Source organism: Pseudomonas jilinensis (genome assembly GCF_003586265.1).
Classification (GTDB): domain Bacteria; phylum Pseudomonadota; class Gammaproteobacteria; order Pseudomonadales; family Pseudomonadaceae; genus Halopseudomonas; species Halopseudomonas phragmitis.
The window spans coordinates 1-114784 of record NZ_QJSA01000009.1 but is presented as its reverse complement, the minus strand read 5'-3'; the positions used below and the strand labels follow the sequence as shown (position 1 = coordinate 114784).

Annotated in this window: 98 protein-coding genes, 1 tRNA gene, 3 pseudogenes and 1 riboswitch (1 of these 103 cut by a window edge); of the genes and pseudogenes, 49 read left to right on the top strand and 53 right to left on the bottom strand. The window is 60.6% G+C overall.

Annotation, left to right across the window (positions count from 1 at the left end):
- The 10 genes from nirB to pyrC all read right to left on the bottom strand — a co-directional run.
- Positions 1 to 2326 carry the 5' portion of a nitrite reductase large subunit NirB gene (gene nirB / locus C2846_RS11250; RefSeq protein ID WP_080051011.1) on the bottom strand. The gene continues 131 nt to the left of window position 1, outside the view, so 2326 of the gene's 2457 nt are visible here — the first part of the coding sequence; the start codon lies at positions 2324 to 2326; the stop codon falls past the left edge of the window.
- Between the two features lie 370 nt (positions 2327 to 2696).
- Positions 2697 to 4355 carry a bifunctional protein-serine/threonine kinase/phosphatase gene (locus C2846_RS11245; protein WP_080051010.1) on the bottom strand — a complete coding sequence of 553 codons (1659 nt, stop codon included), beginning with the start codon at positions 4353 to 4355 and terminating at the stop codon, positions 2697 to 2699.
- Positions 4356 to 4357: 2 nt separating this feature from the next.
- Complete coding sequence (locus C2846_RS11240) at positions 4358 to 5569, bottom strand: nitrate/nitrite transporter (RefSeq protein WP_080051009.1); 1212 nt, start codon at positions 5567 to 5569, stop codon at positions 4358 to 4360.
- 238 nt (positions 5570 to 5807) lie between these two features.
- A complete protein-coding gene (locus tag C2846_RS11235) occupies positions 5808 to 6383 on the bottom strand; it encodes an ANTAR domain-containing response regulator (RefSeq protein WP_080051008.1) in 576 nt (191 codons plus the stop codon).
- Complete coding sequence (locus C2846_RS11230; RefSeq protein WP_119701488.1) at positions 6368 to 7585, bottom strand: CmpA/NrtA family ABC transporter substrate-binding protein; 1218 nt, start codon at positions 7583 to 7585, stop codon at positions 6368 to 6370. Before C2846_RS11230 ends, C2846_RS11235 begins: the two co-directional genes overlap by 16 nt.
- 189 nt (positions 7586 to 7774) lie before the next feature.
- The gene (locus C2846_RS11225; protein WP_080051006.1) at positions 7775 to 8203 is read right to left on the bottom strand and encodes a universal stress protein; all 429 of its coding nucleotides are present in this window, start codon (positions 8201 to 8203) and stop codon (positions 7775 to 7777) included.
- A gap of 9 nt (positions 8204 to 8212) precedes the next feature.
- Positions 8213 to 10804 carry a TRAP transporter permease gene (locus C2846_RS11220; RefSeq protein WP_080051005.1) on the bottom strand — a complete coding sequence of 864 codons (2592 nt, stop codon included), beginning with the start codon at positions 10802 to 10804 and terminating at the stop codon, positions 8213 to 8215.
- 76 nt (positions 10805 to 10880) lie between these two features.
- Positions 10881 to 11855 (bottom strand): TAXI family TRAP transporter solute-binding subunit, encoded by a 975-nt coding sequence (locus C2846_RS11215; RefSeq protein WP_080051004.1) that lies wholly within the window; start codon positions 11853 to 11855, stop codon positions 10881 to 10883.
- Positions 11856 to 12209: 354 nt separating this feature from the next.
- Complete coding sequence (rnt, locus tag C2846_RS11210) at positions 12210 to 12881, bottom strand: ribonuclease T (protein ID WP_080051003.1); 672 nt, start codon at positions 12879 to 12881, stop codon at positions 12210 to 12212.
- A 28-nt stretch (positions 12882 to 12909) separates the two neighbouring features.
- Positions 12910 to 13944, bottom strand: coding sequence for a dihydroorotase (pyrC, locus tag C2846_RS11205; protein ID WP_080051002.1), 1035 nt, complete (start codon positions 13942 to 13944; stop codon positions 12910 to 12912).
- 200 nt (positions 13945 to 14144) lie between these two features.
- Here pyrC and C2846_RS11200 point away from each other — a divergent pair, with 200 nt between their 5' ends.
- Positions 14145 to 14990, top strand: coding sequence for a hypothetical protein (locus C2846_RS11200; RefSeq protein WP_080051001.1), 846 nt, complete (start codon positions 14145 to 14147; stop codon positions 14988 to 14990).
- A gap of 49 nt (positions 14991 to 15039) precedes the next feature.
- Here the strand turns inward: C2846_RS11200 and C2846_RS11195 are convergent, their stop codons facing one another.
- Positions 15040 to 15984, bottom strand: a complete 945-nt coding sequence (locus C2846_RS11195) for a DUF1853 family protein (RefSeq protein WP_119701487.1) — start codon at positions 15982 to 15984, stop codon at positions 15040 to 15042.
- A 156-nt stretch (positions 15985 to 16140) separates the two neighbouring features.
- Here C2846_RS11195 and C2846_RS11190 point away from each other — a divergent pair, with 156 nt between their 5' ends.
- From C2846_RS11190 to C2846_RS11175, 4 genes are all read left to right on the top strand, one after another.
- Positions 16141 to 17022 carry an NAD(+) kinase gene (locus C2846_RS11190; protein WP_119701486.1) on the top strand — a complete coding sequence of 294 codons (882 nt, stop codon included), beginning with the start codon at positions 16141 to 16143 and terminating at the stop codon, positions 17020 to 17022.
- Positions 17023 to 17027: 5 nt separating this feature from the next.
- The gene (locus C2846_RS11185; RefSeq protein WP_080050998.1) at positions 17028 to 17996 is read left to right on the top strand and encodes a metallophosphoesterase; all 969 of its coding nucleotides are present in this window, start codon (positions 17028 to 17030) and stop codon (positions 17994 to 17996) included.
- A gap of 17 nt (positions 17997 to 18013) precedes the next feature.
- Positions 18014 to 18850 (top strand): rhomboid family intramembrane serine protease, encoded by an 837-nt coding sequence (locus C2846_RS11180; protein WP_080050997.1) that lies wholly within the window; start codon positions 18014 to 18016, stop codon positions 18848 to 18850.
- 212 nt (positions 18851 to 19062) lie between these two features.
- A complete protein-coding gene (locus C2846_RS11175) occupies positions 19063 to 19455 on the top strand; it encodes a globin (RefSeq protein WP_080050996.1) in 393 nt (130 codons plus the stop codon).
- A 68-nt stretch (positions 19456 to 19523) separates the two neighbouring features.
- On the opposite strand, the gene C2846_RS11170 is transcribed toward C2846_RS11175, so the two are convergent.
- Together C2846_RS11170 and C2846_RS11165 are read right to left on the bottom strand one after the other, a co-directional pair.
- The gene (locus C2846_RS11170; protein ID WP_080050995.1) at positions 19524 to 21383 is read right to left on the bottom strand and encodes an Lnb N-terminal periplasmic domain-containing protein; all 1860 of its coding nucleotides are present in this window, start codon (positions 21381 to 21383) and stop codon (positions 19524 to 19526) included.
- An 82-nt stretch (positions 21384 to 21465) separates the two neighbouring features.
- Positions 21466 to 21954: a DUF3015 domain-containing protein gene (locus tag C2846_RS11165; RefSeq protein WP_080050994.1), complete on the bottom strand. Its 489-nt coding sequence runs from the start codon at positions 21952 to 21954 to the stop codon at positions 21466 to 21468.
- A gap of 191 nt (positions 21955 to 22145) precedes the next feature.
- On the opposite strand from C2846_RS11165, the gene C2846_RS11160 reads away from it, so the two are divergent.
- The 5 genes from C2846_RS11160 (at position 22146) to C2846_RS11140 (ending at position 29711) form a co-directional block, all read left to right on the top strand.
- The gene (locus tag C2846_RS11160) at positions 22146 to 22412 is read left to right on the top strand and encodes a YeaC family protein (protein ID WP_080050993.1); all 267 of its coding nucleotides are present in this window, start codon (positions 22146 to 22148) and stop codon (positions 22410 to 22412) included.
- Positions 22412 to 23245: a DUF2797 domain-containing protein gene (locus tag C2846_RS11155; protein ID WP_119701485.1), complete on the top strand. Its 834-nt coding sequence runs from the start codon at positions 22412 to 22414 to the stop codon at positions 23243 to 23245. The genes C2846_RS11160 and C2846_RS11155 overlap by 1 nt, the downstream gene beginning before the upstream one ends.
- A 9-nt stretch (positions 23246 to 23254) precedes the next feature.
- Positions 23255 to 25903 (top strand): aminopeptidase N, encoded by a 2649-nt coding sequence (pepN, locus tag C2846_RS11150; protein WP_119701484.1) that lies wholly within the window; start codon positions 23255 to 23257, stop codon positions 25901 to 25903.
- Positions 25904 to 26201: 298 nt separating this feature from the next.
- On the top strand, positions 26202 to 27326 hold the full coding sequence (locus C2846_RS11145; RefSeq protein WP_119701483.1) for a YCF48-related protein: 1125 nt from the start codon (positions 26202 to 26204) through the stop codon (positions 27324 to 27326).
- A gap of 27 nt (positions 27327 to 27353) precedes the next feature.
- Positions 27354 to 29711 (top strand): efflux RND transporter permease subunit, encoded by a 2358-nt coding sequence (locus C2846_RS11140; protein WP_119701482.1) that lies wholly within the window; start codon positions 27354 to 27356, stop codon positions 29709 to 29711.
- Between the two features lie 109 nt (positions 29712 to 29820).
- Here the strand turns inward: C2846_RS11140 and C2846_RS11135 are convergent, their stop codons facing one another.
- From C2846_RS11135 to C2846_RS11110, 6 genes are read right to left on the bottom strand one after another with little or no spacing between them, the layout of a single operon-like run.
- Positions 29821 to 31575, bottom strand: a complete 1755-nt coding sequence (locus tag C2846_RS11135) for a BatD family protein (protein ID WP_119701481.1) — start codon at positions 31573 to 31575, stop codon at positions 29821 to 29823.
- The gene (locus C2846_RS11130) at positions 31562 to 33352 is read right to left on the bottom strand and encodes a VWA domain-containing protein (RefSeq protein ID WP_080050987.1); all 1791 of its coding nucleotides are present in this window, start codon (positions 33350 to 33352) and stop codon (positions 31562 to 31564) included. Before C2846_RS11130 ends, C2846_RS11135 begins: the two co-directional genes overlap by 14 nt.
- The gene (locus C2846_RS11125; protein WP_080050986.1) at positions 33342 to 34337 is read right to left on the bottom strand and encodes a vWA domain-containing protein; all 996 of its coding nucleotides are present in this window, start codon (positions 34335 to 34337) and stop codon (positions 33342 to 33344) included. Before C2846_RS11125 ends, C2846_RS11130 begins: the two co-directional genes overlap by 11 nt.
- Positions 34330 to 34788: a DUF4381 family protein gene (locus C2846_RS11120; protein ID WP_165443809.1), complete on the bottom strand. Its 459-nt coding sequence runs from the start codon at positions 34786 to 34788 to the stop codon at positions 34330 to 34332. Before C2846_RS11120 ends, C2846_RS11125 begins: the two co-directional genes overlap by 8 nt.
- Positions 34785 to 35753, bottom strand: a complete 969-nt coding sequence (locus tag C2846_RS11115) for a DUF58 domain-containing protein (RefSeq protein ID WP_080050984.1) — start codon at positions 35751 to 35753, stop codon at positions 34785 to 34787. The genes C2846_RS11120 and C2846_RS11115 overlap by 4 nt, the downstream gene beginning before the upstream one ends.
- A complete protein-coding gene (locus C2846_RS11110; RefSeq protein ID WP_119701480.1) occupies positions 35750 to 36709 on the bottom strand; it encodes an AAA family ATPase in 960 nt (319 codons plus the stop codon). Before C2846_RS11110 ends, C2846_RS11115 begins: the two co-directional genes overlap by 4 nt.
- Before the next feature lie 175 nt (positions 36710 to 36884).
- On the opposite strand from C2846_RS11110, the gene C2846_RS11105 reads away from it, so the two are divergent.
- Positions 36885 to 41756 (top strand): NAD-glutamate dehydrogenase, encoded by a 4872-nt coding sequence (locus tag C2846_RS11105; protein WP_119701479.1) that lies wholly within the window; start codon positions 36885 to 36887, stop codon positions 41754 to 41756.
- A complete protein-coding gene (locus C2846_RS11100; RefSeq protein ID WP_080050978.1) occupies positions 41744 to 41968 on the top strand; it encodes a DUF2835 domain-containing protein in 225 nt (74 codons plus the stop codon). Before C2846_RS11105 ends, C2846_RS11100 begins: the two co-directional genes overlap by 13 nt.
- A gap of 79 nt (positions 41969 to 42047) precedes the next feature.
- Here C2846_RS11100 and C2846_RS11095 read toward each other — a convergent pair whose 3' ends face one another.
- The 3 genes from C2846_RS11095 to C2846_RS11085 all read right to left on the bottom strand — a co-directional run bounded on the left by C2846_RS11095 (position 42048) and on the right by C2846_RS11085 (position 45706).
- Entirely contained in the window at positions 42048 to 43211 is a 1164-nt protein-coding gene (locus C2846_RS11095) for an EAL domain-containing protein (protein ID WP_119701478.1), read from the bottom strand.
- A 373-nt stretch (positions 43212 to 43584) separates the two neighbouring features.
- The gene (locus C2846_RS11090) at positions 43585 to 44820 is read right to left on the bottom strand and encodes an OprD family porin (protein WP_119701477.1); all 1236 of its coding nucleotides are present in this window, start codon (positions 44818 to 44820) and stop codon (positions 43585 to 43587) included.
- 289 nt (positions 44821 to 45109) lie between these two features.
- The gene (locus tag C2846_RS11085; RefSeq protein WP_119701476.1) at positions 45110 to 45706 is read right to left on the bottom strand and encodes an NADPH-dependent FMN reductase; all 597 of its coding nucleotides are present in this window, start codon (positions 45704 to 45706) and stop codon (positions 45110 to 45112) included.
- Positions 45707 to 45931: 225 nt separating this feature from the next.
- Here C2846_RS11085 and C2846_RS11080 point away from each other — a divergent pair, with 225 nt between their 5' ends.
- Positions 45932 to 47251, top strand: coding sequence for a Na+/H+ antiporter family protein (locus tag C2846_RS11080; RefSeq protein ID WP_119701475.1), 1320 nt, complete (start codon positions 45932 to 45934; stop codon positions 47249 to 47251).
- A gap of 49 nt (positions 47252 to 47300) precedes the next feature.
- Here C2846_RS11080 and C2846_RS19160 read toward each other — a convergent pair.
- Together C2846_RS19160 and C2846_RS19155 are read right to left on the bottom strand one after the other, a co-directional pair.
- Positions 47301 to 47894 (bottom strand): annotated as a pseudogene (locus tag C2846_RS19160) (methyl-accepting chemotaxis protein); the annotation flags it as partial.
- Between the two features lie 264 nt (positions 47895 to 48158).
- Positions 48159 to 48881: pseudogene (locus tag C2846_RS19155) on the bottom strand (cache domain-containing protein); the annotation flags it as partial.
- A gap of 472 nt (positions 48882 to 49353) precedes the next feature.
- Between C2846_RS19155 and rloA3 the strand changes: the two are divergent.
- Complete coding sequence (gene rloA3, locus C2846_RS11070; RefSeq protein WP_080050969.1) at positions 49354 to 50028, top strand: retropepsin-like aspartic peptidase RloA3; 675 nt, start codon at positions 49354 to 49356, stop codon at positions 50026 to 50028.
- A gap of 39 nt (positions 50029 to 50067) precedes the next feature.
- Here rloA3 and C2846_RS11065 read toward each other — a convergent pair whose 3' ends face one another.
- Together C2846_RS11065 and C2846_RS11060 are read right to left on the bottom strand one after the other, a co-directional pair.
- Positions 50068 to 50592 (bottom strand): DUF2058 domain-containing protein, encoded by a 525-nt coding sequence (locus tag C2846_RS11065; RefSeq protein WP_080050967.1) that lies wholly within the window; start codon positions 50590 to 50592, stop codon positions 50068 to 50070.
- A gap of 47 nt (positions 50593 to 50639) precedes the next feature.
- Entirely contained in the window at positions 50640 to 50825 is a 186-nt protein-coding gene (locus C2846_RS11060; protein WP_420849044.1) for a DUF2897 family protein, read from the bottom strand.
- 62 nt (positions 50826 to 50887) lie between these two features.
- Here C2846_RS11060 and C2846_RS11055 point away from each other — a divergent pair, with 62 nt between their 5' ends.
- From C2846_RS11055 to C2846_RS11040, 4 genes are all read left to right on the top strand, one after another.
- Positions 50888 to 52162, top strand: a complete 1275-nt coding sequence (locus C2846_RS11055; protein ID WP_119701474.1) for a D-serine ammonia-lyase — start codon at positions 50888 to 50890, stop codon at positions 52160 to 52162.
- Positions 52163 to 52254: 92 nt separating this feature from the next.
- The gene (locus C2846_RS11050) at positions 52255 to 52698 is read left to right on the top strand and encodes a DoxX family protein (protein WP_080050963.1); all 444 of its coding nucleotides are present in this window, start codon (positions 52255 to 52257) and stop codon (positions 52696 to 52698) included.
- Positions 52699 to 52864: 166 nt separating this feature from the next.
- Positions 52865 to 53212 carry a helix-turn-helix domain-containing protein gene (locus C2846_RS11045; RefSeq protein ID WP_080050962.1) on the top strand — a complete coding sequence of 116 codons (348 nt, stop codon included), beginning with the start codon at positions 52865 to 52867 and terminating at the stop codon, positions 53210 to 53212.
- Positions 53209 to 54516 (top strand): type II toxin-antitoxin system HipA family toxin, encoded by a 1308-nt coding sequence (locus C2846_RS11040; RefSeq protein WP_119701473.1) that lies wholly within the window; start codon positions 53209 to 53211, stop codon positions 54514 to 54516. The genes C2846_RS11045 and C2846_RS11040 overlap by 4 nt, the downstream gene beginning before the upstream one ends.
- 7 nt (positions 54517 to 54523) lie before the next feature.
- On the opposite strand, the gene C2846_RS11035 is transcribed toward C2846_RS11040, so the two are convergent.
- Entirely contained in the window at positions 54524 to 55159 is a 636-nt protein-coding gene (locus C2846_RS11035; RefSeq protein WP_080050958.1) for a TetR/AcrR family transcriptional regulator, read from the bottom strand.
- Positions 55160 to 55268: 109 nt separating this feature from the next.
- Between C2846_RS11035 and C2846_RS11030 the strand changes: the two genes are divergently transcribed.
- From C2846_RS11030 to C2846_RS11020, 3 genes are all read left to right on the top strand, one after another.
- Positions 55269 to 56372: an efflux RND transporter periplasmic adaptor subunit gene (locus tag C2846_RS11030; RefSeq protein ID WP_119701472.1), complete on the top strand. Its 1104-nt coding sequence runs from the start codon at positions 55269 to 55271 to the stop codon at positions 56370 to 56372.
- Positions 56369 to 59404: an efflux RND transporter permease subunit gene (locus C2846_RS11025; protein WP_080050955.1), complete on the top strand. Its 3036-nt coding sequence runs from the start codon at positions 56369 to 56371 to the stop codon at positions 59402 to 59404. The genes C2846_RS11030 and C2846_RS11025 overlap by 4 nt, the downstream gene beginning before the upstream one ends.
- Before the next feature lie 90 nt (positions 59405 to 59494).
- Positions 59495 to 59571 (top strand) — tRNA-Asp (locus C2846_RS11020).
- A 73-nt stretch (positions 59572 to 59644) separates the two neighbouring features.
- On the opposite strand, the gene C2846_RS11015 is transcribed toward C2846_RS11020, so the two are convergent.
- Both C2846_RS11015 and cadR read right to left on the bottom strand, forming a co-directional pair.
- Complete coding sequence (locus C2846_RS11015) at positions 59645 to 59992, bottom strand: DUF5064 family protein (protein ID WP_080050953.1); 348 nt, start codon at positions 59990 to 59992, stop codon at positions 59645 to 59647.
- Between the two features lie 50 nt (positions 59993 to 60042).
- Positions 60043 to 60477 carry a Cd(II)/Pb(II)-responsive transcriptional regulator gene (gene cadR / locus C2846_RS11010; protein ID WP_119701509.1) on the bottom strand — a complete coding sequence of 145 codons (435 nt, stop codon included), beginning with the start codon at positions 60475 to 60477 and terminating at the stop codon, positions 60043 to 60045.
- Between the two features lie 145 nt (positions 60478 to 60622).
- Here cadR and C2846_RS11005 point away from each other — a divergent pair.
- A pseudogene (locus tag C2846_RS11005) lies at positions 60623 to 62566 on the top strand (heavy metal translocating P-type ATPase); the annotation flags it as partial.
- Here the strand turns inward: C2846_RS11005 and fhuB are convergent.
- The 3 genes from fhuB to C2846_RS10990 are packed head-to-tail and all read right to left on the bottom strand — an operon-like array spanning position 62519 to position 66110.
- The gene (gene fhuB, locus C2846_RS11000; protein WP_119701470.1) at positions 62519 to 64486 is read right to left on the bottom strand and encodes a Fe(3+)-hydroxamate ABC transporter permease FhuB; all 1968 of its coding nucleotides are present in this window, start codon (positions 64484 to 64486) and stop codon (positions 62519 to 62521) included. The pseudogene C2846_RS11005 and the gene fhuB overlap by 48 nt on opposite strands.
- Positions 64479 to 65333 (bottom strand): ABC transporter substrate-binding protein, encoded by an 855-nt coding sequence (locus C2846_RS10995; protein WP_119701469.1) that lies wholly within the window; start codon positions 65331 to 65333, stop codon positions 64479 to 64481. Before C2846_RS10995 ends, fhuB begins: the two co-directional genes overlap by 8 nt.
- 9 nt (positions 65334 to 65342) lie before the next feature.
- Complete coding sequence (locus C2846_RS10990; protein ID WP_119701468.1) at positions 65343 to 66110, bottom strand: ATP-binding cassette domain-containing protein; 768 nt, start codon at positions 66108 to 66110, stop codon at positions 65343 to 65345.
- 135 nt (positions 66111 to 66245) lie between these two features.
- Between C2846_RS10990 and C2846_RS10985 the strand changes: the two genes are divergently transcribed.
- From C2846_RS10985 to C2846_RS10900, 18 genes are all read left to right on the top strand, one after another.
- Entirely contained in the window at positions 66246 to 68045 is a 1800-nt protein-coding gene (locus C2846_RS10985) for an ABC transporter ATP-binding protein (protein WP_119701467.1), read from the top strand.
- A gap of 54 nt (positions 68046 to 68099) precedes the next feature.
- Positions 68100 to 69389 carry a nitrate regulatory protein gene (locus C2846_RS10980; protein ID WP_119701466.1) on the top strand — a complete coding sequence of 430 codons (1290 nt, stop codon included), beginning with the start codon at positions 68100 to 68102 and terminating at the stop codon, positions 69387 to 69389.
- Between the two features lie 297 nt (positions 69390 to 69686).
- Positions 69687 to 71021: an ABC transporter substrate-binding protein gene (locus tag C2846_RS10975; RefSeq protein ID WP_119701465.1), complete on the top strand. Its 1335-nt coding sequence runs from the start codon at positions 69687 to 69689 to the stop codon at positions 71019 to 71021.
- 95 nt (positions 71022 to 71116) lie between these two features.
- Entirely contained in the window at positions 71117 to 71908 is a 792-nt protein-coding gene (gene ntrB / locus C2846_RS10970; protein WP_420849046.1) for a nitrate ABC transporter permease, read from the top strand.
- A gap of 11 nt (positions 71909 to 71919) precedes the next feature.
- On the top strand, positions 71920 to 72717 hold the full coding sequence (locus C2846_RS10965) for an ABC transporter ATP-binding protein (protein WP_119701463.1): 798 nt from the start codon (positions 71920 to 71922) through the stop codon (positions 72715 to 72717).
- Positions 72718 to 72784: 67 nt separating this feature from the next.
- A riboswitch (cobalamin riboswitch) is annotated at positions 72785 to 73027 on the top strand.
- A 115-nt stretch (positions 73028 to 73142) separates the two neighbouring features.
- On the top strand, positions 73143 to 74960 hold the full coding sequence (gene btuB, locus C2846_RS10960; protein ID WP_119701462.1) for a TonB-dependent vitamin B12 receptor: 1818 nt from the start codon (positions 73143 to 73145) through the stop codon (positions 74958 to 74960).
- 745 nt (positions 74961 to 75705) lie between these two features.
- Complete coding sequence (locus C2846_RS10955; RefSeq protein ID WP_080050941.1) at positions 75706 to 76284, top strand: hypothetical protein; 579 nt, start codon at positions 75706 to 75708, stop codon at positions 76282 to 76284.
- On the top strand, positions 76281 to 76892 hold the full coding sequence (gene cobO, locus C2846_RS10950) for a cob(I)yrinic acid a,c-diamide adenosyltransferase (RefSeq protein WP_080050940.1): 612 nt from the start codon (positions 76281 to 76283) through the stop codon (positions 76890 to 76892). The genes C2846_RS10955 and cobO overlap by 4 nt, the downstream gene beginning before the upstream one ends.
- Positions 76889 to 78181 (top strand): cobyrinic acid a,c-diamide synthase CobB, encoded by a 1293-nt coding sequence (locus C2846_RS10945; RefSeq protein ID WP_119701461.1) that lies wholly within the window; start codon positions 76889 to 76891, stop codon positions 78179 to 78181. The genes cobO and C2846_RS10945 overlap by 4 nt, the downstream gene beginning before the upstream one ends.
- Complete coding sequence (bluB, locus tag C2846_RS10940; RefSeq protein ID WP_119701460.1) at positions 78178 to 78828, top strand: 5,6-dimethylbenzimidazole synthase; 651 nt, start codon at positions 78178 to 78180, stop codon at positions 78826 to 78828. The genes C2846_RS10945 and bluB overlap by 4 nt, the downstream gene beginning before the upstream one ends.
- Positions 78825 to 79616, top strand: a complete 792-nt coding sequence (locus tag C2846_RS10935; protein ID WP_119701459.1) for a cobalamin-binding protein — start codon at positions 78825 to 78827, stop codon at positions 79614 to 79616. Before bluB ends, C2846_RS10935 begins: the two co-directional genes overlap by 4 nt.
- Positions 79616 to 80524 (top strand): adenosylcobinamide-phosphate synthase CbiB, encoded by a 909-nt coding sequence (gene cbiB / locus C2846_RS10930; RefSeq protein ID WP_119701458.1) that lies wholly within the window; start codon positions 79616 to 79618, stop codon positions 80522 to 80524. Before C2846_RS10935 ends, cbiB begins: the two co-directional genes overlap by 1 nt.
- Positions 80517 to 81539, top strand: a complete 1023-nt coding sequence (gene cobD / locus C2846_RS10925; RefSeq protein WP_119701457.1) for a threonine-phosphate decarboxylase CobD — start codon at positions 80517 to 80519, stop codon at positions 81537 to 81539. The genes cbiB and cobD overlap by 8 nt, the downstream gene beginning before the upstream one ends.
- On the top strand, positions 81536 to 82993 hold the full coding sequence (locus C2846_RS10920) for a cobyric acid synthase (protein WP_119701456.1): 1458 nt from the start codon (positions 81536 to 81538) through the stop codon (positions 82991 to 82993). The genes cobD and C2846_RS10920 overlap by 4 nt, the downstream gene beginning before the upstream one ends.
- Positions 82990 to 83511: a bifunctional adenosylcobinamide kinase/adenosylcobinamide-phosphate guanylyltransferase gene (cobU, locus tag C2846_RS10915; protein ID WP_119701455.1), complete on the top strand. Its 522-nt coding sequence runs from the start codon at positions 82990 to 82992 to the stop codon at positions 83509 to 83511. Before C2846_RS10920 ends, cobU begins: the two co-directional genes overlap by 4 nt.
- A complete protein-coding gene (gene cobT / locus C2846_RS10910; RefSeq protein WP_119701454.1) occupies positions 83508 to 84563 on the top strand; it encodes a nicotinate-nucleotide--dimethylbenzimidazole phosphoribosyltransferase in 1056 nt (351 codons plus the stop codon). Before cobU ends, cobT begins: the two co-directional genes overlap by 4 nt.
- Positions 84560 to 85138, top strand: coding sequence for a histidine phosphatase family protein (locus C2846_RS10905; RefSeq protein ID WP_119701453.1), 579 nt, complete (start codon positions 84560 to 84562; stop codon positions 85136 to 85138). The genes cobT and C2846_RS10905 overlap by 4 nt, the downstream gene beginning before the upstream one ends.
- Complete coding sequence (locus C2846_RS10900; protein WP_119701452.1) at positions 85126 to 85860, top strand: adenosylcobinamide-GDP ribazoletransferase; 735 nt, start codon at positions 85126 to 85128, stop codon at positions 85858 to 85860. Before C2846_RS10905 ends, C2846_RS10900 begins: the two co-directional genes overlap by 13 nt.
- Positions 85861 to 86258: 398 nt before the next feature.
- Here the strand turns inward: C2846_RS10900 and C2846_RS10895 are convergent, their stop codons facing one another.
- Positions 86259 to 87275, bottom strand: a complete 1017-nt coding sequence (locus C2846_RS10895; RefSeq protein WP_080050929.1) for an AraC family transcriptional regulator — start codon at positions 87273 to 87275, stop codon at positions 86259 to 86261.
- A 219-nt stretch (positions 87276 to 87494) separates the two neighbouring features.
- Between C2846_RS10895 and C2846_RS10890 the strand changes: the two genes are divergently transcribed.
- The 5 genes from C2846_RS10890 (at position 87495) to C2846_RS10870 (ending at position 93630) form a co-directional block, all read left to right on the top strand.
- Positions 87495 to 89531 carry an NADPH-dependent 2,4-dienoyl-CoA reductase gene (locus C2846_RS10890; RefSeq protein ID WP_119701451.1) on the top strand — a complete coding sequence of 679 codons (2037 nt, stop codon included), beginning with the start codon at positions 87495 to 87497 and terminating at the stop codon, positions 89529 to 89531.
- A 255-nt stretch (positions 89532 to 89786) separates the two neighbouring features.
- Complete coding sequence (locus tag C2846_RS10885) at positions 89787 to 90635, top strand: flagellar protein MotY (protein WP_119701450.1); 849 nt, start codon at positions 89787 to 89789, stop codon at positions 90633 to 90635.
- Between the two features lie 380 nt (positions 90636 to 91015).
- Entirely contained in the window at positions 91016 to 92233 is a 1218-nt protein-coding gene (locus C2846_RS10880; protein ID WP_080050926.1) for an argininosuccinate synthase, read from the top strand.
- 83 nt (positions 92234 to 92316) lie between these two features.
- On the top strand, positions 92317 to 92718 hold the full coding sequence (gloA, locus tag C2846_RS10875) for a lactoylglutathione lyase (protein ID WP_080050925.1): 402 nt from the start codon (positions 92317 to 92319) through the stop codon (positions 92716 to 92718).
- Positions 92719 to 92775: 57 nt separating this feature from the next.
- Positions 92776 to 93630, top strand: a complete 855-nt coding sequence (locus tag C2846_RS10870) for a nitrate- and nitrite sensing domain-containing protein (RefSeq protein ID WP_080050924.1) — start codon at positions 92776 to 92778, stop codon at positions 93628 to 93630.
- Here C2846_RS10870 and C2846_RS10865 read toward each other — a convergent pair.
- Positions 93617 to 94945, bottom strand: a complete 1329-nt coding sequence (locus C2846_RS10865; RefSeq protein ID WP_080050923.1) for a deoxyguanosinetriphosphate triphosphohydrolase — start codon at positions 94943 to 94945, stop codon at positions 93617 to 93619. The genes C2846_RS10870 and C2846_RS10865 overlap by 14 nt on opposite strands.
- 147 nt (positions 94946 to 95092) lie before the next feature.
- On the opposite strand from C2846_RS10865, the gene C2846_RS10860 reads away from it, so the two are divergent.
- The 3 genes from C2846_RS10860 (at position 95093) to C2846_RS10850 (ending at position 97769) form a co-directional block, all read left to right on the top strand.
- Entirely contained in the window at positions 95093 to 96919 is a 1827-nt protein-coding gene (locus C2846_RS10860) for a 5'-nucleotidase C-terminal domain-containing protein (RefSeq protein WP_119701449.1), read from the top strand.
- 132 nt (positions 96920 to 97051) lie between these two features.
- The gene (locus C2846_RS10855; RefSeq protein WP_080050921.1) at positions 97052 to 97315 is read left to right on the top strand and encodes a glutaredoxin family protein; all 264 of its coding nucleotides are present in this window, start codon (positions 97052 to 97054) and stop codon (positions 97313 to 97315) included.
- Between the two features lies 1 nt (position 97316).
- Positions 97317 to 97769 carry a YcgN family cysteine cluster protein gene (locus tag C2846_RS10850; RefSeq protein WP_119701448.1) on the top strand — a complete coding sequence of 151 codons (453 nt, stop codon included), beginning with the start codon at positions 97317 to 97319 and terminating at the stop codon, positions 97767 to 97769.
- Positions 97770 to 98298: 529 nt separating this feature from the next.
- Here the strand turns inward: C2846_RS10850 and C2846_RS10845 are convergent.
- The 12 genes from C2846_RS10845 to metG form a co-directional block, all read right to left on the bottom strand.
- The gene (locus C2846_RS10845) at positions 98299 to 99060 is read right to left on the bottom strand and encodes an MlaA family lipoprotein (protein ID WP_119701447.1); all 762 of its coding nucleotides are present in this window, start codon (positions 99058 to 99060) and stop codon (positions 98299 to 98301) included.
- 2 nt (positions 99061 to 99062) lie between these two features.
- Positions 99063 to 100349: an alpha/beta fold hydrolase family protein gene (locus C2846_RS10840; RefSeq protein ID WP_080050918.1), complete on the bottom strand. Its 1287-nt coding sequence runs from the start codon at positions 100347 to 100349 to the stop codon at positions 99063 to 99065.
- Positions 100350 to 100414: 65 nt separating this feature from the next.
- A complete protein-coding gene (locus tag C2846_RS10835; protein WP_080050917.1) occupies positions 100415 to 100642 on the bottom strand; it encodes a DUF2061 domain-containing protein in 228 nt (75 codons plus the stop codon).
- Positions 100643 to 100851: 209 nt separating this feature from the next.
- Positions 100852 to 101034, bottom strand: coding sequence for a PA3496 family putative envelope integrity protein (locus C2846_RS10830; RefSeq protein WP_080050916.1), 183 nt, complete (start codon positions 101032 to 101034; stop codon positions 100852 to 100854).
- A 199-nt stretch (positions 101035 to 101233) separates the two neighbouring features.
- Positions 101234 to 101869 carry an endonuclease III gene (gene nth / locus C2846_RS10825; RefSeq protein ID WP_119701446.1) on the bottom strand — a complete coding sequence of 212 codons (636 nt, stop codon included), beginning with the start codon at positions 101867 to 101869 and terminating at the stop codon, positions 101234 to 101236.
- A gap of 3 nt (positions 101870 to 101872) precedes the next feature.
- On the bottom strand, positions 101873 to 102589 hold the full coding sequence (locus C2846_RS10820) for an electron transport complex subunit E (protein WP_119701445.1): 717 nt from the start codon (positions 102587 to 102589) through the stop codon (positions 101873 to 101875).
- Positions 102582 to 103268: an electron transport complex subunit RsxG gene (gene rsxG, locus C2846_RS10815; RefSeq protein ID WP_119701444.1), complete on the bottom strand. Its 687-nt coding sequence runs from the start codon at positions 103266 to 103268 to the stop codon at positions 102582 to 102584. Before rsxG ends, C2846_RS10820 begins: the two co-directional genes overlap by 8 nt.
- The gene (gene rsxD / locus C2846_RS10810; protein ID WP_119701443.1) at positions 103268 to 104335 is read right to left on the bottom strand and encodes an electron transport complex subunit RsxD; all 1068 of its coding nucleotides are present in this window, start codon (positions 104333 to 104335) and stop codon (positions 103268 to 103270) included. The genes rsxG and rsxD overlap by 1 nt, the downstream gene beginning before the upstream one ends.
- A complete protein-coding gene (gene rsxC / locus C2846_RS10805) occupies positions 104335 to 106533 on the bottom strand; it encodes an electron transport complex subunit RsxC (RefSeq protein WP_119701442.1) in 2199 nt (732 codons plus the stop codon). The genes rsxD and rsxC overlap by 1 nt, the downstream gene beginning before the upstream one ends.
- Positions 106530 to 107114: an electron transport complex subunit RsxB gene (rsxB, locus tag C2846_RS10800; RefSeq protein ID WP_080050910.1), complete on the bottom strand. Its 585-nt coding sequence runs from the start codon at positions 107112 to 107114 to the stop codon at positions 106530 to 106532. The genes rsxC and rsxB overlap by 4 nt, the downstream gene beginning before the upstream one ends.
- 2 nt (positions 107115 to 107116) lie before the next feature.
- The gene (gene rsxA, locus C2846_RS10795) at positions 107117 to 107701 is read right to left on the bottom strand and encodes an electron transport complex subunit RsxA (protein ID WP_080050909.1); all 585 of its coding nucleotides are present in this window, start codon (positions 107699 to 107701) and stop codon (positions 107117 to 107119) included.
- Positions 107702 to 107714: 13 nt separating this feature from the next.
- Positions 107715 to 109763, bottom strand: coding sequence for a methionine--tRNA ligase (gene metG / locus C2846_RS10790; protein ID WP_119701441.1), 2049 nt, complete (start codon positions 109761 to 109763; stop codon positions 107715 to 107717).
- A gap of 173 nt (positions 109764 to 109936) precedes the next feature.
- Between metG and C2846_RS10785 the strand changes: the two genes are divergently transcribed.
- On the top strand, positions 109937 to 110176 hold the full coding sequence (locus tag C2846_RS10785; RefSeq protein ID WP_119701508.1) for a hypothetical protein: 240 nt from the start codon (positions 109937 to 109939) through the stop codon (positions 110174 to 110176).
- Between the two features lie 85 nt (positions 110177 to 110261).
- On the opposite strand, the gene C2846_RS10780 is transcribed toward C2846_RS10785, so the two are convergent.
- From C2846_RS10780 to C2846_RS10745, 7 genes are all read right to left on the bottom strand, one after another.
- Positions 110262 to 110978, bottom strand: coding sequence for an SDR family NAD(P)-dependent oxidoreductase (locus tag C2846_RS10780; RefSeq protein WP_119701440.1), 717 nt, complete (start codon positions 110976 to 110978; stop codon positions 110262 to 110264).
- A gap of 20 nt (positions 110979 to 110998) precedes the next feature.
- Entirely contained in the window at positions 110999 to 111514 is a 516-nt protein-coding gene (locus tag C2846_RS10775) for a hypothetical protein (RefSeq protein WP_119701439.1), read from the bottom strand.
- A gap of 69 nt (positions 111515 to 111583) precedes the next feature.
- Positions 111584 to 112297 (bottom strand): class I SAM-dependent methyltransferase, encoded by a 714-nt coding sequence (locus tag C2846_RS10770; RefSeq protein ID WP_119701438.1) that lies wholly within the window; start codon positions 112295 to 112297, stop codon positions 111584 to 111586.
- A gap of 35 nt (positions 112298 to 112332) precedes the next feature.
- Positions 112333 to 112746 carry a GFA family protein gene (locus tag C2846_RS10765; protein WP_119701437.1) on the bottom strand — a complete coding sequence of 138 codons (414 nt, stop codon included), beginning with the start codon at positions 112744 to 112746 and terminating at the stop codon, positions 112333 to 112335.
- Positions 112747 to 112767: 21 nt separating this feature from the next.
- Complete coding sequence (locus C2846_RS10760; protein ID WP_205890193.1) at positions 112768 to 113187, bottom strand: PaaI family thioesterase; 420 nt, start codon at positions 113185 to 113187, stop codon at positions 112768 to 112770.
- Positions 113188 to 113211: 24 nt separating this feature from the next.
- The gene (locus C2846_RS10755) at positions 113212 to 113589 is read right to left on the bottom strand and encodes a VOC family protein (RefSeq protein ID WP_119701436.1); all 378 of its coding nucleotides are present in this window, start codon (positions 113587 to 113589) and stop codon (positions 113212 to 113214) included.
- 536 nt (positions 113590 to 114125) lie between these two features.
- A complete protein-coding gene (locus C2846_RS10745; protein ID WP_119701434.1) occupies positions 114126 to 114713 on the bottom strand; it encodes a hypothetical protein in 588 nt (195 codons plus the stop codon).
- Between the last annotated feature and the right edge of the window lie 71 nt (positions 114714 to 114784).

Here is a 114784-nt window from a genome sequence, read left to right as displayed (position 1 = left end):
CCTTGCGCCGTTCAGCATCCTCCAGTACCGCCTGCTTGATGTGCTCCATACCGACCCGCTGCATATAGTGCACCGTACGCTCCAGATAGAAGGCCTCCTCACGGTAGAGCTGCAGGAACGCCAGCGAGTATTCCATCACCTCATCCTCGGTCTTCACCTTCACAAAGAACTCACCGGCCTCGGTCTTGATCCCGCCGTTGCCGCCGATATACAGCTCCCAGCCGGAATCCACCCCGATGATCCCCACATCCTTGATGCCCGACTCGGCACAATTGCGCGGGCAACCCGAAACTGCCAGCTTCACCTTGTGCGGCGACCACATGTTGAACAGGGCGTGCTCCAGATCAATCCCCATCTGCGTCGAGTTCTGCGTACCGAAACGGCAGAACTCGCTGCCCACACAGGTCTTCACGGTACGAATCGACTTGCCGTAGGCATGCCCCGAGGGCATGTCCAGATCCTTCCAGACATTGGGCAGGTCCTCTTTCTTGATGCCCAGCAGATCAATCCGCTGACCACCGGTCACCTTGACCATCGGCACGTTGTACTTGTCCGCCACATCGGCAATCCGCCGCAGTTCCGAGGCATTGGTCACACCGCCCCACATCCGCGGCACCACCGAATAGGTGCCATCCTTCTGGATGTTGGCGTGGGCCCGCTCGTTGATGAAGCGCGACTGCGGATCATCCTTGGCCTCACCCGGCCAGGTCGAAATCAGGTAATAGTTCAGTGCCGGACGGCAGGTCGCACAGCCGTTCGGCGTGCGCCACTCCATGAAAGCCATCGCCTCCGGAATGCTGGTCAGGTGATGCTCGCGAATCGCCTTGCGCACCTGGCCGTGATTCAGGTCGGTACAGCCGCAGACCGGCTTCTCGCTCTTGGGCTTCACATCGGCGGCACCGCCCACGGTATTGATCACGATCTGTTCCACCAGGCCCACGCAGGAACCACAGGAACTGCCAGCCTTGGTGTGTTTCTTCACATCATCGACACTGAACAGCCCGTGTTCCTGAATCGCCTTGACGATGGTGCCCTTGCACACCCCGTTGCAGCCACATACCTCCATATCGTCAGGCATGTTGGCGGCTTTGTTCTGGCCCTGGTGGCCGGTGTCGCCGATAGCGTTCTCGCCGAACATCAGGTGGTCACGAATCTCGCGGATGTTGTGGCGCTCCTTGACCATCCGGAAATACCAGCCACCGTCGGCAGTGTCGCCGTACATGCAGGCGCCGACCAGAATGTCATCCTTGATCACCAGCTTCTTGTAGACCCCGCCAATCGGATCGGACAGGGTGATCTGCTCAGTGCTGTCATCGCCCATGAACTCGCCAGCGGAGAACAGGTCGATACCGGTGACCTTGAGTTTGGTCGAGGTGATCGAACCCTCGTAGCGGCCATAGCCGAGCATCGCCAGATGGTTGGCGCAGACCTTAGCCTGCTCGAACAGCGGGGCTACCAGGCCGTAGGCAATGCCGCGATGGTTGGCGCACTCGCCGATAGCGTAGACGCGCGGGTCGTAGGTTTGCAGGGTGTCGCTGACCAAAATCCCGCGGTTGCAGGCCAGACCCGCGCTTTCCGCCAGTTCGGTGTTGGGCCGGATCCCGGCCGCCATCACCACCAGATCGGCTGGAATCACGCTGCCATCCTTGAACTTGACGCCGCAGACACGGCCGTCGCCATCGTCCAGCAGCTCGCTGGTGAACTGCGGCAGCAGGAATTTGAGGCCGCGATCTTCCAGCGACTTCTGCAGCAGTTCGCCAGCGGTGCGGTCGAGCTGGCGCTCCAGCAGCCAGTCACCGATATGCACCACGGTCACATCCATGCCGCGCAGTTTCAGACCATTGGCCGCTTCCAGACCAAGCAGGCCGCCACCAATTACCACCGCATGCTTGTGGGTCTTGGCGGTTTCCATCATGGTTTCGGTATCGGCGATATCGCGGTAGCCGATCACACCGTCCAGATCGTTGCCTGGAATCGGCAGAATGAACGGGTTGGAGCCGGTGGCCAGCAGCAGACGGTCGTATTCAGCTTCGGTGCCGTCGTCGGCGATCACCTTGCGGTTGCGCCGATCAATCTTCACCACCTTGCGGCCGGTGTGCAGGGTAATGCCGTTTTCCTCGTACCAGGACAGCGGGTTGAGGATGATTTCCTCGAAGGTCTGTTCCCCGGCCAGGACCGGTGACAGCAGGATCCGGTTGTAGTTGGGGTGCGGCTCGGCGCCGAACACGGTGATCTCGTAGAGGTCGGGCGTCAGTTTCAGCAGTTCTTCCAGGGTTCGTACCCCGGCCATGCCGTTACCAACCATCACCAGCTTGAGCTTTTGCATCCTGTTGTGCTCCGTTGTAATGAGCGTAAAACAAAAAAGGCGCCCCACCGCTCGCGCGGTAGGACGCCTTTGTCCAGGTCCTGATCGGTCAGGAAACGACCTGTCGCCGTTGACAGGACCGTTGTATGTGAATTGCTGGTAATAGCAATGCACACAGTGTGCCAATTTATATTTTTATTGTTTTTCAATGGCTTGAGCCACTTGCCGGGCTCTTCTTGTGCACCTTATTGTGGCGTTTTGCACTGCAATGGTGCGTTTGTTGGGCTTGTGGCCCGGTTGGGTGAAAAAGGTTCCTGGGGATGTCGTACCTCGACCCAACATGGGGGGTACCAGGCATGCCGTCGAGTGAGGGACGACACCCCCAGGGAACTCAGCGAAGCAATAGCATCAACAGCACCAGATTGAGTGCGAGTGAGGTCAGGGCCACGGCGCGCCAAACCACCAGCGGCTCGCGTTCGATCAAAGGGCGGCTGGGCTGGGGCAGGCGCTCGGCCTGTTCCAGAGCCAATAACCACTCTTCGGCGGTTTCGTAGCGTTTATCAGGATCGGGTTCCAGAGCCTTGAGCAGGCATTCGTCGACCCAGCCCGGCAAATCATGGCGATAGCGACTGGGTGGGGCGGGGCGGCCAAAGCGGGGGCGCTGGAAGGCCTCGATCTCGCCGTAGGGGTAATGCCCGGTCAGCAAGTAATAGAGACTGACGCCGGTCGCATACAGGTCCTGTTGCGGGCTGGGTTCGGCCCCGGCAAAGGCTTCCGGAGCAATGAAACTGGGAGTGCCAGGCGGGTTGCCGGTCTGCCACTGGGACAAGCCGGGGCAGAAAGCAAGGCCGAAATCGAGCAGGCGCAGCACACCGTCATCGCCCAGATGCAAATTGTCCGGCTTGATGTCGCGGTGCAGCAGGTTGCGTCGGTGCAGCAGGCCGACGGCCTTGATCAGTTGCGGTGCCAGTTGCTGGAACAGTGCCAGACTCCAGAGTCCGTGCTCGCGCTTGTGCTGCTCCAGGGTCTGTCCGGCGTACTCGCGCATCACGTAGTAATGGTGCTGACGTTCGGGCAGCGGATGCAGCTCAGGGACCGATTGCCCGGCCACCCGACGCAGGAACCATTCCTCCTGCAGCAGTTCGCGGCAGGCCTGTGGTTCATCCTGACGCTGAGGGGGCAGGGTCTTAAGCAGCCAGGGCTGACCGAGGCCATCCTTGACCCGGTACAGCAGCGACTGGCGGGTTTCGCCCAGTTCCCGCTGGACATGCCAGCCCTCGAACTGCTGGTCGGGTTTCAGGCGCGGCGGCAGGGCGCGCTCGTCAGCCGGTTGCAGGGCGTCGTCGAGGCTGCTGTCAGGCAGTGTGTCGATACCGACCAGCAGTGCGCTGGCATTGTCCTGCCCGCCATTGGCCAGGGCCAGATCGATCAGCCGCTGACAGCGGCCGGGGGCGTCGTTGGCAGCCAGGGTGTCATGGATTGCCTGGTCGTTGAGATAGGCCCATACCCCATCGCTGACCAGCAACAGCTGATCGCCTTCGTCGAGTTCGCCATCCAGGTAATCGATCAGCGGGTGTTCATCCAATCCCATCGCCCGTTTGAGCACGTGTTCCATGCCCGGTTGTTCCCAGACATGCTCATTGGTCAGCTTGCGCAGTCGACCGTTGCGCAGCAGATAGGCCCGGCAGTCACCGATATGGGCCAAGGTATAACGACGCCCGCGCAGCACCAGGGCGGTCAGGGTAGTCAGCAGCGGCAGGCCACCGCCATTGGCTCGCAACCAGCGATTGTGGGCGGTCAGCAGACGCTCCAGCGCCTGAGTGACCGACCAGGTTTCCGGTGTGGAGTAGTAGTCCAGCGCCAGAGCCTGTAGGGTGGCACGGGCGGCCAGGCCGCCATCGCTGCATTGGCTCACGCCATCGGCCAGGGCCAGCAGGTGGCCCTTGCTGGCCGCCAGCTGCGGTGCGGGGGTAACCACCCGCACAGCATCCTGATTTTCCTTGCGTGGACCAGCGGCGCTGGCCTCGTCAATGCGCAGTTGCAGGCTCATGCTCAGACCCTGGCCGTGGTGACGGCCGAAGAGCCCCAGGTGGTCCGCCAGCGGCGCTTGACGCCGCTCAGACCGATCAGGGCCAGTACGCCGAGTGCCGCGAACAGCCACAGGCCAAGCTGGTAGTCGCCGGTATGCTGTTTGATGGTGCCCAGGCCGGCCGCCAATACGAAGCCGCCGACCCCGCCAGCCATGCCGATCAGGCCTGTCATGACCCCGATTTCACGATGGAAGCGCTGGGGTACCAACTGGAAAACCGCGCCGTTGCCAGCCCCCAGGCCGAGCATGGCAGCAACGAACAGGGCCAGTGCGGCGAACGAGCTGGACAGGTTGAAGCCCACCAGCGCTATGCAGATGGCGGCCACCGAGTACATGAACAACAGGGAACGAATACCGCCGATGCGGTCGGCCAGGGCACCGCCGAGCGGGCGCATCAGGCTGCCGGCCATGACGCAGGCAGCGGTGTAGTAGCCGGCGATCACTGGATCGAGCCCGTATTGGTCATTGAAGTAGCCAGGCAGGGCGCTGGCTAGGCCGATGAAGCCACCGAAGGTAACGCTGTAGAAGAACATGAACCACCAGCTGTCACGATCATTCAGCGCCATCAGATAGTCACGGGCAGCCTTGGGCTTGGGACGTTGTGGAGCGTTACGGGCCACCAGAGTGAAGATAAGCAGGGTTGCCACCAGAGGGATCAGGGCTAAGCCGAACACGTTCTGCCAACCGAACAGATAGGCCAGGCCTGGGGCGAACAATGCAGCCAGCACGGTACCGGAGTTGCCGGCGCCGGCGATGCCCATGGCTTTGCCCTGGTGCTCCGGCGGGTACCATTGCGAGGCCAGCGGCAGGGCGACAGCGAAGGCCGCCCCGGCAAAGCCCAGGCCCAGGCCAAGCAACAGCGCCTGCTCATAGCTGTTGATACCCAGCGTCCAGGCGGCGAGCAGGGCCAGAATTACGACTACCTGGCCGAAGATGCCGGCAGTCTTGGGTGAGGTGCGATCAGCCAGAAAGCCAAGTAGCAGTCGGAGAATTGCACCAGCCAGGATCGGCGTGGCTACCATCATGCCCCGTTCCTGTGCAGTCAGGCCCAGGTCGGTGGCGATCTGCACCGCAAGGGGGCCGAGCACGTACCAGACCATGAAGCTCAGATCGAAGTAGAGAAAAGCGGCGAACAGCGTGGGTGCGTGGCCGGCTTTCCAGAAGCTTGTATTCATGTGCAATCCCTCAACGTACGCAAAATCAGGCTTTGGGGGCTTTTGCCTGCAGCATTGCGGCAAAAAAAAACGCCACCCCCGACCCCGGACTTGGTCCGGGTCGGGGATGACGTCGTTGTCTGTTCAGGCAACCGCCGTTGGTTACCTGCAGGAGATATATGCAGTAAGTGTGCCAGGGTTGGTTTGTCTCGCGATGACGGTATAGGGAGGTGTTGAGGTGGTGTGCAGTGCCGTTGCACTAATCGTTGAGCATCTCGTGCATGGCGATGATCTGCTCGGCGACCTGGATCAGCTTCTGCTGGCGGGCCATGGCCTGGCGGCGCATCAGGGTGTAGGCCTCGGGTTCGCTGCACTGTTTCATGGTCATCAACAGCCCCTTGGCCTTTTCGATCCGCTTGCGCTCGTTGAGTTGCTGCTCGCGGGCCTGCAGTTCGGCGCGCAACTGCTGGTCAGTTTCGAAACGGGCCTGGGCCACGTCGAGAATGGCCTTGAGTCGGGTACTGTTGATACCTTCGACGATATAGGCGCTGACCCCGGCCTGAATGGCCTGGCGCATGATGGCCGGGTCCTGTTCGTCGGTGAACATGACGATCGGCTTGGGCTGGTCGCGACTGACCAGGCATAGTTGTTCCAGTACGTCGCGTCCGGGAGAGTCACTGTCGATCAGAATGACATCCGGCTTGCAGCTCTGCACCCGGGCCGGCAGGTCGATTGACAGGCCGGATTCGTCGAACACCTCGAACCCGGCGTCTCGCAGTGCCTCGCTCAGGCGACCGACCTTGCGGGCGGTATCGTTGATCAGCAGGATTCGCATAACGTCTTGTCATCACTCAGGGCATGAAGCTTGAAACCATGGGCATAGTCATGGGGGTTACTACCGTCCCAGTCTATGCCGTCCATCAAGCAGGCGCTGCGCATGTCGCCAGGGGCTGTTGCAATGCCCAGCGCCGAGGCTGCCTCATGATACAGGCCGGTCTGCTGAACCTGACGAGCCACGGCCAGATAGTCAGGATCGTGGCGCAACAGGCCCCAGCGCCGGAACTGGGTCATGAACCAGATGCCGTCGGACAGGTAGGGCTGGTTGACCGCACCGCCAGCATGGAAACGCAGCGGGTGGCTATCCTGCCAGACTCGCCCGTTACCGTCATCATACTCTCCTTGAAAACGTGGGAGCAGGGCACCCAGGGGAGCGTCGACATACTCGCTGGCGCTGATCAGTTGCGCGGTACCGGCGCGATTGGCAGCGTTTTCATCAATGAACCGACTGGCATCGAGCAGAGCCATGACCAGGGCGCGGGCGGTGTTAGGGTACTGTTCGGCGAATGCAGCGGTGGTGCATAGCACTTTCTCCGGATGATCCGGCCAGATTGACTGACTGGTCGCCAGGGTGAAGCCCATCCCTTCGGCAATCGCGCAGGCGCCCCAGGGCTCGCCGGCACAGAAACCGTCGATACGTCCAGCTCGCAGGTGCTCGACCATCTGCGAAGGAGGCACCACCAGGGTCTCGACATCGCGCAGCGGGTGAACGCCGTGGGCGGCCAGCCAGTAATACAGCCACATGGCATGGGTGCCGGTGGGGAAGGTCTGTGCCAGACGCAATTTTGCCCCGTCGTGGTGCGCTTTGCGCGCCAGTGCCTCACCGCTGGTCACGCCGGTCTCAAGCATTGCGCGTGACAGATTGATGCTCTGGCCGTTCTGGTTCAGCCCCATGAGCACCGCCATGGGGGTGGCAGGGCAACCCAGCCCCAAGTGAATGCCATAGGCCAGGCCGTACAGGCCCTGAGCGGCATCCAGTTCACCGCTGAGCAGCCGGTCACGCAAGCCTGCCCAGGAATTCTGTCGTTTGAGGTTGATGCTCAGGCCGTATTGCTGGGCAAATCCCTGGGTGGCGGCAACAATCAGCGAAGCTGAGTCGGTCAAGGGCATAAAACCGATGTTGAGTACCGGTTTTTCCGGGGCGTCGTTGCCCGCAACCCAGGCCAGAGGGTCGGACTGCTTTGGGGTATCCGTTTGCATGTCATGTTCCACAGGCAATAAAAAACGCCGTGCCGCAGCCTCGGTATTACCGATCTGTCAGCACGACGCCGTTGTCGTTGATGGGCATCACCATTGATGCCCTGTCGAGAAGCAAGCAAGGGGCGTGCCGGGTCCAGAACAGGTCGGCGCCAACCGGACGTGCAATTAATGCACTTAATCAGCACCTCCCTAGCGCACGATCATTACCGACTTCTTCGACTGCTGGACCACCCGCATGGCGTTGGTGCCGAGCAGGTACTCCTCCAGACGCTTGCGTTTGTGTGAGGCCATGACGATCAGGTCGACGTTGAGCTTCTTCGAGACCCGCAGAATGGCCTCATAGGGCTTGCCGTCAACCACAATGCGCTGGACCTTGATGTCCTTGGGCACATGCTCCTTGATGAACTCTTTGAACTGGTCGGTCAGGGCTTTCTTTGCCTGATCGGTGAACTCCTTGGGAAAGAAGCCGCCTACCAGTGGCAGGCCGAAATCAGGCATCACCGTGACCACATGCAGCGAAGCGTCATAGGTTTTGCACAGCACTAGTGCGGTCGGCAGGGCGCGGTCCCAGGAGGCCTTGTGGTTAAGATCGATGGGTAACAGGATCTTGTTGTACATGCATCCTCCTCAGGGCAGTGCCGGGGCATGGGCACGCTGGCGCAGCCATTGCAGGCCGACAATCAGCCCAAATAGCAGGAAGCCCGGTATCCACATCCATTCCTTGGCCCAGCGATCAACCGGGGCCATGACCTCGATGATTTCCTGATCGAACTGGAAACCCAGTTCCGCGGCCAGGCTACCGAAGTTGACCATATCGACCAGAGTGCGTTCATCTTCCTGAATCAGACCCAAGCCCAGGTTATCCAGCCGCTCCTGGCCGTCAGTGCCGTCGGGTACCGGGACCAGCAGGAAGAAAGTACGGGGGTTGCCGATATCGTCTTCACCAGCCACTTGCATGCGCAGGTAACTGTTGTCATCGACCCGGTTCAGCACTTCGGCCAATTGCGCCGGTGGCACCGACTCGTAGGGATCATGAATGATGTCCATCCAGAACCCCGGGCGGAACAGGGTGAAGGCCACCAGCAGCAATAGCAGATTTTCGTACCAGCGGCTGCGTACCAATAGCCAGCCCTGGGTCGCAGCGGCGAAGATCAGCATGGCGATGGTCGCGACGATGAAGATCAGTATCCCGTGCCAGAAGTCGACGTTGATCAGCAGCAGGTCGGTGTTGAAGATGAACAGGAATGGTAACGCCGCAGTACGCAGGCTGTAGTAGAAGGCCTGAAAGCCGGTGCGGATGGGGTCGCCGCCGGACACTGCCGCTGCTGCGAATGAGGCCAATCCTACGGGAGGGGTAACGTCAGCCATAATGCCGAAATAGAACACGAACAGATGTACGGCGATCAGCGGTACGATCAGACCGTTCTGCTGGCCGAGGGTGACGATCACCGGTGCCAGCAGGGCCGAGACCACGATGTAGTTGGCGGTGGTTGGCAGGCCCATACCGAGAATCAGACTGAGCACAGCCGTCAGTACCAGCATCAGCATCAGGTTGCCCATCGACAGGATTTCCACCAGGTCGGCCAGTACCAGACCGACCCCGGTCTGCGATACCGCACCGACGATGATCCCGGCGGTAGCGGTGGCAATACCGATGCCGATCATGTTGCGCGCGCCTGATACCAGACCCTGCCAAAGATCATCCAGGCCGTGCAGCAGGTCGTTGACCACCTTGCTGCGTCCTCGGAACAGAGCCATCAGCGGGCGCTGGGTGAGGATGATGGCAATCATGAACACCGTGGCCCAGAAGGCCGACAGGCCGGGTGACAGGCGCTCGACCATCAAGCACCAGATCAGCACGATGACCGGCAGGATGTAGTGCAGCCCGGACATTACCGTAGGCTTGGTCTGCGGCAGTTTGACCACTGGCGAGTTGGGGTCGTCCAGCTCCAGTTCCGGATAGCGTGCGCCGAGTTTCAACAGACTGACATAAACCACTGCCAGGCCACCGGCAATTACCCAGCTGGCGGCGTCGCCGAGCAGCGGCTTGAGCCAGCCCAGTCCGTAATAGACCGCAAACGACAGCCCCATGAGCAACAGCAGGCCGGTGAGAAAACCGATCAGCTTGCGCAGCAGCGGGCGCTGCGGATTGCTGCTCTGCAGCCCCTGCATGCCGGCCTTCATCGCTTCCAGGTGGACGATGTAGACCAGGGCGATATAGGAAATAAGCGCCGGCAGGAAGGCATGCTTGATCACTTCGACATAGGAAATGCCGACATACTCGACCATCAGAAAGGCGGCGGCGCCCATGACCGGCGGCATGATCTGGCCATTGACCGATGACGCCACCTCGACTGCGCCGGCCTTTTCCGCCGGGAAGCCAACCCGCTTCATCATTGGGATGGTGAAGGTGCCGGTGGTCACGGTATTGGCGATCGAGGAGCCGGAGATCAGCCCGGTCATGCCCGAGGCCACTACGGCTGCCTTGGCCGGCCCGCCTCGGTAGTGACCAAGCAGCGAGAAGGCTACCTTGATGAAGTAATTGCCGGCACCAGCCTTATCCAGCAGTGAGCCGAACAGCACGAACAGAAACACGAAACTAGTCGACACACCCAGGGCAATCCCGAATACCCCTTGGGTGGTGAGCCATTGATGGTTGGTCAGCGCCTCCAGGCTCACGCCCCGGTGCGCCAGAATCCCCGGCATGTGCGGGCCGGCCAGCGAATAGACGATGAACACCAGGGCGACGATCATCAACGGCGGCCCCAGCGCCCGGCGGGTGGCCTCCAGCAGCAGCACCAGACCAGTGACGGCGACTATTACATCGACCTGGGTCGGGCTGCCCGGGCGGCGGGCCAGGTCGGTGTAGAACAGAAACAGATAGGCTGCGCAGAACGCAGCCAGCAGCGCCAGAATCCAGTCCAGCAGCGGTACCCGGTCACGGGGGGAACGCTTGAAGGCGGGGAAGGCCATGAAGCCCAGGAACACCGCGAAAGCCAGGTGAATGGAGCGAGCTTCGGTGCTGTTAAACACGCCGAAGCCGACCATGAACGGCAGCGGCGAGGAAATCCATAATTGAAAAAGCGACCAGGCGGCCGCAATGCTGACAAGCAATTTGCCGGGGATCCCCCGGGGTTTGCGTGCACCCGTGTCGCTGGTGGCGACCAGGTCTTCCAGTTCAGTGTTGAGGTCTTCCCGTTTGGTACTCGGTTCACTCATGACAGGCACTTTTCTTCTGATTTTTTGAACGGTTCAAACGAACGGACCGCCCGGTGGGGCGGTCCGTGGGTCTGGCTTACATCCAGCCGCGTTCCTTGTAGTAGCGGATGGCGCCGTCATGCAGAGGTACCGAAAGACCTTCCTTGATCATCTGCTCTTCAGTGAGGGTAGCGAAGGCCGGGTGCAGGCGCTTGAAGCGGTCGAAATTCTCGAACACTGCCTTGACTGTCTGGTACACGACTTCGTCAGAGGTGGCGGTAGAGGTCACCAGTGTGGCGCGAACCCCGAAGGTAGCTACGTCGTTGTCGTTGCCGCGGTACATGCCGCCGGGAATGATAGCCTTGGCGTAGTAGGGGCGTTCTTCGATCAGTTTGTCGATTTCCTCACCCGCAACCTCAACCATGACCGAGTCGACGGTGGTGGTGGCTTCCTGAATCGAGCCGTTGGGGTGGCCGGCGACATAGACCATGGCATCGACGTTGTTGTCACCCAGGGCCGCAGCCTGCTCGGCAGCGCTCAGTTCGGAGGCCAGCGAGAAGTCGCGGGTTGTCCAGCCCAGTGACGCCATCACCACGTCCATGGTGTCGCGCTGACCGGAGCCGGGGTTGCCGATATTGACCCGCTTACCCTTGAGGTCGTAGACAGTTGTGATGCCGGCATCGCGACGGGCCACAACGGTCAGCGGCTCGCCATGCAGGGCGAACATGGCACGCATGCCTTCATAGGGGCCGGCGGCTTCGAAGTTTTCGACTCCGGCATAGGCTTTGTACTGGATGTCGGACTGCACTACGCCCATGTCCATTTCACCGCCGCGAATGGCGTTGACGTTGGCGACCGAGCCGCCACTTGAAGGGGCGTTGCAACGGATGCCGTGCTCGCTGCTGTTGCGATTCAGCAGTCGACAGACTGACTGGCCGACTACGTAATACACGCCGGTCTGGCCGCCAGTGCCGATGGTGACGAAGTTCTGCTGGGCTACAGCCGGGGTAGCCGCCAGGGTGGCGTAACCGATGGCTGCGCAAAACAGCGTGGCGAGGGATTGACGTTTCATGAGAGGGTGACTCCTTTTTCTGATTTTGGATCGACACCTTAGGTACGGTGTCGACGTCACTTGCTAATGACTGTAGTTAACAGTCAGGCCCGTTCAGGGCCAACGTCTGGATCACAGACTAATAAGTGTAGCGGAAGATGCCGCCAGCAGAGCTGGAAGCCGGAAACGGAGATATGCGGAAGGCTCCCGATGAGGGATCAAGCAAGGTTCATTCCGTTGTACGCCGGCCTGGGAACTCTTTTTTGACAATAACCGGCTAACCCGATTCGAGCAAGTCGTCGAACGTAGTGTTGCCCAATATGAATGCTGTTGCTTGCTCGAGCGGGCTCGCATGCGAGCCCGGAGCCGTAGGGACTAGACCGGTGGCCAGCCGCCCATTTCACGCCAGCGGTTGACGATGGCGCAGAACAGTTCGGCGGTTTTTTCGGTGTCGTAACGTGCCGAGTGGGCCTCGCGGCCGTCGAAATCGATGCCGCCAGCCGAACAGGCCTTGGCCAGCACGGTTTGACCGTAGGCCAGGCCGCCCAGAGTGGCGGTGTCAAAGCAGGAGAACGGGTGGAACGGGTTGCGTTTGATCTCGCAGCGCTCGACTGCGGCATTGAGAAAGCCCAGGTCAAAGAAGGCGTTGTGCCCGACCAGAACCGCCCGCTTGCAGCCAGCAGACTTCACCGCCTTGCGTACGTGCTTGAAAATCTCGCCCAGCGCATGCTGCTCGGAAACCGCCATGCGCAGTGGATGATCCAGCTTGATGCCGGTGAACTCCAGGGCTGAAGCCTCGATGTTGGCGCCTGCGAAGGGTTCAACCCGGAAGAAATGGGTTTGGTCTGGATAGACCAGACCTTCATCGTCCATGCCTATGGTGGTCGCGGCAATTTCCAGCAGGGCATCGGTGGCGGCGTTGAAACCGCCGGTTTCAACGTCCACCACTACTGGCAGGAACCCCCGGAACCGGTAGGCCATGGGAGGCTTTGGCCCCTTGTTCAATTGCTCTTCGTGCAGGTCGGGATCGAACTCAAACTCGCTCACACGCGGTCCTTAATGCTGTTTTGACGGGTCAAATGACTCGCCAATGAATGGTTTCACCGGCGCGCAGCGGCACCACCTCATGATCACCCAGCGGCAGGCTGTTGGGGGCCTGCCAGTCTTCACGTATCAGGGTAATCTGATCGGTGTTGCGCGGCAGGCCGTAGAAGTCTGGGCCGTGCAGGCTGGCAAAGCCTTCGAGCTTGTCCAGGGCGCCGAGTTCATCGAAGGCCTCGGCATACAATTCGATGGCCGCATGTGCAGTGTAGCAGCCAGCACAGCCGCAGGCGGCTTCCTTGGCATGGCGGGCATGGGGAGCCGAGTCGGTCCCCAGGAAGAACTTGTTCGAACCGGATACGACCGCATCGCCCAGAGCCTGCTGGTGGCGCTGACGCTTGAGAATCGGCAGGCAATAAAAGTGCGGACGAATGCCGCCAACCAGCATGTGATTACGATTGTACAGCAGGTGGTGGGCGGTGATGGTGGCGCCGACCTGGTCCGAGGCGCTGCGCACGAAGTCAACGGCGTCGCCAGTGGTAATGTGCTCGAAGACCACCTTGAGCGTGGGAAAGCGCTCGACCACCTTGACCAGTTGCTGATCGATAAAGGCCTTTTCACGATCGAAGATGTCGACCTCGGCATGGGTAACCTCACCGTGGACCAGCAGCAGCATGCCTACTTCAGCCATGGCTTCAAGCGCCGGGTAGATGTTTTCCAGGGCGGTCACGCCAGATTGCGAGTTGGTGGTGGCGCCGGCCGGATAGAGCTTGGCGGCCACGGCCTGACCTTGCAGCTTTGCTGCACGGACCATCTCGGGGGTGGTCTGATCGGTCAGGTACAGTACCATTAGCGGCTCGAATTGGCTGCCTGCCGGGCGGGCGGCCAGAATGCGGGCCTTGTAGGCGTCGGCCTGTTGGCCATCACGGACCGGAGGTACCAGATTGGGCATGATGATGGCGCGAGAGAAAACCCGGCCAGCATCAGCTACGCTGTGTTTGAGCACCTCACCGTCGCGCAGGTGAATGTGCCAGTCATCGGGCCGGATCAGGGTCAGGCGGTCAGTCATCGAGAGGTTTCCGGGCAGTGGCGATGCCGCCATGCTACCGGAAACGCTGCCTTTTTGACACTCGTGCGGCGGTGAATGGGTTGGGCTGTCTGCCAAGTGCATCACACACCATTGGCGGGCTTTGGCCTACACTGGCCGCGGGTGTAAGCCTCCACGCAAGGGCGCAGAGTATTAGAAAGAATCATGGCGGGAGCCGATGAATGAGTACGACACGCAAGCCTGCGCTGATCGAAGCGGTAATGTTCTTTTCCGAACGCGGGATCTGCAGCGAGATGCTGTATCCCGAGTTCGAGGCTTTGCTCGACGGCATGGTCAGTCATCCCGAGTACATTGACGAAACTGTCGAAGCGGTCTTTCTCCAGATCAATGCCCGGCTGCATGTCAGGGCAGCCGTGTTTTTCACCATCGATTTTGACCAGAACGGTTACATCAACCGGCTCTGGAACCTGCCGCTGCGCTCGCTGGCAGAGAAGGCCGGACGTGGTCCGGATATGGGCGGCGGGCCTATCCGTCTGGTGTGTCTGGGCTTTAATCAGAACCCCGAATACCGGCCGCTGTTGTGGAAGCCGGGGCAGCGTGGCGGGCGTTCCGATCTGATGCATGTCAAGGAAGCGGTGACCCGTAATACCCTGGGTATCCTCGGTGAAGACGAAGAAGCGCTGGCGGTGATCGCGACCGAGCGGCTGCAAATCGCTGCCGAGGAAGGTTGGTACGGCAAAAATACGGACCCGCTGATCGAGCGCCCTGAGCCAGAGCCGGCGCCACCCCCATCCCCGTCAGTGGATGATGAAACGCCCAAATTGAAGCAGCAACTCAAGGCTTTTGCTCTGCAGGTGGCCGAGTTGCAGGCCCAGCTTCGTGAGCAGGAAGAAAACCAGCAGCGGGCATTGGCTGCGATGCAGTCGCGTCATGCCGAGCATCTGGGCGTGGTACAGGGTGAGTTGCTCGACGTCAAGAAAGAGCTGGAGCAACAGCAGAAGCTCAACTTGTCACTCAAGCGTGATCTGGCGCGCTTTCAGAGTCGCAATACCAGCGATCCGGGTTAAGCGATCAGGTGTCTAGGGAGCCTCTGAACAACTCCTTGCATGCTTCAGGTCACGCTGAGTACGCAAGGAGTTGCTCAGAGTCTCCCTTATTTGGCCAGTGCCGGCTGACCAGAAACAGGCGCTGAGCCTGAAGCGGGTCGGTGCCGGCATCATCAATGCGCCACAGCATGACGCCGCCCGGACTGCTGTCGAGCAGTCCGCCGAGTTGCGCTGCAATCTGATCCGGGCTCAGCACCACAGACGGGCTTGAGGGCGGCATCAGCCAGGCTTTGTGGGCTAGTGGGCTCCAGTGGCTGTCAGCCGGGAGTCGCTCGCTGGCCTGGTGAACATGACACCAAAGATGCGTCTGAGGGGTATCAGTTGCATGGATCATCCGTGGCATGGGCTGAGCCGCTGGATAAAACAGACAACCCTGTAGCCAGGCACAGGAGCGCTCAACGCGTGGCCAAGCGCTGTCGCTCAGGTCGAGTTGCACACCGAGCGGGAGCTGATGTGTGAGCATGTGGTTGAGCTTGCGGTCGAGCCGGTCCTGCGGGTCTGGCCCCCACCAGGCCGAAGCCGGACTGCTGCTCAAACTGGTATCTACTCCTTGCGGGTAGCCCAGAAAGAACTTGATCGCCAGCTCCAGGTGCAGCACTTCTCCGTTCGGGGTCTCCAGCAACAGGTCCAGCTCGCCCAGGGTGCGCCCCTGGCGATGCAGAGTAATGTTGTGGCCCAACAGGCGCACGTCGGGAGCCAGCTCCAGCAGCATATGCCAGAGTCGCTCATAGTAACTGCCCAGGCGCCTGTCGCGGGCATTGGCAAAGACATCGTCCAGGCGCTGGGGTTGGCGTTCAAGTTGTACCAAGGCCTGGTGCAAGCGCATGGGTTCGCTGCGCCAGATTGAGCCATCCAACGGGTCGCGCAGGGGCAGGGCGCCAGGCCCTAGCAATGGTGCTGACAGAGCCACCCAGGCGAGATCCCTGACAACAGGGTGGCGCAGTTGCTCAATCATGATCGCCCTCGTTGATTTGCCAGCCGCCGGTTGGCCACGGATAATCCTCTGAGAATGCCGTCACTAGGACCTAGTGACGGCCTCCCATGTTGCAGGTTGTCTGTTCAGTCTCATGCATGCACGGGCAACCCTCAAGTCGTCAATTTGCGAGGTGGTATGGAGCAGTTCCGCAATGTCGGGTTAATCGGTCGTTTGGGCAGCGGCAAGGTGGTCGATACTCTCAAGCGCCTGAAGCGGTTTCTGCTCGATCACGGTCACAGCGTGATTCTTGAAGACGCTGTGGCCGATCTGCTGCCAGGTCACCAGTTGCAGGTCTGCTCGCGCAAGATGATGGGCGAGATCTGCGATCTGGTGATCGTAGTCGGTGGTGACGGCAGTTTGCTGGGTGCGGCGCGGGCGCTGTGCCGCTACAACGTCCCGGTATTGGGAGTGAATCGCGGTGGGCTGGGTTTTCTCACCGATATTTCGCCGGACGATCTGGAGCGCCGGGTTGGCGAGGTGCTGGCTGGACGTTATTTGGTCGAAACACGCTTTTTACTGGATGCCTTTGTCCGTCGCGACGAGGAACAATTAGGCAGCAGCGAGGCACTCAACGATGTGGTGCTGCACCCTGGCAAATCGGCGCGGATGATCGAGTTCGAGCTGCATGTCGATGGCCAGTTCGTTTACAGTCAGAAATCCGACGGTCTGATTGTCGCCACGCCAACCGGCTCGACGGCCTATTCGTTGTCAGCTGGTGGGCCGATCATGCACCCGAAGCTGGATGCCATCGTGCTGGTGCCGATGTTCCCGCATACCCTGTCCAGCCGGCCGATTGTGGTCGACGGCAACAGCGAGCTGAAAATTCTGATTTCCAAACAGAGCGGCATTTATCCCCAGGTCAGTTGTGACGGGCAGGTACATATTACCTGTGCCCCCGGTGACAGCCTGACGATCCGCAAAAAACCACAAAAGCTTCGGCTGCTGCATCCAGTTGATCATAATTTCTACGAAATTTGCCGCAACAAGCTGGGTTGGTCCAGTCGTTTGACGGAGTGACTGTCATGGCAGAGGTTGAACACCCAGGCTACGACATCATTGGCGACGTGCACGGGTGCGCCCAGACCCTGGTGCGCCTGCTTGAGTTGCTCGGCTACCGTCAGCAGGCTGGTGTCTGGCGTCACCCGGAGGGGCGTCAGGCATTGTTTCTTGGCGATATCGTCGATCGTGGGCCACGTATTCGCGAGGCTTTGCATCTGGTTCGCGATATGGTTGATGCCGGTGAGGCACGTTGCATCATGGGCAATCACGAGTTCAATGCGCTGGGTTGGGAGACTCCGGCACCAGCCGGAAGCGGACGGCAGTTTGTCCGCGAGCATACCGAGCGCCATCATCGGCAGATTCGCGAAACCCTTGAGCAGTTCGCAGCCTGGCCCCAGGAGTGGAAGGCGTTTCTTGACTGGTTCTACCAGTTGCCACTGTTTCTTGACCTGGGGCCGCTGCGTCTGGTGCATGCCTGCTGGGATGACAGCCTGATACAGCCATTTGCGGCCCAGTACCCGGACGCCTGCATCGATGACGAGTTTGTTCGGGCTTCGGTTGAGCGTGACAGTTTTGCCGTCCAGGTACTTGACCGGCTACTGCGCGGCACCGATATGCGCCTGCCGCACGGTCAGACCATGACCGGCAAGGATGGTTTGACCCGCGCTTTTTTCCGGACCAAGTTCTGGGAAGAGGATCCGCAGACCTATGGCGATATCGTGTTTCAGCCCGATGGCTTGCCTGAGGAGGTTGCTGCCCGGCCTTTGAGTGATGATCAGAAGGCCGAGTTGCTGGTGTATGGCCGTGATGAGCCGATTCTGTTCGTCGGGCATTACTGGCAGCAGGGCAAACCGCATCCGATCCGTCCCAATCTGGCCTGTCTGGACTACAGTGCGGTCAAATATGGCAAGCTGGTCGCCTATCGCTGGGATGGCGAACGTCATCTTGATCGTAACCACTTTGTCTGGGTCGATGTGCCCCGACTGGCCTGACGCCAAGGAATGCCTGCATGATCCGTGCTTTGCAATGCCCTCTCGATGAAGACTTGAGCCAGTTGGCGCGCTTTCTGCGCAGCCGCGGCGTAGTGCATCGGATCAGCGAAGAGGGTGGGCGTCAGGTGGTATGGACGGTGGACGAGGCAGACGCCCAGATCGTGCAGACGCTGTATGCCTCTGGTGTGCCGGCGATTGATGAGCCTGAGCGACCTGTGCAACCCGAGACCACCCCCTGGCAACACTCGCTCAGGCATATTCCCCTGACCATGGCGGTGCTGCTGGTCACCGCAGTAGTCGCCGCCATTACCCGGTTGGGTAGTGACCCCACGACCGTGGTGCTGTTTACCCTGGTGCCTCTGGGCGCAGATGGCTACTTGCTCGAACAGCCGGATATGAGCCAGTGGTGGCGGCTGATCACGCCGATCTTTTTGCATTTCGGTGTGCTGCACCTGGCGTTCAATGCGCTCTGGTACTGGGAGCTGGGGCGGCGCATCGAGATGCGTTCAGGTAGTCTCTGGCTGCTGGGCTTGACACTGTTGTTTGCCCTGGTATCGAACGTCAGTCAGTGGTTGATCGGCGGCTCGGTGCTGTTCGGCGGCTTGTCAGGCGTGCTGTACGGGGTGCTGGGCTATTGCTGGCTGTACCAGTGGATTGCGCCAAACGTGCACTTCGACCTGCCCAAGGGCGTGGTGATTCTGATGCTGGTCTGGCTGGTGCTATGTCTGACCGGCTTGGTGACTTTGCTGGGGTTTGGCGCGATCGCCAATACCGCGCATGTCAGTGGTTTGCTGATTGGCTGTGCCACCGGAGCGCTGGCGGGAGCGTTATCCAGGCATAGAGGCGCCCAGTGAGCGGCTGATGGCCTTTGCGCCCGGGCTGCGAGCCCGGATGTCGATTTACAGTTTTTCCCTACGCCCTTTATAATCAGTAACTTATAAGAGAGTGCGACTGTTCGGTACGCACTTCATAAATATTCGGAAAATACTCCAACTCTATACCCATACCTGAAACCCATAGCGTGGTTTCAGTTTGCCTCGTGCCCAGCCAAGTAAAAGGGATCTTTATGTCTGTCAATGATGTGGTAATGCAGAGCTATGGCCGCTGCTGCGCGTCGACCAGCTTTTTTGATGACTTCTACCAGACTTTTCTCGCCAGTTCCGCTGAAATCCGCGACAAGTTCCAGAATACCGATATGCCGGCCCAGAAGCAGTTGCTGCGTCAGGGCATTCTGAATCTGGTGCTGTATGCCCGGGGCCTGCCGCCGACCAAACTCAAGGCCTTGGCCGAATCCCACTCGCGTCACCGGTTGAATATCGAACCGCATTTATATGAGCTGTGGCTGGATGCACTGCTCAAGACCATCGACGCGCACGACCGCGATAGTGACCGCACGGTCCTGCGGGCCTGGGAGCAGGTACTGAGCAAGGGGATTGAGGTGATAAAAACAGGCTACTGAACAGTAGCGCAGGGTGAGCAATACCATAGTGCTCTAAAGCCAGCTCCTGCCTGCAGGTGCTGGCTTTGTCAGTAATGGTACCAGCGCAACTGGAGGGTCAGGCTGTTTTGCGGGGTGCTGAAGTGGCTGAACTCTCGTTCGGCGCTCAGTCGCAGCCCCAGATTGTGACCCAGCTCCCATTGCTGGCCGAGCGCCAGGCGGCGTCTGACTTCACCATGGTGGAAGTAGTCGGCGGTGGCATTGAGGTGCAGGTTACCGAGCGGGTTGCGCCAGAGCACGCCAGCATCAAAACCGCTGGCAAGGTTTAGAGCCGCAGCTGTATCTGGGTTGTATTCTGTTCTCAGTGTAGCCAGCAGGTAGCTTGACGTATTGCTGAATGGCTGCCAGGTAAAGCCGCCGCCACCGCTGAGATAGCTTGCCAGTCGGCGTCGATCATTATCTGTTGGTATCCGTTCCATCCCCGCGGCAACCTGCCATGACCAAGGCTTGAGCAGTCGGTTGCGCGGAGTCAGCGAGCGGATGTTGATCAACCCAAGCTCTTCCAGTTGCCAGTGGTTGCCTTCGTATTGACGTACTCTCAACTTGCCCAGTTCGATCTGGGCGCCCAAAGGAAAGCCCGCCTGGTTGTCTATCAGATCGTGATAAGCCATGCGCAGGCCGTACTCGGCAAAGTGCTGGTGCGCGTGGCTGCCCAGGCCCAGGTGCCAGGTGCGTGAATCATGGCCCTGTTCGGGCAGTGTTGGCATCTGGGCTGGCTGGGCCGGAGCCGGGTTGCGGTTTATCGCCTGCAACAATGCCAGACTGCGTTGCGCATTGGCTGGATCGCGTTCAAGGCCGCTGGCCTGGTAACGGGTCCAGCGGTAGGCTGCCTCCTGAATGAGTGCCTGACGTTCTGTGGGCTGGTTGAGGAAGGTATCGGCATCCAGGTGATTGCTGTCTTCGGCCAGAAGCTGTACCCAGTCCAGCTCGGGGCCTGATAGCAGCTCAAAACGCTCGAGTAGCTCGCGTTCACGCGAGGGGCGGTATTGCACTTCAGTGATCAGGCCGGCTTCCCTGACGGCACGTACCGTGTCAACAGGAATGGCCGTGAGCGGGAACTGTTCGGTTAGACGCAGTGTAGGGCGGGCAATTTCCAGCAGTTCAAGCAGCCGGAAAGAGCAGTTCTCGTCGAAGAAATAGTAGTCGAAGCGGATTTGCCGCAGCTCCCAGACATGTTCAATCATGCGCTGGGTTTCCGCTGGCGTCAGGTTCAGGTGGTACTCCCAGAGATCCCGGTTTTCCAGGTGGCTGTACTCACTGATCTTGTCCCGATAGGGCAGCAGGGAGAACTGGCCCGGGTAGCCGCCGGCCAGGCCTCGCCAGGCGTACAAGATGCCGTTGTCCATGCTGTCGACCATGGCCCCAAAGTTCAGTGCGTAGCTGAGTAGGGTGGTGCCGTTGTCTTTGGTGTCCGGTGTGTCGATCCGCAGCAGGGTGTGGCCGAACATCGAAGAAGGGCTGTTCAGATAGGCATCAGGAAAGACCAGTACGGTCGAGTGGGGGTCTATATCGTTATACCAGGTCTGGTATTCAGTGCAGGCTGGTTCGGGCAGGTTCTCAAGTGTGAGTTGCTTGCGCAGCCAGCGGGTGCGTGCCGGGTAACGGCATTGCGGGTGATCATCGCCTAGCGCTGGGTCAGCATACAGTCCGCTCAGGGTTGCTTTCAGCTCGGCCAGAGGAGATTTGTCGCCGTTGTCAGCCAGAAAGAACTCGGTGTCGTTTACGTAGCTGCGCCAGCCTCCCAGTTTGCCGGGTGCATAATGGCCAAGAGACAACCAGAAGCGTTGCGAGGCTAACTGATGCTGGTGTTCTGTCGGGATATTCGGGGCTGCGAAACTGGTTGTAATGCACAGGCTGCCAATCAGCAACGCTAGCAGGCGTATAGGCATATAAGATTGCAATGAAGAGGGCGGAAAAAGATGGACGCACAAGGCCCGAGCGGATGCTCAGGCCTTGTGTGGGTCAGAACGCTTAGGCTTGCTCGGCGTACTTGGCCAGAATGGCGTCATTGCTCAGCACATTCAGGGTGGCCTGATGCACCTGCTCGGCGGTGATGTCGGCCGCAGAGAAAATCTCGTTGAAGTGCTGGCTGGTGATGGCTGCGAAGTGAGCGCGATCTTCTGGCTGAACGCCAAGAATGACGGCATAGGTTGTCAGCGCCTCGCCTTCACCGCGAGCCATATCTTCTGAAAGCTCGTTCATGATGCTGCCGAGGACCAGCATCGACTTGCCGTTATAGGCCAGCTTGCCACTGGTATCGCAACCGTTGGTGCCGGAGGTCATGCCAAAGGTGGCGTTACCCGAAGTGCCGTTGGTAATTGAGGCTACCAGGTGCGAGGGCAGGCCGCTTTGTCCTTCAAACAGCATGTTGCCCCAGCCACAACCAGGACCGCCAGGAGCGGTGGCAAAAGCATTGAGGGAGGCAGCAGCGAGGAGAGAACCGAGCAAGATCCGTTTCATTTTTACTTTCCATTAATGTGAACGAGCGATGGAATCTAGCACTTGTATATAATTGTTTCAATCAGGTTAAACCTGCGAGGCAGAGCTTGTAGCTGCCAATGTCCGCCGGTCATCGGTGTGTGCTTGTAGCTTGTCGCTCCACCATTCCCTAGAATATCCCCTTGTTTTTCGCCATTCCCCCGGAGCTCCCCATGACCACCTTCCTCGACATGTTGCGCAGCATCACTCCCGACGTCTATGCGAGTCTCAAGACGGCCGTGGAAATCGGCAAATGGCCGGATGGGCGCAAGCTGACCCAGGAGCAGAAGGAGTTGTGCCTGCAGGCGATGATCGCCTGGGAAACCGACAACCTGCCCGAAGAAGAGCGTACCGGCTATATGGGGCCGCAGGGCTGCAAGTCGCAGGACAAGGAAATTCCCAATATCCTGTTTTCCACCGGCTCGAGCACCCTGCACTGATGGCATTTCTCAGTGGTGAGGGCAGTGTCAGCAAGCTGGTTGGTGAGCTTGACGCGCCGGTGCGCTACAGTCTGCCGATCGGCGATCAGCGTTTGCCTCTCAACGAATGCCTGGGCAAGACCCTGCGCCTGCAAGCGCTGGGCGCAATCCACTGTACTCATTGTGGGCGCAAGACCAAAAAAAGCTTTAGTCAGGGCTATTGCTACCCCTGTTTTACCAAGCTGGCGCAGTGCGATAGCTGCATCATGAGCCCGGAGAAATGCCATTACGACCAGGGCACCTGCCGCGAGCCGGCCTGGGGTGAGCAGTTCTGCATGACGGATCATATCGTCTACCTGGCCAACTCTTCCGGGCTCAAGGTCGGCATCACCCGGGCAACCCAAGTACCAACGCGCTGGATTGATCAGGGTGCCAGCCAAGCGCTGCCGATTCTGCGCGTAGCCACGCGCCAGCAATCCGGGCTGGTCGAGGACCTGCTGCGTCAGCAGGTGGCGGACAAGACCAACTGGCGGGCGTTGCTCAAGGGTGAACCCGAGCCGCTGGACCTATTGGTCGAGCGTGATCGCCTGCTGGACAACGCCCAAGCCGGCATCAGCGAGTTGCAGCAGCGCTTCGGTCTGCAGGCCATTCAGTTGCTGAGTGATGCCGAGCCCCTGGAGATCCGTTATCCGGTACTGGAGTATGCCGCCAAACCGCAGTCGGCCAATCTCGACAAGGAGCCGCTGCTTGAAGGCACGCTGCTGGGCATCAAGGGCCAGTATCTGCTGCTCGACACCGCTGTCATCAATATTCGCAAGTACACGGCCTATAGTTTGTCGGTCAGTGTCAGTTGAGGAACCACCATGCGTACTGAACAACCGAAGACCATCTACCTCAAGGATTACCAGCAGCCCGACTACTGGATCGACGAGACCCATTTGACCTTCGAGCTGTTCGAGGATCATGCCCTGGTGCACAGCCGGTTGGCGCTGCGCCTGAATGCCGACAAGCCGCAGAAAGCTTTGCCGCCATTGGTGCTGGACGGCCAGCAGTTGCAGTTGTTGAGCGTCGCGCTGGATGACCAGTCGCTGGCCGAAGGCGACTACCAGGTGGATACCCACAGCCTGAGCCTGCAACCGACCGGCGCGCAGTTCGAGCTGGCCCTGACCACCCGTATCGAGCCGCAAAACAACACTGCGCTGGAAGGCCTGTACAAGTCCGGCGGCATGTTCTGCACCCAGTGCGAAGCCGAGGGTTTTCGCAAGATTACCTATTACCTGGATCGCCCGGACGTGATGAGCCGCTTTACCACGACGGTGATCGCTGATAAGGGTGACTATCCGGTGCTGCTGTCCAATGGCAATCCGATTGCAGCTGGCGAGCATGAGGCCGGTCGTCACTGGACGACCTGGGAAGATCCGTTCCCCAAACCGGCCTATCTGTTTGCCCTGGTGGCCGGTGACCTGGTGCTGATCCAGGACAGTTTCACCACTATGAGCGGCCGGGAAATCGACCTGCGTATCTATGTAGAGCCGGAGAACCGCGAGCAGTGCGGACATGCGATGGACAGCCTGAAACGCTCGATGCGTTGGGATGAGCAAGTCTATGGTCGCGAGTATGACCTGGACATCTTCATGATCGTCGCGGTTAACGACTTCAACATGGGCGCGATGGAGAACAAGGGGTTGAACATCTTCAACTCCAGTTGCGTACTGGCCCACCCCGATACCGCCACCGATCTGGCCTTTCAGCGGGTCGAGGCCGTAGTCGCGCATGAGTACTTCCACAACTGGTCGGGCAACCGGGTGACCTGTCGCGACTGGTTCCAGTTGTCGCTCAAGGAAGGTTTCACCGTGTTCCGCGATGCCGAGTTCAGCGCCGACATGAACTCGCGCACGGTCAAGCGTATCGAGGACGTAACCTTCCTGCGTGCCAATCAGTTCGCCGAGGATGCCGGCCCGATGGCCCATCCGGTGCGCCCGGATTCCTTTATCGAAATTTCCAACTTCTACACCCTGACGGTCTACGAGAAGGGTGCCGAAGTGGTGCGTATGCTGCATACCCTGTGCGGGGCTGAGGGGTTTCGCAAGGGCACCGACCTGTATTTTGAGCGTCATGACGGCCAGGCGGTGACCTGCGATGACTTCGTCAAGGCGCTGGAAGATGCCAACGGCCTGGATTTCAGCCAGTTCAAACGCTGGTACAGCCAGGCCGGCACCCCGCGGCTGGAGGTTCACGGTCATTGGGATGCCGCCACTGGTCAGTTCAGCCTGCTGTGCAAGCAAAGCTGTCCGCCGACCCCCGGTCAGAGCGAGAAATTGCCCTTCGTGATTCCTCTGCGCATGGCGCTGCTGGACAGCGAAGGCCAGGAAATGCCACTGAAGCTGGTGAGTGAGTCTGCCCGTGGTAACGAAACGGTACTGGCGGTGACCGAGGCCGAGCAGGTGTTCACCTTTGAAGGCCTTACCGAGGAACCGCTGCCGTCGCTATTGCGCGGTTTTTCCGCACCGGTAAAGCTGAGCTATCCCTACAGTCGTGATGATCGGGTGTTTCTGGCCAAGCATGACCCGGATGGCTTCAACCGCTGGGAAGCCTGCCAGGCCCTGGCGGTGGATGTGATGCAGGGGCTGGTTGGCATTCATCAGGCCGGTCGCCCGTTGCTGGCGGATCAGCGGCTGATCGAGGTTTACCGCAGTCTGCTGGCCGATGAAGCACTGGATCCGGCGATGGTGGCCGAGATGCTGCGTCTGCCGTCTGAAGCCTATCTGGTCGAACTGGCCGAGGTTGCCGATGTCGAGGCGATTCACCTGGTGCGTGAGACGCTGCGGCGTGAGCTGGCCCTGGCACTGCGCAGCGAGATGTTGACGCGCTGGCGGCAACTGAATATCGCTGAGCCCTACAGCGCCGAGGCGGCCGCCATGGCGCGGCGCAGCCTGAAGAATACCCTGCTCGGTTATCTGATGATCGAGGCCGGCGACGACATGCTGGCGGCCTGTGTGCGCCAGTTTGTCGAGGCCAATAACATGACCGATCGTCAGGCAGCGCTGGTGGCGTTGGTCAATTCACCGTTCGAGGAGGCCAAGCAGGCGGCGCTGGCCCAGTTTGCCGAGCGCTGGCAGGGCTATCCTCTGGTCATGGACCAGTGGTTCAGCGTGCAGGCCACCTGCGGGTTGCCGGGCGCGCTGGAGCGGGTCGAAGCGCTGATGCAGCATCCGGCCTTCAATCTGCGCAATCCGAACAAGGTCCGGGCGCTGATCGGGGCCTTCGCCAACCAGAATCTGGTCGGTTTTCATCGCGCCGATGGGGCGGGGTACCGCTTCCTGGCTGAGCGAATCATCGAGCTGAATGCGCTGAACCCGCAGATTGCCTCGCGCCTGACCACGCCATTGACCCGCTGGCGCAAGTTCGACAGTGCCCGACAAGTCCTGATGCGTGCCGAGCTGGAGCGCATTATGGCGCTTGAGGGGCTGTCGCCAGACGTTTATGAGGTGGTCAGCAAGTCCCTGGCTTGATGGGAGGCTGCGTGCACGCGCTTGCGCTCGGACTGTGGTGTTGAAGCCAGCCCCTGAAAACCAGGGGCTGGTGTCGGTAAAACGCCGGGTTTGCACCGACCTGAGACAGTCCCCATCATTGACGTGATTAACAAAAGATAACCAAGCGCCGTTGGCAGGGGTTGCCCAACCCCGTTAGTATTAGTGAGCCTCGGGATAGCCGCTGGCCAGCTGTGTATGGCCGGCATCCCGCATACGAGGTTCATAATATGTCCTGCCCCGAGGCAGGGTGTCCTATAAGAATAAGGGGGAATGGTGTATGCGTGAGCCCATCGAGCGGCACGCTCCGTCCTATGCTAAGGCCCGTCACGGCGGCCAACCTGGCAGCGGGCGTAAACTATCGTTATCTCGTCAGATCCTGACGGCTCTGGGCCTCTCGACCGCCTTGACCTGTCTGCCCGTCGCCGTGGCTCATGCTCAGCCCACTCTCGATGATGTTCAACCTGCCGTCATGTCCGCCATCGCCCATCGCGCTCTGCTGCTGGATGTCGCGCGTGCCGGTGATCGCCTGGTTGCCGTTGGCACCCGCGGTCACATCGTCTACTCCGATGACAACGGTCAGACCTGGACCCAGGCTCCGTCGCCGGTACGCCAGGTGCTTACGGCTGTATATTTCGCCGACGAGCAACACGGTTGGGCCGTGGGGCACGATGCTCTGATCCTGCACAGCAACGACGGTGGCGAAAGCTGGGAGCTGCAGTACCGGGATCCGGCGTTGTCCGATTCGGACGAAATGGATTCCTTGCTTGAGCGGCCGTTGATGGATGTCTGGTTCCGTGACGCCCAGACCGGTTTCGCGGTTGGCGCCTATGGCACCTTCCTGCGTACCGACGATGGTGGCCAGAACTGGGATGATGTGTCTTTCGATATCGACAACGAAGACGGCTTCCACTACAACGCCATCTCCGCCATTCCCGACACCGGCCTGTTCCTGGTTGGTGAAATGGGCACCATGTACCGCTCCTTTGATTTCGGCGATACCTGGGAAACCCTCGAAGACCTGCCCTATGACGGTTCCTGGTTCGGCGTGTCCGGCACCACCGAGCCGGAAGTGGTCCTGACCTGGGGCCTGCGTGGCAACATGTACCGCTCCGATGATTTTGGTGACACCTGGGAGCAAGTTGAGCTGAACACTCCGAACAACGGTCCGCTGGAAGCGACCCTGTCCGGTGGCCACCTCTCCGATGACGGTCGCCTGGTGGTGGTTGGTCTGGGCGGGACTGTGGTGTCCAGCAGCGACAACGGTCGCAGCTTCGAGGTCATGACCCGTCCCGATCGCATGGCTCTGGCCTCTGCCAAACCGCTGCCGGATGGCAGTGTGTTGCTGCTCGGTCAGCGCGGCGCCATGAAAGCCGCTGCCAACGGTCTGAACCCAGGCAACTGATAATAATTAAGCGCCAGGAGATACTGGATGTCCAAGCATCATCAGGAAACCGCGCCACTCATTGAGCGGTTAATTTTCAACAACCGAATTTTCGTGTTGTTGTTGTTTACCCTGCTGACCCTGTTCTTCGGCTATCAGGCCGCCCAGGTCAAGCCGGATACCAGCTTCGAGAAGATGATTCCTCTCAAGCACCCCTATATCGTCAATATGATCGAGCATCAGGATGACCTGTCCGGTCTCGGTAACTCGATCCGGATTGCTGTGGCGATCAAGGATGGCGATATCTTCTCCACCGAGTACATGGAAACCCTCAAGCGCATCAACGACGAGGTGTTCTTCCTGCCGGGTGTGGACCGCTCGAACATGCGTTCGCTGTGGACTCCGAACGTACGCTGGACCGCAGTGACCGAGTACGGTTTCGACGGTGGTCCGGTAGCCAACCAGCCGGCCTATCTGACCGAGGAGCATCTTGAGGAACTGCGCGAGAACATCCTCAAGTCCGGTGAAATCGGCCGTCTGGTAGCGAACAACTTCAAGTCGAGCATCATTGAGGTGCCGCTGCAGGAGTCATATCCGAATCCGGATAACCAGAGCGAGCTGATCCGCCTGGATTACGGCGAATTCTCGCGTCTGCTGGAAGAGAAAATTCGCAGCGAATTCCAGGGTGAGAACCCGAATATCAGTATTCACATCGTCGGCTTCGCCAAGAAAGTCGGTGACCTGATCGAAGGTATCATCAAGGTCGTTGGCTTCTTCGGCGGTGCGCTGCTGATCACTTTCGTCCTGTTGCTGGTATTTACCCGTTGCTTCAAGAGCTCGCTGACGACCCTGGTTTGCTCGGTAATTGCTGTTGTCTGGCAGTTGGGTCTGCTGCGCAGCATGGGCTTCGGGCTTGATCCGTACTCGATTCTGGTGCCATTCCTGGTCTTTGCCATCGGTATTTCCCACGGAGTGCAGATCATCAACGGCATGGCGATTGAATATACCCATGCCGATGACGCCAACACTGCCGCACGCCGGGCATTCCGCGCTCTGTACATCCCGGGTATCGTGGCCCTGGTGTCCGACGCCGTAGGTTTCGTGACCCTGCTGCTGATCGAGATTGAGGTAATTCGCGAGCTGGGTATCGCTGCCTCGGTAGGTGTTGGCGTGATCATTCTCACCAACCTGATCCTGTTGCCGATCCTGATGTCCTACATCGGTATCAGCAAGGCCGCCGTCAAGCGCAAGCGTGAGCTGGCTGCACGTCCGCAGAAAATGTGGCTGACCGTTGCCAAGTTCGCTCACCCGACCGTGGCCCCGGTATCGGTAGTCCTGGCCATCCTGGCCTTCGGCTTTGGTATCTACTACGGCAAGAATGTCGAGATCGGTGACCTTGATCCAGGTGCGCCGGAACTGCGTCCAGATTCGCGCTACAACCTCGACAACGACTTCATTATCAGCAACTACTCGACCAGTTCCGATATTCTGGTGGTCATGGTCAGTACGCCGACCGAAATGTGTTCGGCCTACGAAACCATGGATGCCATCGACCAGTTGGAGTGGAAGATGGTCAACCTGCCGGGCGTTCAGTCCACCGTTTCTCTGGTGACTGTGGCCAAGCAGGTGATCATGGGCAACAACGAGGGCAACCTGAAGTGGCAGGCGCTGTCGCGTAACCAGGACAACCTGAACAACGCGATCAGCCGTGCCCCGACTGGCATGTTCAACTCTGATTGCTCGCTGGCGCCGGTGATGGTGTTCCTGGAAGACCACAAGGCCGATACCCTCAAGCGTGCGACTGCAGCTGTTGAGGCGTTCGCTGCCGAGCAGAACACCGAGACCCTGGAGTTCAAGCTGGCTGCCGGTAATGCCGGTATCGAGGCTGCCACCAACGTGGTGATCGAGAAGTCCCAGTTGAAGATGCTGCTGACCGTTTACGCGGTGGTGATCTTCATGTGTCTGATCACCTTCCGTTCGATCCGTGCGGTACTGTGTATCATCATCCCGCTGGCGCTGACCTCGGTCCTGGCCAATGCGCTGATGGCGTTCCTGGGGATTGGCGTGAAGGTAGCGACCTTGCCGGTAATTGCTCTGGGTGTGGGGATCGGTGTCGACTACGGCATCTATATCTACAGCCGTCTGGAGACCTACCTGCGTCAAGGCCTGCCGCTGCAGGAAGCCTACTATGAGACCCTGAAGACCACTGGTAAGGCGGTGACCTTCACCGGCTTCACCCTGGCCATCGGTGTGGCGACCTGGATTTTCTCGGCGATCAAGTTCCAGGCTGACATGGGTATCCTGCTGACCTTCATGTTCTTGTGGAACATGTTCGGCGCCCTGTGGCTGCTGCCGGCTCTGGCACGCTTCCTGATTCGTCCGGAGAAACTGCGTAACGGCGAATAAGCCCAAGGCTTGCTGGAACCAGAAAAGGCCACCCCTGTGAGGGGGTGGCCTTTTTTTATTTCAAACTGCGCGCCTGCGAGGCGCTCATATGGGGGCGGCTAAGCAGGGGTCAGACGTCGGGGTATAGGCTGGCGAGGTTGTCGCTGGGTTCCTGCTGCTGGCGCTTGTGCATCTGGACAATCATCCGTACTGCACGCCACAGCGGCTTGCTGCGCCAGGGTGCATCATTTTGGCCAAACAGGCAGGCATTGAGTTCGTCGAGGGCTTCGGCCAGTTCCGGGTGTTGCTGGGCCAGGCCGATCAGGCCTTCGCTGTGCTGCTGGCGGGCCCAGGCCTCCAGAGCCTTGCGTGCTTCGCTTGGCTGGTTGGCTCGGCAGGCGGCCTGCAAATCGATCAACGGGTTGCCGGGTTCTTCGATGTCGACGATATCCTCGGGCTCTTCCTGCTTCAGTTGGCGCAAGGTGCGGCGAGTCTGATGCAGCAGGCTCAGGCAGGCAAGCAGCCCCATGCCCAGCAGGGCGGTCGCCAGTTGCCATGGCCATAGGCGAGGGCCGGCAGGGTCGGTGCCGGCGCTAACCACTGGCGAGGCGGAGCCGGTGAAGCTTTCGCTGCTGAGCACACTGAGGCTGACAGCCTCCAACCGGCTGGTACGCAGACGCTCTTGCTGAGTATCCCACCAATGCACTTCGACCGCTGGCAGGGCGTAGATCCCTTCACGCTGGGCAACCAGTGCCGCACTGTCCTGGCGCTGGGATTGTACACCGGCTTCAGTGATCCGGCTTTCCAGACGGGGTTGGTCGGCATACTGACGCAGGCTCTTTTCCAGGGCTGGATTCAGGCTCTGGAGGCTGGGTAACTGGCTGGCGTTGAGCCCTTCGGCACTGATGATCAGCGTGCGGGTCAGAGGTTCTCCGGTCAGAAGGTCCAGGTCAGGTTCCGGCTGCCAGCTTTGTTCCAGGCTGAGGTTACGGGCGGGAAGCCAGGGGGCGTCGTCCGGATAGCCTGCCGGGATTGATCGTACGTCGAGGGTGATGCTGGGTGAGCGCACCTGGATCAGACGTCCGGTACGGGGGGAAAACCGTTCGCTGCTGTCACGGGCCTGTAGCACGGTGGCGCTGAACAGCTGCGAGGGGATCTCCAGCGGGCCACTGTGCTCAGGGAACAGGGCATAGCGGACTTCGATGACGCCATGTCGCACACCGTTGATCAGTCGCTCGTAATGGCGCGGCGGCCCCAGGCTTTCGACACGAGCCTGAGGGATATCCAGGCCGCTCAGGCTTGAGTCGTCATACAGAGAAACCGAGTGGTAGATGCGCAGGGTCAGCAGTACCTGAGCCTGGACATAGGGGGTCTCTATATCCACTTCGCTGTCGATGAACAGGGGGGCAAGCTGAGCGCTGTCGTCTTCGGCGGCCTGGGCGGTCGAGAGGACCTGCAAAGCAATGGGTTCACTGGCCTGCTCATCGACCCCCAGGGCTGGAATGATCAGATAGCCAGTGTGCTTGGGCAGCAGGGTAATGATCCAGCGGGTCGCTGGTTGGCTGCGACCGTTGATCTGGCTGACCAGGCTGAGCTGACGGGTGCCCTGGATCTGGAAGTTTTCCTCCAGCGGGGTAAGGTCGGGGCGATTGAAGCGATTGCCAGCACTGGTTTCCAGGGTCAGCTCCAGGGTTTCCCCTTCGACCAGCCGGGTCCTGTCGACACTGGCCTCAAAGCTGGCAGCCAAAAGCGTCAATGGTTGCAGGAGCAGCAATCCCAGCGTCAGCGCAAGCTGTCGGGGAGCGCCCGGTCGGGCAGGACGGGGTTGGGTCCGCCCTGTGGTTGCCTGGTCGGGCTGAATCGGCGGTTGCTCAGGGGCTGTCATCGAAACCTGCGTCCTGTCGTTGCAAATGCTGATAAAGAAACTTGCGGCGCAGCAGTTCGCCTGGGTCGTCCGGAAGATCGTTGAGCCAGAGCTGCAGAGCCTGCTCGCTCTCGCGCCAGCCCGGTGCGGCGCTGCCTATGTCATTGGCCGGCTGCTGGTTGCTGGTTGTCGGGCTGGCAGCATCGCCGGGGGTCGGGGTGGCATCGCTGACTTGCTCGCCAAGGCTACCGGCAGAGCCAGGTGATATGCCGTCAGCTGATGATGTCTCAGTCTCGGATAGCGCATTGTCAGTGTCATGATCCGGGCCATTCCCTTGGCTGGGGCCAACTGATGGCTCGTTAGGCTCCGGCTCGGCTTTGGCCGGCGCTTGATCTTGCTCAGCGCTCGGCTCGGCGTCCTGCTGCTGTGCCTCCAGCCAGGCTTCGATCCGGCTGCGGTTGTGCCTGGCGGCCTGATGCTCCGGCACCCGGGTCAGCACTTGCTCGTAGGCGTCCAGGGCCTCTTCGTAGCGCTCGGCCATGGCCAGGGCTGTGCCATGGTTGAAATGATACTCCGGGTTGTCGGGCCACTGTGTGATCAGTTCGGCATACTGGGTTGCGGCGCGAGAGTAGTCGCCGGCCTGATACCAGGCCCAGGCTTTCCAGGCTGGGTCGTCGAATCGTTCGGCGGCCTGAACTGCATCGCTCTCCAGTAGTTTGCTGGCCTGCTGGTCTGGGGTCCACCATAGGTCGCGCCAACTGGCTGCTTCACTGGGTTGGGGCAGGAGCATGGCGCACAGCAGCAGGCCGAACCAGCCACGCCGGGCGCCCAGGGCGGCCAGTGGCAGCAATAGCAATAGCAGCCAGTGGCCCAGGTCGCTCAGGTGCTGGCTGGGCTCTGTGTCGATGTTCGCTGAGCGGATGGAAAGTGTACGCAACAGGTGATCCAGATCGCTGTCATCCAGGGTAATGCCATGGTAACCGCCGCCGTAGCGCCGGGCTATGCTGGCCAGGCTCTGGGCGTCAAGGCGCGGGAGCAGGATGCTGCCCTGGGCATCGCGCATAAAGCCTCCCCCGGACAGCGGAACTGGTGAGCCGGTACTGGTGCCGATGCCGAGTATTGCCAGGCGGCTACCCAACTCCCGGGCATGCTGTTCCAGCTGTTTCAGCGTTTCACCCTCCAGTCCGCTGGTCATCAGCAGTACCTGGGTACTGCGTGGCGGCAAGCCAGCGAGCATGTTGGTGGCCAGACTCAGGGCCTGGTCCGGTTGTCGGCCGTCACTGGGCATGATGTTCGGCTGCAGCGAGGCCAGCAGGTTGTTCAGGGTATTACGGTCTCGGCTCAGAGGGGTCACCAAGTGGCTGCTGCCGGCGTAAACGATCAAGGCGATCTGCTGCTCGGGATTGTGGCGGATGATGTCCTGAATTTTGTGCTGGGCGCGAGTCAGGCGATTGGGCGTCAGGTCAGTGGCGAGCATGTGCCGCGACAGATCGAGAACGATAACCAGGGCCTGCTGGTCTGGGCCCGGCGCTTCAACCGCCCGCTCCCGAGCCGGGCCTGACAGGGCCAGGATCGCTACCGTCCAGGCCAGGGCGAGCAACAGGTAGCGGCGGCCATGGCTGCCGCCTGGGTGGCGCTGTAACAGGGCGGTGCGCAGGTGCGGTGGCAGCAGGGTTTCCCAGCCCGAGCGTCCGCCCTTGTGTCGGTATAACCGCCAGCACAGCCAGTAGGCCAGTGGTAGCAGCAGTAGCCACCAGGGGCGCAGCAGAGCGAACTGGCTCAGGCTGTCAGGCCACATGCGACCTCCCGGGCGTCGAGCGCAGGGCGATCAGCAGGCTGGCGAGCAGGGCCACGGCCAGCGGCCACGGGTAGAGCGGCTGGCGCTGGCGGATTGGCTGGCCGTCGCGCAGCGCAGGTTCGAGTTGATTCAGGCGTTGATAAATCGCCTGCATGCTCTGTTCATCGCTGGCACGAAAGTATTCTCCGCCGGTCAGCAAGGCAATTTCCCGCAGTGTACCTTCGTCCAGATCCAATGAAGAATCGGACTCCAGGCTGATCAGGCCGAGCAGGTCACTACGCTGCAGGCTGTCCGAACCTATACCAATGGTAAAAATACGTATGCCCTGACTGGCTGCCAGCCGGGCCGCCTGGATCGGTGAGACCCTGCCGCTGGTATTGGCACCGTCCGTCAGCAGGATCAGCACCCGGCTTTTTGCCGACTCAGCGCTGAGCCGCTTGGTCGCCAGGCCGATGGCGTCGCCGATGGCGGTTTCCCGGCCGGCCAGGCCAATGAAGCTTTCCTCTAGCCAGTAGCGTACGCTGTCGCGATCCAGGGTCAGTGGAGCCTGCACGTAGGCCTGGGAGCCGAACAGGATCAGGCCCAGGCGGTCGCCGTGACGCTGGGCAATAAAACTTTCGAGCAGGTGCTTGAGCAGAGTCAGACGATCAGTTTCCTCTCCGGCCAACTGCATATCGCGAAACTCCATGCTGCCCGACAGGTCGATCGCCAGCATCATGTCGCGCCCGGTGATCGGCAGGGCAATAGGTTCGCCGAGCATTTGCGGTCTGGCAACGGCCAGTACCAGCAAACTCCAGATCAGCAGAAATGGCCAACGTTGACGGTTGCTGCGAGTGTTCAGTTGCTGGCTTGGCAGACGCTGAAGGCGGTTGAGGAAGCTGACCTTCAGCGCGGCACTGCGCTGTTCGGCCGCCGGCAGCAACCAGCGTACCAGCCAGGGTAGAGGCAGCAGCAACAGAGCGGCAGGCCAGACTAGTTCAAACATGCTGGCGGCGCATCCAGCGGGCCAGCTCGCGGAGCAGGCGTTGGCGTTGCTCGCTGCTCAGCGTTGGCTGGCGTTGATAGTGCCCGGTTCCCAGTGGCGTAAGTGCATCGCGATCGACATCCGGGTGCTGGCACAAATAATCGAGCCAGGCCTGACCGTGGAGCCGGGTGGCGGCATCGAACCCCTGCTGTTTGAGCAGGCGTTTGAGCAGTATATTGATCGCGGCCAGCCAGTCTCGATCATTGAGTCCCTGGGGCAGGCTGGCCAGACGGCGCTGAATCAATTGCCGGCGCTGACGCTGGCGGCGCCAGATGATAATCATCCAGGGCAGGCTGGCGAGCACCAGCAATAGCAGGCCGGCGATAATCCACCAGCCCGGTGCTGGTGGCCACCAACCAACGGGCGGCGGTGGCTGTGGGTGGACCAGAGCGTTGTAGAGTGGCGCGCTCACCGCCGACCTCGGCGTGGACGTGGGTCGAGCATGTTGTGCAGTTGTTCGACTGCCGGTAGCCGGGTATCCATGGGCAGCAGGCTGCAATGCAGACGTCGGGCCAGATGCTGCCAGGCCTGTTGTTGGGCGGTGAACTGCGCGCCATAGGCGGCCTGGGTGGCTGGATCACTGGTGTTGAGGGTCAGCCACTGCTGGGCCTGGCTGAAGGCCAGTGGGCCGTGGGTTGGCAACTGGCTGTCCAAAGGGTCAACCAGTGGCAATAGAACCAGATCGTTGTGGGCTGCCAGGGGAACCAGCAGTGCCTGGTTCATCTGCTCAATCGCAGCATGATCGCAAAGCAGGTAGAGAATACTGCCTGGGCGAATAACCTCGCGGCTGTGGCGCAGAGCCAGGTTCAGGGGCTCGTTCCGGCCGTCCTGTTCATTCAGACTGTCCTGGTCATGCTGGCCAAGGGCGTGATTGGCGCTCAGCAATTGACGAAACAGCTCCAGGACCGCCTGGCGGCTACGTCGTGGCCGTACCTCATGACACTGCCGGGCATCGAATACCATGCCGCCGACCCGGTCGTTGTGCGACAGCGCCGTCCAGGCGATCAGCGCACAGACGTCGGCGGCCAGCACCGACTTCAGTCGTTCCTGACTACCGAAAAACAGTCGCTCGCTCTGTTCGCAGATAATGAAGATCGGCCGTTCGCGCTCCTCGTTGAAAACCTTGGTGTGGACTTTGCGGGTGCGGGCGGTGACGCGCCAGTCGATATTGCGAATGTCATCGCCGGGCAAGTAGGCGCGGACCTGATCGAAATCCACGCCCCGGCCGCGCAGACGTGAGTACTGGCGGCCACTCTGCCGGCTGTTGCGCATCGGGCGACTGAACAGCGGCAGTTCCTGGCAGTGCTGACGGGCTTCCAGCAGGCTGTCCAGGCTGGCATAGAGACCTGGCGGCGGGCCGGGATCGGGGCGGCTCATACGACGGCGACAGACTCCATCAGCAGGGCAATGGCGCGATCGGCGTCAATGCCGGCAGCCTCTGCCTCGAAACTAAGAATCAGGCGGTGGCGCAATACATCGTGAACGACTGCCTGAACATCTTCCGGGCTGACGAAGTCACGTCCGGCCAGCCAGGCGTGAGCCCGGGCACAGCGGTCCAGGGCAATGGTGCCGCGTGGGCTTGCCCCCATCTGCAGCCATTCGGCCAATTGGGGGTTGTATAGCTCGGGGCGCCGAGTGGCCATGACCAGTTGGATCAAATATTCCTCGACGGCCTCGGCCATGAACAGTGCCAGCACTTCCTGTCGGGCGGAGAGAATATTGTCCTGACTGATCTTGCGGGCGATCTGCGGTTCGATCCCCTGGGCTTCGCCCCGGGCCAATTGCAGAATCTGGCGCTCCAGCGCGGCATCAGGGAAACCGATACGCACATGCATAAGAAAGCGGTCGAGCTGGGCTTCGGGTAGCGGGTAGGTGCCTTCCTGCTCGATCGGGTTCTGGGTCGCCATAACCATGAACAGCTCGGGCAGCGGGTAGGTTTCCCGGCCGATACTGACCTGGCGCTCGGCCATTGCCTCAAGCAGCGCTGACTGAACCTTGGCCGGTGCCCGGTTGATTTCGTCGGCCAGTACCAGGTGATGGAAAATCGGTCCCTGCTGGAAGCTGAAGCTGGCGGTTTCCGGGCGATAGATTTCGGTGCCGGTGATGTCTGCCGGGAGCAGGTCAGGGGTGAACTGGATGCGATGAAAATCGGCTTCGATACCTTCAGACAGGGCCTTGATCGCCTTGGTCTTGGCTAATCCGGGTGCACCCTCGACCAGCACATGGCCGCCGGCCAGCAGGCAGATCAGCATGCGATCAATCAGGGCTTCCTGGCCGAAGATCTGCTGGCCCATGAACGTCTTGAGCTGGAGCAACTGTTCGCGGTGGGACATCAACGGATTTCCTGGCTCATTGGGAACGTCACTTTAACGAAAAAACTCTGGTCTAGACTAATGCTTGCGGCGAATAGTGTTAACCAGGCGACATGCGCGTGACTCTCTGTCCTGAGTCGTGCTTCATATCTGCCAAGGCCGGATACACGGCCGCCGATAACAAACTGGAGGCATCATGGCATTCATTTTGGCCAGCAGCAAAGACGAGTTCCTGTCTATCCTCAGAGACCGCTTGCTGACACTGGTAGAAGCGGAAGACAAGGCACCCATTGCCCGCTTCAACGAGCAGTTCTTCGGAATCGTATCCCTGAACGAACTACTGCTTCGGCATGACACCGATCTGCTTGGTTGTACCCTGTCGTTCTGGCGGTTTTTCCAGAGCGTCAAGGGGGCGGCGGAAAAGTTGCGGGTGTTCAATCCCGATACCCAGCAGCACGGCTGGCAATCGACACATACCATTGTCGAGCTGGTACACCAGGACTCGCCATTTCTGGTTGATACCGTGCGCATGGAACTCAAGCGCCAGGGCTACTCAATTCATACTCTGCAAAACAGCGTGATGCAGGTGGTGCGTGATGCCAAGGGTGAGTTGCTGACGATCTGCGCGCCTGGTGAGTCGCCCCCCGACAGCCATCCCGAATCGGTGATGTACATTGAGATCGATCGCTGTGCCAGTGCTTCCGAGCTCAAGGCGGTTCAGGCCGGCCTGAAGGAGTCGCTGGCCCATGTGCGGGCAGCGGTAAGTGATTTCGAGCCGATGAAGGCTGAAGTTCAGGCTCTGATCAAGCTGCTCAAGGGGCGCAAGGCCAATTATTTCAGCCGGGTTGAGCGCGATGAGGCGGTAGCCTATCTCGAATGGCTGCTGGACAACCACTTCACTTTCCTGGGTTATGAGCAGTTCGCCGTGCACGAAGGCCTGGCCGCGGGCCGTTTGGGCATGCGCAGCGAACGTAGTCTGGGTGTGCCGCGGCTACGCCCGCTGGATGACAATATCGAGAACCTGCCGCAGTCGGTGCTTGATTACCTGCAAGCGCCGTTGCTGCTGTCTTTTGCCAAGGCGTCGCGTTTCAGCCGGGTTCACCGGCCGGCCTATCCGGACTATGTGTCGGTGCGAGAAGTGGACGAATATGGCCAGGTATTGGTTGAACACCGCTTCATGGGCCTGTTTACCTCGCGGGTCTACACCGATAGCGTCGACCGGATTCCCTACCTGCGACGCAAGGTCGATGCAGTGCGACGGGCTTCTGGCTTTGACCCGCATGGTCATCTTGGCAAGGAGCTGGATCAGACCTTGCAGGTACTGCCGCGTGACGACCTGTTCCAGATGTCCGAAGATGAGCTGCGTAGCACGGCCCTGGGGATCGTGCAGATTCAGGAGCGCAATCAGGTCCGGATTTTCCTGCGCCAGGGTAACTATGGGCGTTTCTGGTATTGCCTGGCATTCGTCCCGCGTGAGATCTACTCCACCGATATTCGCATCAAGATCCAGCAGGTACTGATGGATCGCCTGCAGTCCAGCGAGTGCGAGTTCTGGACCAATTTTTCCGAATCGGTGTTGGCGCGCACTCAGTTCATTCTGCGCGTGGACCCCAAACAGCCCCTGGATATCGACCCCGTGAAAATCGAACAGGATGTGATTCATGCCTGCCGCAGTTGGCAGGATGATTTTAATGACCGGCTGCTGGAAAGCCTCGGCGAGGCCAAGGCTACCGAAGCCATGAGTCAATTCACCGGTGGATTTCCTGCTGGCTATAGCGAGCGTTTCACGCCGGCGACCGGGGTGGTCGATTTGCAACACCTGCTGGCGTTGACTGATCAGCAGCGCCTGGGCATGAGCTTCTACCAGCCATTGGCGCAAAAGAGCGGGGTATTGCACTGCAAACTCTACCATCTGGACGAGCCGCTGCCGCTGTCGGATGTTATGCCGATTCTGGAAAATCTGGGTTTGCGAGTGCTGGGCGAGTTCCCGTTCTGCTTCGTGCGTCAGGATGGCCGGCGTTTCTGGATTCACGATTTCGAGTTTACCTACGCCCAGGAAGGCGGTCTGGATATTCAGGAAGTCAACGAACTGTTCCGTGAGGCCTTCATCGGAGTCTGGAGCGGGCAGGCCGAGAATGATGGCTTCAATCGCCTGGTTCTGCTGGCCAGCATGCCCTGGCGGGATGTTGCATTGCTGCGCGCCTATGCTCGCTACCTCAAGCAGATTCGTCTGGGCTTCGAGTTGCCTTACATCGCCAATACACTGGCCAGCCACTCAACCATTGCCCATGAACTGGTGCGCTTGTTCAAGACCCGTTTCTATCTGGCTCGCAAGCTTACTGGTGAGGCGCTGGAAGACAAGCAGCAACGCCTGGAACAGGCGATTCTGGGCGCGCTGGATGAGGTGGCGGTACTCAACGAGGACCGCATCCTGCGACGCTATCTGGATCTGATCAAGGCGACGCTGCGGACCAATTTCTACCAGAGCGACAGCGCTGGCCAGAGCAAGGATTACATCAGCTTCAAGTTCGATCCGCAGGCTATCCCTGAATTGCCGTTACCGCGGCCAATGTACGAGATCTTCGTCTATTCGCCGCGCTTTGAAGGGGTGCACCTGCGTGGCGGCAAGGTCGCCCGAGGCGGTTTGCGCTGGTCGGATCGTGAAGAGGATTACCGTACAGAGGTGCTTGGGCTGGTCAAGGCTCAGCAGGTCAAGAATGCGGTGATTGTGCCGGTGGGAGCCAAGGGTGGTTTTGTCCCCCGACGATTGCCGGCAGGTGGTAACCGCGACGAGATTCAGCAGGAGGCGATCACCTGTTACCGGCTATTCATCCAGGGGCTGCTTGATCTGACTGATAACCTGGTTGAAGGCCAGGTAGTGCCGCCGGCCCAGGTGGTGCGCCACGACGAAGACGATCCCTATCTGGTGGTGGCGGCGGACAAGGGTACTGCGACCTTCTCCGATATCGCCAATGAAATCGCTGCAGGCTATGGCTTCTGGCTTGGTGATGCGTTCGCCTCCGGTGGCTCGGCAGGCTATGACCACAAGAAAATGGGGATTACCGCGCGCGGTGCCTGGGTTTCAGTACAGCGGCACTTCCGTGAGCGGGGCATCAATGTGCAGCAGGATCCGTTCACTGTCATCGGTATCGGCGACATGGGCGGCGATGTGTTTGGCAATGGCATGTTGATGTCGCGCAGTCTGAAACTGGTGGCGGCCTTCAACCACCAGCATATCTTCATCGATCCGGACCCGGATGCCGAGCGCAGCTTCGATGAGCGCCAGCGCCTGTTCGATCTGCCGCGTTCGAGTTGGGCTGACTACAACCGCGAGCTGATTTCCGAGGGGGGCGGGATTTTCGACCGTAGCCTCAAACAGATCAGCCTGACCCCGCAGATGAAACGCCTGTTCGACATTCAGGCTGACAAGCTGACGCCGGCTGAGCTGATCCACAGTCTGCTCAAGGCGCCAGTGGACCTGATCTGGAACGGTGGGATCGGCACCTACGTTAAGGCAGCCAGTGAAACCCACGCCGATGTTGGTGACAAGGCCAATGACGTGCTGCGGGTCAACGGGCGTGAGCTACGCTGCCGGGTGGTGGGTGAGGGCGGCAATCTGGGCATGACCCAGCTTGGCCGGGTCGAATTCTGCCTCAACGGCGGCGCGACCAACACTGACTTCATCGACAATGCCGGCGGGGTCGACTGCTCTGACCACGAGGTCAACATCAAGATCCTGCTCAACGAAGTGGTGGCTGCCCAGGACATGACCGGCAAGCAGCGCAACAAGCTGCTTGCGAGCATGACCGACGCGGTGGCCGAGCTGGTGTTGGGCAACAATTACAAGCAGACCCAGGCCATCAGTCTGGCGCAGTGTCAGGCGCGTCAGACCATGGGTGAATACCGCCGCTTCATCACCGAAATGGAAAACAGCGGCAAGCTCAGCCGGGCGTTGGAGTTCATTCCCGATGATGAGCAGTTGGCTGAGCGCGTGGCACAGGGCAAGGGCCTGACCCGGGCCGAGTTGTCGGTACTGATTTCCTATTCCAAGGCCGACCTCAAGGAGCGGCTGATTGCCTCGGATGTGCCAGAGGACAGCTATGTCGCCCGTGAGCTGAATACCGCGTTTCCGGCTACCCTGGTCAACAAGTACGCCTCGGCGTTGCGCAACCACCGTTTGCGTCGCGAGATCATTGCCACCCAGTTGGCCAACAATCTGGTCAATCACATGGGCATTACCTTCTTGCGCCGGCTGGAGCAGTCGACCGGGGCCTTGCCCAGTGATATCGCCAAAGCCTATGTGGTGGCTCGTGATGTGTTCCGGCTTATGGAGCACTTCGCAGCCATTGAGGCACTGGATCACCAGGTGCCAGCCGAGGTGCAGATGGAACTGATGGATGATCTGACCCGGCTGGGACGGCGGGCTACTCGCTGGTTTATCCGCAACCGCCGTGGGGCACTGGATCCGGCCCGTGAAGTGGAGCATTTTGCCCCGCGTATTGCAGCGTTGGCTGAGCAGTTCGACAGTTTGTTCGAAGGCCCGGTGCGAGCCTTGTGGGAGGCCAAGTTCAGCAGCTATGTGGACGCTGGAGTGCCGGATGAAATCGCCCGCCTGGTGGCTGGTACCGGGCATTTCTATACCATGCTGGGGATCATTGAGGCGGCTGATGCTACAGGGCAGCCGACCGAACGGGTGGCTCAGGTGTTCTTCTCCTTGGGTAGCGAGCTGCAACTGCCATGGTTCGCCCAGCAGGTCACCGGCTTGCCGGTGGACAACCATTGGCAGGCTCTGGCGCGTGAAAGCTACCGGGATGACCTGGACTGGCAGATTCGGACCATGACCGTTTCGGCCCTGCAATCAGCTGATGCCAGGCAGCCGGTAGGTCAACTGGTCGAAACCTGGGTGGAGCGCAATCAGACCCTGGTACAGCGTTGGCGTGCCATGCTGATTGATCTCAAGAGCGCAGGCAGTGGTGATTATCCGATGGTGGCTGTAGCCATGCGTGAGCTGCTTGATCTGGCTCAGAATGCACGGCAAATGGCAGTTGAGGACGCATGCAGCAGTTGATCGTTGATCTGGCACTGCCCGCCGAGCGTTATCTGGCCTGGTATCAGGGGCGGGCAGAGCGGGTGCTGATGCGTAGTCGTGATGGCCGGCGGGTTAGTCTGCCGGCCCATCACCTGCGGCGTTTTCTGACCCATGAGGGGGTGTTTGGCAGCTTCCTCATGTGCTTTACCGAGGATGGAAAGCTGGTGTCGCTGGAGCGACTGGAAGGCTAAGGAGCCCGGGAACGGTTCATGTACCGTTCCCGGGAGGCGGGAGCATCAACTCCCGCTGCAGGCTCACAATTGCAATTGATTACAGCTGGGACAGGTCGATATCGACCAGCAACAGGTGCCGGCTGTCGTCGATAAACAATCCCGAGGTCAGGCAGTACTGGTTGCTGGTCGCATCGCGATAGCGATTGGAAAGGATCACCCGGCTGTCCTCACCGGCCTCTGCCAGGATCTGGTAGAAGTAGGGGCGCCACGACCAGTTGTGGTCGAGGTAGCGCGGGTCTGAACGCCATTGCTGGCCGGTCCACTCGTAGTTGGGTGAAATCTGGGTGCCATGGGCATCGCACAGGAAACAGCGCAGCAGCCAGGGATAGGCCTTGGGCGAGGGCAGATCAGTTGGTCGGGCGCCACGGCTCAGCCACTGACGCAGTTCACTGAAAAGCACTGCCAGCTCACGGCGCAGCTTGGCCAGTTGGGCGCGCTCGGCCAGCTTCTCCTTGACGTAGTGATCACGCAATTGGGAGAACTGCTCCTGCACTGCGTCGTTGGGCAGGAAGTTTTCCTCTGGGCGGGCAAACAGGTAACCCTGGACATAACGCGCCCCGCACTCCAGGGCGAAGTGCAGTTCCTGTTCGTTTTCCACGCCTTCGGCAATGATCCAGCAGCCGCTTTTCTCCGCCATCAGGGCCAGAGCCCGGACAAAGTCACCACTGTTGCCTGTGCCGCTGGCCGCCTTGCGGAACAGTTGGATATCCAGTTTCAGAATGTCAGGCTCCAGTGCCAGCACCCGGTCCAGCATCGAATAGCCGGCTCCGAAGTCGTCAATGGCAATGCGAATACCGGCTTCGCGGTAGCGTTTGACTACGTCGCGCAACTGCTCGATGTTGCCCTGTAGTTCGGTGATTTCAAAGACTACCTGTTCGGGGGGCAGGCCCACTTCCTCCAGCAACTGCAGGCTTGGCAGTGGCGAGTCGGGAGTGAGCTGGCTGACCCAAAGCGGTGAAATGTTGAGACTGAGAAATCCCTCTGGATTATCGCGAAAGCGTTCGAGCGCCATGCGGCGGACACAGCGATCCAGCTCCAGCAGGTCAGCGGGGTTGACGCTCGGGTCGGTGAACAGGGGGCCGGCGCTGGTGACGTTGCCCTCTTCGTCGCGCAACCGGGCCAGGGCTTCATAGCCGGCGATACGACCGGTTGCGGTATCGATCAGTGGCTGGAAGTAAGGCAAGGGGTGGCCATTAAACACGTTGTTCTCCAGGCAGGTATTTATGGGCGTCAAACGTATGCAAGATTATAGCCAAGCAGCTCCGTGACGCTGGCACGCGGCGCTGGCCCCTGTCTGGAGTCCGGATTGACGCGGCACCGAGCGCGCTGCGGCTGATTGTCGCGGATGTTCTCATGGGCCGTTTCGATACCACTGGCTTTCAGTATGCCCGGGGCGGGCCCTAAAATGGGGCAATGATCTTGCATTGTGTTTCATGATATCTGCTTAATTTCATGAAATATAATGATTTTTTTGATCGTTGTGAGGCTGGTTGTGAAGTTTGGTTTCGCCCCGGGGTGGGGCGGGTGTTGCGTGGTCTGAAGGCGCCCGGGTCTTTAGCCCGGGCGCTGAAGGTTTAGAGCAGGGGGATGGTATAGGACAGAATCAGACGGTTTTCGTCCATGTCACGAATCACGTCCGAGCGCACCATTGCGTTACGCCACTGGATTGCCAGATTCTTCAGCGGGCCGCTTTGCAGGGTGTAGGTAAAGTCGATATCGCGTTCCCATTCCTTGCCCCGGCCAGCCGGACCCATGTCGATATTGCTGCCACGGATATAACGGACAAAACCTCTCAAACCCGGCAGCCCGACAGCGGCGAAGTCCAGGTCATAGCGTGCCTGCCAGGACTTTTCATCGGCTCGGGCGAAGTCGAGGATCTGCACGTAGTTGGCGATATAGGGGTTGTTCTCGGCCAGGTAGGGGAAGGAGGTATCGCCATCACTGTGTTGGTAACCGACCCGGAAGGTATGGTGACCAAGACCGGCCGAGAGCATCAGGGACTTCATCTTGTGGTCGATGTCCATGGGCTGGCTGCCAATGTCGCGGGTGTCGAAATAAGCCAGGTTGGCGCCCAGTTTCCAGTCGCCGGCGTTCATGTTGTGGATCAGGTTGACCAGTGTCTGGCCGTAGACGTCTTTCAACTCACCGCGCCAGAGACCGAAGGTGGTGCTGTTCTGGTTGAACTTGTAGTTGCCGCCCAGGTAGTTGAAACGATCTGAGGAGCCGCCGACAGTGGCGCGGATATCTTCACGGTTGGTACTGGCGCGAAAGACCACATCACGCAATTGGCCAGCCTGGACATCGAGGTTCTCGATCTCACCCATGGACAGGTTGGCGCCGGTATACATCTGGGGGATCAGGCGAATGTCACTGGCCTGGGCAATCGGAATCTGCGGATACAGGCCGCCAACTTTCAGCTCGGTCTTGGAAACCTTGGCCTTGCCAGTCAGCAGGGCGTGGCTGTAATTGCCGGGACCTTCATTGCCGAAGGAGTTGGGTAGCAGGCCGGTGCCGGCCCGGTCGTCCGCCGAGTCGAGCTTCAGGCCCAGAGCGGCATAGGCATCGAGGCCGAAGCCTACAGCACCTTCGGTATAGCCCGATTGAGCTCGAAAAATGAAGCCCTGGGCCCATTCTTCGGCCTTGGATTGAGCGCCTGGGTCACGGAAATCACGGTTGAAATAGAAGTTGCGTAGCTGCAGGGAGGCCTTGGCATCTTCGACGAAGCCGGCGGCGGTTGCCTGGTTGGCCATCGGGGCGATCAATGAAAGGGCCACGGCAGTGGCCAGCGCCTTGGGTCTGACATGCTTCATTATTGTTCTCCATAGTGTCAAAACGGCTTGACCGGTATCGTCAGATACAACTGCGTTCAGGCAGCAGGCCGTCAGCATGAACCTGACAGGGGCAAATGTCCGGTGCGGATGCAACTAAAGCATGGGGGTTCCCCGTCCGGCGCTAAGACCTTGGTCGAACAGGGGGCAGGGCGGGGTCGTGAGGAGCGGAGAGGGGGAGCGTGCGATCGCCCGTTCCAGACAGGTTGCGGAACGATGACAGGGCGCCTGTGGGCGCCCTGAAATGAGGTTTAGACTTTAGTAGGGGGGGTTACATGCCGTTGGCGAAAGCCGGGTTGCTCATGTCGATTTGTCCGCGGACCGGCTTCAGGGCCTGGGCATAACGCAGCAGGATGTCCAGGGTGTAGTTCAACCGGGCGCGGATGCGGCTGTCATCTTCCGAAGCTGGTTCGGCCTGGTTCATTACCGCTTCCACCCCGCGCACGATCAGGTGCTCAGGGATATAGCACAGGCGGCAATTCTTGTAGCTGGAGGCGCGCAGTTCGCTGATGGGGTAGGCGCCACCAACTCCGGCTGAAATGCCGCCGAGCATTGCCGGTTTGTGGGCCAGTTGCGCCTTGCTGGCGTAAAGGAAGAAGTTCTTGATCGCCGGGCAGGCCATGCCATGCCATTCCGGGGCCAGGATTACCACGGCATCGGCTGCGCTCAACTGTTTCTCGAAGACTCCCCAGGCGTCAGCGCCCTCGGCCGGCCACAGGGGCAGGGGGTTGCTGCCCAGGTCGATCACCGATACCGCATCGGCATCGAGTTGATGCTGGTCGATCAGGGCCTGGCGGATGAAGCGGGCGACTTTGGCGGTTTGGCTGTTGCTACGGCTGCTGCCAGCGACAATCGCGACATTGAGCATGAAGGACTCCTGTGAAAGGTGGCGTTGAATCCATGTTAGGACGGTAATTGAACAGGAAATAGCGGAAAAACACGATAACTTCTATCTAAAATCACGATTGTTCACTGGCCTGCTTTTGACAGGTCGGGCGCTATCCGTCAGAGTACGCGGCCTCCGGCCCAGGGAGCCCTTGCATACCAGGGTTGCCTTGAGCAGGTCTTCTTTCATCGATATGGGAATACACCAATGAATGCAGTGGTCGCCGCTGTTGCGGTAATGCTGATTCTGAGTCTATGCCGGGTGCATGTGGTGGTCGCGTTGATCATCGGTGCTGTAGTCGGCGGCCTGTTGGGCGGGTTGGGCGTAGAGGCCACTCTGGAGGCTTTCCAGGGCGGGCTGGGCAAGGGCGCCAATGTGGCCCTGAGCTATGCGCTGCTGGGTGCCTTCGCGGTGGCGATCGCCAAGTCCGGACTGGCCCACGCACTGGCCGACAAGGCGTTGGGCCTGGTCAATCGTCAGCAGTCCGGTGGCACCGGGCTACTCAAGGGGATGTTGGTGCTGGTACTGCTGGCGGTGGCGATTTCATCGCAGAACATTCTGCCGATTCACATTGCCTTTATTCCTCTGCTGGTACCACCGCTGCTGTATGTGATGGGCAAGCTGAAGCTCGATCGCCGGCTGGTGGCCTGCGTGCTTACCTTCGGTCTGATCACGCCCTACATGTTCCTGCCAGTCGGTTTTGGTGGAATCTTCCTCAACAACATTCTGCTGGCCAACGTATCCGAGAGCGGCGCGGACGTGACAGCCGTCAATGTGATGCGGGCTATGGCCCTGCCGGCACTGGGCATGCTGATTGGTCTGGCGGTGGCGGTATTCATCAGTTACCGCAAGCCGCGTCAGTATGATATGGAGCGTATTGAGCAGACCGAGCGGGTGGGTGCCAGCTACAACCCGCTGTCGCTGCTTGTTGCGTTAGTGGCTGTGGTAGCGGCGTTTGTTGTGCAGCTCTGGCTGGATTCGATGATCATTGGCGCGCTGACCGGCTTCGTGATTTTTTCGGTGTCGGGTGTGGTGCGCTGGCGCGAAGCCGATGACGTGTTCACCGAGGGCATGAAGATGATGGCCATGATTGGCTTCATCATGATCGCTGCTGCCGGCTTTGCCGAGGTGATGCGAGCTACCGGCTCGATTCAGACGCTGGTGGATAGCTCGGCTGAGCTGATTGGCCATAACAAGGCTCTGGCGGCCCTGTTGATGCTGCTGGTGGGGCTGTTGATCACCATGGGGATCGGCTCGTCATTCTCGACCATTCCGATTATCGCCGCGATCTATGTACCGCTGGCCTTGCAGCTGGGTTTCAGCCCGTTGGCAATCGTTGCGCTGGTGGGTACGGCGGCGGCGCTGGGAGATGCCGGCTCGCCGGCCTCGGACTCGACCCTGGGGCCGACGTCTGGTCTCAACGTTGATGGTCAGCACAACCACATCTGGGATACCGTGGTGCCGACTTTTCTGCATTACAACCTGCCATTGCTGGTGTTTGGCTGGCTGGCGGTGATGGTGCTCTGAAGATAGTCAGTCAATGGGAGCGCCGCTGTGGCGCTCCCATCTTCTCTGCTCAGATTTTGAACCGGCTTACCAATCCATCTATCTGTCGTCCCAACTGGGCCAGGTGTTGACTGGCCTGGGCGGTCTGCTGGGCGCCGTCGGTGGTTTCACGGGCCAGCTCGGCGGCTTCGGTTACGTTCTTGTTGACGTCCTCGACCACGGTCGATTGCTGGGTTGTGGCGCTGGCGATCGAAGCGTTGAGGGCGACCATCTGCTGCATGGACTGGGCGATCTGATCCAGTGCCTGACCGGCAGCGTTGACCTGCTCGACGCTGAGCTGTGAGTAGCGGCTGCTTTCGTTGATGACGTTGACCACCGTCTGGGTATTGTTCTGCAGCTTGGTGATCATTTCGTGGATTTCTTCGGTGGACTTCTGGGTGCGCTGGGCCAGGTTGCGCACCTCATCGGCGACCACCGCAAAACCGCGACCCATCTCGCCAGCACGGGCGGCCTCAATGGCGGCATTGAGTGCCAGCAGGTTGGTCTGCTCGGCGATGTTGCGGATCACATCCAGTACCGAGGTGATTTCATTGGCATCGGTGGCCAGGGTCTCCATGTGCTCGACAGCCGTCTTGACGCTGCTGGACAGGTGGTTGATCTGCTCGATGGTTTTTTCCACCTGGCTGCGACCGTGGTTGGCACCTTCGTTGGCGTTTTCTACCTCATGGGCAGCGGCATTGGCATTCTGGGCTACGTCCTGAACACCGTAGGTGATTTCGTTAATGGCGGTGGCCATCAGCTCCATGCGCTCCGATTGGCGGGTCATGTCGCGCAGGCTGTTATCGCTGATCTGGTCGAGCTGCTGACTGGCGCTGATCATCTGCCGAGCACTATCGCCCAGTTGCTGGATCAGGCCGCGCAGGTTGCCGGTGAACTGGTTGAAATAGCGGGCCATCAGTGACAGTTCGTCTCGGGCGTCATCATCCAGCCGGCGGGTTAGATCGGCTTCGCCACTGGCGATATCATGCATGGCGTCGACCACCCGGTTCAGCGGTTGGGAAATGCTGCGGCCGATGATGAACAGAATAACGATCATCAACAGGTTGATCAGGCTGACCACCAGCAGCAGACGCATGGCCTCGGTCCAGAATTTGGACTGCATGTCTTCGATGAAAATGCCGGTGCCGACCATGTAGTCCCAGGGCTTGAAGTGCTTGAACGCGGCGATTTTGCCAACGCCTTCGTCTTCGCCAGGGTTCTTGCCGGGGCGGGTCCAGGTGTACTCGATATGCGCGGTGCCCTGGCTGCGGGCCATGTTGACCATGTCGACGATGACATTGCGGCGCCCATCTGAGCTGTTGATGTTGGTCAGGTCCATGCCTTCGGTCTGGGGCGCTACCGGGTGCATGATCATGATGTTGTTCATGTCATTGACCCAGTAATATTCCTGGCCGTCGTAGCGTAGCCCGCGCAAGGCGTCCAGAGCCTGCTTGCGAGCCTGCTCCTCGCTCAACTCACCGCGCATCTGTTTGCCGTGGTAGTGAGCCATGAGGTCGTGGGCCACTTCCACCAGATGGGTGGCCTTGGTGATTTCCGCCTGACGCAGTTCGCTCTTGAGGCCGACGAGCGCGGTAACTGACAGAAGAGTCATGCTGACCAGAGCGACGATAAGGATCAGCCAGATCCGCTGACTGATTTTGATGCTGCGCAACAGCTTCATTAAAACCTCCACGCGCAAACGACTTGTGTTTGTTCTTGTATTGCCGCGCCCTATGCCAGTGGCTGCGGTCCCCTAGCGTCTGTATCGGCACTTTCAGGTAAACCTGAACCCGTCTGAACAAAAAAAATGATGTCAAATTGGCGTCGGTTTTCTGTGGGCTCATCAGTGTAATGCCAAGCTGGTGGCCACGCTCAATGATTCGTGTTGGCTATGGTGGGACCCCGGTCAGGCTTATGGGCTGTTGCGTGACAAGCGTCATTTCCCCGCTTGGCCCCTCTATTCAGCGCCGTCAAATCATATAAAATGCGCGCCGTTTTGGTCCGCAAATGGCCAGTATCCCGGCTGGTGTGGCACTTTTTCTATTCCTGCCGGTCTATCCTGTTGTTTCTGCAAAGGATCTCTCATGCATTCAGTGATCAAGCGTTGGTGTTGGGCGGTGTGCTTGTCGGTGTTGGCCCCGGTGGCCTGGGCCGAGGCCGAGCAGCACGAAGACCCCGAAGCCTCGGAGCAACCGGTTGCCGCGCAGGTAATCGTTGGCTGGGTTGAAAAGGGCCGAATCCTGCCGGAGCATACGGCGGTCAAGATCAAGGTTGACTCCGGTGCACTGACCTCTTCGATGCATGCGATCAACATCGAGAACTTCACCCTCAACGGCAATCCTTGGGTGCGTTATGACGTGCCGGTTAAGGATGCCGATAGCGGCGAACTGGTGACCCTGAAGTTTGAGCGGCCGGTCTATCGTCGGGTGCTGGTGCGCGGGGCGGGCGGCGAGGATCGTCGGCCGGTGGTGAAAATGGCGATGTGCATCGGCAATCAGGTTTATGAAGAACAGTTCTCCCTGCGTGACCGCGGCGACATGACCTATCCGGTGCTGATTGGTCGGCGGACCATCGAACATGTCGGCCTGATCGATGTGTCACGGACCTTCCTGCTCAAGCTGGACTGCCCCGAGGCCGAGGAGACCCGTGAGCGTGAGCGTGTCGAGCGAATGAAGGAAGATGCCGAGCTGGTGGATGACTCTGCCCTGGATGAGCCGGAGCAGGTCGAGGAAGAGGACGAGCAGGAACAGCGGCAATAATGGTTGGCTGGCCCGGGCATTGTGCCCGGGCCGATTGTATTACCACATCAGATCGTCAGGGATCTGGTACGCGGCGTAGGGATCGTCCTCGCTGACTTCTTCGACCTTGGCGATGATTACCGGCCAATGCGGGGCCCGTTCCTTGACCTTGTCCGCGACCTCCAATGGAATCAGCTCGAACTGCCCGCCCAAGCGAGCAATGGCCAGTTTGCCGCGGCTGAGTCTGTCGAACTGCTCCTGAGTGACATAAATCTTCTTGATCTTGTTCTTGCTGGCGAACTGGTAGGGCACTTCACCGCCAGTGCGCTCGATTTTGTTCTGTTCGATCAACTGCTTGGCCTGAGCTTCACGCTCCTTGCGGGCAGCCTCTTCCTGGCGTTGCTGGTTGAGCTGACGGTCCCGCTCGGCCTTGTCGGCCCGGGCTTTTTCCACCAGTGCCGCGGTATCCACAACCTTTTCGGGCTGCTGTTTGGCCTGTTTTTTCTTCGAGCGCTGGGCTTGTTTGAGCTTTTTCTCGTCGACCAGGCCGGCCTTGAGCAGTTGGGCTTGCAGTGAATTGATCATGGGGTGAAATCCTGCGAGTTGAATCTGCCGGGCATTCTACCGGGTTTTCAGTCCTTTTTGCGTTCGGCTTCCTTGGCTTCTTCTGCCTCGAGTTCAGCCTGACGCTCTTTGATGCGCTTGAGCTTTTCCTTGTCGATGGGCATCTTGTTGGCGCTGTCGCGCAACATCAGCAAACTGCCGAGCACCAGGCCGAAAGCCATCAGTAGAAACAGCCAACCGATCATCGGCATCATCGCAACTCCGCTAAACTGCTGTTGAACTATCATGCGACAAGCAATCTCCCGAGGCAAACACCATGCTGGATGACATGTTGCGTCAGGCTCTGCGAAGCCAGGCTCCAATGTTGTGGATCAATCCCGGTGTTCGTACCCAGCCGGAACTGTTCGACCCTGCCCTGATTGATCAGGCTGAACAGCGATTGAAACGTGCGGCTCCCTTGCTGGCGGCGGGCTCCCCTGCATTGGCGGCCTGTGATGGGGTAGTCGAATCGCCGCTATTGCCAGCCGATGCCCTGCGCGATGCCTATGGCGGGCAGGGGCAATGGCTGCTCAAGGCCGATCACCGCCTGCCACTGGCCGGTTCGGTCAAGGCGCGGGGCGGCTTTCATGAGGTGCTGGAGTTCGCTGAGTATTGTGCGCGGGAGCATGGCTGGCAGGGGGAGGACTTTCGTGAGTTGGGTTCTGCGCAGTGGCGAGCTTGTTTTTCTGGCTATCAACTGGTGGTGGGTAGCACTGGTAACCTGGGGATCAGCATTGGACTGATGGCGCGCGTGCTGGGTTTTGCGGCTCAGGTGCATATGTCCCAGGATGCCAAGGATTGGAAAAAAGCCCTGCTGCGTGAGCAAGGCGTTGATGTTGTCGAGCATGGCGGTGACTACGCTGCGGCCGTAGCCGAAGGTCGGCGCTTGGCTGAGGCTGGCCCGCAGTCCCACTTCGTCGATGATGAACGATCCAGTTCGCTGTTTGCCGGCTACGCGGTAGCTGCCCGGCGCCTGCTGCCGCAACTACGTGAACTGGCAATCGAGGTTTCCGCGCAGCGGCCGCTGTTGGTCTATTTGCCCTGTGGTGTTGGCGGCGCGCCAGGCGGGATTGCCTATGGACTCAAACAATTGCTGGGTGATGCAGTACACGTCTGGTTCGCCGAGCCAGTCGCCTCGCCCTCGGTTTTGCTGCAGTTGGCGGCAGGCCTGGAGCAGCCGTTGTCGGTCTACGATATTGGCCTGGACAACCGCACCCTGGCCGATGGCATGGCGGTAGCTCAGGCCTCCATGCTGGCCAGCAATGCTATGCAGGATCGGCTTGCAGGCGTCTTTACCGTCAGTGACGCGCAGTTGCAGCGAGGCCTGGCTCTAGCCTGGGGTACTCTGGGCGAACGACTTGAGCACTCGGCCTGTGCCGGATTTACCGGTCCAGGCTGGCTGATGGAGAGTGAGCCCGGACGGCAATGGTGTCTGGCGCAAGGAGTGAACCCGGCGCAAGCGGTGCATCTGTTGTGGAGTACCGGGGGAGGGTTGCTGCCTGATTCGGAGTTCGAGGCCTGGCTGCATCAGGCTCAGTCCGAGCTGCCCTGAGCGTCTGGTGCGGGCAAGTTAGACGCGGCTGCGGCGCTGACCTACAGTTATTTTAACGGGCACATTGCCTGCATCCCCATCAAGGAGTCGCTATGAATATCCTTCAGTCAATCATCAACCCTGGGCAGCACTGGGCCCCGCTGGCGCTGCGTATACCATTCGGTATCATCTTCATGGCCCATGGCGCCCAAAAGCTGTTTGGCTGGTTTGGTGGTCACGGACTGGAGGGGACAGGTCAATGGATGGCATCAATTGGGCTGCAGCCGGGCTATCTGATGGCGCTGGGCGCGGGGTCGGCCGAGTTTTTCGGTGGTTTGTGTCTGGTCCTGGGGTTGCTTATTCGTCCGGCGGCGCTGGTGCTGGCCTTCACCATGCTGGTGGCGATCTTTGCCGTGCATATTGATAACGGCTTGTTTATGAGCAACAACGGCTATGAGTTTGCGCTGTCGCTGCTGGCCGGTTCGGTGGCCTTGATGTTGTCGGGTGCCGGCAAGCTGAGTCTGGATCAGGGCTTGCTGTCGCGTCTGCCTCATTAGTTCTTCTTTCTGAGGCCCTATTCGTCACTTATGGCGAATAGGGTCTTTTTTGTTGCTTTATTCGTAACATATGACGATTTGATTGTTTTTGTTTTTTGCTGTATAAGTCGCTTAATGTGTCGACTTAATATGCAAATAATGTTTATTTCGCAACGGATGACGACTTATGCGGTTATCTGACTCGCTGACTGATGATGCAGTGTTGGCCGAGCTGGGAGGGCGGTTGGCCCGGCTGCGACTTGACAGTGGTTTGACCCAGGCCCAGTTGGCGGAGCAGGCTGGTTTGTCCAAGCGTACTCTGGAGCGTCTGGAGGCGGGGCAGTCCAGCCAACTGCTCAGTCTGATTCGGGTGCTGCGGGTGTTGGGTCGGCTGGGCGGCCTGGAAGCCTTGTTGCCGGATACCGGACCGGGGCCAATGGCGCTGCTACGTGGCAAGGGCAAGCCGCCGCAACGAGCATCGCGCCGTGCGGTGGCCGAGCCCAAGGGCGAATGGCAGTGGGGAGATGACGAATGACCACACTGGCCGAGGTCCGGCTATGGGGGCGGACCATTGGCGCGGTAGCACAGGAGCCGGGTGAAGCTACGGCGGCGTTCCAGTACGATCCGGGGTTTATTGGTAGCGGCATTGAACTGTCGCCATTGGTGATGCCCTTGTCACCACGGGTTTACCGCTTTCCTGAGCTGCCCAGGCAAACTTTTCACGGTTTGCCTGGGCTGCTGGCTGACTGTTTGCCGGACAAATTCGGCAATGCTCTGATCGATGCCTGGCTGGCAACTCAGGGGCGTAGCCCGGACAGTTTCAATGCGGTAGAGCGCCTGTGTTACACCGGGCGGCGGGGGATGGGGGCGCTTGAGTTTTTGCCGACTACTGGACCTCAGGCCCGTGAGTCGGAGCGGGTCAGCATCGATGCGTTGGTTGAGTTGGCCTCTGAAGTGCTGGCGCACCGTAACGATCTGAAGGGCAGTTTTGCTGATGCCGACAAGGCTGCGGCCCTGCGTGACATTCTGCGAGTGGGAACCTCGGCCGGTGGCGCCCGAGCCAAAGCTGTGATTGCCTGGCAGCCGCAGACCAATGAGGTACGTTCTGGTCAGGTCGAGGCTGGAGAAGGTTTTGAATACTGGCTACTGAAGTTCGATGGGGTTTCCGGCAATCGCGACAAGGAGCTGGATGATCCTCAGGGTTATTGTGCGATCGAATATGCCTACTACCTGATGGCCCGCGAGGCGGGTATTGACATGAGTGAGTGCCGGTTGCTGGAGGAAGGCGGGCGCCGGCACTTCATGACCCGGCGGTTTGATCGGTTGCCCGGCGGCGGCAAGTTGCACATGCAGTCACTGTGTGCGCTGGCTCATTTCGACTTCAATCAGGCTGGTGCCTACAGCTACGAGCAGGCGTTGCAGGTGATTCGCCGCCTGGGGCTGCCGATGGCGGCGCTGGAGCAGCAATTCCGGCGCATGCTGTTCAATATCGTCGCCCGTAACCAGGATGATCACGTCAAGAACATTGCCTTTCTGATGGATCGTCAGGGGCGCTGGTCATTATCGCCGGCCTTTGACGTGACCTACAGCTACAATCCCGAGGGTATGTGGACCGCGAGTCATCAGATGAGCCTCAATGGCAAGCGCGATCACTTCACCCTGGATGATATCAAGGCCTGTGCCCGGGTTGCCGGTCTAAAGCGCGGACGCGCTGAAGCTCTGTTGCGGGAGGTGGCCGAGGTGGTTAGTCAATGGCCGGCGTTTGCTGACCGGGCTGCCGTGGCGCCGCGCTGGCGCGATCAGATTACCCGAACCCTACGCCTGAAGCTGGCTGGTTGAGCGGGCTTCAGGGCCGCATCGACTGGGTCAGCATGCCCAGGGTATAGCTGACCAGTTGCTCCGGGTTGGGGTGGTCAGGCAGTTCGATTTCACTGATGTGCCGACATTGCATGATCACTCCATGTAAGGCGCCGCGCAGATAGTAGGCGGTTTGCAGTGGATCGCTGACCCGCTCGGCGCTCAGACTGCCGTCGGCTACGCCCTGGAGCAGTGCCTGAATCATCAGGTGCATGGCGTCGATGCTGCATTGCTGCAGGGCCAGGCTCTGTTCGTCAGGCTCGTCTGGGTGGGCGAATCCCTGGGCTTGGGTCAGTACATCGAAATAGTTGGGATGCTCAACGCTGAAGTGGTAGTAAGCTCGGCCGATATTTTCAATCTGCTCGGCTCCGCTGCTTGAGGCCTCCATGGCCTGGCGGAAATGACTGCGGATCGATTCGCCGGCGCGTAGCATGATGCCGCGCATGATTGCGGCCTTATCTTTGAAGTAGACGTACAGCAGGGCGCGACTGACCTGGGCGGCCCGGGCGATCTCATCCATAGAGCAGCGCTCATAGCCCTTGCTGAAGAAAACCTGCTCGGCTGCATCAAGAATGCTGTCTCGGCGCTCCTGCTTTTCCCGTTCCCGGCGTTGCTCAACGCTCATAGGTAGCTCACTAACTGATGGCTGACGAATGGAGTTTGTGATGTTATTGACAATTTGTCAAACGATGACAAACTGTCAAAAATAATCCTGCCCTTTTCAGGAGTCCGTCATGTCCCGCCTTGCTGATGTCCCGAAATCCTGGTTGCCACCGTTGTTGGTGGTGTTGCTAGTGCCGCTGTTGGCCACTGCCAGTGGTTGCGGCCGAGAGCAGCAGGCTGATGCAGCGGCGTTGCCGCTGACACCTGCTGTTGCGGTGCGCGCGGCCGAGGTGAGTCTAGCGCAAGCAGAGGAGCCATTGCGGTTTGCCGGATTGGTCAGGCCGCGTCAGCGAGCCGTACTGACCTTTCAGGTAGGTGGTGTGCTGCGCGAGCGGCCACTGGAGATCGGTCAGCAGGTTAAGTCCGGTCAGTTGCTGGCACGGCTGTACAACCCGGAGCTGGAGCCGGCCCGTGATGCGGCCAGGGCTCGGCTGCAGGAGCTGCAAGCCCAGGCCGAGCAGGCCCGGCGTGATGTCGACCGGGCCGAACAGTTGTATCAGCGCGGTGTTATGTCAGCCCAGGAGCGCGAACAGCAGGCGGCCCGTCGCGATGCGTTGCTGGCCTCGGTCAATAGTGCCCGGGCAGCATTGCGCCAGAGCGAGCAATTGCAGGGAGAAATGCGCTTGCTGGCCCCGTTCGACGCCAGCATTGAGGCTTTGCTGGTCGAGCCGGGTGAGTACGTGGCGCCAGGACAACCGGTATTGCGCTTGTCTGCGTCGGCTGGCCATGAAGTTGAAGTACGGGTTCCGGCTGCCTTGCTCCATGGCGTCGAGCTGGGTCAAAGCCTGCCGGTGTGGGCCAGTGTGCGTGAAGGGCAGTGGCTGGGGCGGGTCAGTGAAATCGGCCAAAGCGCCTCGCAGGGCAGTGTGCTTTATCCGTTGGTATTGAGCCTTGATGAGCCCGACCTGCAGGCCGGCGATGCGGTGGAGGTAGGGCTGGCACGCCAGCAACCGGGCCAGCTCAGCGTACCGCTGGCGGCGATCATGCGTTCGGCCGAAGGTCTGTCGGTATTTCGTATCGAGGGTGAACGGGTGAGCCGGGTAGCAGTCAAGGTGCGTGGCATGCAGGGTGAGCGGGCGTTGCTGGAAGCGGGTAGCCTGCAGCCGGGCGAGCAGGTGGTATATGCCGGCCTGACCCGGCTGGCCGATCAGGACCGGGTGGAGCTGCTGCCATGAATCTGCTACTCAATACCCGGGCCCGATTGATCGGGCTGGTGGTTACCATGTTGTGCTTGCTGGGGTTGGCTTCCTATCTGACCATGGCGCGCCAGGAGGATCCGAGCTTTCCCCAGCGTGCTGGCATGATCACGGTGATTTATCCTGGGGCCATGGCCGAGGCGGTCGAGCGGATGGTGCTGGAGCCACTGTCCGATGAGCTGTCACAGGTAGAGGAGATCGACTATTTCACCGCCACCGCGCGGACCGGCGTGGTGCTGATCAGCATCAACCTTGAAGATAGAATTTACGACACCGACTCAGCCTGGGACCGGGTGCGCCAAGCGATGGAGCGGGCCCGGCTGGAGTTTCCCGACGGCGTTGCCCGCATGAGTCTGGATGATCGGCTGATCGATATCCCGGCGGTCGTGCTGGCGGTGCGCGGCGACGCTTCCCTAGTGCAGCTCAGTCAGCAGGCCGAGCGCCTCAAACGAGCCCTGATGGACTTGCCAGGGGTGTCGCGGATCGAACTGGAAGGTGAGGCCGACGAGCAGATCACCATCGCCCTGCGCGATGCCGAAATGCGTCGTCTGGGCCTGACACCACAACAGTTGAGTACGCTGCTGGCCCAGCGCAACCAGGTCATTCCCGGCGGTTTTGTGGTGGTCGATGACAAACGTCTTGGAGTGTTGCCCAACAGCGAGTTCACCAGTATTGAAGCGCTACGCGGCACCCAGATTCCGCTGCCTGAAGGCGGCAGCGTGCCTTTGGCGGCGATTGCCGATGTCTGGCGTGGCCCGCTGGAGCCGGCTCAGCCCCAGGCTTGGTTTGATGGTGAACAAGCGGTTCTGGTCAGTCTGACTGCGCAGCGTGGCCAGGTCGATGCGATTCGTTTCGGTGAGCAGTTGCGCGAGCGTCTGGATCTGCTGCGTGACGAGTTTCAGCCGCTGCAGATTGACGAGATGTTTTTTCAACCGGATCAGGTCAAGGAGCGTCTGGATAGCCTGGAGCTGAGCCTGCTGCTGAGTGTGCTGATCATTGTGGCCGTGGTGCTGGTTGGCATGGGCTGGCGGATGGGCGTGCTGGTGGCGACCATGCTGCCGCTGGTGGCGATGATCAGTCTTGGGCTGTACAACTTCGGCGGCGGTGTCCTGCACCAGATCGCGGTAATTGGTATGGTGATCTCGCTTGGGATTCTGATCGATAACGCCATCGTCATGGTCGAGAACATTCAGGATCGGCTCAACCGCGGCGCCTCACGGGCCCATGCCATGCATGAGGCGGTACGCGAACTGGCCGGGCCGCTGGGCGCCTCGACCGCGACCACGCTGGCGGCATTCACACCCCTACTGCTGGCCAAGGGCGGCACCGCGGACTTCACCCGGGGGATTCCGGTGATGATCATGCTGACCCTGAGTGTCAGCTACCTGCTGGCTATCAGTGTCGCGCCGCTGATTGCCGGGCGTTTTCTCAAGCCGGCGGCCTCGCTCGACAGTCCCTTGATGGAGCGTCTGGGCGCCGGTCTGGCCCGTGTCAGTGGCCGCTTTCCCTGGCTTGTGGTGTTGTTCGGGCTGGTAATGGTGATCATCAGCCTGGGCATGACGCCCTGGATGAAGCAGCAATTTTTCCCCTATGCCGACCGGCCTGTGGTGGTAGTCGAACTGCACATGCCAGAAGGCACCGATCAGCAGCGCACCGCCGATGTAGCCGCCGACCTGGAGCGCGAGTTGCGTGGCTTGCCCCAGGTACAGGCGGTTCATCGCTTTGTCGGTTCGGCTGGGCCCAGCTTCTATTACAACCTGCTGCGCTCACCCGAGTCGCCCAACCGTGGCCGTCTGGTCGTTCAGACCACTGATCTGGCTGCCACCGGTGAAGTGATTCACTGGGTGCGCGAGCATGTCGCCCGGCAGCGGCCGGAGCTGGATGTGGTAGCAGAACGGCTGGGGCAGGGACCGCCACGGGTGGCGCCGGTCGAGGTACGGCTGTACCACCCCGATGACCGGCAGCGGATTGCTGCCGCCGAGCAAGTGTTCACTGCGCTCAAAGCCGTCGAGGGCGCGGTGGATGTACGCCATGATGTGGATCTGGGCGTGCCGGTGCTGGCCATCGAGGTCGATGATGCCCAGGCCCAGCGCTTGGGGGTAAGCCGCGCCGAGGTAGCCCGGGCGCTGTTCTCCCAGAGTCTGGGGCTGACTGTCGAACAGTATCGCCAGGAGCTTGATCCGATTCCGATGCTGCTGCGCTCGCATGAGGGGACCCGGCAGTCGCTGGAGCGCTTGCTGTCACTGCATGTATTCAACCAGGCCGGCGAGGCGATTCCTCTGACCGCGCTGGCGCGGATCGAGGCGCGCTGGTTGCCGGCCAGTATCCGCCAACGCAACGGGGTACGGGTCTACAGCGTCACGGCCGGGCTGGAAGACGGCTACAGCTTCAATCAGGTGCTTGATGCGCTGGATCGGCAGTTGCAGGTCCAGCCCTTGCCGCCTGGGACCCGGCTGGAACTGGGCGGTGACAGCGAGGGCTCCGGTGATGCCAACCGGGCGCTGGCCACCAGCGCACCAGTCGGCATGCTGCTGTTGCTGTTTTTCCTGCTGCTGCAGTTCAACTCGTTCCGCCGGGTCGGGATCATTCTTCTGACCGTGCCGCTGGCCAGCGTCGGCATTTTCCCCGGTCTGGTATTGTCCGGCTCGCCGTTCGGCTTCCAGTCGATGCTCGGGGTGATTGCCCTGGTCGGCATCGTGGTCAACAACGCCATCGTCTTGCTTGATCTGGTCGACCAGCGTCTGGCGGTGGGTAAGGCGGTAGGGGAGGCGGTCAGCGAAGCGGTGCAGCGGCGTACCCGACCGATTCTGCTGACCACCGCGACCACCATCGCCGGTCTGTTGCCGCTGGCCTTTTCATCATCGACCCTGTGGCCACCGATGGCCTGGGCGATCATTTCCGGCTTGCTGGCCTCGACCGTGCTGACCCTGCTGGTGATACCTGCGGTCTGCCGCCTGAGCCTCAAACCTAAAGTGCAGGCGCAAGACAATAAATCTTATGCAAGTGCTTGACTCCGCTGGAGGAATGTTTAAAATGCGCGCCAGTTCAGACGGACAGGGTGGCCCCACCCATACCGGATTCCGGTGTTCTCTGAACGACGCGCAGCGGTAGTTCAGTCGGTTAGAATACCGGCCTGTCACGCCGGGGGTCGCGGGTTCGAGTCCCGTCCGCTGCGCCATTATTCAGAAACCCCAGCTTTGCAAGAAGCTGGGGTTTTTTGTTTGTCTTTGGTCGTGCAATATGCGGCGCTTTTACGTCAAATGATCTGGATCAATCGCCTCGCCATGCCAGGCGTGCAGTTTGGCGCGGATGTCTTCGAACATTTCATCGTACTCATGGTGGGCCGAGACCGAGAGGAACTCCGGGGTGATTACACCGTGGTGGCGCAGGATGTGATCGATATTGCTGGCGAAGTTGAAGGCGGTATCGCGCGGCAAAGAAAAGCTTTCCTTGAGGGGTTCGCCCTTGATTTCCCCCTCCAGGGTGAAATGCACGGCAGTGCATTGCTCGTCGATTTCGTAGCGGATGTCGATGCTGAAGCCGACATCGCTGGGCAAAAGCTGCATACGGCTTAAATGCAGGTGGCCTGGTTCAAACATAGCAGGACTCCTGGTTGTGTTCAGATGTTCCCTGGTTGATTGGGCGCTTATCAGCTTAGAGGATGCAGCCGGCTTGGGCCGCCTGAAACAGGATCACGTTTTTCCAGTTCATTGAGAATACCGCAGTGCCCGGTGTCATTGTGCCCGGAACAGCGGTGGCGCAGCTCGACCAGTTGCTGATGCAGCGCTTGCAGGCTGGCCATTTGCGTTTCGACATGGCCGATATGGGCGTCGATCAGGTCATTGACGCTGTCGCAGGGCGACTGCGGGTCGTCACGCAAGGCCAGCAACTGGCGAATCTCTTCATGACTCATGTCCAGTACCCGGCAGTGGCGAATAAAGCCCAGCCGTTCAACATGTGCCTGCCCGTACAGCCGATAATTACTGGCGCTGCGGGCCGGTGCCGGCAGCAATCCTTCGCGTTCGTAGTAGCGGATGGTCTCCACCGGGCAGCCGGTATGCCTGGCCAGTTCACCGATTTTCATCTCGTCGTGTCCTGAATTGCTTGACCCTGTAGTAACTATAGGGTGTGCAATGGCAAACAGACAACCACGGAGAGTCTGGAATATGTCCTGTTGCGATAACCAACCCCAGGCGTTGAAGCCTGAAATCGATAACTGCTGCGGCGCGGATGGCTGCTCAAGCAGCGAGCATCGCTCAGCGTGGGGGCGCTGGCGTCTGGCGGCAGCCGGGCTGGCGGCACTGGCCGCTGAAGTGTTGCATCTGGCCGGGCTGGCTGGTGACTGGCGGGTAGCGGCGCTGGCGTTACTGTCGATCCTGCTGTGCGGCCTAGGGACCTACAAGGCCGGCTGGCAGGCTATTCGCCGCCGCGAACTCAACATCAATGCATTGATGAGTGTGGCGGTGACCGGGGCCATGCTGATTGGCGAGTGGCCGGAAGCGGCGATGGTGATGTTTCTGTTCACCATCGCCGAGTTGATCGAGGAGCGCTCGCTGGAGCGCGCCCGGCGGGCGATCAGTTCGCTGCTGGATCTGAGCCCGGCCCAGGCCAGAGTGTTGCAGGCCGATGGTCAGTGGCGGGATGTGTCGGTGGCCGAAGTCGCGCTGGGTGATCGGGTGCGGGTGCGCCCGGGCGAGCGCATCGCCCTGGATGGTGAGGTGCTCAGTGGGCATTCGAGCATCAATCAGGCGCCGATTACCGGGGAAAGTCTGCCAGTCGATAAGCGCCCGGGCGATAGCTTGTTCGCCGGCAGTCTGAACCAGCAAGGCGAGCTGGAGTATCGGGTCACGGCGGCGGCCAGCAACAGTACCCTGGCGCGGATCATTCGTGCGGTGGAGCAGGCGCAGGCCAGTCAGGCACCGACCCAGCGGTTTATCGATCGTTTTGCCCGGATTTACACGCCGGCGGTATTCGCCCTGGCACTGCTGGTGGCGCTGGTTCCGGCTCTGTTTGTCGGCGACTGGCTGGAGTGGATCTACCGGGCGCTGGTGTTGCTGGTGGTTGCCTGCCCCTGCGCGCTGGTGATCTCGACCCCGGTCACCGTGGTCAGTGGTCTGACCCGGGCCGCGCGCCTGGGTATTCTGATCAAGGGCGGGCGTTTTCTTGAGGCTGGGCGTGAGCTGGACTGCCTGGCTCTGGACAAGACCGGCACGCTGACGCTGGGGCAGCCGGAACTGACCGATATCGAACCGCTCAATGGGCAGGGTAGTGAGTTGCTGTTCGGGCTGGCTGCGAGTCTGGCCGAGCGCTCGGATCACCCGGTGTCCAGCGCGCTCAGTCGTGCCGCTAGGCAGCAACAGGCCCGGTTACAGGCGGTAGAGGGGTTTTCCGCCTTGCCGGGCAGCGGGGTGCGCGGGCGGATCGATGGGCAGGATTACTGGCTGGGCAATCGCCGACTAATGAGCGAGCTGGGCCGGCTCGACGCAACACTGGAGCAGCGACTGCAAGCGCTGGAGCGCCAGGGCAAGAGTGTGGTGGTGTTGGCGGATGCGCAGCAACCGCTGGCTCTGTTTGCCGTGGCCGATCAGCTCAAACCGGGCACCCGTGAGGCTATCGGGCGGCTGAGTCTGGCTGGGGTGGAGTCACGGATGCTAAGTGGCGATAACCCGCACGCAGCCCGGACCATCGCTGCGCAGGCCGGGATTGATCAGGCCCATGCTGAACTCTTGCCTGAACACAAGCTGGAACTGGTCGAGCGTTGGCAGGCCGAAGGGCGCAGGGTTGGGATGGTTGGTGATGGCATCAACGATGCGCCGGCACTGGCCCGGGCCGATATCGGTTTTGCCATGGCGGCGGCCGGTACTGATACCGCGATGGAGACCGCCGATGTGGCGCTGATGGATGATGATCTGGGCAAGATTCCGACCTTTATCCAGCTGTCACGGGCGACGGTACGCATCCTGCGCCAGAACATCGCCCTGGCGGTTGGTATCAAGGCGCTGTTTCTGCTGTTGACCCTGACCGGGCATACCACCTTGTGGATGGCGGTATTCGCTGACATGGGTGTCAGCCTGCTGGTTGTGTTCAACGGCTTGCGCCTGCTGCGGGCCAGACCGCAGGTCGAGTCACAGCCGGCGCAAGCCCCACATCAGATAAGCGCCGCCAATCAGTGAGGCCATCAGCCCGGCGGGTATTTCGTTGGGGAACAGCCACTGGCGGCCCACCCAGTCGGCCAGCAGCATCAGCAGCATGCCGATCAAACCCGCACCGAACAGGTGCGGGCCGGCCCGAGTCAGGCCCAGCAGACGCGCCATGTGTGGGGCCAGCAGACCGACAAAGCTGAGCGGGCCGATCACCAGCGTGGCACCGGCAGTCAGAATCGAGGTCAGCAGCAACAGCCCCAGGCGTGCCCGTTCCAGCCGTATGCCCAGCGCCCGACTGGTTTCGGCGCCCAGTGGCAGGATATCCAGCCAGCGCAGCAGTGGCAGGCAGGCCAGGGCGGCCAGCAGCGCTGCCAGCAGGACGCCGGCAGCAGCAGGGGTGTCGACATAATAGGTCGAGCCAGACATCCAGGCGATCAACTGTTGGCCGCGCGGATCGCCGCCAGCCAGAACCACAGCGCGCAGAGCCTCGAACAGCGCGGTAATCGCTACCCCGGTGAGCAGCAGACGCTCAGGCAGCCAGCAACTGCGGCGATTGACCATTATTAGCAACGCTAGGGTCAGCAGGGCTCCGAGTGTGCCGGCCAGCATCAGTATCAGATTGCCCGGGGCTGGAAGCAGAAACACCGCTGCCATCAGCGCCATGGCGCTGCCGCCACTGATGCCAAGCAGTTCCGGGCTGGCCATCGGGTTGGCACTCAGGCGCTGGACCAGGGTGCCGGCCAGTGCCAGCATCAGGCCGCAGCCCATGGCTGCCAGCACCCGGGGCAATCGCCATTCCAGCACGCTCCAGGATTCGCTGGTGAGCCAGTACCAGCCCTGCGGGCCTTGGCCGAACCAGAGTGCTACCAGCAACATAGCCAGCACCCCCAGGCCCAGTCCGGCCAGCAAGCGCTGCGGATTGCGGCGACGTTCGCTCAGGCTCTGTGCCGGGCTGGGCGCCCGTTGGCCAGTCAGGCGCAGGTGTGGAATCAGCCACAGCAACAGTGGAGCCCCCAAGGCCGCCGTGACCGCGCCAGTAGGAATCAGCATGGCAGCCCGTTGGCCGAGCGACTGCACCAGCAAATCGGTGCCGGCCAGCAACAGGGCCCCCAGCAGTGTGGACCAGAGCAGTCTATGGCTGAGCCGGCGGGCACCGGCCAGGCGCACGATATTGGGCGCAGCCAGGCCAATGAAGCCAATGATGCCGACTACGCTGACCACGCAGCCGGCGAGAAAAACAGCAATGCCCAGCCCGGCCAGGCGCAAGTATTTGAGAGAAACGCCCAGGCTTCTGGCGCTGGCATCTTCCAGATCGAGCATGGCCAGGGGGCGAATCAGCAGCCAGGCCAGCAAGGCGCCAACCAGCACCCGTGGAGCAAGAAAGCCTGCGCTGTCCCAGCCATTCTGAGCCATCGAGCCGGCGCCCCAGATCAGCAGACCGCTGAGGCTTTCCTGATTGAACAGCAGCAGGGCCATACCCAGCGCGCCGAGATACAGGTTGACCACCAAACCGGCCAGCACCACGACCAGCGGAGCCAGGGCCCGACGCCAGCCCAGCAGCATGACCAGGCCCATGGCCAGAGCGCCACCAGCCAGCGCAACCCACTCCCGGCCCAGGTCCAGCAGTCCGGGCGCCAACAGGCTGGCAGCCATCAGGGCCAGATTGGCGCCGCTGGATACCCCAAGGGTAGTGGGTGAGGCCAGCGGGTTGCGCAGCAACTGCTGCATCAGCACGCCGGCAATCGCCAGCGCAGCGCCGGCCAGCAAGGCAACGCTGAGACGCGGCCACCAGCTGTATTGCAGCAGCAGGTAATCACTGCTGAGCTGGCTGAACAGGGCTTGCCAGGCTCGGCCTGCGCCGCCCAATGGTTGCAGGCTGGTCAGCGCCAGTGTTGCTGCAAGCAGGGTGAACAGCAGGCAGAGCAGGGCGGGGCGGCGTTGTTCAGTCATGGGCCTGCTCCAGGGCGGCGCTCAACAGTTCGGCAAAGCGCTGGCAAGACGGCAGGGCACCAAAGCTCCAGACTGGCGGCAAGGTGATGACCTGATTGTCTGCCACGCCTGGCAGGTGTTGCCACAGTGCGCTGCGGGCCAGCTCGCGCTCGACACCGGCAGGCTTGGGCTCGACTACCACCAGTTGGGCATCCAGGCCTACCAGTGCGTCGATACTGACCAGTGCAAAACCCCAGGCATTGGTGCCGCCAGTCCAGGCGTTGTCCAGGCCGAGTTGGTCGAGCACTACCTGGTACAGTCCGTTGGGGCCAAATACTCGTACATGGCGGGCATCCATGAACTGAATGATCAGCAGCGGGCGCTGTGGCCGGCTCAATTGCCCGGCCAGACTGTCGATTCGGGCCCGGGTGCTGGCGATCAACTGCTCGGCGGCCTGATCCCGGCCGGCTAGCCGGCCAACCTCGCGGGTCAGTTCAAGCATTTGCGTCCAGGTATCGGTGCCAGGAGTGTAAAGCTGCACCAGCTCGACCGGGGCAATGCGGCTTAGCCTGGGGGTAAGGTTGGTGAACATCTGCGAGATCAGAATGCGCTCAGGGGCCAAGGCGGCCAGCAGTTCCTGGTTGGGCTGGGTGCGCAGGCCCAGGTCGATCACGTTGTCGGGCATCTGCGGCTCGCCGACCCAGGCGTGATAGTCATCAACCTGGGCCATCGCCAGTGGCGGTGCGCCAAGCGCCACCAGGGTTTCTCCCAGCGTCCAGTCGAGGCTGGCCAGTCGTGGGCTGGCCTGGGTAATCGTGCTCAGCAGCAAGGCGAACAGCAACAGAAAACGCAGTGCAAATAGTGGCATGAGGAACTGTCAGTGGGCCAGGGCGACCAAGTGGTTGGCACTGGGATGGGGGATGACTTGCATGCTGATGCCGTAGATATCCTGCAGGGTATCGTGATCCATCAACTGCTCGGGATGCCCCTGGGCCAGCAGTTGGCCGCTGTGCAGGGCGATCAGGTTGTCGCAGAAGCGGGCGGCGATATTGATGTCGTGCAGGACGATGACCAGACCCAGCCCCAGTTCGCGGCTGAGCCCTGTGACCAGGCTCATGACCTCGACCTGGTGAGCGATATCCAGCGCCGCCAGTGGCTCGTCGAGTAGCAGGAAACGGCTCCCCTGGGCCAGCAGCATGGCAAGCCACAGGCGCTGACGCTCACCGCCAGACAAGGTGTCGACCATGCGGGTGGCGAAGGCCCGGGTATCGGTCAGTTCCAGCGCCCGGTCGATCTGCTGCTGGTCATCGCGGGTCAGACGTCCGAGCAGGCCACGCCAGGGGTAACGGCCAAACTCGACCAGCTCACGCCCAGTCAGGTTCTCGGCGCTGGGCAGGTGCTGGGGCAGATAGGCAACCTCGCGGGCAAAGGCCCGTGCCCCCCAGGCAGGTAATGGGCGCTGATCGAAGCAAACCTGACCACTGCTGGGGCTATACTGGCGCGCCAGTAGTTTCAGCAGGGTAGATTTGCCCGAACCGTTGTGACCGATCAGCCCATGAACCTGGCCCTGAGCCAACTCCAGACTGAGTGGCTGCAACAGCGTTTTGCCATTGACCTGATAACTGGCAGCGTTGAGGCTGAACATGGAAGGACTCCGCAGAGTGATTCAATTAATCTGCGCAAGGTTAAATAAAACAATAATGATTATCAATTTGTTTAAAGGTAGGATGTGCCGCCTGACGCGCGTGCGCGCGGCCACCCCAATCACGGATGTCAACCAATGAATCAAACCAACAGCTTCAGCGCACTGGTACGCCTGTTGCGCTATGCCCGCGGATACCGCCGGCGGATCATCGCCGCTGCCACCTGTTCAGTAATCAACAAACTGTTCGATATTGCTCCGGAAATTCTGATCGGTGTGGCTATCGACGTGGTGGTCAACCAGGAGCGCAGCTTCGTTGCCCGACTGGGGTTCACTACCCCGCAGGAGCAGATCATCGCACTCGGGGTGTTGACCTTCGTGATCTGGGCTGGTGAGTCGATTTTCGAGTACCTCTATCAGGTTCTCTGGCGCAACCTGGCCCAGCGGCTGCAATCGGATCTGCGCCAGGATGCCTATGAGCATGCCCAGCGGCTGGATATGAGCTTCTTCGAGTCGCGCAGCTCCGGGCATCTGGTTGCCACCCTGAACGACGACGTCAACCAGCTTGAGCGGTTTCTTGATGGCGGAGCCAACGCCATGATTCAGGTTGGGGTAACCGTGGTGGCAGTCGGCGCGGTGTTCTTCTTCATCTCGCCGCTGATTGCTCTACTGGCCTTTACCCCGATTCCTCTGATCATCTGGGGTGGTTTCTACTTTCAGCGCAAGGCTGGTCCGCTGTACGGCGAGGTGCGTGAGCGGGTAGGGGAGATCGCCAGTCGGCTGAGCAACAACCTGAACGGTATCGCCACGATCAAGAGCTTCACCGCCGAGGCCCGCGAGGCCGAACGTTTGCGCCAGGCCAGTGAGGCCTATGTTGAAGCCAATCGTAAGGCCATCAGGGTCAGTTCGGCATTCATACCGGTGATCCGCATGGCGGTGCTGACCGGCTTTTTGGCCACCTTCACCATCGGTGGCATGCAGGCACTGAGTGGCGATCTGAACATCGGTGCATACGGTGTACTAGTGTTCCTGACCCAGCGACTGTTGTGGCCGCTGACAGGACTGGCCGAGGTGATCGATCTGTTCGAACGGGCCATGGCCAGCACCCGGCGGATTCTCGGCCTGCTGGAAGAACCGGTGCAGGTGGCTGACCAAGGTAATCCTGATCTGGCCCAGCCGGTGCGTGGCGAGGTGCATTTCCAGCAACTGGCATTCCAGTATCCGAACTCTAACAGCGGCATTCACGGGATCGATCTGAAGGTTCCTGCTGGGCACACCCTGGCACTGGTCGGGGCTACCGGCTCGGGCAAATCGACCCTGATCAAGCTGCTGCTGCGTTTTCAGGACCCTCAGAGCGGCCAGGTATTGATCGATGGCCAGCCGGTGACTGCGATCAGCCTGCGTTCACTGCGCCAAGCGGTGGGGCTGGTCAGCCAGGATGTGTATCTGTTTGAGGGCAGTATTCGTGACAACATCGCCTACGGCAGGCCCGATGCCAGTGATGAGGAGATTGTCAGCGCTGCCCGTCAGGCTGAAGCCTGGTCGTTTATCGAGGTCTTGCCGCAGGGGCTTGATACCCCGGTTGGTGAGCGCGGTGTGCGCTTGTCCGGTGGCCAGCGCCAGCGTCTGTCACTGGCCCGGGCACTGTTGAAGAACCCGCCGATCCTGGTGCTGGACGAGGCCACCAGCGCGGTCGACAACGAGACCGAGGCTGCGATTCAGCGTTCATTGCGGCGCATCGCCCATGACCGCACAGTGATCATGATCGCTCATAGGCTGTCCACCATAGTGCACGCAGACCAGATCGCAGTGATTGAGCAGGGACGGGTGGCCGAATGTGGACGCCACGCCGAACTGCTGGCCAGGGATGGATTCTACGCGGCTCAATGGCGGGTGCAGACCGGGATGGCCCGCGAGGACGACCCGATCATGGCCTGATGGCACGGCTATTGCTGGTGCTTGTTCAAAGCCCGACGGTAGGGGAGCAAGCACATGGCGACGGTATTGGGGTTCATGCTGGCAGCCCGGCGCAGCGAAATGCAGGGGCTGATCGCGCTGGAGCTGACCTGTGAGCTGGTCGGCGGCATCAGCCGGCTTGTGCATGCGCTCCAGCGTGAGCGCGGTTTTTCCAATATGTATCTCAGCGCTCGGGCAGAGCGCTTCCGCCAGCCGCTGGATCAGTTGACCAGCGACAGCCGTGGACTTGAGCAGTCGGTGCGGCGAGGCTTCAATCGCATGGACCCGGAGACCGGGCGCGGAGCCGACAAGGCCCGTCTGTTCAACCGTATTGCCCTGGTACTGCACGGACTTGACGGGCTGGCCTGTCTGCGCCGTCGGGTGCGCGATCAGGCCCTGAGTCCTCAGGAGTCTACCCGGGCTTTTACCCGGGTGATTGGCGGGCTGCTGGCGGTCGTGTTCGAGGCTGCCGATACCTCCGTCGATCCGGATATCACACGTTGCCTGGTGGCGCTGTTCAATTTCATGCAGGGTAAGGAGTTGGCGGGGCTGGAGCGAGCCACCGGAGTTGCAGGTTTCGCCTCAGGGCTGTTCGATCTGGAACAGCTCGAACGCCTGCAGTATCTGGGCGAGGGCCAGCAGCGCTGCTTCGCGATCTTTTGCGACTATGCCGACAAGCCCGCGCTCAATGCCTGGCATCAGCTCTGCACCGATCCGGTCGAAGCTGAAATTGCCCGCTTGCGCCTGGTCGCCGCGCGCAGTCTGCCGGGGCAGCCGCTGGAGGCCAGTCTGGGTGAGCCCTGGTTTGAACTGACGACCCGCCGTATCGATGCCATGAAGCAGGTTGAAGACCTGTTGACCGAGAGATTGCAGCAACTGTGTCAGCAGAAAATCCGCCAGGCCCAGGCTGATCTTGATAATCACCGTTGTCTGCTTGAGCGGCTCGATCAGTTTGATGATGCCAGCGACCCACCAGAGACCCGGTTATTCAACGTGCAGGCCACTGAACTGGATGGTGCTCCGGGCGACACCATGGGCCAGCAGCTCAATCGCTCGGTGCTGGACCTTTTGCACGAACAGAATCAGCGTTTGCAGATGCTGGCTGAGGAGCTGGATAACGCTCGCAGCTCGTTGAATGAGCGCAAGTTGATTGAGCGGGCCAAGGGGGTGTTGATGTCGCGTCATGGGCTTGATGAGGAAGCGTCCTACCGGATACTTCAAAATGCTGCCATGGAGCGGAGTCAGCGGCTGGCTGATGTGGCTCAGGCAGTGCTCAGCCTGGCGGATCTTATGCCAAACGCCAGCACGCGGGTGAAGGCCGGATAAGCGAGGCATTTTTGCACGCTGGTTGCGCATTTGCCCTGCCGGTGCTCTCTTGGAGTGCGTAGGTTGGAGTCAGGGCATATTGCTGGCACTTGGCCATGGTTGATAAGTCTTTAAACTGTCGAGAGTTTTTCTGAGCTAACCGTTAACTGGCACGCAACCTGCTTTGAGACCGTCAGGTCAAGACCATTAGACCTCTACACAATTGACTAAGGGCAACGGCGTCCACCTCCACCTCGGCCATAGGGCCAGGTGCGAGGGGGCGCCGTTTTTTATGCGTGCTTTTCAGGGGAATGTGCAATGGACGACAAACCGATCAAGCCAACCAGCCAGGCCAGCGTCAATCTCAAGCGCCGTGACTTTCTCAAATATTCTATTGCCGCCGTTAGTGGCGCCGCGTTACTCGGCGGCATGGCCCCGGGCCTGCGCTCGGCGGCCTGGGCCGCAGGCAGCGATGCGCCGGAAACCACCCGAGCCAAGCTGGGGTTTATTGCTCTGACGGATGCGGCGCCGCTGTTCGTCGCTGATGAAAAGGGCTTTTTCGCCAAGCACGGCATGACCGGCGTCGAGGTGTTGAAGCAGTCATCCTGGGGTACCACCCGCGACAATCTGGTACTGGGTTCTGCGCGTAACGGGATCGATGGTGCGCATATCCTCACACCAATGCCCTATCTGATCGCCTCGGGGGCCATGACGCCGAACAATGTGCCGGTGCCTATGGTGATTCTGGCCCGTCTGAATCTGGGAGGGCAGTGCATTTCAGTTGGGCAGGAATATATCGACCTCAAGCTTGGGGTAGACAGTACTCCGTTCAAGGCCGCACTGGCAGCGAAAAAGGCCAGTGGCAAGCAAGTCAACGCCGCCATGACCTTTCCCGGTGGAACCCATGACTTGTGGATTCGCTATTGGCTGGCCGCCGGAGGCATCGACCCCAATCGCGACATCTCGACCATAGTGGTGCCGCCGGCGCAGATGGTTGCCAACATGAAGGTCGGCAGCATGGATACTTTCTGTGTCTGTGAGCCATGGAACGAACAACTGATCAACCAGAAGATCGGCTATACGGCACTGACCACCAGTGAGTTGTGGCACAACCATCCGGAAAAGGCGCTGGGGATGCGCGCCGACTGGGTTGAAGCCAACCCCAATGCGACCCGCGCACTGCTCAAGGCAGTGATGGAGGCGCAGATGTATTGCGAAGACCCAGCCAGCCGCGAGGAAGTTGCACGTATTTGTGCCAAACGCCGCTGGATCAACGCTCCTTTCAATGATGTGGTCGAGCGCATGAAGGGCAATTTCAACTATGGCACTGGTCGCGTGGTGGAAAACAGTCCGCACCAGATGCGCTACTGGGATGACTTCGCCTCCTATCCATTCAAGAGCCATGACCTGTGGTTCCTGACCGAAGATATCCGTTGGGGGTACTTGCCAGCCGACTTCGATAGTCATGCTCTGATCGAACAGGTTAACCGTGAAGACCTCTGGCGTGCAGCGGCCGCTGATCTGGGGGTGCCGGCCGAACAGATCCCGACGTCCACCTCGCGCGGCGTTGAGACCTTCTTTGATGGCACCGTATTCGATCCTGAAAACCCCCAGGCATACCTCGACAGTTTGGCAATCAAAGCGCTGGCCTGAGTCTGTCGCAAGGAGAATGACCCATGAATGCCAACGTCAAGATTGAAGCAGAGAGTGCTGCACCGCTATCAACGGCTTCCCGGGTACCAGCCTGGATGGCCCGGCTTGGCCGAGTCGGGTTGCACAACCTGTTACCACCGATAGCAATTACCCTGCTGTTCCTGCTGGTCTGGGAAATGCTTTGCTCCAGCCCGGCGAGCGCCTTACCCCCTCCTACCCAAGTGTTCAGCGATACCTGGGAGCTGATCGCCAATCCGTTCTATGACAATGGTGGGAACGATGTCGGCATGGCCTGGCAGATTCTTGCCAGCCTGGAGCGGGTCGCCTACGGCTATGCCCTGGCGGTAGTGGCCGGGGTGGGGCTGGGCGTGCTGGTAGGGCAGTCGACCTGGGCCATGCGCGGGCTCGATCCGATTTTCCAGGTACTGCGCACGGTGCCGCCGCTGGCCTGGCTGCCGCTGTCGCTGGCAGGCTTTCAGGACAGTAATCCGTCGGCGATCTTCGTCATCTTCATCACCGCGATCTGGCCGATCATCATCAATACCTCGGTGGGCATCCGCAACATTCCTGAAGACTACCGTAATGTCGCCAGGGTGCTGCGTCTGAACGGCATCGAGTACTTCGCCAAGATCATGCTGCCGGCGGCCGCGCCCTATATCTTCTCCGGGCTGCGCATCGGGGTCGGCCTGTCCTGGCTGGCGATCGTCGCCGCCGAGATGCTGGTCGGCGGGGTAGGGATCGGCTTCTTCATCTGGGATGCCTGGAATGCTTCGCTGATCAGTGACATCGTCCTGGCCCTGCTCTACGTCGGCATCGTCGGCTTCATTCTCGACCGTCTGGTGGCCTGGGCTGGCCGGCTGGTCACTCGCGGCACCAGCGAAGGCTGAGGAGCATCATCATGAGCAAGTCCTATCTGAGTATCGAAAAGGTGTTCAAAAGCTTCAGCCGTGGCGGCGTGACCAGTCAGGTGCTGAGCGATATCAACCTGCAGGTTGAGCGCGGGCAATACATTTCCATCATTGGTCACTCCGGCTGCGGTAAGTCCACTGTGCTGAACATCGTCGCCGGCCTGCTGGAGGCCAGTAGTGGTGTGGTGATTCTGGACGGCAAGGAAGTCAGCGGGCCCGGTCCGGATCGCAGCCTGGTGTTTCAGAACCACTCGCTGCTGCCCTGGCTGACCGTCTACGAGAACGTGCAGATTGCCGTCGACAAGGTCTTCGGTCGCAGCAAGAGTCGCAGTGAACGTGACGAATGGATTCGCCACAACCTGAACATGGTGCATATGGGCCATGCGCTGGATAAACGCCCTGGCGAGATTTCCGGTGGTATGAAACAGCGGGTCGGGATCGCCCGGGCGCTGGCCATGCAGCCCAAGGTGCTACTGCTCGACGAGCCGTTCGGTGCCCTGGATGCCCTGACCCGTGCGCACCTGCAGGACGAGGTGATGCGTATCCAGGCCGAATTGCACAATACCGTGATCATGATCACCCACGATGTCGACGAGGCAGTACTGTTGTCTGATCGCATCGTGATGATGACCAACGGCCCGTCGGCGGCCATCGGCGAGATTCTCGACATCGATCTGCCGCGCCCGCGTGATCGCATCGCCTTGGCCGAGGATCCCAAGTACAACCAGTACCGCCAGGCAGTTTTGCGGTTTCTCTATGAGAAACAACGCAAAAAGGCTACGGCCTGATGGACAGGGGGGGCGCTGCGACATTTGGCTCCCCCTTTTTTCATTGACGCCCCAGGGCAAAACTTCTAACCTTCGCCTCGCTTCAGGTGCCCCTGGCCAATGGCCTTAGGGTGAAACTGGGAAGCCGGTGCGTTCCTTGATACGGAACAATTCCGGCGCTGCCCCCGCAACGGTAAACGAGTGCCCGCCACCCATAGGGGTGTGACGCGGCAGATGATCCCCCATGACCACTGTGTACGCACGGGAAGGTCGGATCATCGGACACTGTCCGCTCGTGAGCCCGGAGACCGGCCTGATGCATGTCACAGCAGTGCGGCGGGCTCTGCGGGTGTATGGCCTCTGTTCGTCTGGCTGTCTGCCTGTTCGCTTCGCCGCGTGTACCCAGCTACTCAATGTCGTACGGGTGAGTACGACGGAGCGAACAGATGAAGATGTTGCCGCGCACGCCGCTGGCACTGGCCCTGATGGCCAGCGCCTGCTTTTCCCATGCCCAATCCCTGCACCTGGACAGCCAGGTGGTTACCGCAACCCGCACCAACCAATCGATTGCCGCCAACCTGGCTGCGGTCACGGTCATTGAACGGGCCGATATCGAACGCCTGCAAGCCACCGATGCCCTGGACCTGCTGCGCCGCACGCCGAGCGTCAGCATCGTCAACAACGGCGGTCCGGGCAAGTCCAGCAGCATCGGTATTCGCGGCACCAACAGTGACCATGTACTGGTGCTGATCGACGGCGTGCGCATTGGCTCGGTCACCAGCGGCAATGCTGCGTTGCAGAATTTGCCAATGGAGCAGATCGAGCGGATCGAGATTGTCCGTGGTCCGCGCTCCAGCCTCTACGGCTCGGAAGCCATTGGTGGGGTGATCCAGATTTTCACCCGCCAGGGCAGCAAGGGCGATCCCAAGCCCTGGGCCTCGGTGACCACCGGCAGCCGCAACCACAATGCAGGTAGCGCGGGTGTGTCTGGCGGTTTCGGCAACGCCTGGTACAACCTGGGTGTCAGCAGTCTGTCGACCCGGGGCATAGATGCGCGCCCGGGCCGTGGCGATCCGGACAACGACGGCTACCGCGAACTCTCGGCCAACCTCAAGGCAGGCTACCGCTTTGCCAATGGCCTGGAGATCGATGGCCAGGTACTGGAAACCCACTCCAGCAATGACTTTGACTCCGGCTTCAAGGCCAACTCGGATTCGGTGCTCAAGACCCACGCTCTCAATGCCCGCTTTGCTCCGCTTGATCCGTGGCGCGTGACCCTGCAGGCCGCACGCAGCGAAGACAAGAGCGACAACTTCAACGGCAGCACCTTCACCAGCCGCTTCGATACCCGCCGCGACAGCTTTGGCTGGCAGAACGATATCGATCTGGCGCCGGGCCAGGTGCTGACCCTGGGCTATGACCATCTGATCGACGAGGTCAGCAGCAGCACCGACTACAGCAAGGGCCGGCGCACCAACAAGGGTTATTACGCCCAGTATCTGGGTCAGCGTGGTATTCATGAATGGCAGCTTGGCCTGCGCCATGACGACAACCAGCAGCACGGTGATCACACCACCGGCAACATCGGTTACGGCATCAGCCTGACGGACAGCCTGCAACTGGTTGGTAGCTACGGCACCGCGTTCAAGGCACCGACCTTCAATCAGTTGTACTTCCCCGGCTTCGGCAACCCCGATATCAAGGAAGAGACCTCGCGCAACTACGAGCTTGGGCTGCGTGGCCAGCATGACTGGGGTACCTGGGCCGTCAATGTCTTCCGCAACGAAGTCGAAGACCTGATCGCCAGCGTCAACATGGGTGGCGGCATCTGGCTGGCGGAGAACGTCGACAAGGCGGTGATCAAGGGTATCGAGCTGGAACTGGCCGGCCATTGGTGGGGCTGGGATGTAGCCAGCAACCTGACCCTGCAGGACCCGTCCAACCGCTCCAAGCGCGCCAACCAGGGCGATCTGCTGGCCCGCCGCGCCGAGCAACTGTTCAACCTGGATGTCGACCGCCGCTTTGGCCGGGTAGGCGTCGGCGCCAGCCTGCACGCCGAAGGCCGGCGCTGGGACAACGCCGCTAATACCACCGACCTGCATGGCTACAACACCGTCGACCTGCGCGCCGAGTACTGGTTCAGCCACCAGTGGCGAGTGCAGGCACGGATCAGCAACCTGTTCGATACCGACTACGAAACCGCTGCCAGCTATCAGCAGCAAGGCCGGGCCGGCTATCTGACCGTGCGCTACCAGATGCTGTAAAGCGAGCCCCTCGTCATTGCGAGGGCCGCAGGTCCGTGGCAATCCACGTGCCTCGGCGGTAAGTCCGGCACATGGATTGCCACGCCGCTACGCGGCTCGCAATGACGGAGTAGCGGGGCGGACCCGAGTGCGAGAGTAAGCCAAAAGGCCTGCCTTACCCTCGTCATTGCAAAGGGGGAAAGGGTCTGTCTCACCCTCGTCATTGCGAGGGCCGCAGGCCCGCGGCAATCCACCTGCCCCGGTGGTGAGCCCGGCGTATGGATTGCCACGCCGCTACGCGGCTCGCAATGACGGAGTAGCGGGGGTGGGCCCGAGTGCGAGAGCAAGGCAAAAGGCCTGCCTTACCCTCGTCATTGCAAAGGGGGAAAGGGTCTGTCTCACCCTCGTCATTGCGAGGGCCGCAGGCCCGCGGCAATCCACCTGCCCCGGTGGTGAGCCCGGCGTATGGATTGCCACGCCGCTACGCGGCTCGCAATGACGGAGTAGCGGGGGTGGGCCCGAGTGCGAGAGCAAGGCAAAAGGCCTGCCTCACCCTCGTCATTGCAAAGGGGGAAAGGGTCTGTCTCACCCTCGTCATTGCGAGGGCCGCAGGCCCGTGGCAATCCACGTGCCCCGGTGGTGGGCCCGGACCATGGATTGCCGCGCCGCTGCGCGGCTCGCAATGACGTAACGGGGTAGCGGGAAGACGGAATGACGTAATGACAGCAGTTGAACCGAATATCTACACCCATCCAAGGAGGATGACATGATCGTACTATCCAAACGCAGCCAACTGGCTGTTGGCGCCGTACTGGTGCTGCTGATGGCCATGACCCGTGGCAGTCACTTCAGTGTGGTCAACTTGCCCAGCGCTTCCTGGGCGGTATTTTTCCTGGCTGGGGTGTTTTTGCGTCCGCGCTGGGCGTTTCCGCTGCTGTTTCTGCAGGCTGTGGTCATGGACGTGCTCAGTGTCGGCTGGACCAACGCCGGCCATCACTGCATGACCATCGCCTATTGGGCCTTGCTGCCCGCCTATGGCAGCCTGTGGTTTGCCGGCCGTTTGTACGCGGGTTGGCACCGTGACCACCCGGCAACTCTGCTGATCCTGGCCCCAACGGTGGCCACTGGTGCGTTGATCTGCAGTTTGTTTTCCAGTGGTGGGTTTTACTTTTTCTCCGGGCGTTACGAAGCCCCGACCTTTACCGGCATGCTTGAACGGATCGCTACTTATTACCCGCAATACCTGAGCACGCTGGTTATGTACGTGGCGGCGGCCTGCGCCGTGTATGTGGTGTTGCGTCTGTTGGCTCAGCAAGGGCTGTTGGGTCAGGGGCGCAAGGCATGAGCGAGCCGAGCGAGCGCGATCAGCGTCACCGCCAGCGCATGCAGCGCAAGAAAGCGGTAGTCGATGAAAAGATCGCCGCGGCGCAGGACGAACGCGGCTTGCTGCTGGTGCTCAGCGGCAACGGCAAGGGCAAAAGCAGCTCGGCCTTCGGTATGGCCGCTCGTGCCCTGGGGCACGACATGCAGGTGGGTATCGTGCAGTTCATCAAGGGCGCCAGCAGCACCGGCGAAGAGGCGTTCTTCCGCCGTTTCCCAGAGCAGGTGCGCTATCACGTGATGGGTGCCGGCTTTACCTGGGAAACCCAGGACCGTCAGGACGATATCGCCAAGGCCCAGGCGGCCTGGGCGGTGGCTGTCGAGCTGATGCGCGACCCGGCGGTAGCGCTGGTGATTCTCGATGAGCTGAATATCGCGCTCAAATACCAGTATCTGGAGCTGGATAAGGTGCTGGCGGATATCGCTGGCCGACCGCCTCACCAGCATGTGGTGGTGACCGGTCGCGGGGCTCCGGCGGCGATGCTGGAGGTGGCCGATACGGTAACCGAGATGGGCATGGTCAAGCATGCCTTCAAGGCCGGTATCAAGGCGCAGAAGGGGGTAGAGTTTTGAGTCAGCTTGAGTGTCCGGCCGTATTGATCGCCGCTCCGGCCTCGGGGCAGGGCAAGACCACCGTCACCGCCGCACTGGCGCGTTTGCACAGTCGCCAGGGCCGGCGGGTGCGGGTATTCAAATGCGGGCCGGACTTTCTCGATCCGATGATTCTGGCTCGGGCCAGCGGCCAGCCGGTGCATCAGATTGATCTGTGGATGATTGGTGAAGCGCAAAGCAAGCGCCTGCTGGCCGAGGCCGCACGCGAGAATGATCTGATCCTGATCGAAGGGGTGATGGGGCTGTTCGATGGCACCCCTTCGGCGGCTGATCTGGCCCGGCATTTCGGCGTACCGGTACTGGCGGTGATCGACGGTTCGGGCATGGCCCAGACCTTCGGCGCCATGGCCCACGGGCTGGCCAGCTATCAGCCCGATCTGCCGTTTGCCGGGGTACTGGCCAACAAGGTCGGCAGTACCCGCCATGGCGAGATGCTGCGTGACTGTTTGCCCGCTGGCATCGCCTGGTTTGGTGCCTTGACCCGCGATGCCGCGGTGGAGCTGCCAAGCCGACACCTGGGGCTGGTGCAGGCGGCGGAGCTGGCTGATCTGGATGCCCGGCTGGATGCCGCCGCCGATGCCTTGGCCGCCAGTGCCGACACCCGACTGCCGCCAGCCGTGAGTTTTGCCCCGGTGGACGCCCCGCAGTTGCCATCCTTGCTGGCCGGTGTGCGCATTGGCGTTGCCCGGGATGCGGCCTTTGCCTTCATCTACCGGGCCAACCTTGATCTGCTTGAAGCGCTGGGTGCCGAGCTGTGTTTCTTTTCGCCACTGGCCGATAGCGCCCTGCCGGCGGTCGATAGCCTGTATCTGCCCGGTGGTTATCCCGAACTGCATCTGGATCAGTTGGCCGGCAATACGGCGATGGCGGCGGCTATCCGCGCCCACCATGCCGCCGGCAAGCCGATTCACGCCGAATGTGGCGGCATGCTCTATCTGTGTCAGCGTCTGACCGATATACAGGGCCATAGCGGCGAGATGCTCGGCCTGCTGCCGGCGACGGCGACCATGCAGCCGCGCCTGACCGCGCTGGCCCTGCAGGAAGTGGTGTTGCCGGAAGGGTCGCTGCGCGGGCATACCTATCACCATTCGGCGATCGAGTGTGCGCTGGAGCCGCTGGTGCGTGGCGAGTGCCCGAACTATAAGCGCACCAGCGAAGCGGTCTGGCGTCTGGGCCGGCTGACGGCGTCCTACATTCACTGCTATCTGCCGGGTAACCCGCAGGCGGCCGCGGCTCTGTTTGCGCCATGAGCAGCCCGCGCTACAGCGATGCGGAGCGCGCGGCCATTTACCGGGTGATCCGTGAGCGCCGTGACATGCGCCATTTCAGTGGTGGTGAGGTTGCTCCCGAGCTGCTGGCGCAGTTGCTTGAAGCGGCGCATCAGGCACCCAGCGTGGGGTTGATGCAGCCCTGGCGCTTTATTCGCATCACCCGACCGGCGCTACGCCAGCAGTTGCACAGTCTGGTCGAACAGGAACGGCTGCGTACCGCCGAGGCGCTGGGTGAGCGCAGCGCCGCCTTCATGCAGCTCAAGGTTGAAGGTATCCGCGACTGCGCTGAATTGCTCGTCGCGGCGCTGCCGGAAGGCCGTGAGGCCCATGTGTTTGGCCGCCGCACCCTGCCGCAGATGGATCTGGCCTCGCTGGCCTGTGCCATCCAGAATCTGTGGCTGGCGGCCCGCGCCGAGGGGCTGGGGCTGGGCTGGGTATCGCTGTTCGACCCGCAGGCCGTGGCCGAGTTGCTGGGTTTGCCGGCCGACGCCGAGCCGGTCGCGATCTTGTGCCTGGGCCCGGTCACCGCCTTCTATGACCAGCCGATGCTGGTCGAACAAGGCTGGGCCGCACCCCGTCCGATGGCCGAGCTGGTGTATACCGATCACTGGGGAGAATCGCCATGAAGGGGCCGCAACGCATCGTCTGCCTGTCTACCGAAACCACCGAAGTGCTCTATCGCCTCGGCGCGCAGGAGCGCATCGCCGGGATTTCCGGGTTTACCGTGCACCCGCCGCAGGCACGCAAGGAAAAGCCCAAGGTGTCGGCCTTCACCAGCGCCAAGACCGAGAAAATCCTCGAACTCAAGCCGGATCTGGTGATCGGCTATTGCGACCTGCAGGCCGATATCGCCGCCGAGTTGGCGCGTGAAGGGTTGGAGGTGCACCTGTTCAACCAGCGCGATATCGCCGGCATTTTCCGCATGATCGAGACTTTGGGTGCGCTGGTGCACGCCAATGCCCACGCCGAGCAACTGGTAGCCGAGTTGCGGCAGGGGCTGGAGCAGGTCCAGGCCCAGGCGGCGTCACTGCCGGCTCGCCCCCGGGTGTACTTCGAGGAGTGGAACGAGCCGCTGATCAGTGGCATCCGCTGGGTCAGTGAGCTGATCGAGATTGCCGGTGGCCAGGACTGCTTTGCCGAACTCAGCCAGTTCCCTCGAGCCCGCCAGCGTTACATCACCGACCCGCAGGACGTGGTACGCCGTGCCCCGCAGATCATTGTCGGCTCCTGGTGCGGCAAGCGTTTCCGCCCCGAGCAGGTGGTTGCGCGGCCCGGCTGGGAGACCGTGCCGGCGGTTCGTGACGGGCAGCTGTTCGAGATCAAGTCGCCGGATATCCTGCAGCCGGGCATCTCCGCGCTGACCATCGGCCTGGCGCAATTGCATGGCCTGATCCGGGACTGGAGCCAGCGCTGATGGGCCTGGCGCCGCTGCTGCTGGCCGGGGTGCTGCTCGACCACCTCCTGGGTGAGCCGAAACGCTGGCATCCGCTGGTCGGTTTTGGCCGGCTGGCCAACCGGCTGGAACAATGGCTGAACCGGCCAGCCGCCAGCCGCTGGCACGGCGTGCTGGCCTGGCTGTTGGCGGTCGTGCCTTTGACCCTGCTGACCGCCGTGCTGGCCGCCTTGCCCTGGATCGGCTGGCTGGTGGCGGTGCTGGCGTTGTATCTGGCGGTTGGTTTGCGCAGCCTCAGCGAACATGCCCTGCCGATCGCCCAGGCACTGGCTGCGGGCGATCTGCCGCTGGCACGCGAGCGGGTGGGCTATATCGTCAGCCGCGACACCTCGGCACTGGATGCCGAAGGTGTGGCCCGGGCGGCCACCGAGTCGGTGCTGGAAAACGGCAGCGATGCGGTATTCGCCGCGCTGTTCTGGTTTGCCCTGCTCGGTGCGCCGGGGGTAGTGCTCTACCGCCTGGCCAATACCCTGGATGCCATGTGGGGCTACCGCAACCAGCGCTACCGACAGTTTGGCTGGGCGGCGGCGCGGCTGGATGATGTGCTGAACTACCTGCCGGCGCGGCTGGCGGCCCTGACCTATGCACTCTGTGGGCGTACCCGTCAGGCGCTTGCCTGCTGGCGCCGCCAGGCGCCGCACTGGGACAGCCCCAACGCTGGCCCGGTCATGGCCGCCGGGGCCGGGGCGCTGAATCTGCAACTGGGGGGCGGAGGCTACTATCACGGCCAATGGCAAGGCAAACCCATGCTGGGCGCCGGCGGGCCACCGATGGCCGCGGATATTGGCCGCGCCGTGTGGCTGGTGCGTCAGGGTGTGGCCCTGTGGTTGTTGCTGGCCTTGATCATCTGGGGGCTGATTTATGCTTGAGCATGGTGGGCGGCTGCGCCAGGCCGCACGACAATACAGCATCGCTCTGGACGATTGGCTGGACCTGTCCACCGGGCTGGCGCCCTGGGTCTGGCCGCTGCCGGCGGTGCCGGCCAGTTGCTGGAGTCGGTTACCGGAACTGGATGACGGTCTGGAGGCGGTCGCCCGTGACTACTATCAAGCCCCGGCGCTGCTGCCGGTAGCCGGCTCACAAGCAGCGATTCAGGCCTTGCCGAGCCTGCGCCCGGCCTGTCGGGTGCGGGTGCTCGGGCCCTGCTATGCCGAACATGCCCAGGCCTGGCGTCAGGCCGGGCACCAGGTACAGGTCTGGGATGAACGGGAGCAGGGCCTGCCGCCGCTGGATGATTACGATGTGCTGGTGCTGGTCAACCCGAACAACCCCACCGGTCGCCTGCTGGCCCCGTCAATCCTGCTGGCCTGGCAGGCCGAGCTGGCTGAGCGCGGCGGCTGGCTGGTGGTCGATGAGGCCTTTGCCGATCTGCAACCCGAGTACAGTCTGGCGCCCTGTAGCGACCGGCCGGGGCTGATCGTATTGCGTTCACTGGGCAAGTTCTTCGCCCTGGCCGGTGCCCGCCTGGGCTTTGTGCTGGCCGACACCGCGCTGCTGGCGCGTCTGAACCAGCGTCTGGGCCCTTGGACGGTGAATGGTCCGGCCCGCTTTGTTGCCCAGCAGGTGCTGGCAGAGCGCGATACCCAGCAGGTCTGGCGCTGGCGGCTACAGCGTGAAGGCCAGCGCTTGCAGCAATTGCTGAGTACCTGCGGCCTGACGCCGGACGGTGGCTGCGCACTGTTTCAGTGGGTTTGTCGCACGGACGCCGCAGACCTGCATCAGGCACTGGCCGGGCAGGGTATTCTGACCCGGCTGTTCAGTCAGCCGGCAGCGCTGCGCATCGGCCTGCCCGGCAATGAAACGGGCTGGAGCCGGCTGGAGCAGGCCTTGCAAGGGCTAGCTCTGCCGGCACCGCAGTTGATTCAGGAGGAATCTGCGTTATGACCACCTTGATGATCCAGGGCACCACCTCGGATGCCGGCAAAAGCACCTTGGTCACCGCGCTGTGCCGCTGGCTCACACGCCAGGGGGGTGCCGTGGCCCCGTTCAAGCCGCAGAACATGGCGCTGAACGCGGCGGTGACCATCGACGGCGGCGAGATTGGCCGTGCCCAGGCGGTGCAGGCCGAAGCCGCCGGGCTGAATCCGCACACCGACATGAACCCGGTGCTGCTTAAGCCCAATACCGATATCGGCGCTCAGGTGATCATTCATGGCCACCCGGTGGGCAGCATGGATGCCGTGGCCTATCACGCCTACAAACCCATCGCCCTGGAGGCGGTGCTGGCCTCGCATCAGCGGCTGCGCCAGCAGTATCAGACCGTGCTGGTCGAAGGCGCCGGCTCGCCGGCGGAAATCAATCTGCGCGCCGGCGATATCGCCAACATGGGCTTTGCCGAGGCGGTCGACTGCCCGGTGATCCTGATTGCCGATATCGACAAGGGCGGCGTCTTCGCCCATCTGGTCGGCACCCTGGCCTTGTTGTCCGCCAGTGAGCAGGCGCGGATAAAAGGCTTTGTCATCAACCGTTTTCGCGGTGACATCGCCTTGCTGCAACCGGGGCTGGACTGGCTCGAGCAACACACCGGCAAGCCGGTGCTCGGCGTATTGCCCTATCTGCATGATCTGCATATCGAGGCTGAGGATGCGGTCAATGCCCGCCAGCCAGGCAAGCAGGGCGATACCTTGAAGGTGGTGGTGCCGGTGCTGCCGCGCATCAGCAACCATACCGACTTTGATCCGCTGCGCCTGCATCCGCAGGTCGATTTGCAATTCGTCGGCCCAGGTCAACCGTTGCTCGCCGCCGACTTGATCATCCTGCCTGGTTCCAAGAGCGTACGCAGTGATCTGGCGTTTCTCGAGCAGCAGGGTTGGGATGCCGATATTCGTCGCCACCTGCGCTATGGCGGCAAGTTGCTGGGGGTCTGCGGTGGCTTTCAGATGCTCGGTGAATGGGTGGATGACCCGCTGGGGCTGGAGGGCGAGGCTGGTTCGAGTGCCGGGCTAGGCGTACTGGACTTCAGCACCCGGCTGGAAGCCGAGAAGCGCCTGACCCGAGTGCGTGGTCGCCTGTGCCTGGAGCGGGCCGAGGTTCAGGGTTATGAAATTCACGCCGGACGCAGCCATGGCAAGGCATTGGCCCAGCCATTCGCACTGCTGGACGGCGGCGAAGCCGATGGCGCACTGAGTAACGACGGGCAGATTGCCGGCACCTATCTGCATGGATTGTTCGAGCACCCTGAGGCCAGTGCCGCACTGTTGCGTTGGGCCGGGCAGGAGCAGGCGGCGGCACTGGATTATCCGGCCTTGCGTGCGCGTGATATTGAACGTCTGGCGGACTTGGTCGAGCAGCATCTGGATACCAACAAACTGCTCAAGCTCTGCGGTGTAACTCAATGATTGAATTGATTTTAGGTGGCGCAAGATCTGGCAAAAGCCGGCTTGCTGAGCAGCGCGCCCAGGCCTCGGGGCTAGCGGTGACCTATATCGCCACCAGCCAGGCGCACGATGCCGAGATGGCCGAACGCATTCGTCAGCACCGTGAACGCCGGCCGGCTGATTGGGGGCTGGTTGAGGAACCTCTGGCTCTGGCCCGGGTACTGCGCCGTGAGGCCGATCCACAGCGCTGCCTGCTGGTTGACTGTCTGACCCTATGGCTGACCAACCTGCTGCTCGATAGCGATCCGCAACGCCTTCAGCACGAGCGCCAGGCGCTGCTGGAGTGTCTGAGCGAACTGCCAGGGCAAGTGATTCTGGTCAGTAATGAAACCGGGATGGGGATTGTGCCGCTGGGCGAGTTGAGTCGGCGCTATGTCGATGAAGCCGGTTGGCTGCATCAGGACCTGGCGCAACGTTGCGAGCGGGTCAGTTTCTGCGTGGCTGGGTTGCCAATGATCCTCAAGGGAGGCCAAACATGAGTGCGCTCTGGTGGAGTCAATCAGCTGCCCGGCCCCATGAACCGGTCGCCGAGCAGGCTCGCAGCCGTCAGGCTCAGCTGACCAAACCCCCAGGTTCGTTGGGGCGACTGGAAACCCTGGCAATCGAGCTGGCAACCTTGCAGGGCCAGCCCAATCCTTTGGTTGATCGTGTCTGGATCAGCATTTTTGCCGCAGATCATGGGGTCGTGGCCGAAGGCGTCTCGGCTTTTCCCCAGTCGGTAACCGGCGAGATGCTGCGCAATTTCGTCGCCGGGGGCGCGGCAATCAATGTGTTGGCCCGTGAACTGGGAGCCAGCTTCGAACTGATCGATCTGGGCCTGGCTGTACCGATCGAGCCCTTGCCCGGTGTCCGCCATCTGGCGATCGCGCCCGGCACAGCCAACCTGCGCTGTCAGCCGGCTATGACAGAGGCCCAGTGCGAGCAGGCGTTGCTGGCTGGTCGACAGGTGTTGCTGGGCGCGGCCGGTGAGGGCGCGCACCTGTTCATCGGTGGCGAAATGGGGATTGGTAACACTACCGCAGCCAGTGCCCTGGCCTGCGCCCTGCTGGATCTGCCCGCCGAGCGGCTGGTTGGCCCCGGTACCGGGCTTGGCGCCCAGGGGCTTGCCAACAAGGCGCGGATAGTCAACGAGGCGCTATCCCTGCATTTGCCGGCCTGCAGTACCCCGCTGGATTGCCTGACCCGGCTTGGCGGGCTGGAAATTGCCGCTTTGGTTGGCGCCTTTATTGCCGCCAGTCAGTTCGGGGTGCCGGTTCTGGTCGATGGATTCATCTGTTCGGTGGCGGCCTTGTGTGCGATCCGCATGAACCCATCCTGTCGGGACTGGCTGCTGTTCAGTCATCAGGGGGCTGAACCTGGGCATGGTCCAGTGCTCGCCGCGCTCGATGCCGAACCGCTGCTGAGCCTGGGCATGCGCCTGGGCGAGGGTAGTGGCGCGGCGCTGGCTGTACCTTTGCTGCGGGCAGCCTGTGCACTGCACAACCAGATGGCGACCTTTAGCGAAGCGGCGATTTCCGGAGGGGCAAGGTGACTCTGACCCTGGACCTGTTGCGCCACGGCCAGACAGAGCTGGGTGGCGGGTTTCGCGGCAGCATCGACGACAACCTGACGACCGCTGGCTGGCAGCAAATGCAGACTGCCACCTGCGGCAGGGCTGACTGGGATGCGGTGATCAGCTCGCCGCTGCGCCGTTGCGCAGATTTTGCCTTTGAACTGGCGCGTCAACTGAATCGGCCGCTGGTGCTGGAACCGGCCTTTCGCGAATTGCACTTCGGTGATTGGGAAGGCCGCAGTGCGGCCGAGCTGATGCAGGATCAGGCTGATGCTCTGGGTCGGTTCTGGGATGACCCCTATACTTTCACACCCCCAGGCGCCGAGCCCCTGGCTGACTTCGAGTCACGGGTACTGAGCGTCTTGGCCGGCCTGCAACAGCAGCGCAGTGGTCAGCATCTGCTGCTGGTCACCCATGGCGGCGTCATGCGCTTGCTGCTGGCCAAGGCTCGTGGTCTGGCGCCCCAGGCGCTGCTGCAGGTTCAGGTCGAACATGCCCAGCTCAGCCGTCTGCGCTGCGAGCCTGGCGGAGTCCTGTACGAATGCCCCTGCTGATCGCCCTGCAGTTTCTGACCCGGCTGCCGATTCGCCTGCCGGGCCTGCCCACGGCCGAGGAAAACGGCCGTTCGCTGCTCTGGTATCCGCTGGTGGGGCTGTTGATCGGTGCGCTGCTGGCGGCTGTGTACTGGGGGCTGGGCGGATTGAATCCGTTGCTGCTGGGGGCGTTGCTATTGGTGCTCTGGGTCTGGCTCAGCGGCGGCCTGCACCTGGACGGTCTGGCCGACAGCGCCGATGCCTGGGTAGGCGGTTATGGCGACCGTGAACGGACCCTGGCGATCATGAAAGATCCGGCCTGCGGGCCCATTGGGGTGATCACCCTGGTGCTGTGCCTGCTGCTCAAGTGGGCGGCACTGATCAGCCTGATCGACGCTGAGGCCTGGGCTGTGCTGCTGTTGGCGCCCTGGCTTGGCCGCTGGTGTCTGCCGTTGCTGCTGTTGACCACCCCCTACGTGCGCCCTGGCGGCCTGGGGCATACCCTCAGTCAACATCTGCCACGGCGCAGCCTGCCGGCACTGCTGATCCTGCATGCGTTGGCCATGCTGCTGATTGGCTGGCTGGCATTGCTCGGGCTGCTGTTGACCTTGCTGCTGTTGGCCTGGGGCAGAGCGCTGCTGCTCAAACGTCTGGGCGGCACTACAGGCGACACCGCCGGAGCCTTGGTGGAACTGGTTGAGGTGACGGTACTGGTGGGGTGCTCAATAGCGATTAGCTTGTAATTTCTGTGTTTTTATTGCCAAAAACACTAGCAAAACGGAACTTTTCTCATTCATCTTCATCCCATTGTCATACAGGGCGCCTAATTTCAGGCAAGGAACCTATGGAACCTCTGAAAAACTACCTGCGTTGGCAATGCTGCGTTAAAAACAGCCTCAAAATGCTCATTTACACCACGTAAACTGCGCTTTTTCGGCTGTTTTTGCCTTGTCTTGCCTGCCTCGCCTACGTTTTTCAGAGGTCCCTTGTGTTCCACTCGAATGACAATCAGGAGATAAGCAATGAACGATTACGTGGAAGAACTGCTGGAACAACGTGCCCAGGAATGGGATGAAACCGTGGAAGATGCCGAAGAGATGTAATGGCCCTTCGGCTGTTCTTCTCCCTTTGTAACCGCGTTCTACCCCCTCACTACCCGCTGTTCCCGTCTGAACTGCCCCGGCGCCTGTCCAGCCCAGCGCTTGAATGCGCGCTGAAACGCTGCCGGTGACGAAAAGCCCAGCAGAAACGCCACTTCACCCAGCGCCAGTTCGGTATCGCGGATATAACTCAGAGCCAGATCCCGTCGGGTCTCATCGATAATGTCCTGAAACCGCGTGCCATCCTCAATCTGCAAGCGTCGGCGCAGGGTCCATGATGGCAACCCCAACTGTCTGGCGACCTCGGTAATACCCGGCAATTGACTATGCAGGCGCGGTGAAAGAATTTCCTCGACCCGCTCGCGCAAGCGCCGGTGCCGGGTCTGCTCATGCAACTGGGCCTCACACAGCGCGCGCAGTTGGGCATAGGTGCTCGGCGCGTTGTGCAGCAGTGGCTGCGTCAGACTTGCCGGTTCCCAGAGCAACTGGTTATGCGCCTGCTCGAACAGCACCGGGCAGTTGAACAACGCTTCATAGCGCTCGGCATAGGCCGGGGCGGGAAACTCGATATGCACTTCTCGCAGGCGGGCCTGGCCGCCACTCAGTTGCCGGGCCAGTTGTGCGCGGGAGGCCAGTGCCGAGTCGACCACAAACAGGTTGAAGGCGTTGTACGGGCTGATCGAATAGAACCGCAAGGCCGGAGACTCGAAGCTCGAATGGCCGCGGTAGTTCATGCTGGTCAGCCGCTCGAAGTGCACCAGGGTCTCGAATGCACGATTCAGGTCCGGGGCGCACTGCGCGGTTACGCCAGGCAGCCCCAGATGGCTGGCCTGACTCTGGCTACCCATCAACAAACCGATATCGGCCCGCTGGCTCAGGCCAATCGCGGCGTTGCCCAGACGCATGAAGCGCGGAATGCTGATGCGCGCCCCAGGTGTGGCCAGCAGTTCATCGCTGATTCGAAACCGCTGGAACAACGGCGCCGGATCATGCCCCAGGCCGCGTAGCACGGCTTGCAGGCTGTAGAGATAGCCAACGGACAGGTCGCCGAGTTTCATGGAGTATTCCTGTTGATACGCTGGGGAACCGCAATGGTGCTGATGCACAAACCCAGCAATCAGTATTTCCTGCAGTGAATGACTGCACAATGTAATTCAGAGTTATAAAAATGTCACTTGAAGTAATTGAGCGCCGACGGGATGCGGCCTATTGTCTCGTCATAAGCAAGCTGCCTCAGAGCGGCACACCACCTGATGACGATATAACCGGAGAATACGATGAGCGAGCACGCCCGCTATCCGCACCTGCTGGCCCCGCTGGACCTGGGCTTTACCACCCTGCGTAACCGCACTCTGATGGGCTCCATGCATACCGGCCTGGAAGAGCGCCCCAATGGCTTCGCCCGTATGGCCGCCTATTTTGCCGAGCGGGCCAAGGGCGGTGTTGGTCTGATCGTCACCGGCGGTATCGGCCCGAATGAAGAGGGTTGCGTCGCCCACGGTGCGGCCAAAATGACCACTGCCGAAGAAGCCGAGCAGCATAAGGTCGTCACCCAGGCGGTGCATGAAGCAGGTGGCAAGATCTGCATGCAGATTCTGCATGCCGGTCGCTATGCCTACAGTCCCAAGCTGGTCGCTCCCAGCGCCGTGCAGGCGCCGATCAACCCGTTCACTCCCAAGGAACTGGACGAAGAGGGCATTCAGAAGCAGATCAACGATTTCGTGACCTGCGCTACCCTGGCCCAGAGCGCCGGCTATGACGGTGTTGAAGTGATGGGCTCGGAAGGCTACTTCATCAACCAGTTCCTGGTCGCCCACGTCAACAAGCGTACCGACCGTTGGGGCGGCAGCTACGAAAACCGCATGCGTCTGCCGGTTGAAATCGTCAGCCGCATTCGTGAGGCGGTTGGGCCGAATTTCATCATCATCTATCGCCTGTCGATGCTCGACCTGATCGAAGGTGGCAGCACCTGGGATGAGATCGTCCTGCTGGCCAAGGCCATCGAAAAGGCCGGCGCCACCATTATCAACACCGGTATCGGCTGGCACGAAGCGCGGATCCCGACCATTGCCACCAAGGTGCCGCGTGCGGCCTTCACCAAGGTTACGGCCAAGCTGCGGGGTGAAGTCTCGATTCCGCTGTGCACCACCAACCGTATCAACACCCCGGAAGTGGCCGAACAGGTGCTGGCCGAGGGTGATGCTGACATGGTTTCGATGGCGCGGCCGTTCCTGGCTGATCCCGAGTTCGTCAACAAGGCCGCCGAAGGCCGCAGCGATGAGATCAACACCTGCATCGGCTGTAACCAGGCCTGTCTGGACCACACCTTTGGCGGCAAGCTGACCAGTTGCCTGGTTAACCCACGCGCCTGTCATGAGACTGAGCTGAACTACATTCCCACCACCCAGGTGAAGAAAATTGCCGTGGTTGGAGCTGGCCCGGCCGGGCTGTCGGCGGCCACGGTCGCGGCCCAGCGTGGCCATGAGGTAACGCTGTTCGATGCGGCGGCTGAAATCGGTGGCCAGTTCAATGTGGCCAAGCGTATCCCTGGCAAGGAAGAGTTCTATGAAACCTTGCGCTACTTCGGCAAGCTGATCGACAAGACCGGCGTTAAGCTGCAGCTCAACCGCCGGGTCAGCGCCGAGGACCTCAAAGACTTCGACGAAGTGATCCTGGCCACCGGCATCGTGCCGCGTACCCCGGATATCCCGGGTATTGAGCATCCAAAGGTCATCAGCTACCTGGATGCGATTCTCGAGCGCAAGCCGGTCGGGCAGAAGGTGGCGGTGATCGGTGCTGGCGGTATCGGCTTCGACGTGTCCGAATTCATTACTCACCAGGGCCAGAGCCCGAGCCAGGATGTCGAGCTGTTCTGGAAGGAGTGGGGCATCGATACTGCGCTGGAGGCCCGTGGTGGTATCGCCGGTATTCAGCCGCAACCGCATCCGGCGGCGCGTGAGGTGTATCTGTTGCAGCGCAAGCGCAGCAAGGTCGGCGATGGTCTGGGCAAGACCACCGGCTGGATTCACCGCACCGGTCTGAAGAACAAGCAGGTACAGATGCTCAATGCGGTGCAGTACCTGAAGGTCGATGACCAGGGCCTGCATATCAGCATCGGTGAAAACGGCGAGCCGCAGGTATTGCCGGTGGACACCGTGATCATCTGCGCTGGCCAGGAGCCGCTGCGTGAACTCAAGGACGGCCTGGAAGCGCTGGGCAAGTCCGTGCACCTGATTGGCGGTGCCGATGTCGCCGCCGAGCTGGACGCCAAGCGGGCGATTGACCAGGGCTCGCGCCTGGCCGCAGGTATTTGAGTCAGCCCCACAACTCGTCATTGCGAGGGCTGTAGGCACGTGGCAGTCCCGGGGCTAGGCCGCCCGCCCATGGATTGCTTCGCTGCTGCGCTGCTCGCAATGACTGTGGAGGGGTAGGCATGCTCGCGTGTGGATTGCTTCACCCTCGTCATTGCGAGGGCCGCAGGCCCGTGGCAATCCAGGGGGCTTTCCTAAAGTTTTCCGGTTTTGCGCCGATTCTTCACAAGAGAGTTGCTAAAGCCTGTGGAGCCAAGCGTGGCGCGAGTCTATCTGGGGATTTTGCTGAGTATTACCTTGCCGGTGCAGGCACTGACCTTCCAGACCCGCATGGAAGATGTGCAGTGGTCGGTGGCGGGGGATCAGTTCGAGTGTCGGTTGTCGCAGACTGTCACCGGTTACGGTGAGGCGGTGTTCGTTCGCCGTGCAGGCGAGCGGCCGACCTTTGAGTTGAAGCCCTGGAGCAACCTGATGCAGCCGGGCCCGGCCCAGCTCTACAACGAGGCTCCGCTCTGGCGCCCGGGCACCCGTAGCCGGTTGCTGGGGCAGGCTCAGGTTCAGAACGGGCCGGTGGCGCTGGTCGCCCCTGAACAGCAGGCCGGGTTGATGCTGGCCGGTCTGGCCGAAGGGCTGCATCCGACCATTCAGCGCAGCAGCTTTGCCGGCAGCGAGCCGGTGCGAGTGGTGGTGTCCAGCGTCGGTTATCAGGCGGCCTGGAACGATTTTCAGCAATGCGCTACTGGCCTGCTGCCGATCAATTTCGATCAGGCTTCGCGCAGCGTGGTCAGTTTTGCCACGGGTGGCAGCAAACTGGATGATGCCGCACGGCAATTGCTCGATACGGTGCTGATCTATATCGAGGCCGATGATCAGATCAAGGGCATTCAGCTCGATGGACACTCGGACAACGTCGGCAATCGTCTGGATAACCGTGAGCTGTCCCGTCAGCGAGTGCTGGCTGTGCAGAACTACCTGATCGAGCGCGGGGTGGATGAATCGAAGTTCAGCCTGCGCTTCCACGGTGACAGCTTCCCAGTGGCCAGCAATCGTAGCGCCGAGGGGCGGGCGCAGAATCGTCGGGTGACATTGCGACTGGAAAAGCACTGAGGTTTCTTTAGCCAGTGGCCCGCGCCCCTGTGAATCCTCGCGCTGTAACGCCAGGGCCTGTTGACGTTTCATCGCAAGCCGCGTTGCTGCGAAAAATTTCGCCAGGCTAGGCGTGGGACGCAGGTAATGGTTATTCCCTTGCCAAGTCCCACAACGACGCATGGCGAAATTTTCCGCGCAACCCGAAGGGCCGGGCCTGTTTTTGCGCGATACAGCGTTGCTCGATGCTTATTTGGCCCACCAAACCTCGCATCTCGCGCCTTGTCTCGCGCAAAAACAGGTGCCGGCGCGGTTGTGATGAAACGTCAACAGGCCCTAAAATAGCGCCTTTGGCCGTTGCCCTATCGGGCAGCGGGAGTCATCTTCCTATGGAGCGCGCAATGTCTGACGTGAAGAAAGTCGTCCTGGCCTATTCGGGCGGCCTGGATACCTCGGTAATCCTCAAGTGGTTGCAGGAAACCTACCAGTGCGAAGTGGTGACTTTCACTGCCGACCTGGGTCAGGGTGAGGAAGTCGAGCCGGCCCGCGCTAAAGCTCAGGCGATGGGCGTCAAGGAAATCTACATCGATGACCTGCGTGAAGAGTTCGTGCGTGACTTCGTCTTCCCGATGTTCCGTGCCAATACCGTCTATGAAGGCGAATACCTGCTGGGCACCTCGATTGCCCGTCCGCTGATCGCCAAGCGCCTGATTGAAATTGCCAACGAAACCGGCGCTGACGCCATTTCCCACGGTGCCACCGGCAAGGGCAACGATCAGGTTCGTTTCGAGTTGGGCGCCTACGCGCTGAAGCCGGGCGTAAAGGTTATCGCCCCCTGGCGTGAATGGGATCTGCTCTCGCGCGAAAAACTGATGGATTACGCCGAGAAGCATGCGATTCCGATCGAGCGTCACGGCAAGAAAAAGTCGCCGTACTCCATGGATGCCAACCTGCTGCACATCTCCTATGAAGGCGGCGTGCTGGAAGACACCTGGACCGAGCACGAAGAAGACATGTGGCGCTGGACCAAGTCGCCGGAGAACGCCCCGGACACTCCGACCTACATCGAGTTGACCTACCGCAACGGTGATATCGTCGCCATCGACGGCAAGGAACTGAGCCCGGCCACCGTACTGGCTGAGCTGAACCGCATCGGCGGCGAGAACGGCATCGGTCGTCTGGATATTGTTGAAAACCGCTTCGTCGGCATGAAGTCGCGCGGTTGCTACGAAACTCCCGGCGGCACCATCATGCTCAAGGGCCACCGCGCCATCGAGTCGATCACCCTGGATCGTGAAGTCGCTCACCTCAAAGACAGCTTGATGCCCAAATACGCCGAGCTGATCTACAACGGCTTCTGGTGGAGCCCGGAGCGGGTCATGCTGCAGGAAATGATCGACGCCTCGCAACTGAACGTGAACGGTGTCGTGCGCCTGAAGCTGTACAAGGGCAACGTCATTGTCGTGGGCCGCAAGTCCGATGACTCGCTGTTCGACGCCAACATCGCCACTTTCGAGGACGATGCCGGCGCGTACGATCAGGCCGATGCTGCCGGTTTCATCAAGCTCAATGCTCTGCGCATGCGCATCGCCGCAGGCAAGGGTCGCAAGCTGCTGTAAAAGCCGTTGGAACCGCTATAGGCTTAAGGCTGGACGACTGCTGAGTGCGGTCTCCAGCCCCAGCCCCTTCGGAGGAAGAAACTATGCGCATACTTCACACCATGCTTCGTGTTGGCGACCTGGAGAAGTCCATTGCGTTCTATACCGAAGTGCTGGGCATGACCCTGTTGCGACGCAGAGACTACCCGGAAGGGCGCTTTACGCTGGCCTTTGTCGGCTATGGCAATGAGGCCGAGCAGGCCGTGCTGGAGCTGACCCACAACTGGGATACCGATCATTACGATCTGGGCAGCGGTTATGGTCATATCGCCATCGAGGTCAAGGATGTCTACAAGGCTTGCGAGCAGATCAAGGCTGCTGGCGGCAAGGTGGTACGTGAGGCCGGGCCGATGAAACACGGCACCAGTATTCTGGCCTTCGTCGAAGATCCGGACGGTTACCGGATTGAGCTGTTATCCGGGCGTTCCAGCCCAGCCTCAAGTTGATCAACGGCATGCGCCTCCCCTGAGAGCAATCCACGTCAGATCAGCCAGGAGAAGCACATGCTTTGGGGGTTTTTGGTCACGTTGCTCCTGTTGGTTCTGTTGCTGACCCGGTTGAGCTATTTTCGTCGCCGTCAGTTGGCGCGTCGCCAACATACCCAGATTCTCGATCAGATCCGCCTGTTGCGTCTGTTGCTCGAACAACTCCAGCGCCACCGGGGCCTTTGCTATGGCTCCATGTCTGGTGAGCCCGGATTGGAGGCTCAGCGTTGGTCGGTCAGCCAGCAGGTCGACGCCTTGCTGAAGCAGGCCAAGGTCCATGAGGCCAGCCTGTTCTGGTATCCCGGCTGGCACCATGTGCTGGCCGGCTGGCAGGAAGTGGATGCCCAGCGCGAGCAAGCCAGTGCCGAACAAGTGTTGTTGCTGCATAACCGAATGATCGCTCAACTGCTCGATACCATTGAGGAAATGGCCGGCAAGCAGGACCTGGTCTGTCTGGGACATCTGGTGCCGCAAACCGAAGGGTTATGGCTGGAGCTGCTGCAGAATGCTGAATTGCTGGGGCAGGCCCGGGCAATCGGCACGGGTATCGCCGCGCGGCGGCAGAATAGTGCATTGCAACGTGAAGAGTTGCAGCGCCTGGCTGAACAGATACGCTTGCGTGCCTATGGAGTGCCGGCCCGGCTGTATAGCGATGCGTTGCTGCGCACTCAGATGGCGGCTGCGGTGCGCGAGGCCGAAGACAGCCTGGATGCGCTGCTGCAATTGATCGAGGACCTGCTTGAGAGCGAAAAAGGCCCGCTCGTGCGCGCGCAGAACTATTTCCAGACCGCGACCCGGACCATCAGCGCCCAACTGGCGCTGGCCGACATGTTGCTTGAGCGCCTGCAGCAGAACGTTCTCAGCCCAGCGTGATGCCGCGAATGCGGGCCGCCATATCGGCGGCGTAGAGGTCTGTCATCCCGGCGATAAAGTCGATCACCCGCAGGTAGCTGCGATACAGGTCCCAGTCCTCACGCGGGGCATTATTACCCATCAAATCCAGAATACGCCGATGCTTGAAACTCAGGTGCTGGCCGGCATGCAGTTCATTGACCGCACCGCAGAAGGCGTCCAGCAAAGTTTCCAGGGTGCTGTAGGCGCCGATTTCATGCAGGGTCTTGCGTTTGTCCTGGAAAATCCGTTCGCGGGCCATGGCCTTGGCGGTTTGCACGCAGTCGCGGGCCAACGGGTGCATATGTTCAACCAGGTCGCCCGGCAGGGTGCCACTGAGCAGCGCCGGCTGCTGACGAATGAACGCCTCGGCAGCGGCGTTGACCAGGTGTTCAATGGCCTTGCCGCGCAGGATCGCCAGCTTGCGCCGGGTTGAGTCTTTGGGGCCCAGTTGTCGGTAGGTTTCCGGCAGGTCATCGCCGACCAGGTCGAGCAGCAGACGCTCGACTTCTGAATAGGCCAGCAGCTCCATTTCCAGGCCGTCTTCCAGGTCGATCAGGCCGTAACAGATATCGTCTGCCGCCTCGACCAGATAGACCAGCGGGTGGCGGCTCCAGCACTGCTCGCCCTGGGCCGGCAGCCCGAGTTTTTCGGCAATCTGTACCAGCAGTGGGTATTCGGCCTGGTAGGAGCCGAACTTGTGTTTCTTGTAGCCCAGGTTTTCCGCATGTCGGGCGGTCCACGGGTATTTGAGATAGGCACCCAGGGTGGCATAGGTCAGGCGCATGCCGCCTTCGAACTGGTGGTACTCCAGCTCGGTCAGTACCCGGAAACCCTGGGCATTGCCCTCGAAGTGCAGGAAATCATTGCGTTGGTCATCACTGAGCGGGTCCAGCCAGCCCTGGCTGGCAGCCTGCTGGAACCAGTGACGAATCGCGTCTTCACCGGAATGGCCGTAGGGCGGATTGCCGATGTCGTGGGCCAGGCAGGCGGCCTGGACGATCACCCCGATATCCGCCGGCTCGCACCAGTCGGGCAACTGGCCGCGCAGCATCTCGGCTACCCGCATGCCCAGCGAACGGCCGACGCAACCGACTTCCAGGCTGTGGGTCAGGCGGGTATGGATATGGTCGTTACTGGAGACTGGATGAACCTGGGTTTTCTTGCCCAGCCGGCGGAAGGCACCGGAGAAAATGACCCGGTCGTGATCTTTGTGGAAGGGCGTGCGACCCAACTCATCGGCACTGGCAACCGGTTTGCCCAGACGTTCGCGACACAGCAGTGTTTCCCAATCCATGCATGACTCCCTGTGGTTGAGCCGAGTATGCGACAGCTGCCGAAGGCTGTCGAGGGCGAGGCCCAGTCACCAAATCGGCATCCAGACATCACTGGACTGACACATACAGCTGGCAGGCTTGCGAGTCGAGTACTCATTCAAAGGAGCATGATTGTGAGACTTAAAGCCTCCCTGGCCCTGGTGCCGGTAATCTCAGCCATAGTGCTGAGTGGTTGCAACAGTGGTAGCAGTAGCAATCGCAATGCCGACGATAATGATGTTGGTCAGCCCCTGTCGCTGAATATTCTGCATATCAACGATCACCATTCCAATCTGGATGAAACCAGCATCGGTCTTAACATTGCCGGCGCTGAAACCAGTTTTGCTCTGGGCGGATTCCCGCGTGTGGTGGCCAAAATTGCAGAGCGTGAAGCCGAACTGGAAAACGTGCTCAAGCTGCACGCCGGGGATGCCATCACCGGCACCTTGTACTTTTCGACCTTCGAGGGTGAGGCTGACGCCGCCCTGATGAACGAGGTCTGCTTCGATGCCTTTGCCCTTGGCAACCACGAATTTGACCGGGGCGATGCGGGGCTGGTGAAGTTCCTCGATTATCTCGCTGCAGGTAGCTGCAACACTGCTGTACTGGCTGCCAATGTCAAACCGCAGATTGGTACACCGCTGGCGCCCAGCGCTGAAGATGATTACATCAAGCCGTACTACATTCACGAAGTGGACGGCCAGCAGGTGGGCATAATCGGTATCGATATTCGCGGCAAGACCCAAGGCAGCTCCAGTCCTCTGCCAACTACCGAGTTTCTGGATGAACAGGAAACGGCCCAGGCGATGATCAACGAGCTGGCCGAGCAGGGCGTCAACAAGATCATTTTGCTGACCCATTATCAGTATGAGAACGACCTGGACATGGCGCGTAACCTGTCTGGTGTGGATGTGATCATCGGCGGTGACTCTCACACCTTGCTGGGTGATTTCGATGCCTACGGCCTGAATGCTGGTGGCGAGTACCCGACCATGGTCACCAATGCCGACGGCAACCAGGTTTGTGTGGCCCAGGCCTGGGAGTACTCCAAGGTGGTTGGCGAACTGAATGTGCAGTGGGATGCTGACGGCAATGTAGTGTCCTGTGAAGGCGTGCCACATTTGTTGCTGGATAACCCAACCCGCAGCAACGCTGCTTTGACCGGCAATAACCTGGCTGAACTGCAAGCAGCCATCGATGCCGATCCCCAGCTCAGCCTGACCGCACCGGATCCCGCTGCTCAGGTGCTGCTCAACAGCTTCTCTGAGCAGCTTGATGAGTTTCGCAACAATGTGATTGGTTTGGCGGTTGAAGACCTTTGTCTGGCGCGGATTCCGGGGGTGCCTTACGGCGATACCACCTGCACCGGTGAAGACCCCGACCGTGGTGGTGACATTCCCAATGTGGTGGCCAGTGCCTTCCTGTTCATGAGCAAGGGCGCCGATGTCTCCATCCAGAACTCCGGTGGTGTACGGATTGATATCTTTGCCGGTGACATCACCATTGGCGATGCCTACACCTTGCTGCCGTTCGGCAATACCCTGACCAATCTGGAAATGACCGGCGCGGAAATTCGCCAGGTGCTCAATGAAGCGGTGGAGTACGCCCACAGCAATTCCACCGGTGCCTATCCTTATGCTTCCGGTCTGCGCTGGTATGTCGATATGAACCGCCCGGCTGGCCAGCGGCTGTACGATATCGAGTATCGGATTCGTAACGAGGGTGACTGGCAACCACTGACCGACAGCACCGTACTGACGGTGGTAAGCAACAGCTTTACCGCCATGGGGCAGGATGGCTATGTCACCTTCGGTACGGTGAGCGAGGATGGCCGTGCGGAGGATACCTTCCTCGATTATGCGCAGTCCTTTGTCGATTACATGCTGGAAGTCGGCACTGTGGCCAAGCCTGCGCTGGATGAGTACTCCACCCAGTTCTATACCCCGGCCAACTGAGTCAGTCAGAGGCACAGCCCGGAGGGAAGACTATTTCCTTCCGGGCTTTGGCCAGTCAGCGGGTAAGTGTCGGTAAATACCTCCAAATGGCGCTACAATAGCCAGCTGTTTCCCGACCCGCCGTGACCCGCAATGACTCAACTCCCTCCCGTCACTCTCTATGGCACGCTGGCCTGTCACCTGTGTGAGGCCGCCATGCAGATCCTGCAACCGCTGATTGCCGACGGTTTGCGGGTGAGCGAGGTCGATATCAGCGACAGTGATGAACTGATGCAGCGCTATCAGTTGCGTATCCCGGTGCTTCAGCGACAAGACAGCGGCGCCGAGCTGGATTTTCCGTTTGATCTGGCCCAGGTGATGGACTGGCTGGGCGATGTCCTGAGCGAGGGCCGTTGAGATGGCCATGACCGTGGTGCCATTCTGGAAGCGCAAGCGGCTGGATGAGCTGGATCAGGACGAGTGGGAGTCGTTGTGTGATGGCTGTGGCCTGTGCTGCTTGCAGAAGCTCGAGGATGAGGATGATCCGAACGCCATCTACTACACTCGCATCGCCTGCAAGCTGCTGGATCTCAAGACTTGCCAGTGCAGCAACTACCCCAAACGCCGGGAGTTCGTGCCCGACTGCATCCAGTTGACCCCGGCCGATGCACAGTCGTTCGCCTGGCTGCCCCCGACCTGCGCCTACCGCCTGGTGGCCGAAGGCGAAGAGTTACCGCCCTGGCACCACCTGGTCTGCGGCGACCCGAAGGCCGTCCACAAGGCCGGCATTTCCCAGGCCGGACGGATGCTGGCTGAGGATGCAGTGGATGAAGACGACTGGGAAGAGCACATCATTTTTCGGGTCGGGTAACTGGATTGCCACGGGCCTGCGGCCCTCGCAATGACGGTGTGGGGCGATGGGTCTGTGCCTCATCGTTGTGAGGTTTGGGGCGATGGCTGCGGCTTAAACCCTGTCATTGCCAAGGCAGGGGCTATGTGGCCTACACCCGTCATTGCCAAGGCAGAGGCTATGTGGCCTACACCCGTCATTGCCAAGGCAGAGGCTATGTGGCCTACACCCGTCATTGCCAGGGCAGGGACTATGTAGCCTACACCCGTCACTGTCAGGGCAGGGGCTATGTCACCTACACCCGTCATTGCCAAGGCAAGGGCTATGTCACCTACACCCCGTCATTGCGAGGGCCGTAGGCCCGTGGCAATCCACCGGCCGCCCTGGATTGTCACGTCGGCGGATGGCCGCCCCCTGTTCCTCGCAATGATGATGGGCGATGGGGTTTGTTGCGAGGGGGCAGAGGTGTGTGCCTTACACCCGTCATTGCGAGGGCCGCAGGCCCGTGGCAATCCACCGGTCGCCCCTGAATTACCACGCCCCTGTACACCTACTGCCCGATCTGCAACTCGCGCAATTTCAGATACAAGTAACGGATCTGGTCGTACTCGAACGGACTATCCAGAGCGCCATAGCGAAAGTCATTGTTGTAACGCAGGTCAATGGCGTACAGCCCATAGAGCCACTGCTCATCATTCATCACGCTGCGGCTGTCGAGATAGTTGATGGCGTCTTCCACTGACCAGTCCACCACCAGCCCGGTGCTGTCACGCAGGTTCGAAGGCCCCAGCAGCGGTAGCACCAGATAAGGCCCCGGCGGCACACCGTAGCGGCCCAGAGTCTGGCCGAAGTCTTCGGGTTCCTGCGGCAGGCCCATCTTGCTGGCCACATCGAACAGGCCCAGCCCACCCAAAATGGTGTTGAACAGCAGGCGCGCGGTGGTACGCATGCTCTTCTCGATCTTGCCCTGAGCCAGGCTGTTGGCCAGGTTGGGAACATCACCCAGGTTGGCGAAAACGTTGCGTACTCCCGAGCGCACAAAGCGCGGGGTTACGACTTCGTAGGCCCGGACTGTTGGCAGATAGACGTAATGGTCGAACTGGGCGTTGAACCGATACATGCGCCGGTTGAAACCCTCGAACGGGTCATAAACGTTGAGAGCATCCAGGCTGGAGCGCTCGAACTGGTAATGGCCGGCCTGATCATCGATCACCAGGCCTGCCAGCGGGTCATGGTAGGGCGGAGCCTGGTTGGCAAACGCAGGCGTGATGAGCAGGGCGCAGGTCAGGCCCAGGGTTATGGTCGTTCGCATGGTTACTCTCCCTGTATGAAGCTCAGCATCCGCTCAACCACGGTCTGGTGCTGAAGGTTGCCACCATGCCCGCCACGGGGGAACAGAAACGCGCGCTCACCAAAGGTCTGATGCAGAAAGTCATAATCTTCACGGCTGAGAATCAGATCGTCGGCATTGGTCAGTGCGGCAATGCCGGAATGGCTGGCCAGAAAGTTCTCGATGCTTCTAAGGCTTGTATGCCAAGCCATGTCATCGATGGTTTTGTCTGCATTACGACTGCTCCAGTCCGGCCACAATTGAGTTTCGATGTAGCAGCTGAAGTCGCAGAACAGCGCCCGGCGCAGATAGGGAGTGAGTGAAGTGCTGACCTTGAGTCGCTCGTCCGCTGGCGCATACAGGCCACCACCGGTCACCAGATCGGCCATGAAGTTGAGGTCGGCAGCGGCGAAGCGAAATACCGCGCCAATCAGCATGGCCAGCTCAGGGTCGGTCAGGGCCTGGTCGGATGACTGGATACCATAGAACAGACCACCCTCGATGTCGGTTTCGCCTTTCTCGGCAAAGTAACGCGAGAGCTTGCCGAAGATATGCTCGTAGAAGCTGTCCGTATCGCTGACCCCGTCAATGCGGGTACGGGCCAGCGAGTCCAGCCGCTGGATCGAGGTATAGAGGTCCACGGGTGGGTTGAGCAGCAACACCCGGCTGAAGTTGAACTGTCCCAGGCGCTGGTCCAGTTCGGCGACAAAGGCAGCATTCAGCGCGCCAAGGCTGAAGCCCACCACATGGTGCTCGGTAACCTGCAGGCCGACTTCGTGGCGGGCCTTTTCGGCAGCCATCGACATGGCAGTGTGCAGGTCGCGGGCATCCTCGCGTCCCAAGCCGGGCAGGCCACTGCGTGAGGCGGCGGCGATGAAGTCATGATTGGTCGGTGAGGACAGCACTATTACATGCATGCCCGCCTGCCAGAACACCCGCTTGAGGTAATCCAGTCGGGGGCTGTCATAGCTGGAGCCGGTGCCGGCGATCAGAAACAGCAACGGGGCCGGTTGCTGCTGCCAGGCCAGACGGAAATGCAGATCGCGGTATTGCGACAGGGTCGGTGGCAGGTTGCGCTCGGGCAACACGCGCACCGACAGATCGCGCTGACGCACATCGGACTCGCTTGGCACCGGGGCCATGAGTCGTTGAGGCGTGCCGGCGATAGTTGCCATAAGTGCATTGCTTATGGGGTAACTGAAATCATCCGCGCTGGCCTTGAGCGCCAGTAACGCAAGCAGAACGACGAGCAGTCCATTAAATCTGGGCATGGGCTAATCCGTGATGAACACAGACACTATATACCCTAATCAGCCCGCAAAAGTTCCTCGGCGAGTCAGGCCTGCATTACCGGAGGAAAGCGCATGCCTCGCTGCTCGCGGCGCATTTGCCGGCGCTGCTCAATACGTTTCCAGACTTTTTCATGGAAGTGGAAAGCCACACTGTTCAGCGCGGGCTCCACTACCGCAACCGCACCGCCCAGAACCAGGCTGCCGGTCATGGCATAGACCACGGCAAAAGCAATAGTGAAGTGCATCAGGGTGAAGGAAATGGTCTTGGTCATGATGACAGCCTCTATAGTCCAATGGGAATCATTCCCGCTGAGTTGATAGTAGGCGAGCATTACCTGAAGCAGAAACAGAAATGACTAATGCTTTTGATTGGTCAAAGCTATCAGAAAGGGATGGTTGGTAGTTCGAAGGTATGCTGATCAGCCGGTCCGCGAACCCAGCTTTGAGGCTACCCCCTGCAGCGGCAGGGGGGCGTATTGCCTTAAAGGTCGAAGTCGTAGTCGGACAACTGCTTTTGCAGACGACGTTCTTCCAGATAATTGTCGATCAGCCGACGCTTGGTCAGGCTGGCCTTGGAATTGGCTGCCGGATCGGTATCCGGCGCGTCATCCTCATCCACAAATTCATCATCGTCCAGTTCGATTTCGGCTTTCGCTTTGGCCATGACTCAACTCCACAATGAAGTGCCATTTGCGGACCTTATAGCGGCAGAAAAGTCTCAGCGGAAATAGATTTTTTTTATTGTTTTATATGATTTTTCGAAAAAATCGTGAGCCCGGTATCGGCGCGTGGTGCAAGCGGCTTGCTGCGGCGCAAAAGGGGCTGCAATTAGTGCTCGTGGAGCGCTTCTACATAGGAGGCTATCAGTCGCAGGTCTTGTGCTTGTAATCGCACAGATCCTCAATCCGGCAACTACCGCACTGTGGGCTGCGGGCCTTGCAGACGTAACGGCCATGCAGGATCAGCCAGTGGTGGGCATCGACCAGAAATTCCTTGGGTACATGCTTGAGCAACTGCTTTTCCACCGCCAGCACGGTTTTGCCGGGGGCGATACCGGTACGGTTGCTGACCCGGAAGATATGCGTATCCACGGCCATGGTCGGCTGGCCGAAGGCGGTGTTGAGTACCACGTTGGCGGTCTTGCGACCGACGCCAGGCAGGGCTTCCAACGCCTCGCGGTTGTCCGGCACCTGGCTGTTGTGTTGCTCGATCAGGATCCGGCAGGTCTCGATGACGTTTTTGGCCTTGCTGTTGTAAAGGCCGATGGTCTTGATGTACTCGCTCAACCCTTCAACACCCAGTGCGTAAATGGCCTCGGGAGTATTGGCCACCGGAAACAGCCTGTCAGTAGCCTTGTTGACGCCTACATCGGTCGCCTGAGCCGACAGGGTCACTGCTACCAGCAGCTCGAACGGGGTGCTGTAGTTGAGCTCGGTGGTTGGGTGCGGATTGTCTTCACGCAGTCGGCGGAAGATTTCATAACGCTTGGCCTTGTTCATGCTTTAACTGATGGTCCCGGTCACTCGTACCCGTTTGCTGCCATTGGCGGCCGGTTTCTCGGCGCGGGCGGCCTGGAGGGCTTTGACATGGCTGTCGATGGCGTTTTTCAGGGCGATCAGCAGGCCCATAAACACGAAGGCGCCGGGCGGCAGAATGACGAACAGGAAATCCTTGTAATTGCTGAACACCACAATCTTCCAGTCGGCCGCAACCGGTCCCAGCAGCAGATGCATGTTGGAGAACAGCGTACCGTAGCCGACCAGTTCGCGCAGCATGCCCAGCACCAGCAGCACCAGGGCAAAGCCCAGGCCCATCATGAAGCCATCAATCAGCGACGGCAGCACCGGATGTTTGGAGGCATAGGCGTCGGCGCGGCCGAGGATCGCGCAGTTGGTCACGATCAACGGAATGAAGATGCCGAGAATCTGATACAGCTCATAGGTGAAGGCCTGCATCAGCAGTTCGGTACAGGTCACCAGCGCGGCGATGATCATCACGAACGCCGGCAGACGCACGGCATCGGTTACCGCGCTGCGGATCAGCGATACCGCCACGTTGGAGCCGACCAGCACCAGAATGGTAGCCAGCCCCAGGCCCAGGGCATTGACGGCGGTACTGCTGACACCCAGCAGCGGGCACAGGCCCAGCAGTTGGACCAGGCCGGGGTTGTTGTGCCACAGGCCGTCGGCGCTGATGCTCTTGAAATCGGTGCTAGCCATCGATGCTGTCCTCATTCACGGTGCTGGCGTCGGGCAATTCCAGCAACTGCTGGCGGTGAGCGGCGAAATACTCCAGGGCGCGATAGACCGCCTGGATGACTGCGCGCGGGGTGATGGTAGCACCGGTGAACTGGTCGAATTCGCCGCCATCCTTGCGCACCGCCCAGCCGGCCGGAGCGGGCACTTGCAGGCTCTTGCCGTTGAAGCTCAGAACCCAGTCACTCTTGGCCAGCTCAATTTTGTCACCGAGCCCCGGGGTTTCCCGGTGATTGAGCGCCCGCACGCCAGCCAGCTCACCGTTGGCACGCACGCCAACCAGCAGGTCGATACGGCCGCTGTAGCCATCCGGCGCGACCACCGGCAGAATCACCGCTACCACTTCATTCTCAACCCGCCCACGGTAGGCCATGGCCGGGCGCGGCAGGTTGAGCAGCTCGCGGTCGCTGACCTCGAACCCATCGGCCAGCAGATCGTTGTCGTGCTGGTCATGCGGCAGAATCTCGTTCAGTGCGCTCATCTGCACACGGCGCTGTTCTTCGGCGATGCGCGGCGCGGTGCTGATCTGGGTAACCGCGATCAGGCCAACAGTGGCCATGGCGAACAGCCCAAGAATCAGGCTGTTGCGCACTACCGAGCGACCGGCGCCCAATGGCTGTGTGCTCTGTTCTTGTTCGCTCATCAGTCCACCTTGCCCATGCCGCGTTCAGCCTTGCGGTGGCCGTAGGTGCGCGGAGTCGTGTAATAGTCGATGGTCGGTGCGGCCAGATTCATCAGTAGCACGGCAAAGGCCACCGCATCGGGGTAGCCGCCCCAGGCGCGGATCACATAGACCAGAATGCCGACCCCGGCGCCAAAGATCAGCCGGCCGAACTTGCTGGTGGCGCCGGACACCGGATCGGTAATGATGAAGAACGCACCGAGCATGGTCGCCCCGCTGAGCAGGTGGAACAGCGGCGAGCCATTGGAGTCTGAACCCGAGCCGCCCCAAAACAGCAGGCTCATGAGCGCCAGCGCACCGAGCATGCCAACCGGGGCATGCCAACTAAAGACTTTCTTGTAGATCAGGAAGGCACCGCCAGCCAGATAGGCGAGGCTGACCCATTCCCAGCCGTAACCGGCCATGGCGCCAAAGATCGGCTGGGCCTGGCGCAGCTCATCCATGGTCAGGCTGTTGTTGTTCTTGACCACGTCCAGCGGGGTGGCCAGGGTCCAGCCGTCAATCGCCAGGCTGGCGGGCATGAACACCCGCTGCAAGGCTTCCAGCAACCCCAGGCTGGCACTGATATCAGGCATTACCTGTTCAATACCGCGCCAGGCCGGCCAACTGGTCATTTCCACCGGGAACGAGATCAGTACCACCACATAGCCGAGCATCGCCGGGTTGAACGGATTCTGGCCCAGCCCGCCGTAGAGCTGCTTGCCGAACACGATAGCAAAGCTGGTAGCGATCAGGACCAGCCACCAGGGCGCCAGCGGCGGCAGGGCCAGGGCCAGCAGCCAGGCAGTGACCAGGGCGCTGCCGTCGCTCAGAAAGAAGCCCACCGGGCGTTTGCGCAGGGCCAGAATCAGCGCCTCGCAAGCCAGGGCGAAGCTGCTGGCCAGTACGATGTTGATCAGCGTGCCCCAACCGAACAGCCAGGTCATCACGGCTACGCCGGGCAGGGTGGCGGCCAGTACCCAGAGCATCAGGGTCTGGGTCTTGTTATTGCCCTTGGCGTGGGGCGAGGTCATACGCACCAGGGCCATCAGACTTTCTCCTTGCTGGCCATGTGATCGGCAAAGGCCTTGGCGGCCTGATCCAGTGCTGCGCGGCTGCTCACCAGCTCGGCTTCCAGCGCGCTGGCATCCTGGCCTTGCTCCTGGGCGTCCTTGACGGCCCGTTCGGCCTGTTTGAATGCAGCCTTGGCCATGGCCAGGTCAGTCTTGAGCTGGCGGGTGGCTTCATCCACCGGGCGCTTCTCGACGCGCTCACGCTCAGGTGGTGGGATAGGGCTGGCATCCTCGGCGGCGTGCAGGGCCTTTTCGGCCTCCTGCAGGGTTGTGCGGGCCTGCGCCAGTTGCTGCTGCAGCTCGTCGCTGTCTGGGGTGGCGGTCAGCTCGCGCTCGAGTTTTTTAACGGCCGCACGGGCCATGGCCAGATCCAGTTTGGCTTTTTTGAGGTTCTCGTCCACCGGCTTCCTGGCCGGTTTGTCACTGGCCTCAGCGCGTACAGCAGGCGGTGCGGCGGCGCCGCCGGTGGCTGCCTCAAAGGCGGCTTGGGCCTCAAGGGCGGCTTTTTCCAGCTCGGCGATCTGCGCCTTGAGCTCTTCATTGTCCGGGTTGGCGGCCAGTTGCTTATTGGCTTTCTTGACCGCCATCTGGGCCGTGGCCGCAGCAATCTTGAGTTGTTTCTGCTCATCGCTGAGCCCGGCGGGTTTGGCGACCGGTGCCGGAGCCTCAGTATCGGCTGGTGCTTGCTTGGGCGCCTTGGCGGCCTCGGCTTCCTTGGCGGCTTTCAGGCGAGCGGCCTTCTCGGCCCGCGCCTGGCGCTCCAGTTCCTTCTGCTCGGCTTCACGCTGCAGACGAGCCTGGCGTTGTTCAAAGCGCTGTTTGGAGTGCTCGGCCTTGTGCTGTTGCAGTTCAATGGCGCGGATTTCGGCCTTGGCGGCACGGTAATACTGCACCAGCGGAATGCTGCTGGGGCAAACGTAGGAGCAGGCGCCGCACTCGATGCAGTCGAACAGGTGCTGACGCTTGAGCTGGTCGTAATCCTTGCCCAGTGCGAACCAGTGCAACTGCTGCGGCAGCAGTTCTGCCGGGCAGGCTTCGGCACACAGGCCACAACGGATGCAGGCCTGGGCCGGTGGCGGTGGCGGCAGTTCTTCGCGGGTGCCGGCCAGCAGACAGTTGCTGCTCTTGATGATTGGCGCGTTCAGATCCTGCAGGGTAAAACCCATCATCGGCCCGCCCATGACCAGACGGTAGAGCTGGTCGGGCTTGAGGCCGGCAAATTGCAGCAGGTCGATGATCGGGGTGCCGATCAGCGCCTCAACATTGGTTGGCCGCCCCAGTGCTGCACCAGTCAGGGTGGTGATCCGTTTGATTAGCGGCTGGCCGAGCAGTACCGCGTCATGAATGGCCAGCAGGGTACCGATGTTCTGGCAGACCATGCCGATATCGGCTGGCAGGCCGCCGCTGGGCACTTCCTTGCCGGTCAGAATCTGAATCAGTTGCTTCTCGCCACCGGACGGGTACTTGGTCGGGAATACCACCACCTGCATTGTCCGGGTGCCCACCGCCTCACGCATGGCGGCGATGGCTTCGGGCTTGTTGTCCTCGATGCCGATCAGCACCTGATCAGGGTTGAGGATATGCATCAGAATTTCGATACCGGCAACGATTTCGGCGGCTTTGTAGCGCATCGCGGTATCGTCGGCGGTGATGTACGGCTCGCACTCGGTGCCGTTGATGATCAGCGTCTGGGTTTTCTGCTCCGGACGGGCCTTGAGCTTGACCGCCGTCGGGAAGCCGGCACCGCCCAGGCCGCTGATACCGGCCTGGCGGATCATTTCCAGCAGCAGGGCCGGATCGAGCGTGCGGTAGTCGCTGATCGGCGCGAGCGTGGTCCACTGATCCAGGCCATCGGCCTCCAGGGTAATCGCCAGTTCAGCAAGACCGGAAGCGTGCGGGTAGGGGGCCGGCCCGATGGCCGTAATGGTGCCCGAGGTTGGTGCGTGCAGCGGACAACTGACAACCCCGTTGGCTTCGGCCAGCAGTTGCCCCTTGAGTACCTTGTCGCCGACCTGAACCACAGGCTCAGCCCGCGCACCAATATGCTGCTGCAGCGGCAGGATCAGGGTTTTGGGCAGCGGTGCCGGTTCCAGCCCGCGTTGGGTGGACTCGTGCTTGTGTTCTTCAGGATGGATGCCACCGGGAATGTCCCAGATGCGGATGGCGGACTTCATGCGGCTTGACCTCGCGCAGCATCGGTGGCGATCAGTTGCTGGGGCGGCAGCGGGTAGTCCCACTTCCAGTTCTGCGGGGTGGTCGGCAGCGGCACCATGTCGATGCAGTCGACCGGGCAGGGCTCTACGCACAGGTCGCAGCCGGTACATTCATCAACGATCACCGTGTGCATCTGCTTGGCGGCGCCCAGGATGGCATCGACCGGGCAGGCCTGAATGCACTTGGTGCAGCCGATACACTCGGCTTCACGGATGTAGGCGACCATCTTCGGCTTTTCTTCACCATGCTCGGCATCCAGCGGCAAGGCCTCGACATCCAACAGATCGGCCAGCGCCTGAATGGTCGATTCGCCACCCGGCGGGCATTTGTTGATCGGCTCGCCATTGGCGATACCTTCGGCATAGGGTCGGCAGCCGGGGTGGCCACACTGGCCGCACTGGGTCTGCGGCAGCAGGGCGTTGATCTGATCGACGATCGGGTCGCCTTCAACCTTGAAGCGAATGGCGGCATAGCCGAGGATCGCGCCGAAAATCAGCGCCAGGCCAAGCAGAACGAGAATGGCGGTCAGGACGACAGACATGCTTACAACCTTATCAGGCCGGTGAAGCCCATGAACGCGAGCGACATCAGGCCGGCGGTGATCATGCCGATGGCCGCACCGCGGAACGGTGTGGGTACGTCGGCGATGGCAATGCGCTCACGCAGGGCGGCGAACAGCACCAGAATCAGCGAGAAGCCCAGCGCGGCACCCAGGCCGTAGACCGCCGATTGCATGAAGGTCTGCTCGGCACGGTTGGTGTTCAGAAGCGCCACCCCGAGCACGGCGCAGTTGGTGGTAATCAGCGGCAGGAAGATGCCCAGCACGCGGTAGAGCAGGGGGCTGGTCTTGTGCACCACCATCTCGGTGAACTGCACGACCACGGCAATCACCAGAATGAAGGCGATGGTGCGCAGAAATTCCAGCTCCAGCGGCACCAGGATGTACTGAAAGGTCAGGTAACTGAGGATCGACGCCAGGGTCAGTACAAAGGTGGTGGCCGCCGACATGCCAATGGCGGTCTCCAGCTTGCCGGACACACCCATGAACGGGCAGAGGCCGAGAAACTGCACCAGTACAAAGTTGTTGACCAGTATGGTACTGACCAGTATCAGGGCAAATTCCGTCATGTTACCCGGCCTCTCACATTACCCGCTGACCCGGCTTGGCACCGTTGTCGGGACTGAGCAGGAAGATTTCTTCGCCACCGGGGCCGGCAGCCAGCACCATACCCTCGGATACCCCGAACTTCATCTTGCGTGGCGCCAGGTTGGCTACATACAGCACCAGCCGGCCTTCTAGCTTGCTCGGGTCAGGATAGGCGCTCTTGATACCGGAGAATACGTTGCGCTTGGCGTCGCCGATATCCAGGCTCAGACGCAGCAGCTTGTCGGCGCCCTCAACGAACTCGGCCTTCTCGACCAGCGCAATGCGCAGATCCACGGCGGAAAAGGCGTCGAAATTGATCTCGGCAGCCAGCGGCTCCTTGACCAGCTCGCCATTGCCTGCCGGCGCAGCAGCGGTTTCGCTGGCGGCCAGGTCTTCCTTCGAGGCTTCAACCATGGCCTCAATTTTGGCCGGCTCAATGCGGGTCAGCAGCGGCTGGAAGGCATTGAGTTGGTGACCTGCCAGCAGCGTCTGGTGATCTTCCCAGCGTAGCGGTTCAACATTCAGGAACTGCTCGGCCTGGGCCGCCAGGTTCGGCAGCACCGGCTTGAGGAAGATGATCAACTGACGGAACAGGTTGATGCCCAGCGAGCAGATCGCCTGCACCTCATCCTGCTTGCCCTCGACCTTGTTCAGAGCCCAGGGCGCCTTGTCGGCAATCCAGGCATTGGCACGGTCGGCCAGGGCCATGATTTCGCGCATGGCGCGGGAGAAGTCGCGTTTCTCGTAGGCCTCGGCAATGCTCGGCGCGGCGGCGGCAAAGGCCTCGGTCAGCTCCGGTGCCGGGTTGGCGGCAACCATCACCCCGGCGTTGCCCTTGTGAATAAACCCGGCGCAGCGGCTGGCGATATTCACCACCTTGCCGACCAGATCGGAATTGACCTTCTGCACGAAGTCTTCCAGGTTCAGGTCCAGATCCTCGACACCACGGCCGAGCTTGGCCGCGTAGTAGTAGCGCAGGTATTCCGGGTTCAGGTGATCCAGATAGGTGCGGGCCTTGATAAAGGTGCCGCGCGACTTGGACATCTTCTGCCCGTTCACCGTCAGGTAGCCATGCACATTGACAGCGGTCGGCTTGCGGAAACCGGCACCGTGCAGCATCGCTGGCCAGAACAGGGTATGGAAGTTGACGATGTCCTTACCGATGAAGTGGTACAGCTCGGCCGTCGAGTCCTTGCCCCAGAAGGCATCGAACGACAGCTCCGGGCGGCGCTTGCACAGGTTCTCGAAACTGGCCATGTAGCCAATCGGCGCGTCCAGCCAGACGTAGAAATACTTGCCCGGCTCACCGGGAATCTCGAAGCCGAAGTAGGGCGCATCGCGGCTGATGTCCCATTCCTGCAGGCCAGAATCCAGCCACTCGGCAATCTTGTTGGCGACCGCCTCCTGCAGCGAACCACTGCGGGTCCACTCCTGCAGCATGGCCTGGAAATCCGGCAGCTTGAAGAAGAAATGCTTGGAATCCTTGAGCACCGGGGTGGCGCCGGAGATTGCCGAACGCGGGTCTTTCAGCTCGGTCGGCTCGTAGGTAGCGCCGCACTTCTCGCAGTTGTCACCGTACTGGTCCTCGGCGCCGCACTTGGGGCAGGTGCCCTTGATGAAGCGGTCAGCCAGGAACATGCCCTTGTCCGGGTCGAAATACTGGGTCACCGACCGGGTAGCGATGTGGTCGGCTTCTTTCAGGCGGGTATAGATCAGTTCGGAGAACTGCTTGTTCTCTTCCGAGTGGGTCGAGTGGTAGTTGTCGAAATCGACCAGAAAGTCGGCAAAGTCGGTGGTATGTTCGGCCTTTACGTTGGCGATCAACTGTTCCGGCGTAATGCCTTCCTTCTCCGCACGCAGCATGATCGCCGAGCCATGGGCATCGTCGGCGCAGACATACACGGCCTGATGACCGCGCAGTTTCTGAAAGCGCACCCAAATGTCAGTCTGAATGTACTCCAGCATATGCCCCAAATGGATCGAACCATTGGCGTAGGGCAGGGCGCTGGTTACCAGGATCTGGCGTTGTTGTGCTTGGCTCATGGGTACTCGGCTTGTGCTTGCTAACGGATTTAAAGGGCGGTAATCATACCTGTTTGAGGCGTTTGGGTCATCTGTCAGGGGCGTCTTGCCGCACCCCTTGGCAAATCTCTTGAGCGCGCTTGGGTACTGGTGTTTACTGCGCGCTGGTATACCGATTCAGAGCAGAAATGGGCATGGATTACTTCATCATAGTCGTCACCACCGTCGCCGGGCTGGCTTTTCACTGGTGGCTGTATGTACTGATCCAGCGCTGGATGCAGCGTGACCTGGCCTTGTCCATCGCCGGCGACAACCCCGAATGCCGCGCCTACCTGCTGCAATGTCTGCAGCAGGCCAAAGCCGAAAAGATCAGGAAAAAAGACCTGGAAACCTGGCTACGCAGCAAAGCTGAAGCCCACTCCTCACCCAAATAGTGCGCCACTGGCCTGGGAAGTTCGAGCATCCGCTCGAACAAAGGCCGGCAAAGCCGGCCCGCCAGGCAGCAAACACCCTAGACTTTCAAAACCGCTCATCCCTCAGCGCAGGCAACACCAGTTCGCGCACGTACGACGCATCCGACAGATTAAGCAGCGCCCGCACCAAACCAACCACATCATGAACCGGCACCAACTCCCCAGCGCCCCGGCGTGCAGCCTCTGCCAGCGGCGTACTCAGGTCATCATCGGTATTCAGATAGCCCAACTGCAAACTGGTAACCGCCAGTCGCTCAGCCCGAAAACTCTCGCGCAGCGCCTCGCCAATCCCGGTCAAAGCGAACTTGGAGGCCCCGAAAGCCACCTCCGGGCGCCCACTCTGGCGCAGCCCGGAGGTTGAACCGGTAAGAATCAACTGGGGTTTGCGGGCGCTCAGCAGCCTGGGGATCAGCCGCTTGAGCAACAAAATAGTCCCGGTGATATTGATGTTCACCATCTCGATGATGCTTTCATCCGCATGGTCGAGAAAGCGGTAGTCCTCGCTAAAGGCGGCTTCTTCCCATACCCCGAGGTTGTAGATCAGCGCGTCGAGTCTGGCCGGCATTTGCTGCTCTATCTGCCGCGCAGCCTCAAGCGGTGAACTCATATCGGCCTCAATCCAGTCGAGCTGAACCGCTTCCGGCAAACGCAGATCGCCTGGTTTGCTGCGGGAAACCCCGATTACGCGGTCCCCAGCGGCGCACAGGCCTTCAACAAAAGCCCGGCCAAGCCCTCTGCTGGCACCAATAACCATCAAATCCATGTGCTGTATCTCCTCGGCCGTCAGGGCAGAACGTCGTAGTCAAAGTCTTCTCGCTCGAAAACATCAAATGCCGGGCCCCTGACGCTTGCCTCGTTGTCGTCGCATAAGCGGGTAGAGGTGATTTTGCCGCGATGGCGAGTCACTACACCGGCCTGGAATTTCGGATAGTTCGGCTCGCCCGGAGTGAAGTTGGTCCTGATCATGCTGTCGAACAGCATGTACTCATAACCGCTATTGTCGAACCGAACAATGCTGGCCCCGCCACCAGAGAACGCAGCAAGCCCCAGGAAAAACTTCCCTGCGGGTGAAGTCTTTTCACTGGGGTACACAAACTCAATGTTGTCCGGCTGGCCAAAACGGTACTGCACGTAACCGGATTCTCTGGTGAGCTCTTTAGAGGCGCAGAGCGAGACGGTTTTTTCTCCTATGTCACAGCCGAAAATCAGCTGTTCGTCTGCCTTGCACAGAAACAGTGACTCATCGGCCAGGGCAAGCGGGCTTGTTAGGACGAAAAGCAGACAGAGTGTTCGAAGCATATTGTTCCTTAATTTGCTGGTGAGGCCGGCAGCGCCGTTAGGGAGGGAGATCGGGATGCCCGATCTTTGCTATTGCCTCTGTAATCCTGCCACACGCCTGGAGAACCAGGCGTGAATCAACCCCGCCTGATAGAAACCCACCGGGTTGTCAAAGCCGCCCTCGCGGATGATTGATTCAATCTGCGCGGGCGGCAGAATCGCCACATCCTTGGCATAGGCCGCACGCATCTGCTCCACGCCCGCGGCTGGAATATCCGATGCCAGCATCATGTTCAGCCAGGTCTGGAGCAGGGCGCTGTACTGGCTGGAGCTGACGTCTGATGCCAGGTCCGAGCTGGCCAGAATCCCCTCAGGCCGCAGCCTGGTGGCAATGCTGTTGAAAAAGCCGATGCGCGCATCGCGCTCCAGAATGAACTGCGAAACCAGAAAACAGGTCGCCGCATCGAACGGCTCCTGGGCTGGCAGCGTATCCAGATAGCCCTCATGGAAATCACAGCGGGATATGAACCCAGCCTTGTCGGCCTTTTGGCGGCATACATCAAGCATCGCCCCGGAAGGCTCCACGGCAACAAAGCTCCAGTGCGGAAAACGTTCAGCCAGATAGCCGATTTCTTCACCGGTACCGGCGCCTACGCAGAGAATCCGCGCATTGCTGGGCAACTCTGCCAGCACAGCTTGCAGGAGAAAGTGCAGGGCATCACGAATGGGTGCGGTTTTTGCCCAGCGCTCGTCATAGCTTGAGGCCTGTTGGTCGAAGATGGCTTTGATTTCATCACTGTTCATGCGGGCATCCTGTCAGGGGTGTTCCGTTGCTGGTGCTAGGGCTTCTTCGCCGGAATATAGGCCTCAGGAAACTTCGGTAGTTCATCGTTGACCTCAAACCAGTTCGCCCGGTGGGCATAGTAAAAATGCGCCACCGGCCGGGTCTGCAACTCACCATCCAGCGTCCCGGCGCGAATGCGCAGCACCTCTGGCAAACCGTCGCGGCGGCTGTAAACCGGCGAGCCACAGACCTTGCAGAAGAATCGATGCTTGCCCGGCGAGGATTCATAGGCACTCAGCAACTGCTCACCGCTGAGCAACGTGAACGCCGCCGCCGACACCGGAATATTGCTCACCAGCGGCGTACCCTGCGCCTTGCGGCATTGCTTGCAGTGGCACACCTGAATGGGCTCCAGCTCACCTTCAATACTGAACGTCACGCCGCCGCACAAACAGCTGCCTGTGTACATGGATGCTCCTTAATCAAACACCTACAGCTTGCGAATGGCTGCCGTCGCCGTAGCTGTGGCAACAATCTTGCCTGCTTGCGATAGCTCGCCAGATAGAAAACAGATGGCCCCGCCACGCTTTTCTACCCGGCCAATAGCTTGAAGCTTGCCAGGCTTGGCTGGTGAGAAAAACTGCACGTTAAGGTTCAGCGTTGGTGCAAACTCGCCACCGGCAAGCTGAGAGGCCAGTGCTGGGCCCATCGTGTCGTCAAGCATGGCTGACAGAAAACCGCCCTGAATGTTGCCAGCCGGGTTGGTGAATTCCGCTTTGCCTTCGAATTCCGCCTCCAGCACGCCGGCTTCGGAGTCGACGTGCAGGATGGTCATGCCGAGAGTGCGTGCCGCAGCGGGTTGAGGTAGCTTGCCTTCTTGTATTTGCCAGAAAAAAGCCTTGGGGTCCACGAAGCCTCCTTGTTCACGGTTTGCCTATACGGCGCGTTCAGTATTCTGTCCAATCCGCCACAATACCCCGGCTGGGTCATCAATCACAAAATCCCGCATGCCCCAGGGCCGGTCTTCCGGTGGCAGTATACGCACACCGTACTTATCGCCCAGTTGTTGACTGCACAGGTGCTGCCACCAGCTTTCCACATCCTCAACCAGCAGGTGCATCATGAAGTTGTCGGCATGCTCTTTTACATAGAAACGCTGGAGCAGAAAGCTGCACGAGCCGGCATGAAAATACGCCATATCGTCCGAGCCCCAGGCCAAGGTAAAGCCAAGATCGGTGTAAAAACGTTTGGATAGCTCGAAGTCCCGGGCGGGAACGAAGGCTTTGATTTCTACGGTGTTCAGGTTGGGCATGGTGATGTGCCTGCTCTGGTTGAAGGTAAAACCCCGGTTAGCTAATCCGATGTTTTTAATCGCCTCAAGGCTATCTCAACGACATGGCCAACCAACAGCCAAACGCCCAGCCAAAAGCCTATGGCAAGCGCAAAACCAAAATTAGACGGCCCCGACCACCCCCAACCCGATCCCGGCTCAATAACCGGCAGCCCCAGGTGGGCGAGGGGAGCCAGCGGGAGATAGATCATGGCGAAAAATATGTCGAGTAATATGCTGGGGCCATTGGCCAGTGCTGCGAAGAGCAGTATGGCGAGTGTGAGCAGAAGGCCTAAGCCAATTTTGCGGGGGATGTGCATATTTTAGGGTTTGGTGTGTTGCGGGCTTCCCCCAACAAACCGTGACCTCACCTCATCTGATGGCATCGGAAAAGACATGGCACCGATCATTTTTTATGAGCAAAAAGGTGTCAACCCCCGAAGGGACGTCCAAATCATAGGCTAGGAGTGTCCACTTTAGCGGGGGAAGTTCAAAACCAGTCCCGGTACACGCGTTGGTTAGGCATCGCCGGAACCTTGCATCTGTGCTTTGCGCCAATGCTCAAGCAGCTCTGTGTTGCCTGATGCTACTTCAATGAGCATTTGTAGCGATAAAACAGGGCCTGGAACGATACCGCTCTCATCAATTTCCTGTCCATCAAAGTCCGGGTTGGTTGGGATCTCCACGTTAACAACCCACCACACCTCGATTTTGCGTAATATCTCTACGAGTATCGGGAATTGAGCTTCATGCTCTGATTCCCTTTGGCCCGTTACTATCTCAAAAAGCTTATGTGCAAGTTGGTTCCTGGTTTTCTTGAGTTCCTCAAATGTCTCTAGGTCCCCATCATCTAGAACTTCGTGCTCCCTTAACCATGCAAGTGATGCATAGAGCAGGTTCTTGTTCCTGGAAATTACCGCTGATTTGTACTCCGGCCCGGCTATGGGCCCGGCTTCATCCCAACCGTTTGTGTAGAAATCCTGGATGCGACCAATCACTGAGTTTTTGACGATCTCAAACGTGGTGATGAACATTGTGGCTGCAAACAGTGAGGGTTTGACAACATCAGGGTCCAAAAAACGTTCCCAGGGGTCAGTAGTGGGCATAACTGAATTCCATTTTTAAGTTCTACAATCGAGGCTCGGTCCATACCGCTGGTCCTACCCACGAAAAATAG

Excerpts from the sequence above, each read along its gene's own strand:
- C2846_RS11245 (WP_080051010.1), bottom strand. The coding sequence starts at position 4,355 with ATGAGCCTGCAACTGCGCATTGACGAGGCCAGCGCCGCTGGTCCACGC.
- C2846_RS11240 (WP_080051009.1), bottom strand. The coding sequence starts at position 5,569 with ATGAATACAAGCTTCTGGAAAGCCGGCCACGCACCCACGCTGTTCGCC.
- C2846_RS11235 (WP_080051008.1), bottom strand. The coding sequence starts at position 6,383 with ATGCGAATCCTGCTGATCAACGATACCGCCCGCAAGGTCGGTCGCCTG.
- C2846_RS11230 (WP_119701488.1), bottom strand. The coding sequence starts at position 7,585 with ATGCAAACGGATACCCCAAAGCAGTCCGACCCTCTGGCCTGGGTTGCG.
- C2846_RS11225 (WP_080051006.1), bottom strand. The coding sequence starts at position 8,203 with ATGTACAACAAGATCCTGTTACCCATCGATCTTAACCACAAGGCCTCC.
- C2846_RS11220 (WP_080051005.1), bottom strand. The coding sequence starts at position 10,804 with ATGAGTGAACCGAGTACCAAACGGGAAGACCTCAACACTGAACTGGAA.
- C2846_RS11215 (WP_080051004.1), bottom strand. The coding sequence starts at position 11,855 with ATGAAACGTCAATCCCTCGCCACGCTGTTTTGCGCAGCCATCGGTTAC.
- pyrC (WP_080051002.1), bottom strand. The coding sequence starts at position 13,944 with ATGACTGACCGCCTGACCCTGATCCGGCCCGATGACTGGCACATTCAC.
- C2846_RS11200 (WP_080051001.1), top strand. The coding sequence starts at position 14,145 with ATGAGTACGACACGCAAGCCTGCGCTGATCGAAGCGGTAATGTTCTTT.
- C2846_RS11195 (WP_119701487.1), bottom strand. The coding sequence starts at position 15,984 with ATGATTGAGCAACTGCGCCACCCTGTTGTCAGGGATCTCGCCTGGGTG.
- C2846_RS11190 (WP_119701486.1), top strand. The coding sequence starts at position 16,141 with ATGGAGCAGTTCCGCAATGTCGGGTTAATCGGTCGTTTGGGCAGCGGC.
- C2846_RS11185 (WP_080050998.1), top strand. The coding sequence starts at position 17,028 with ATGGCAGAGGTTGAACACCCAGGCTACGACATCATTGGCGACGTGCAC.
- C2846_RS11180 (WP_080050997.1), top strand. The coding sequence starts at position 18,014 with ATGATCCGTGCTTTGCAATGCCCTCTCGATGAAGACTTGAGCCAGTTG.
- C2846_RS11175 (WP_080050996.1), top strand. The coding sequence starts at position 19,063 with ATGTCTGTCAATGATGTGGTAATGCAGAGCTATGGCCGCTGCTGCGCG.
- C2846_RS11170 (WP_080050995.1), bottom strand. The coding sequence starts at position 21,383 with ATGCCTATACGCCTGCTAGCGTTGCTGATTGGCAGCCTGTGCATTACA.
- C2846_RS11165 (WP_080050994.1), bottom strand. The coding sequence starts at position 21,954 with ATGAAACGGATCTTGCTCGGTTCTCTCCTCGCTGCTGCCTCCCTCAAT.
- C2846_RS11160 (WP_080050993.1), top strand. The coding sequence starts at position 22,146 with ATGACCACCTTCCTCGACATGTTGCGCAGCATCACTCCCGACGTCTAT.
- C2846_RS11155 (WP_119701485.1), top strand. The coding sequence starts at position 22,412 with ATGGCATTTCTCAGTGGTGAGGGCAGTGTCAGCAAGCTGGTTGGTGAG.
- pepN (WP_119701484.1), top strand. The coding sequence starts at position 23,255 with ATGCGTACTGAACAACCGAAGACCATCTACCTCAAGGATTACCAGCAG.
- C2846_RS11145 (WP_119701483.1), top strand. The coding sequence starts at position 26,202 with ATGCGTGAGCCCATCGAGCGGCACGCTCCGTCCTATGCTAAGGCCCGT.
- C2846_RS11140 (WP_119701482.1), top strand. The coding sequence starts at position 27,354 with ATGTCCAAGCATCATCAGGAAACCGCGCCACTCATTGAGCGGTTAATT.
- C2846_RS11135 (WP_119701481.1), bottom strand. The coding sequence starts at position 31,575 with ATGACAGCCCCTGAGCAACCGCCGATTCAGCCCGACCAGGCAACCACA.
- C2846_RS11130 (WP_080050987.1), bottom strand. The coding sequence starts at position 33,352 with ATGTGGCCTGACAGCCTGAGCCAGTTCGCTCTGCTGCGCCCCTGGTGG.
- C2846_RS11125 (WP_080050986.1), bottom strand. The coding sequence starts at position 34,337 with ATGTTTGAACTAGTCTGGCCTGCCGCTCTGTTGCTGCTGCCTCTACCC.
- C2846_RS11115 (WP_080050984.1), bottom strand. The coding sequence starts at position 35,753 with ATGAGCCGCCCCGATCCCGGCCCGCCGCCAGGTCTCTATGCCAGCCTG.
- C2846_RS11110 (WP_119701480.1), bottom strand. The coding sequence starts at position 36,709 with ATGTCCCACCGCGAACAGTTGCTCCAGCTCAAGACGTTCATGGGCCAG.
- C2846_RS11105 (WP_119701479.1), top strand. The coding sequence starts at position 36,885 with ATGGCATTCATTTTGGCCAGCAGCAAAGACGAGTTCCTGTCTATCCTC.
- C2846_RS11100 (WP_080050978.1), top strand. The coding sequence starts at position 41,744 with ATGCAGCAGTTGATCGTTGATCTGGCACTGCCCGCCGAGCGTTATCTG.
- C2846_RS11090 (WP_119701477.1), bottom strand. The coding sequence starts at position 44,820 with ATGAAGCATGTCAGACCCAAGGCGCTGGCCACTGCCGTGGCCCTTTCA.
- C2846_RS11085 (WP_119701476.1), bottom strand. The coding sequence starts at position 45,706 with ATGCTCAATGTCGCGATTGTCGCTGGCAGCAGCCGTAGCAACAGCCAA.
- C2846_RS11080 (WP_119701475.1), top strand. The coding sequence starts at position 45,932 with ATGAATGCAGTGGTCGCCGCTGTTGCGGTAATGCTGATTCTGAGTCTA.
- rloA3 (WP_080050969.1), top strand. The coding sequence starts at position 49,354 with ATGCATTCAGTGATCAAGCGTTGGTGTTGGGCGGTGTGCTTGTCGGTG.
- C2846_RS11065 (WP_080050967.1), bottom strand. The coding sequence starts at position 50,592 with ATGATCAATTCACTGCAAGCCCAACTGCTCAAGGCCGGCCTGGTCGAC.
- C2846_RS11060 (WP_420849044.1), bottom strand. The coding sequence starts at position 50,825 with ATGATGCCGATGATCGGTTGGCTGTTTCTACTGATGGCTTTCGGCCTG.
- C2846_RS11055 (WP_119701474.1), top strand. The coding sequence starts at position 50,888 with ATGCTGGATGACATGTTGCGTCAGGCTCTGCGAAGCCAGGCTCCAATG.
- C2846_RS11050 (WP_080050963.1), top strand. The coding sequence starts at position 52,255 with ATGAATATCCTTCAGTCAATCATCAACCCTGGGCAGCACTGGGCCCCG.
- C2846_RS11045 (WP_080050962.1), top strand. The coding sequence starts at position 52,865 with ATGCGGTTATCTGACTCGCTGACTGATGATGCAGTGTTGGCCGAGCTG.
- C2846_RS11040 (WP_119701473.1), top strand. The coding sequence starts at position 53,209 with ATGACCACACTGGCCGAGGTCCGGCTATGGGGGCGGACCATTGGCGCG.
- C2846_RS11035 (WP_080050958.1), bottom strand. The coding sequence starts at position 55,159 with ATGAGCGTTGAGCAACGCCGGGAACGGGAAAAGCAGGAGCGCCGAGAC.
- C2846_RS11030 (WP_119701472.1), top strand. The coding sequence starts at position 55,269 with ATGTCCCGCCTTGCTGATGTCCCGAAATCCTGGTTGCCACCGTTGTTG.
- C2846_RS11025 (WP_080050955.1), top strand. The coding sequence starts at position 56,369 with ATGAATCTGCTACTCAATACCCGGGCCCGATTGATCGGGCTGGTGGTT.
- C2846_RS11015 (WP_080050953.1), bottom strand. The coding sequence starts at position 59,992 with ATGTTTGAACCAGGCCACCTGCATTTAAGCCGTATGCAGCTTTTGCCC.
- cadR (WP_119701509.1), bottom strand. The coding sequence starts at position 60,477 with ATGAAAATCGGTGAACTGGCCAGGCATACCGGCTGCCCGGTGGAGACC.
- fhuB (WP_119701470.1), bottom strand. The coding sequence starts at position 64,486 with ATGACTGAACAACGCCGCCCCGCCCTGCTCTGCCTGCTGTTCACCCTG.
- C2846_RS10995 (WP_119701469.1), bottom strand. The coding sequence starts at position 65,333 with ATGCCACTATTTGCACTGCGTTTTCTGTTGCTGTTCGCCTTGCTGCTG.
- C2846_RS10990 (WP_119701468.1), bottom strand. The coding sequence starts at position 66,110 with ATGTTCAGCCTCAACGCTGCCAGTTATCAGGTCAATGGCAAAACGCTG.
- C2846_RS10985 (WP_119701467.1), top strand. The coding sequence starts at position 66,246 with ATGAATCAAACCAACAGCTTCAGCGCACTGGTACGCCTGTTGCGCTAT.
- C2846_RS10980 (WP_119701466.1), top strand. The coding sequence starts at position 68,100 with ATGGCGACGGTATTGGGGTTCATGCTGGCAGCCCGGCGCAGCGAAATG.
- C2846_RS10975 (WP_119701465.1), top strand. The coding sequence starts at position 69,687 with ATGGACGACAAACCGATCAAGCCAACCAGCCAGGCCAGCGTCAATCTC.
- ntrB (WP_420849046.1), top strand. The coding sequence starts at position 71,117 with ATGGCCCGGCTTGGCCGAGTCGGGTTGCACAACCTGTTACCACCGATA.
- C2846_RS10965 (WP_119701463.1), top strand. The coding sequence starts at position 71,920 with ATGAGCAAGTCCTATCTGAGTATCGAAAAGGTGTTCAAAAGCTTCAGC.
- btuB (WP_119701462.1), top strand. The coding sequence starts at position 73,143 with ATGAAGATGTTGCCGCGCACGCCGCTGGCACTGGCCCTGATGGCCAGC.
- C2846_RS10955 (WP_080050941.1), top strand. The coding sequence starts at position 75,706 with ATGATCGTACTATCCAAACGCAGCCAACTGGCTGTTGGCGCCGTACTG.
- cobO (WP_080050940.1), top strand. The coding sequence starts at position 76,281 with ATGAGCGAGCCGAGCGAGCGCGATCAGCGTCACCGCCAGCGCATGCAG.
- bluB (WP_119701460.1), top strand. The coding sequence starts at position 78,178 with ATGAGCAGCCCGCGCTACAGCGATGCGGAGCGCGCGGCCATTTACCGG.
- C2846_RS10935 (WP_119701459.1), top strand. The coding sequence starts at position 78,825 with ATGAAGGGGCCGCAACGCATCGTCTGCCTGTCTACCGAAACCACCGAA.
- cbiB (WP_119701458.1), top strand. The coding sequence starts at position 79,616 with ATGGGCCTGGCGCCGCTGCTGCTGGCCGGGGTGCTGCTCGACCACCTC.
- cobD (WP_119701457.1), top strand. The coding sequence starts at position 80,517 with ATGCTTGAGCATGGTGGGCGGCTGCGCCAGGCCGCACGACAATACAGC.
- C2846_RS10920 (WP_119701456.1), top strand. The coding sequence starts at position 81,536 with ATGACCACCTTGATGATCCAGGGCACCACCTCGGATGCCGGCAAAAGC.
- cobU (WP_119701455.1), top strand. The coding sequence starts at position 82,990 with ATGATTGAATTGATTTTAGGTGGCGCAAGATCTGGCAAAAGCCGGCTT.
- cobT (WP_119701454.1), top strand. The coding sequence starts at position 83,508 with ATGAGTGCGCTCTGGTGGAGTCAATCAGCTGCCCGGCCCCATGAACCG.
- C2846_RS10900 (WP_119701452.1), top strand. The coding sequence starts at position 85,126 with ATGCCCCTGCTGATCGCCCTGCAGTTTCTGACCCGGCTGCCGATTCGC.
- C2846_RS10895 (WP_080050929.1), bottom strand. The coding sequence starts at position 87,275 with ATGAAACTCGGCGACCTGTCCGTTGGCTATCTCTACAGCCTGCAAGCC.
- C2846_RS10890 (WP_119701451.1), top strand. The coding sequence starts at position 87,495 with ATGAGCGAGCACGCCCGCTATCCGCACCTGCTGGCCCCGCTGGACCTG.
- C2846_RS10880 (WP_080050926.1), top strand. The coding sequence starts at position 91,016 with ATGTCTGACGTGAAGAAAGTCGTCCTGGCCTATTCGGGCGGCCTGGAT.
- gloA (WP_080050925.1), top strand. The coding sequence starts at position 92,317 with ATGCGCATACTTCACACCATGCTTCGTGTTGGCGACCTGGAGAAGTCC.
- C2846_RS10870 (WP_080050924.1), top strand. The coding sequence starts at position 92,776 with ATGCTTTGGGGGTTTTTGGTCACGTTGCTCCTGTTGGTTCTGTTGCTG.
- C2846_RS10865 (WP_080050923.1), bottom strand. The coding sequence starts at position 94,945 with ATGGATTGGGAAACACTGCTGTGTCGCGAACGTCTGGGCAAACCGGTT.
- C2846_RS10860 (WP_119701449.1), top strand. The coding sequence starts at position 95,093 with ATGATTGTGAGACTTAAAGCCTCCCTGGCCCTGGTGCCGGTAATCTCA.
- C2846_RS10855 (WP_080050921.1), top strand. The coding sequence starts at position 97,052 with ATGACTCAACTCCCTCCCGTCACTCTCTATGGCACGCTGGCCTGTCAC.
- C2846_RS10850 (WP_119701448.1), top strand. The coding sequence starts at position 97,317 with ATGGCCATGACCGTGGTGCCATTCTGGAAGCGCAAGCGGCTGGATGAG.
- C2846_RS10845 (WP_119701447.1), bottom strand. The coding sequence starts at position 99,060 with ATGCGAACGACCATAACCCTGGGCCTGACCTGCGCCCTGCTCATCACG.
- C2846_RS10840 (WP_080050918.1), bottom strand. The coding sequence starts at position 100,349 with ATGCCCAGATTTAATGGACTGCTCGTCGTTCTGCTTGCGTTACTGGCG.
- C2846_RS10835 (WP_080050917.1), bottom strand. The coding sequence starts at position 100,642 with ATGACCAAGACCATTTCCTTCACCCTGATGCACTTCACTATTGCTTTT.
- C2846_RS10830 (WP_080050916.1), bottom strand. The coding sequence starts at position 101,034 with ATGGCCAAAGCGAAAGCCGAAATCGAACTGGACGATGATGAATTTGTG.
- nth (WP_119701446.1), bottom strand. The coding sequence starts at position 101,869 with ATGAACAAGGCCAAGCGTTATGAAATCTTCCGCCGACTGCGTGAAGAC.
- C2846_RS10820 (WP_119701445.1), bottom strand. The coding sequence starts at position 102,589 with ATGGCTAGCACCGATTTCAAGAGCATCAGCGCCGACGGCCTGTGGCAC.
- rsxG (WP_119701444.1), bottom strand. The coding sequence starts at position 103,268 with ATGAGCGAACAAGAACAGAGCACACAGCCATTGGGCGCCGGTCGCTCG.
- rsxD (WP_119701443.1), bottom strand. The coding sequence starts at position 104,335 with ATGGCCCTGGTGCGTATGACCTCGCCCCACGCCAAGGGCAATAACAAG.
- rsxC (WP_119701442.1), bottom strand. The coding sequence starts at position 106,533 with ATGAAGTCCGCCATCCGCATCTGGGACATTCCCGGTGGCATCCATCCT.
- rsxB (WP_080050910.1), bottom strand. The coding sequence starts at position 107,114 with ATGTCTGTCGTCCTGACCGCCATTCTCGTTCTGCTTGGCCTGGCGCTG.
- rsxA (WP_080050909.1), bottom strand. The coding sequence starts at position 107,701 with ATGACGGAATTTGCCCTGATACTGGTCAGTACCATACTGGTCAACAAC.
- metG (WP_119701441.1), bottom strand. The coding sequence starts at position 109,763 with ATGAGCCAAGCACAACAACGCCAGATCCTGGTAACCAGCGCCCTGCCC.
- C2846_RS10785 (WP_119701508.1), top strand. The coding sequence starts at position 109,937 with ATGGATTACTTCATCATAGTCGTCACCACCGTCGCCGGGCTGGCTTTT.
- C2846_RS10780 (WP_119701440.1), bottom strand. The coding sequence starts at position 110,978 with ATGGATTTGATGGTTATTGGTGCCAGCAGAGGGCTTGGCCGGGCTTTT.
- C2846_RS10775 (WP_119701439.1), bottom strand. The coding sequence starts at position 111,514 with ATGCTTCGAACACTCTGTCTGCTTTTCGTCCTAACAAGCCCGCTTGCC.
- C2846_RS10770 (WP_119701438.1), bottom strand. The coding sequence starts at position 112,297 with ATGAACAGTGATGAAATCAAAGCCATCTTCGACCAACAGGCCTCAAGC.
- C2846_RS10765 (WP_119701437.1), bottom strand. The coding sequence starts at position 112,746 with ATGTACACAGGCAGCTGTTTGTGCGGCGGCGTGACGTTCAGTATTGAA.
- C2846_RS10755 (WP_119701436.1), bottom strand. The coding sequence starts at position 113,589 with ATGCCCAACCTGAACACCGTAGAAATCAAAGCCTTCGTTCCCGCCCGG.
- C2846_RS10745 (WP_119701434.1), bottom strand. The coding sequence starts at position 114,713 with ATGCCCACTACTGACCCCTGGGAACGTTTTTTGGACCCTGATGTTGTC.